This is a genomic window from Reinekea sp., assembly GCF_046710285.1.
In the GTDB taxonomy this organism is placed as follows: Bacteria; Pseudomonadota; Gammaproteobacteria; order Pseudomonadales; family Natronospirillaceae; genus Reinekea.
Genome location: NZ_JBKEGY010000002.1, coordinates 1 through 115,343, shown reverse-complemented (window position 1 = coordinate 115,343; position 115,343 = coordinate 1). Strand labels below are relative to the sequence as shown.

The 115,343-nt window shown below is 44.5% G+C and carries 110 protein-coding genes and 1 pseudogene (1 of these 111 running past the window's edge); 56 read left to right on the top strand and 55 right to left on the bottom strand.

Translation table 11 applies throughout. The features are described 5' to 3' along the window. The 3 genes and pseudogenes from ACI882_RS02090 to ACI882_RS02080 form a co-directional block, all read left to right on the top strand. Nucleotides 1-375, top strand: the end of a protein-coding gene (locus ACI882_RS02090) for an MBL fold metallo-hydrolase (RefSeq protein WP_411743186.1). It extends 474 nt beyond the left edge of the window; the window shows 375 of its 849 coding nt (coding positions 475-849); its start codon lies beyond the left edge, outside the window; the stop codon is at nucleotides 373-375. A gap of 156 nt (nucleotides 376-531) precedes the next feature. Beyond that, a pseudogene (rho, locus tag ACI882_RS02085) lies at nucleotides 532-1,053 on the top strand (transcription termination factor Rho); the annotation flags it as partial. A 374-nt stretch (nucleotides 1,054-1,427) separates the two neighbouring features. Continuing rightward, nucleotides 1,428-2,243, top strand: a complete 816-nt coding sequence (locus tag ACI882_RS02080; protein WP_411743639.1) for an endo alpha-1,4 polygalactosaminidase — start codon at nucleotides 1,428-1,430, stop codon at nucleotides 2,241-2,243. A gap of 34 nt (nucleotides 2,244-2,277) precedes the next feature. Here the strand turns inward: ACI882_RS02080 and ACI882_RS02075 are convergent, their stop codons facing one another. The 3 genes from ACI882_RS02075 to ACI882_RS02065 all read right to left on the bottom strand — a co-directional run bounded on the left by ACI882_RS02075 (nucleotide 2,278) and on the right by ACI882_RS02065 (nucleotide 5,234). Continuing rightward, nucleotides 2,278-2,784 (bottom strand): VF530 family DNA-binding protein, encoded by a 507-nt coding sequence (locus ACI882_RS02075; RefSeq protein WP_411743638.1) that lies wholly within the window; start codon nucleotides 2,782-2,784, stop codon nucleotides 2,278-2,280. Between the two features lie 63 nt (nucleotides 2,785-2,847). Further along, entirely contained in the window at nucleotides 2,848-3,846 is a 999-nt protein-coding gene (locus tag ACI882_RS02070) for a YhdH/YhfP family quinone oxidoreductase (RefSeq protein ID WP_411743637.1), read from the bottom strand. A gap of 89 nt (nucleotides 3,847-3,935) precedes the next feature. Next, on the bottom strand, nucleotides 3,936-5,234 hold the full coding sequence (locus tag ACI882_RS02065; RefSeq protein ID WP_411743636.1) for an NAD(P)/FAD-dependent oxidoreductase: 1,299 nt from the start codon (nucleotides 5,232-5,234) through the stop codon (nucleotides 3,936-3,938). Nucleotides 5,235-5,491: 257 nt separating this feature from the next. Here ACI882_RS02065 and ACI882_RS02060 point away from each other — a divergent pair, with 257 nt between their 5' ends. Continuing rightward, on the top strand, nucleotides 5,492-6,088 hold the full coding sequence (locus tag ACI882_RS02060) for a hypothetical protein (protein ID WP_411743635.1): 597 nt from the start codon (nucleotides 5,492-5,494) through the stop codon (nucleotides 6,086-6,088). Between the two features lie 92 nt (nucleotides 6,089-6,180). Here ACI882_RS02060 and ACI882_RS02055 read toward each other — a convergent pair whose 3' ends face one another. Both ACI882_RS02055 and ACI882_RS02050 read right to left on the bottom strand, forming a co-directional pair. Then, nucleotides 6,181-6,672 (bottom strand): DUF4442 domain-containing protein, encoded by a 492-nt coding sequence (locus ACI882_RS02055; protein WP_411743634.1) that lies wholly within the window; start codon nucleotides 6,670-6,672, stop codon nucleotides 6,181-6,183. Between the two features lie 155 nt (nucleotides 6,673-6,827). After that, a complete protein-coding gene (locus ACI882_RS02050; RefSeq protein ID WP_411743633.1) occupies nucleotides 6,828-7,985 on the bottom strand; it encodes an alpha/beta hydrolase in 1,158 nt (385 codons plus the stop codon). Nucleotides 7,986-8,069: 84 nt separating this feature from the next. On the opposite strand from ACI882_RS02050, the gene ACI882_RS02045 reads away from it, so the two are divergent. Continuing rightward, on the top strand, nucleotides 8,070-8,939 hold the full coding sequence (locus ACI882_RS02045) for a DMT family transporter (RefSeq protein WP_411743632.1): 870 nt from the start codon (nucleotides 8,070-8,072) through the stop codon (nucleotides 8,937-8,939). Nucleotides 8,940-9,070: 131 nt separating this feature from the next. Beyond that, the gene (locus ACI882_RS02040) at nucleotides 9,071-10,681 is read left to right on the top strand and encodes an ATP-binding cassette domain-containing protein (protein ID WP_411743631.1); all 1,611 of its coding nucleotides are present in this window, start codon (nucleotides 9,071-9,073) and stop codon (nucleotides 10,679-10,681) included. 8 nt (nucleotides 10,682-10,689) lie between these two features. Here ACI882_RS02040 and ACI882_RS02035 read toward each other — a convergent pair whose 3' ends face one another. After that, on the bottom strand, nucleotides 10,690-11,883 hold the full coding sequence (locus ACI882_RS02035; RefSeq protein ID WP_411743630.1) for an MFS transporter: 1,194 nt from the start codon (nucleotides 11,881-11,883) through the stop codon (nucleotides 10,690-10,692). An 86-nt stretch (nucleotides 11,884-11,969) separates the two neighbouring features. Between ACI882_RS02035 and soxR the strand changes: the two genes are divergently transcribed. After that, complete coding sequence (gene soxR, locus ACI882_RS02030) at nucleotides 11,970-12,401, top strand: redox-sensitive transcriptional activator SoxR (protein WP_411743629.1); 432 nt, start codon at nucleotides 11,970-11,972, stop codon at nucleotides 12,399-12,401. Nucleotides 12,402-12,444: 43 nt separating this feature from the next. On the opposite strand, the gene ACI882_RS02025 is transcribed toward soxR, so the two are convergent. Both ACI882_RS02025 and ACI882_RS02020 read right to left on the bottom strand, forming a co-directional pair. Continuing rightward, nucleotides 12,445-14,280, bottom strand: a complete 1,836-nt coding sequence (locus ACI882_RS02025; protein ID WP_411743628.1) for an ABC transporter ATP-binding protein — start codon at nucleotides 14,278-14,280, stop codon at nucleotides 12,445-12,447. Nucleotides 14,281-14,307: 27 nt separating this feature from the next. Beyond that, a complete protein-coding gene (locus ACI882_RS02020) occupies nucleotides 14,308-16,140 on the bottom strand; it encodes an ABC transporter ATP-binding protein (RefSeq protein WP_411743627.1) in 1,833 nt (610 codons plus the stop codon). A gap of 596 nt (nucleotides 16,141-16,736) precedes the next feature. Between ACI882_RS02020 and rsgA the strand changes: the two genes are divergently transcribed. Then, nucleotides 16,737-17,795 carry a ribosome small subunit-dependent GTPase A gene (gene rsgA, locus ACI882_RS02015; protein WP_411743626.1) on the top strand — a complete coding sequence of 353 codons (1,059 nt, stop codon included), beginning with the start codon at nucleotides 16,737-16,739 and terminating at the stop codon, nucleotides 17,793-17,795. A 48-nt stretch (nucleotides 17,796-17,843) separates the two neighbouring features. Here the strand turns inward: rsgA and ACI882_RS02010 are convergent, their stop codons facing one another. From ACI882_RS02010 to ACI882_RS01985, 6 genes are all read right to left on the bottom strand, one after another. Further along, on the bottom strand, nucleotides 17,844-19,811 hold the full coding sequence (locus ACI882_RS02010) for a methyl-accepting chemotaxis protein (protein WP_411743625.1): 1,968 nt from the start codon (nucleotides 19,809-19,811) through the stop codon (nucleotides 17,844-17,846). Between the two features lie 97 nt (nucleotides 19,812-19,908). Continuing rightward, a complete protein-coding gene (locus ACI882_RS02005; RefSeq protein ID WP_411743624.1) occupies nucleotides 19,909-20,844 on the bottom strand; it encodes an isopenicillin N synthase family dioxygenase in 936 nt (311 codons plus the stop codon). Nucleotides 20,845-20,941: 97 nt separating this feature from the next. Beyond that, on the bottom strand, nucleotides 20,942-21,928 hold the full coding sequence (locus ACI882_RS02000; RefSeq protein WP_411743640.1) for an ABC transporter permease: 987 nt from the start codon (nucleotides 21,926-21,928) through the stop codon (nucleotides 20,942-20,944). Between the two features lie 2 nt (nucleotides 21,929-21,930). Then, nucleotides 21,931-23,052 carry an ABC transporter permease gene (locus ACI882_RS01995; protein WP_411743623.1) on the bottom strand — a complete coding sequence of 374 codons (1,122 nt, stop codon included), beginning with the start codon at nucleotides 23,050-23,052 and terminating at the stop codon, nucleotides 21,931-21,933. Further along, nucleotides 23,049-24,608 (bottom strand): ABC transporter ATP-binding protein, encoded by a 1,560-nt coding sequence (locus tag ACI882_RS01990; protein ID WP_411743622.1) that lies wholly within the window; start codon nucleotides 24,606-24,608, stop codon nucleotides 23,049-23,051. Before ACI882_RS01990 ends, ACI882_RS01995 begins: the two co-directional genes overlap by 4 nt. 124 nt (nucleotides 24,609-24,732) lie before the next feature. Then, nucleotides 24,733-25,731 (bottom strand): BMP family lipoprotein, encoded by a 999-nt coding sequence (locus tag ACI882_RS01985; RefSeq protein WP_411743621.1) that lies wholly within the window; start codon nucleotides 25,729-25,731, stop codon nucleotides 24,733-24,735. Nucleotides 25,732-26,043: 312 nt separating this feature from the next. Here ACI882_RS01985 and ACI882_RS01980 point away from each other — a divergent pair, with 312 nt between their 5' ends. Then, nucleotides 26,044-26,223, top strand: a complete 180-nt coding sequence (locus ACI882_RS01980) for a zinc-ribbon domain-containing protein (protein WP_411743620.1) — start codon at nucleotides 26,044-26,046, stop codon at nucleotides 26,221-26,223. On the opposite strand, the gene ACI882_RS01975 is transcribed toward ACI882_RS01980, so the two are convergent. Both ACI882_RS01975 and ACI882_RS01970 read right to left on the bottom strand, forming a co-directional pair. Continuing rightward, a complete protein-coding gene (locus ACI882_RS01975) occupies nucleotides 26,193-27,203 on the bottom strand; it encodes a BMP family lipoprotein (RefSeq protein WP_411743619.1) in 1,011 nt (336 codons plus the stop codon). The two genes, ACI882_RS01980 and ACI882_RS01975, sit on opposite strands and share 31 nt — an antisense overlap. Nucleotides 27,204-27,335: 132 nt before the next feature. Next, nucleotides 27,336-28,361: an asparaginase gene (locus ACI882_RS01970; RefSeq protein WP_411746255.1), complete on the bottom strand. Its 1,026-nt coding sequence runs from the start codon at nucleotides 28,359-28,361 to the stop codon at nucleotides 27,336-27,338. A gap of 311 nt (nucleotides 28,362-28,672) precedes the next feature. Here ACI882_RS01970 and ACI882_RS01965 point away from each other — a divergent pair, with 311 nt between their 5' ends. The 4 genes from ACI882_RS01965 to ACI882_RS01950 all read left to right on the top strand — a co-directional run bounded on the left by ACI882_RS01965 (nucleotide 28,673) and on the right by ACI882_RS01950 (nucleotide 34,135). Then, nucleotides 28,673-30,094, top strand: a complete 1,422-nt coding sequence (locus tag ACI882_RS01965) for a tryptophanase (protein WP_411744378.1) — start codon at nucleotides 28,673-28,675, stop codon at nucleotides 30,092-30,094. Nucleotides 30,095-30,427: 333 nt separating this feature from the next. Then, nucleotides 30,428-31,423 (top strand): D-xylose ABC transporter substrate-binding protein, encoded by a 996-nt coding sequence (xylF, locus tag ACI882_RS01960; protein ID WP_411744377.1) that lies wholly within the window; start codon nucleotides 30,428-30,430, stop codon nucleotides 31,421-31,423. 59 nt (nucleotides 31,424-31,482) lie between these two features. Next, a complete protein-coding gene (locus ACI882_RS01955) occupies nucleotides 31,483-33,012 on the top strand; it encodes a xylose ABC transporter ATP-binding protein (protein ID WP_411744376.1) in 1,530 nt (509 codons plus the stop codon). Next, nucleotides 33,005-34,135 (top strand): sugar ABC transporter permease, encoded by a 1,131-nt coding sequence (locus ACI882_RS01950; protein ID WP_411744375.1) that lies wholly within the window; start codon nucleotides 33,005-33,007, stop codon nucleotides 34,133-34,135. Before ACI882_RS01955 ends, ACI882_RS01950 begins: the two co-directional genes overlap by 8 nt. Nucleotides 34,136-34,204: 69 nt before the next feature. On the opposite strand, the gene ACI882_RS01945 is transcribed toward ACI882_RS01950, so the two are convergent. The 5 genes from ACI882_RS01945 to ACI882_RS01925 all read right to left on the bottom strand — a co-directional run bounded on the left by ACI882_RS01945 (nucleotide 34,205) and on the right by ACI882_RS01925 (nucleotide 38,614). Next, the gene (locus ACI882_RS01945; protein WP_411744374.1) at nucleotides 34,205-34,621 is read right to left on the bottom strand and encodes an acyl-CoA thioesterase; all 417 of its coding nucleotides are present in this window, start codon (nucleotides 34,619-34,621) and stop codon (nucleotides 34,205-34,207) included. Nucleotides 34,622-34,661: 40 nt separating this feature from the next. Next, on the bottom strand, nucleotides 34,662-35,564 hold the full coding sequence (locus ACI882_RS01940) for a DMT family transporter (RefSeq protein ID WP_411744373.1): 903 nt from the start codon (nucleotides 35,562-35,564) through the stop codon (nucleotides 34,662-34,664). Nucleotides 35,565-35,661: 97 nt separating this feature from the next. Next, nucleotides 35,662-36,654: a hypothetical protein gene (locus ACI882_RS01935; RefSeq protein WP_411744372.1), complete on the bottom strand. Its 993-nt coding sequence runs from the start codon at nucleotides 36,652-36,654 to the stop codon at nucleotides 35,662-35,664. Between the two features lie 181 nt (nucleotides 36,655-36,835). Continuing rightward, nucleotides 36,836-37,837: a nuclease-related domain-containing protein gene (locus ACI882_RS01930; protein WP_411746254.1), complete on the bottom strand. Its 1,002-nt coding sequence runs from the start codon at nucleotides 37,835-37,837 to the stop codon at nucleotides 36,836-36,838. Between the two features lie 24 nt (nucleotides 37,838-37,861). Continuing rightward, the gene (locus ACI882_RS01925) at nucleotides 37,862-38,614 is read right to left on the bottom strand and encodes an NYN domain-containing protein (RefSeq protein ID WP_411744371.1); all 753 of its coding nucleotides are present in this window, start codon (nucleotides 38,612-38,614) and stop codon (nucleotides 37,862-37,864) included. 416 nt (nucleotides 38,615-39,030) lie between these two features. On the opposite strand from ACI882_RS01925, the gene ACI882_RS01920 reads away from it, so the two are divergent. Next, the gene (locus tag ACI882_RS01920; RefSeq protein WP_411744370.1) at nucleotides 39,031-39,405 is read left to right on the top strand and encodes an HPF/RaiA family ribosome-associated protein; all 375 of its coding nucleotides are present in this window, start codon (nucleotides 39,031-39,033) and stop codon (nucleotides 39,403-39,405) included. Between the two features lie 92 nt (nucleotides 39,406-39,497). Here ACI882_RS01920 and tkt read toward each other — a convergent pair whose 3' ends face one another. Beyond that, nucleotides 39,498-41,489 carry a transketolase gene (gene tkt / locus ACI882_RS01915; protein ID WP_411744369.1) on the bottom strand — a complete coding sequence of 664 codons (1,992 nt, stop codon included), beginning with the start codon at nucleotides 41,487-41,489 and terminating at the stop codon, nucleotides 39,498-39,500. A gap of 352 nt (nucleotides 41,490-41,841) precedes the next feature. On the opposite strand from tkt, the gene ACI882_RS01910 reads away from it, so the two are divergent. From ACI882_RS01910 to ACI882_RS01895, 4 genes are read left to right on the top strand one after another with little or no spacing between them, the layout of a single operon-like run. Further along, nucleotides 41,842-42,567, top strand: a complete 726-nt coding sequence (locus ACI882_RS01910; RefSeq protein WP_411744368.1) for a methylamine utilization protein — start codon at nucleotides 41,842-41,844, stop codon at nucleotides 42,565-42,567. After that, on the top strand, nucleotides 42,557-44,896 hold the full coding sequence (locus ACI882_RS01905) for an EAL domain-containing protein (protein ID WP_411744367.1): 2,340 nt from the start codon (nucleotides 42,557-42,559) through the stop codon (nucleotides 44,894-44,896). The genes ACI882_RS01910 and ACI882_RS01905 overlap by 11 nt, the downstream gene beginning before the upstream one ends. After that, a complete protein-coding gene (locus ACI882_RS01900) occupies nucleotides 44,889-45,728 on the top strand; it encodes a DUF3034 family protein (protein ID WP_411746253.1) in 840 nt (279 codons plus the stop codon). Before ACI882_RS01905 ends, ACI882_RS01900 begins: the two co-directional genes overlap by 8 nt. A 9-nt stretch (nucleotides 45,729-45,737) precedes the next feature. Next, entirely contained in the window at nucleotides 45,738-46,181 is a 444-nt protein-coding gene (locus ACI882_RS01895; protein ID WP_411743504.1) for a group I truncated hemoglobin, read from the top strand. On the opposite strand, the gene ACI882_RS01890 is transcribed toward ACI882_RS01895, so the two are convergent. The 3 genes from ACI882_RS01890 to ACI882_RS01880 all read right to left on the bottom strand — a co-directional run bounded on the left by ACI882_RS01890 (nucleotide 46,175) and on the right by ACI882_RS01880 (nucleotide 48,925). Beyond that, nucleotides 46,175-46,984, bottom strand: coding sequence for a LysR family transcriptional regulator (locus ACI882_RS01890; protein WP_411743505.1), 810 nt, complete (start codon nucleotides 46,982-46,984; stop codon nucleotides 46,175-46,177). The two genes, ACI882_RS01895 and ACI882_RS01890, sit on opposite strands and share 7 nt — an antisense overlap. Then, nucleotides 46,966-47,859: an MBL fold metallo-hydrolase gene (locus tag ACI882_RS01885; RefSeq protein ID WP_411743506.1), complete on the bottom strand. Its 894-nt coding sequence runs from the start codon at nucleotides 47,857-47,859 to the stop codon at nucleotides 46,966-46,968. The genes ACI882_RS01890 and ACI882_RS01885 overlap by 19 nt, the downstream gene beginning before the upstream one ends. Before the next feature lie 163 nt (nucleotides 47,860-48,022). After that, nucleotides 48,023-48,925 (bottom strand): ABC transporter substrate-binding protein, encoded by a 903-nt coding sequence (locus ACI882_RS01880; RefSeq protein ID WP_411743507.1) that lies wholly within the window; start codon nucleotides 48,923-48,925, stop codon nucleotides 48,023-48,025. 128 nt (nucleotides 48,926-49,053) lie between these two features. On the opposite strand from ACI882_RS01880, the gene ACI882_RS01875 reads away from it, so the two are divergent. The 15 genes from ACI882_RS01875 (at nucleotide 49,054) to ACI882_RS01805 (ending at nucleotide 67,283) form a co-directional block, all read left to right on the top strand. Continuing rightward, nucleotides 49,054-50,052 carry a FecCD family ABC transporter permease gene (locus tag ACI882_RS01875; protein ID WP_411743508.1) on the top strand — a complete coding sequence of 333 codons (999 nt, stop codon included), beginning with the start codon at nucleotides 49,054-49,056 and terminating at the stop codon, nucleotides 50,050-50,052. Continuing rightward, the gene (locus ACI882_RS01870; RefSeq protein WP_411743509.1) at nucleotides 50,049-51,062 is read left to right on the top strand and encodes a FecCD family ABC transporter permease; all 1,014 of its coding nucleotides are present in this window, start codon (nucleotides 50,049-50,051) and stop codon (nucleotides 51,060-51,062) included. Before ACI882_RS01875 ends, ACI882_RS01870 begins: the two co-directional genes overlap by 4 nt. Continuing rightward, complete coding sequence (locus ACI882_RS01865) at nucleotides 51,055-51,852, top strand: ABC transporter ATP-binding protein (RefSeq protein WP_411743510.1); 798 nt, start codon at nucleotides 51,055-51,057, stop codon at nucleotides 51,850-51,852. The genes ACI882_RS01870 and ACI882_RS01865 overlap by 8 nt, the downstream gene beginning before the upstream one ends. A gap of 103 nt (nucleotides 51,853-51,955) precedes the next feature. Beyond that, nucleotides 51,956-53,977 (top strand): diguanylate cyclase, encoded by a 2,022-nt coding sequence (locus tag ACI882_RS01860; RefSeq protein ID WP_411743511.1) that lies wholly within the window; start codon nucleotides 51,956-51,958, stop codon nucleotides 53,975-53,977. A 102-nt stretch (nucleotides 53,978-54,079) separates the two neighbouring features. Beyond that, a complete protein-coding gene (locus ACI882_RS01855; protein ID WP_411743512.1) occupies nucleotides 54,080-55,012 on the top strand; it encodes a metalloregulator ArsR/SmtB family transcription factor in 933 nt (310 codons plus the stop codon). Between the two features lie 26 nt (nucleotides 55,013-55,038). Continuing rightward, nucleotides 55,039-56,187: a methionine adenosyltransferase gene (metK, locus tag ACI882_RS01850; protein ID WP_411743513.1), complete on the top strand. Its 1,149-nt coding sequence runs from the start codon at nucleotides 55,039-55,041 to the stop codon at nucleotides 56,185-56,187. A 395-nt stretch (nucleotides 56,188-56,582) separates the two neighbouring features. Further along, nucleotides 56,583-57,965: an adenosylhomocysteinase gene (gene ahcY, locus ACI882_RS01845; protein WP_411743514.1), complete on the top strand. Its 1,383-nt coding sequence runs from the start codon at nucleotides 56,583-56,585 to the stop codon at nucleotides 57,963-57,965. A gap of 266 nt (nucleotides 57,966-58,231) precedes the next feature. Then, nucleotides 58,232-59,071: a methylenetetrahydrofolate reductase [NAD(P)H] gene (gene metF / locus ACI882_RS01840; protein ID WP_411743515.1), complete on the top strand. Its 840-nt coding sequence runs from the start codon at nucleotides 58,232-58,234 to the stop codon at nucleotides 59,069-59,071. 607 nt (nucleotides 59,072-59,678) lie between these two features. Next, nucleotides 59,679-60,575 (top strand): acyltransferase, encoded by an 897-nt coding sequence (locus ACI882_RS01835; RefSeq protein ID WP_411743516.1) that lies wholly within the window; start codon nucleotides 59,679-59,681, stop codon nucleotides 60,573-60,575. Nucleotides 60,576-61,093: 518 nt separating this feature from the next. Continuing rightward, entirely contained in the window at nucleotides 61,094-62,041 is a 948-nt protein-coding gene (gene argC / locus ACI882_RS01830) for an N-acetyl-gamma-glutamyl-phosphate reductase (RefSeq protein WP_411743517.1), read from the top strand. Continuing rightward, the gene (locus ACI882_RS01825) at nucleotides 62,038-62,418 is read left to right on the top strand and encodes a hypothetical protein (protein ID WP_411743518.1); all 381 of its coding nucleotides are present in this window, start codon (nucleotides 62,038-62,040) and stop codon (nucleotides 62,416-62,418) included. Before argC ends, ACI882_RS01825 begins: the two co-directional genes overlap by 4 nt. Further along, entirely contained in the window at nucleotides 62,415-63,140 is a 726-nt protein-coding gene (locus ACI882_RS01820; RefSeq protein WP_411743519.1) for a 16S rRNA (uracil(1498)-N(3))-methyltransferase, read from the top strand. Before ACI882_RS01825 ends, ACI882_RS01820 begins: the two co-directional genes overlap by 4 nt. Before the next feature lie 59 nt (nucleotides 63,141-63,199). Next, nucleotides 63,200-64,399, top strand: a complete 1,200-nt coding sequence (locus tag ACI882_RS01815; protein ID WP_411743520.1) for an alpha/beta fold hydrolase — start codon at nucleotides 63,200-63,202, stop codon at nucleotides 64,397-64,399. Nucleotides 64,400-64,542: 143 nt separating this feature from the next. Then, entirely contained in the window at nucleotides 64,543-66,177 is a 1,635-nt protein-coding gene (locus tag ACI882_RS01810) for a site-2 protease family protein (RefSeq protein ID WP_411743521.1), read from the top strand. 47 nt (nucleotides 66,178-66,224) lie between these two features. Then, nucleotides 66,225-67,283 (top strand): hypothetical protein, encoded by a 1,059-nt coding sequence (locus tag ACI882_RS01805; protein ID WP_411743522.1) that lies wholly within the window; start codon nucleotides 66,225-66,227, stop codon nucleotides 67,281-67,283. Between the two features lie 46 nt (nucleotides 67,284-67,329). On the opposite strand, the gene ACI882_RS01800 is transcribed toward ACI882_RS01805, so the two are convergent. Next, nucleotides 67,330-68,310, bottom strand: a complete 981-nt coding sequence (locus ACI882_RS01800; RefSeq protein WP_411743523.1) for a TauD/TfdA family dioxygenase — start codon at nucleotides 68,308-68,310, stop codon at nucleotides 67,330-67,332. Nucleotides 68,311-68,619: 309 nt separating this feature from the next. On the opposite strand from ACI882_RS01800, the gene ACI882_RS01795 reads away from it, so the two are divergent. Together ACI882_RS01795 and ACI882_RS01790 are read left to right on the top strand one after the other, a co-directional pair. After that, a complete protein-coding gene (locus tag ACI882_RS01795; RefSeq protein WP_411743524.1) occupies nucleotides 68,620-68,868 on the top strand; it encodes a type II toxin-antitoxin system Phd/YefM family antitoxin in 249 nt (82 codons plus the stop codon). Further along, on the top strand, nucleotides 68,858-69,145 hold the full coding sequence (locus ACI882_RS01790; RefSeq protein ID WP_411743525.1) for a type II toxin-antitoxin system RelE family toxin: 288 nt from the start codon (nucleotides 68,858-68,860) through the stop codon (nucleotides 69,143-69,145). The genes ACI882_RS01795 and ACI882_RS01790 overlap by 11 nt, the downstream gene beginning before the upstream one ends. Before the next feature lie 27 nt (nucleotides 69,146-69,172). Here ACI882_RS01790 and ACI882_RS01785 read toward each other — a convergent pair whose 3' ends face one another. Next, nucleotides 69,173-70,051: a LysR family transcriptional regulator gene (locus ACI882_RS01785; protein WP_411743526.1), complete on the bottom strand. Its 879-nt coding sequence runs from the start codon at nucleotides 70,049-70,051 to the stop codon at nucleotides 69,173-69,175. 92 nt (nucleotides 70,052-70,143) lie between these two features. Here ACI882_RS01785 and ACI882_RS01780 point away from each other — a divergent pair, with 92 nt between their 5' ends. Further along, entirely contained in the window at nucleotides 70,144-71,127 is a 984-nt protein-coding gene (locus ACI882_RS01780; RefSeq protein ID WP_411743527.1) for a YeiH family protein, read from the top strand. A 65-nt stretch (nucleotides 71,128-71,192) separates the two neighbouring features. On the opposite strand, the gene ACI882_RS01775 is transcribed toward ACI882_RS01780, so the two are convergent. The 8 genes from ACI882_RS01775 to ACI882_RS01740 all read right to left on the bottom strand — a co-directional run bounded on the left by ACI882_RS01775 (nucleotide 71,193) and on the right by ACI882_RS01740 (nucleotide 78,512). After that, nucleotides 71,193-71,372, bottom strand: a complete 180-nt coding sequence (locus ACI882_RS01775) for a hypothetical protein (protein ID WP_411743528.1) — start codon at nucleotides 71,370-71,372, stop codon at nucleotides 71,193-71,195. A gap of 68 nt (nucleotides 71,373-71,440) precedes the next feature. Continuing rightward, nucleotides 71,441-72,058: a LysE family translocator gene (locus ACI882_RS01770; RefSeq protein WP_411743529.1), complete on the bottom strand. Its 618-nt coding sequence runs from the start codon at nucleotides 72,056-72,058 to the stop codon at nucleotides 71,441-71,443. Nucleotides 72,059-72,202: 144 nt separating this feature from the next. After that, complete coding sequence (locus ACI882_RS01765) at nucleotides 72,203-72,976, bottom strand: phosphotransferase (RefSeq protein WP_411743530.1); 774 nt, start codon at nucleotides 72,974-72,976, stop codon at nucleotides 72,203-72,205. 95 nt (nucleotides 72,977-73,071) lie between these two features. After that, nucleotides 73,072-73,728: a hypothetical protein gene (locus tag ACI882_RS01760; protein ID WP_411743531.1), complete on the bottom strand. Its 657-nt coding sequence runs from the start codon at nucleotides 73,726-73,728 to the stop codon at nucleotides 73,072-73,074. A 2-nt stretch (nucleotides 73,729-73,730) separates the two neighbouring features. Next, nucleotides 73,731-75,092, bottom strand: a complete 1,362-nt coding sequence (locus tag ACI882_RS01755; RefSeq protein WP_411746252.1) for a CBASS cGAMP synthase — start codon at nucleotides 75,090-75,092, stop codon at nucleotides 73,731-73,733. Between the two features lie 421 nt (nucleotides 75,093-75,513). Then, nucleotides 75,514-76,590 carry a TRAP transporter substrate-binding protein DctP gene (gene dctP, locus ACI882_RS01750; RefSeq protein WP_411746251.1) on the bottom strand — a complete coding sequence of 359 codons (1,077 nt, stop codon included), beginning with the start codon at nucleotides 76,588-76,590 and terminating at the stop codon, nucleotides 75,514-75,516. Nucleotides 76,591-76,691: 101 nt separating this feature from the next. Continuing rightward, entirely contained in the window at nucleotides 76,692-77,978 is a 1,287-nt protein-coding gene (locus ACI882_RS01745) for a TRAP transporter large permease (protein ID WP_411746250.1), read from the bottom strand. A gap of 3 nt (nucleotides 77,979-77,981) precedes the next feature. Beyond that, on the bottom strand, nucleotides 77,982-78,512 hold the full coding sequence (locus ACI882_RS01740; RefSeq protein ID WP_411744197.1) for a TRAP transporter small permease: 531 nt from the start codon (nucleotides 78,510-78,512) through the stop codon (nucleotides 77,982-77,984). Between the two features lie 369 nt (nucleotides 78,513-78,881). On the opposite strand from ACI882_RS01740, the gene ACI882_RS01735 reads away from it, so the two are divergent. Together ACI882_RS01735 and ACI882_RS01730 are read left to right on the top strand one after the other, a co-directional pair. Then, nucleotides 78,882-79,622 (top strand): GntR family transcriptional regulator, encoded by a 741-nt coding sequence (locus ACI882_RS01735; protein WP_411744196.1) that lies wholly within the window; start codon nucleotides 78,882-78,884, stop codon nucleotides 79,620-79,622. A gap of 51 nt (nucleotides 79,623-79,673) precedes the next feature. Next, nucleotides 79,674-80,786: a Gfo/Idh/MocA family protein gene (locus ACI882_RS01730; protein WP_411744195.1), complete on the top strand. Its 1,113-nt coding sequence runs from the start codon at nucleotides 79,674-79,676 to the stop codon at nucleotides 80,784-80,786. A gap of 101 nt (nucleotides 80,787-80,887) precedes the next feature. Here ACI882_RS01730 and pfkB read toward each other — a convergent pair whose 3' ends face one another. From pfkB to ACI882_RS01705, 5 genes are all read right to left on the bottom strand, one after another. Next, nucleotides 80,888-81,805: a 1-phosphofructokinase gene (gene pfkB / locus ACI882_RS01725; RefSeq protein WP_411744194.1), complete on the bottom strand. Its 918-nt coding sequence runs from the start codon at nucleotides 81,803-81,805 to the stop codon at nucleotides 80,888-80,890. Beyond that, nucleotides 81,805-83,544 carry an alcohol dehydrogenase catalytic domain-containing protein gene (locus ACI882_RS01720; protein ID WP_411744193.1) on the bottom strand — a complete coding sequence of 580 codons (1,740 nt, stop codon included), beginning with the start codon at nucleotides 83,542-83,544 and terminating at the stop codon, nucleotides 81,805-81,807. The genes pfkB and ACI882_RS01720 overlap by 1 nt, the downstream gene beginning before the upstream one ends. A 28-nt stretch (nucleotides 83,545-83,572) precedes the next feature. After that, nucleotides 83,573-86,161, bottom strand: a complete 2,589-nt coding sequence (ptsP, locus tag ACI882_RS01715; RefSeq protein WP_411744192.1) for a phosphoenolpyruvate--protein phosphotransferase — start codon at nucleotides 86,159-86,161, stop codon at nucleotides 83,573-83,575. A 161-nt stretch (nucleotides 86,162-86,322) separates the two neighbouring features. Beyond that, entirely contained in the window at nucleotides 86,323-87,711 is a 1,389-nt protein-coding gene (locus ACI882_RS01710) for a PTS mannitol transporter subunit IICB (RefSeq protein ID WP_411744191.1), read from the bottom strand. Nucleotides 87,712-87,729: 18 nt separating this feature from the next. Then, nucleotides 87,730-88,215: a PTS sugar transporter subunit IIA gene (locus ACI882_RS01705; protein WP_411744190.1), complete on the bottom strand. Its 486-nt coding sequence runs from the start codon at nucleotides 88,213-88,215 to the stop codon at nucleotides 87,730-87,732. A 231-nt stretch (nucleotides 88,216-88,446) separates the two neighbouring features. On the opposite strand from ACI882_RS01705, the gene ulaR reads away from it, so the two are divergent. Further along, nucleotides 88,447-89,214: an HTH-type transcriptional regulator UlaR gene (ulaR, locus tag ACI882_RS01700; RefSeq protein ID WP_411744189.1), complete on the top strand. Its 768-nt coding sequence runs from the start codon at nucleotides 88,447-88,449 to the stop codon at nucleotides 89,212-89,214. Between the two features lie 83 nt (nucleotides 89,215-89,297). Here ulaR and ACI882_RS01695 read toward each other — a convergent pair whose 3' ends face one another. After that, entirely contained in the window at nucleotides 89,298-90,482 is a 1,185-nt protein-coding gene (locus tag ACI882_RS01695) for an MFS transporter (RefSeq protein WP_411744188.1), read from the bottom strand. A 160-nt stretch (nucleotides 90,483-90,642) separates the two neighbouring features. Here ACI882_RS01695 and ACI882_RS01690 point away from each other — a divergent pair, with 160 nt between their 5' ends. The 4 genes from ACI882_RS01690 (at nucleotide 90,643) to ACI882_RS01675 (ending at nucleotide 94,351) form a co-directional block, all read left to right on the top strand. Continuing rightward, nucleotides 90,643-91,311, top strand: a complete 669-nt coding sequence (locus tag ACI882_RS01690) for a class I SAM-dependent methyltransferase (RefSeq protein ID WP_411744187.1) — start codon at nucleotides 90,643-90,645, stop codon at nucleotides 91,309-91,311. 122 nt (nucleotides 91,312-91,433) lie between these two features. Then, nucleotides 91,434-93,023, top strand: coding sequence for an ABC-F family ATPase (locus ACI882_RS01685; protein ID WP_411744186.1), 1,590 nt, complete (start codon nucleotides 91,434-91,436; stop codon nucleotides 93,021-93,023). A 72-nt stretch (nucleotides 93,024-93,095) separates the two neighbouring features. Then, nucleotides 93,096-93,353, top strand: a complete 258-nt coding sequence (locus tag ACI882_RS01680; RefSeq protein ID WP_411744185.1) for a hypothetical protein — start codon at nucleotides 93,096-93,098, stop codon at nucleotides 93,351-93,353. 20 nt (nucleotides 93,354-93,373) lie between these two features. Continuing rightward, on the top strand, nucleotides 93,374-94,351 hold the full coding sequence (locus ACI882_RS01675; protein WP_411744184.1) for a DUF3365 domain-containing protein: 978 nt from the start codon (nucleotides 93,374-93,376) through the stop codon (nucleotides 94,349-94,351). A gap of 67 nt (nucleotides 94,352-94,418) precedes the next feature. Here the strand turns inward: ACI882_RS01675 and ACI882_RS01670 are convergent, their stop codons facing one another. Beyond that, a complete protein-coding gene (locus tag ACI882_RS01670) occupies nucleotides 94,419-95,741 on the bottom strand; it encodes a DEAD/DEAH box helicase (protein ID WP_411744183.1) in 1,323 nt (440 codons plus the stop codon). A gap of 234 nt (nucleotides 95,742-95,975) precedes the next feature. Between ACI882_RS01670 and ACI882_RS01665 the strand changes: the two genes are divergently transcribed. The 3 genes from ACI882_RS01665 to ACI882_RS01655 are packed head-to-tail and all read left to right on the top strand — an operon-like array spanning nucleotide 95,976 to nucleotide 97,033. Beyond that, nucleotides 95,976-96,194, top strand: a complete 219-nt coding sequence (locus tag ACI882_RS01665; RefSeq protein ID WP_411746249.1) for a hypothetical protein — start codon at nucleotides 95,976-95,978, stop codon at nucleotides 96,192-96,194. Between the two features lie 9 nt (nucleotides 96,195-96,203). After that, on the top strand, nucleotides 96,204-96,413 hold the full coding sequence (locus tag ACI882_RS01660) for a hypothetical protein (protein WP_411744040.1): 210 nt from the start codon (nucleotides 96,204-96,206) through the stop codon (nucleotides 96,411-96,413). Continuing rightward, on the top strand, nucleotides 96,410-97,033 hold the full coding sequence (locus ACI882_RS01655; RefSeq protein WP_411744039.1) for a hypothetical protein: 624 nt from the start codon (nucleotides 96,410-96,412) through the stop codon (nucleotides 97,031-97,033). The genes ACI882_RS01660 and ACI882_RS01655 overlap by 4 nt, the downstream gene beginning before the upstream one ends. A gap of 3 nt (nucleotides 97,034-97,036) precedes the next feature. Here the strand turns inward: ACI882_RS01655 and ACI882_RS01650 are convergent, their stop codons facing one another. Next, nucleotides 97,037-97,417 carry a DUF3224 domain-containing protein gene (locus tag ACI882_RS01650; protein ID WP_411744038.1) on the bottom strand — a complete coding sequence of 127 codons (381 nt, stop codon included), beginning with the start codon at nucleotides 97,415-97,417 and terminating at the stop codon, nucleotides 97,037-97,039. Between the two features lie 88 nt (nucleotides 97,418-97,505). Here ACI882_RS01650 and ACI882_RS01645 point away from each other — a divergent pair, with 88 nt between their 5' ends. From ACI882_RS01645 to ACI882_RS01625, 5 genes are all read left to right on the top strand, one after another. Continuing rightward, entirely contained in the window at nucleotides 97,506-98,303 is a 798-nt protein-coding gene (locus ACI882_RS01645) for a DUF6597 domain-containing transcriptional factor (RefSeq protein WP_411744037.1), read from the top strand. 84 nt (nucleotides 98,304-98,387) lie between these two features. Next, nucleotides 98,388-98,702, top strand: a complete 315-nt coding sequence (locus ACI882_RS01640) for a YbjQ family protein (protein ID WP_411744036.1) — start codon at nucleotides 98,388-98,390, stop codon at nucleotides 98,700-98,702. Nucleotides 98,703-98,707: 5 nt separating this feature from the next. Then, on the top strand, nucleotides 98,708-99,160 hold the full coding sequence (locus tag ACI882_RS01635) for a YbjQ family protein (protein ID WP_411744035.1): 453 nt from the start codon (nucleotides 98,708-98,710) through the stop codon (nucleotides 99,158-99,160). Continuing rightward, entirely contained in the window at nucleotides 99,157-99,936 is a 780-nt protein-coding gene (locus tag ACI882_RS01630; RefSeq protein WP_411744034.1) for a M48 family metallopeptidase, read from the top strand. Before ACI882_RS01635 ends, ACI882_RS01630 begins: the two co-directional genes overlap by 4 nt. Beyond that, nucleotides 99,933-101,297 (top strand): MATE family efflux transporter, encoded by a 1,365-nt coding sequence (locus ACI882_RS01625; RefSeq protein WP_411744033.1) that lies wholly within the window; start codon nucleotides 99,933-99,935, stop codon nucleotides 101,295-101,297. The genes ACI882_RS01630 and ACI882_RS01625 overlap by 4 nt, the downstream gene beginning before the upstream one ends. Before the next feature lie 32 nt (nucleotides 101,298-101,329). On the opposite strand, the gene ACI882_RS01620 is transcribed toward ACI882_RS01625, so the two are convergent. Then, nucleotides 101,330-102,130 (bottom strand): TatD family hydrolase, encoded by an 801-nt coding sequence (locus ACI882_RS01620; protein ID WP_411744032.1) that lies wholly within the window; start codon nucleotides 102,128-102,130, stop codon nucleotides 101,330-101,332. A 226-nt stretch (nucleotides 102,131-102,356) separates the two neighbouring features. Here ACI882_RS01620 and ACI882_RS01615 point away from each other — a divergent pair, with 226 nt between their 5' ends. Then, complete coding sequence (locus ACI882_RS01615) at nucleotides 102,357-103,493, top strand: GGDEF domain-containing protein (RefSeq protein WP_411744031.1); 1,137 nt, start codon at nucleotides 102,357-102,359, stop codon at nucleotides 103,491-103,493. On the opposite strand, the gene glgC is transcribed toward ACI882_RS01615, so the two are convergent. Beyond that, nucleotides 103,490-104,758: a glucose-1-phosphate adenylyltransferase gene (glgC, locus tag ACI882_RS01610; RefSeq protein ID WP_411744030.1), complete on the bottom strand. Its 1,269-nt coding sequence runs from the start codon at nucleotides 104,756-104,758 to the stop codon at nucleotides 103,490-103,492. The two genes, ACI882_RS01615 and glgC, sit on opposite strands and share 4 nt — an antisense overlap. 261 nt (nucleotides 104,759-105,019) lie before the next feature. Here glgC and glpX point away from each other — a divergent pair, with 261 nt between their 5' ends. Beyond that, nucleotides 105,020-106,042: a class II fructose-bisphosphatase gene (gene glpX / locus ACI882_RS01605; RefSeq protein WP_411744029.1), complete on the top strand. Its 1,023-nt coding sequence runs from the start codon at nucleotides 105,020-105,022 to the stop codon at nucleotides 106,040-106,042. Nucleotides 106,043-106,057: 15 nt separating this feature from the next. Here the strand turns inward: glpX and ACI882_RS01600 are convergent, their stop codons facing one another. The 7 genes from ACI882_RS01600 to ACI882_RS01570 all read right to left on the bottom strand — a co-directional run bounded on the left by ACI882_RS01600 (nucleotide 106,058) and on the right by ACI882_RS01570 (nucleotide 109,732). Continuing rightward, nucleotides 106,058-107,035: a Gfo/Idh/MocA family protein gene (locus tag ACI882_RS01600; RefSeq protein WP_411744028.1), complete on the bottom strand. Its 978-nt coding sequence runs from the start codon at nucleotides 107,033-107,035 to the stop codon at nucleotides 106,058-106,060. Between the two features lie 2 nt (nucleotides 107,036-107,037). Continuing rightward, a complete protein-coding gene (locus ACI882_RS01595) occupies nucleotides 107,038-107,505 on the bottom strand; it encodes a hypothetical protein (protein WP_411744027.1) in 468 nt (155 codons plus the stop codon). Between the two features lie 87 nt (nucleotides 107,506-107,592). Then, the gene (locus ACI882_RS01590) at nucleotides 107,593-108,114 is read right to left on the bottom strand and encodes a hypothetical protein (RefSeq protein WP_411744026.1); all 522 of its coding nucleotides are present in this window, start codon (nucleotides 108,112-108,114) and stop codon (nucleotides 107,593-107,595) included. A 5-nt stretch (nucleotides 108,115-108,119) separates the two neighbouring features. Then, nucleotides 108,120-108,617, bottom strand: a complete 498-nt coding sequence (locus tag ACI882_RS01585) for a PspC domain-containing protein (protein ID WP_411744025.1) — start codon at nucleotides 108,615-108,617, stop codon at nucleotides 108,120-108,122. 9 nt (nucleotides 108,618-108,626) lie between these two features. After that, nucleotides 108,627-108,869, bottom strand: a complete 243-nt coding sequence (gene pspB, locus ACI882_RS01580; RefSeq protein WP_411744024.1) for an envelope stress response membrane protein PspB — start codon at nucleotides 108,867-108,869, stop codon at nucleotides 108,627-108,629. Nucleotides 108,870-108,872: 3 nt separating this feature from the next. After that, nucleotides 108,873-109,541, bottom strand: a complete 669-nt coding sequence (gene pspA / locus ACI882_RS01575) for a phage shock protein PspA (RefSeq protein WP_411744023.1) — start codon at nucleotides 109,539-109,541, stop codon at nucleotides 108,873-108,875. 41 nt (nucleotides 109,542-109,582) lie between these two features. Then, complete coding sequence (locus ACI882_RS01570; protein WP_411744022.1) at nucleotides 109,583-109,732, bottom strand: hypothetical protein; 150 nt, start codon at nucleotides 109,730-109,732, stop codon at nucleotides 109,583-109,585. 167 nt (nucleotides 109,733-109,899) lie between these two features. On the opposite strand from ACI882_RS01570, the gene pspF reads away from it, so the two are divergent. Together pspF and ACI882_RS01560 are read left to right on the top strand one after the other, a co-directional pair. Continuing rightward, a complete protein-coding gene (gene pspF, locus ACI882_RS01565; protein WP_411744021.1) occupies nucleotides 109,900-110,907 on the top strand; it encodes a phage shock protein operon transcriptional activator in 1,008 nt (335 codons plus the stop codon). Between the two features lie 67 nt (nucleotides 110,908-110,974). Beyond that, nucleotides 110,975-111,325 carry a hypothetical protein gene (locus ACI882_RS01560; RefSeq protein WP_411744020.1) on the top strand — a complete coding sequence of 117 codons (351 nt, stop codon included), beginning with the start codon at nucleotides 110,975-110,977 and terminating at the stop codon, nucleotides 111,323-111,325. 233 nt (nucleotides 111,326-111,558) lie between these two features. Here the strand turns inward: ACI882_RS01560 and glnK are convergent, their stop codons facing one another. The 3 genes from glnK to ACI882_RS01545 form a co-directional block, all read right to left on the bottom strand. Beyond that, a complete protein-coding gene (glnK, locus tag ACI882_RS01555) occupies nucleotides 111,559-111,897 on the bottom strand; it encodes a P-II family nitrogen regulator (RefSeq protein WP_411744019.1) in 339 nt (112 codons plus the stop codon). Nucleotides 111,898-111,990: 93 nt separating this feature from the next. After that, complete coding sequence (locus ACI882_RS01550) at nucleotides 111,991-112,572, bottom strand: ATP-dependent Clp protease proteolytic subunit (RefSeq protein WP_411744041.1); 582 nt, start codon at nucleotides 112,570-112,572, stop codon at nucleotides 111,991-111,993. Nucleotides 112,573-112,960: 388 nt separating this feature from the next. Further along, nucleotides 112,961-114,850, bottom strand: coding sequence for an ABC-F family ATP-binding cassette domain-containing protein (locus ACI882_RS01545; protein WP_411744018.1), 1,890 nt, complete (start codon nucleotides 114,848-114,850; stop codon nucleotides 112,961-112,963). Between ACI882_RS01545 and ACI882_RS01540 the strand changes: the two genes are divergently transcribed. Further along, a complete protein-coding gene (locus ACI882_RS01540) occupies nucleotides 114,849-115,307 on the top strand; it encodes a DUF2390 domain-containing protein (protein WP_411744017.1) in 459 nt (152 codons plus the stop codon). The two genes, ACI882_RS01545 and ACI882_RS01540, sit on opposite strands and share 2 nt — an antisense overlap. The last annotated feature ends 36 nt before the right edge of the window (nucleotides 115,308-115,343 follow it).

Below are 115,343 nucleotides of genomic sequence, written 5' to 3'. Positions count from 1 at the left end.
TTTGCGGGTTTAGCTAATGGTGGTTTATTTAATCGTCGGCCAAATTGGTCGCATATTGATTTTTCTAAAGCGAAATCGATCCCACCTTTTGACTCGGTGATCGATATTTTTGGTGATAGTTCAGTCTTTGCCATTAGTACCCCAGGCCATACCAACGGTCATACTTCCTACCTACTAAACGGTACTCAAGGGGCAGTATTGATAGTAGGTGATGCCAGCCATTTTAGTTTTGGTTTTAAGAATAATTTGGCTCCCGCAGCTCAGGGAAAGAAAAATGCTGAACTAGCAGTGCGATCACTGCAACAGTTAAGGGTATTTAAAGATGAGTATCCTGATGTGAAATATATGCTAGGGCATGACTTGAAGCGCCTGTAGTAAAAGAACCCACACAACAAATAGAGATGGGTGCCAAAGCGCACTCATTTAGCTTTCTGGTGCCTGCCAGTAAATCTGAGATTGGACACTGGGAGTAGAGAGTATTTCACGCCCGTGATCCTTCTTTCTAAAACACCAAACGCTAGTTAATTAACGGTTATCGAGAAGGCGAAGCATTTAGTTGAACACAAGCGTGACGTTATTATCTTATTAGACTCTATTACGCGTTTGGCGCGTGCTTACAACACCATCGTACCGAGCTCAGGCAAAGTACTAACGGGTGGTGTCGATGCGAACGCGCTTGAGCGCCCTAAGCGTTTCTTTGGTGCGGCTCGTAATGTCGAGGAAGGTGGTTCTTTAACCATTATCGCGACGGCGCTGGTTGATACCGGTTCTAAGATGGATGAAGTTATCTACGAAGAATTCAAAGGCACGGGTAACATGGAAGTGCATTTGGATCGTAAGATTGCTGAAAAGCGTATTTTCCCTGCGATTAACATTCGCCGCTCTGGTACTCGTCGTGAAGAAAAACTCACCTCGCCAGAAGAGCTACAACGCATGTGGATTTTACGTAAACTGCTTGCAGAAATGGAAGACGTTGCAGCAATCGAGTTTTTGATGGATCGCCTAAAGATCACCAAAACCAACGCTGAGTTCTTCAACAGCATGAAAGGCTAAAAACAAGTTCGAGCTACGCTCAGAACTGTTTTTATAACCTAAAACGAAGCCCCTTTTAATTTGGGGCTTTTTTTATGCTTGCTTTTTGGATTCCAGCACCGCATGGCCCACCTGTAGGAGCGACCTTAGCTTGCGCAGGCGCGATCATTAACCTCCGCTGCGCTACTGAACTTCCCTTGCTAACATAGGTACCGTTTTTGATTTTCAAACACTTTGTTTGTAGCTTGGAGACGTTTCTGGCTTCGCGTCTCCCCAAGCTCCGAACGCTCCTACGAATGCGTGTTTTGTGGAGTTTTTGTAGGAGTCTTCGAAACACAGTGAAGAGACGATTCTTTTGCTATCCTAACGACACTTTTCAAAAACAGGCATCGAACATGCGATTTCTACTATTAGCCTTGTTATCTCTCGTTGCTCTTTCGAGCTGCGCTGATAATAACCCTGCTAGTACACACGAAGAATCTCCAGACTGGTATCAGCCTGCTGTATTTGCCACTTGGCATTGGCAGCTCTCTGGTGAGGTTAATACGGGTTATAAAGTTGATATGTACGATATTGATCTGTTTGATTCACCTGTTTTTCTTATCCAACAACTACAATCAAAAAACATCAAGGTAATCTGTTATTTCTCTGCGGGTTCTTATGAAGAGTGGCGTTCTGATGCTGGGGAGTTTAATGCTTGGGACTTAGGCAATAACCTTGATGGTTGGCCGGGGGAGCGGTGGTTAGATATTCGTTCTTCAAATGTTCGGGAAATCATGAAGCTGCGTCTTGATCTTGCGGTGAATAAGGGTTGCGATGGTGTTGAGCCTGATAATGTAGATGGCTACACCAATAATCCTGGGTTTAATTTCACGGCTTCGGATCAATTAGACTATAACCGCTTTCTGGCGATTGAAGCTCACGAACGTGGCTTGGCGATTGGTTTAAAGAATGATTTAGACCAAATAGTTCAACTCGTTGATTACTTTGATTTTACCGTTAATGAACAGTGCTTTGAATATGATGAGTGCGCTTTGTTAAAGCCATTTGTTGACCAAGGTAAAGCCGTTTTTATCGCAGAGTATCAAGAAAAATATGTGTCTAATAAACAGGTACGAGATGGACTGTGTGCTAACTCTAACGGTCAACAATTTAGCACCTTGATTTTGCCATTGAATTTAGATGATGAGTTTCGGTTGAGCTGTTTGTAATTTATCTATTCAAACAGCTGGTGATCAACAAAGCTTAGCTATCGTCGTTTTTCTTTTCAGCTAACAACTTCCGCGCATTCGCCCACGGGTCGTCACTGTTTGTTGAACTGTTTGATGAGGGTGCGTCTCTTCTTGAATTTGAATGATCTCTTCCACCACCTGGTCGGCCACGTGTTGGCTTATGTGGGTTCGCGGCTTTGCGTGCGTTGATTCGTTCTAGCTCTTCTAAGGTTAAAACTACTGGGTCTCTTGGTTTTTGCCCTTCTGGTATTATGCGATCACGAGGTGGTAAGGCAAATTGTTTGTCGTCTGGGCGTGGTAGGTGCTTATAACGATATAAGTAAAAGGCTTCTAATTTATGACGTGCCCATTCAGTCTTTCTAAAAAACTTTACGCTGCCTTTGATTGACGGGTTGGTTTTAAAACAGTTGAAGTTCAGTGCTGCGGCTAATATTTCCCAACCATAGAAGTCGACCAACTCGGTTAACAGCACTTCTAGTTTGAGGCTGTGTAATGGGTTATTTAGATATTGTTCGCTCATGGTGTTTCCTGTTTTTAACCGTTGTCATAATAATTTGATTTAAAAATATGCGTCATGATGGCCTTACGAATCGGCCATGTTCACAACGATTCTGCCGTGTGATTTACCTTCCAGCATGTTCATCAAAGATTCTTCAACTTGCTCTAAACGGATTTCCGTTACCAGCTGCATTATATCATCTACTTTGAACGCTCCGGCTAGGTTATTCCACGCTTTCATTCGAACGGCCATTGAGCACTCAACGGAGTCTATGCCGATGAGGCGAACACCGCGTAAAATAAATGGGAAGATTGAGGTGGTAAAATCTACCGCGCCGACTAAACCACTGGCCGTTACTACGCCGTTGTATTGGCAAGATTTTATTGCGTTAGACAATGTATCGCCGGCAACAACATCGACGACGCCTGCCCAGTGTTCTTTAAATAGCGGTTTACTTGCATCCAGTAAAGTTGCTCGATCTATCACTTCAGCTGCACCAATAGATTTTAAAAAGTCTGTCGATGTTGCTTTACCCGTTGCGGCTGTCACCTGAAAGCCCAACTTAGCCAAGATAGAAACGGCCACGGAACCTACTCCGCCTGTTGCACCTGTGACGAGTACCGGGCCCTTATCGGCTGTAACGCCATTATCTAACAGCGCGCCGACCATCAGCGCAGCAGTAAGCCCTGCTGTGCCATAGGCCATTGCTTCTATGGCTGAAAGCTCTGCGGGTTTCTTAAGCACCCAAGCAGCAGGCACCCGTATATATTGCCCAAGCCCACCGGCGGTGCCCATGCCTAGGTCATAACTGGTGACTATTACTTCATCACCCACACTGAAGGCAGCTGAGTCAGAAGCCTCAACAACACCGACTGCATCTATTCCGGGCGTATGCGGGAAGTTGCGGCTTACACCAGGGTTCCCTGTCGCAGATAGGGCGTCTTTATAGTTTAGAGAGGAGTATGCAACCTTGACCAAAACTTCACCTGCGGGCAAGTCATCTGTCGTTCGGGTTTTAATGTGCCGACTGAAGGTTTTATCTTCACTTTTCTCAATGACTAGTGCTTTAAACTCTTGGCGCATAGATGCTTACTCGTGTTTATTGATTTTAGAAAATAATATCACAGCTTAGTTCAAGCTTGGGGCATTTCAACCTGAGACTAAGCCGTTGCTTAGTGTAACTTTAATCGAGGCCGAATGACTTTATTGATACTGTCCGACAACATTCGCAGTCCGGTTCGGAACCAGCCATGTAACGCCAATTGATGCATACGATACAAAGACACATACATGAAACGAGCTATGCGGCCTTCTATGATCATGCTGCCTTGTGCCAAGCCGCCCATTAAACTGCCTACGGTTGAATAACGGCTCAAATTAACTAATGATCCATAGTCGGTATAGACATAGTCTTTAGTAGCGGGCTGCCCTTTCATTTGCAAACAAATATTTTTATACACATGGGTTGCCATCTGATGCGCAGATTGTGCTCGCGGCGGTACTTGTTTACCGTCTGGCATAATGTAGGCACAGCAGTCACCTAAGGCGTAGATATGATCATCTAGCGTGGTTTGTAGTGTTGACTTAACTATCCACTGGTTAATGCGGTTGGTTTCTAAATCTGACATTTGTGCAAAGACATCGGGTACTTTAATGCCCGCTGCCCAGACCTGAATGTCTGCTTCGATCATCTGTTGGTCTTTGGTCACAAAACCATTCGGTTCAGACTTTGCGACCAAGGTATTGGTTTTAACATCAACACCCAGCTTGAGCAGTTCTTTATGGGCAGACGCAGATATCCGCTCTGGTAACGCTGGCAATATTCTTGGGCCGGCTTCAACTAGACTGATCTTTAACTGCTCAGATTGCAGCTCGCTTAAGCCATAAGCCTTCATGGTATTAAAGGTGTTATGCAGCTCTGCTGATAATTCAACTCCCGTCGCACCTGCGCCAACAATAGCAATACGATAAACTGCGTTTGAATCGGTTGAGGCATGACGGTTTAGCTTTAATAAACCGTTAAGTAATTTGATATGAAATCTTTCTGCTTGTGTGGCCGCATCTAAAAACATAGCGTTGTCTCGTACGCCTTCGGTGCCAAAATCGTTGGTCACGCTGCCAAGCGCTAATACCAAAATGTCATAACTTAAACGGCGCTCTGGCAGTATCTCTTTACCATCGTCATCAAATAGTGGCGCTAAAGTAATATCTTTCGCCGCCCGATCAATGCCACTTAATGAACCCAGTTTGAATTTAAACTTGTGGTTATAAGCATGGGCACGATAACTTAACGAATCGACCCCCATGTCTAAACTGCCAGAGGCTACTTCGTGCAGTAGGGGTTTCCAAAGGTGGGTATTGTTTCGATCTATCAGGGTGATATTGGCTTGTTTACGCTTACCAAATTTTCGACCTAAGCGCGTTGCTAACTCTAAGCCGCCAGCGCCGCCGCCAACAATGACTATGTCCATATATCCCCCTAATAGGCACAAAATGTAATTAAACTACATTATGGGCGCTTTTACCGAGCTAGCAACCTAAATACTGCCGTTTTACAGCTAATGTTTTGCATAAAACTACATAGTTAACGCATTTTCGCTAATAAGTACGATTACACTAATCACCTAACCTCAATCACCGTTCTAATTACACCCCTATCCATATTGCAGCGTTATTAATCACTGCTGTATATTGACCTTGAAATAAAAAAATCAAAAAAGGATTTAGAATGCAACTTAAGCTATTTGCGGCCATTACTGCTTTTTTAGCTTTGACAGGATGTGCCTCCTTAACTTACCAAGCCACTGTTGAGCCTGAAAAAATAGCCACCGGGTACCGTTGTGATATTAAGGAAAAGGTATCGACAACCTCTGGTACAACCACCTATCAATTAATTAACCTAATCAGTGAAGAAGTAGAAGAGAAATCTCAATGTAAAGCAGAAAACTTCACTCAGAAAGCCTATATGCGCTACATCTTCGTAGACTCTATCAGTGGACAAAAAGAATATGGCAGTCAGTTCGCTTATCGTCGTGAAAACGGTAGCTATGGCTTTATGGATAACTGGATTGACCTTAAAGCAATCTATAAAGACTTAGAGCAAGACGAGCTTATAAACTTTGCAGAGAGCCTTCCTTACCATTACGAAGACGACGTAAACACATCAGACTATGCGTTTTGGTCAAAGTCTTACCGAAACAACGCGAACAATGAGTATATATTTTTACGTAATGATGGCGATACTGGTTTGAAACGTACGGTTCACAATGGCAGCAGTTCAGTAGAACAATGCAGTAGCGATGGCGTTACTTGGTCAGACTGTTAAAACTCTGAGTGTGCACATAGATAGAAGCACCCCCTGAATTGAGGTACAGCAGTGTGATGGGTTCAAACTGCTGCGTTATTTTCGTTGCTAACTTAACGACGCTTCGCTGTCCATGCCCAAACCATCTCACATTGAACAGGCTCTTTGTTTTCGGAGTCGGTTATGGTGACGGCGACGGCCAGTTCACCTTTTTCTTGAGTTCTGATTTGGTCGCGTTGTTCTTCTGTTAAGGTCGCCACGGCTTTGATATTACCTTTACAACGCTTTTCATAATCAACCTTTAGCGTCTTTATCACCGGAACACTCGAATCCGGTACGTTCATGGCAACTAAGTAACCCGTTGCAGATTCTGCTGCAATGGCAATAGCGGTGGCGTGTATGCTGCCGATGTGATTTTGGACTTTTCGACGATTCTTTATGGTGATAATTGACTTAGAATCGGTCAATTGCTCGATACGAACCTTGGTGCGGCCCGCATAAGGGATCATGTAGCCAAAAGCGGTTGATAACACCCAGCTGTGCATAAACTCAGGTGATTTTTTCAGCTTTGAAACAATACGGGCGACTCTATTTAGTTTGCTCATTATCTTTAATCATTTGTAAAAGAAGCAAGGTTACGAGAATCGTTAAGAAGTTTCTAATAAAAAGAAAAAATTCTCCGTGAAACACACCAAACACATGCCAAGAGGTTAAAACTCAGGATCACTAGTGAGGTAGAATCAACAATCACAACCTAGATTTAGTTATGCCTGAGCACCCAATAACCCATACCGGTGGTTTGATAGGTCATTGGAATGAGCTTTGTGCGCTGTGCCGCTCGTTTACCTTCGACAATCAGTGCGGTTAAATCTTGGATTAATATCTCGGTTTCGGCATAGTCAGAGTGACCAAACATACTGTCGCTGACTTCAGAGGTGTCTATGGTTTCTACGCCTTCAACAACGGTAATTTCTTTTCCTGACTCCCCTGCACGAGGGTACTTACCATGGATAGTTTTTGATGCTTTTAATGCCACATCTTTCGAAGATGAATAGAGCGTAATCGGCAGTTTATGGGCGGTTAAGCGGGGGATAATATCGCGTTTAAAAAAGTCAGCATCAATGTCTGGCGAGGCCAAAACCAGCTCACCCAAACATTTACGATACGCTGGTCGGTCATTCAATAAACTAATCAGAGCAGAGGTAGTAACCCTTGAACCCATAGAGTGCGCGACAATGTTCAGTGTTTCAATATGCGTTTGATCGCACAGATTTGTAACTAATTTTATAAAGTCTGTTTTGCTCCATTCCACGTTGGCTTCATCAACGGTGTATTGCGCAAAGTTGCCTCGCGAAGGCCAACTGAACGCAAGCGCCAATCCTTCAAAGCCCATATCATGTTTTAGTTGCGCCGAAATACGAATGGTATTTTCAAAAGTGACATTGTACCCATGCACATAAAGCACCGCTTTTTGGGCGTCTGATTTAGTTGTTTGCGTGAGCTCACTAAAAAACTCTTTTGGATTTAAGGTACTGACATCATGTAAGAAAATATTTTTGCTTGGATTACGGTTAATACCGACAGGACCCCATACAAAGGCCAATTTTGCATCGGCCGTTTCATAATTTGATTTAGGCACGCTGACCAGAGACGCACCATAGGTTAACGAACCCCGATCATCGGTTATATTGGCAAGCCGACCCGGTGATTGTATTAATCGGTTAGTGGCAAAGTGAACCTCAACAAAATCTAAATCGTCCAAATCTGCTTTATCGGCAATTTGGTATCGCTCAAAAGCACTGTTCGCCCCAGCGTATTGCAAGGTAGGCGTCATAGTACAACTGCTGAGTATCAACAGGATGATGACCATGAAAGCGTTCTTATGCATAAGTTTGGGTAACGTAAATAACTTGCTCATTCCATGAAGCCTAGATTATTAAACCTTTTTCGAATCAGAATGTTATTGTATGGGCTCCAGCGACCAGTGAGAAGCCCTCTTTTCGTGCCCTTTATAAAACTGACTAGTCTAACAACGGTTGCACTCATTGCGTTTGCAGCAAATTCTGTTCTCGGGCGCATGGCGTTAGCCGAAGCCGATATCGACCCTGGTAATTTCACATTGCTTCGACTGATCAGTGGGGCGCTCTCTCTCATCCTAATCAGTCTCTTAGTTCAACGAGAGCCTCTAACTCATATTGTTCGCTCTGGGAAATGGCCGACCTCTATGGCGTTACTGGTTTACGCAGTCGCATTTTCTTATGGCTATGTTTCCCTCGATACGGCAACCGGAGCACTTATTTTGTTCACGGCGGTGCAATTAACCATGCACTTTGTCAGCTATCTAAAAGGTCAGCGGTTTTCTGCAATGGAAGGGGCAGGGCTTGCCACCGCATTTACTGGTTTTTTGATCTTGATAATCCCTAACCTACAATTAGGCGCAACCATGCTAGGCGTTTGTTTAATGTCATTATCGGGCATTGCATGGGGGGCATATACTTTATTAGGTAAGGACGCCGTTAAACCAACTTTGCTCACAACGGGTAATTTTATTCGCGCGGCAATCCTTGCTCTACCCTTATTGTTCGTTAGCCTTCCTTTTGAGGAAGTATCACAGCAAGGTATCTTACTTGCCATCGCCTCAGGTACTCTGGCTTCTGGTGGTGGGTACGCACTTTGGTATCTTGTTTTGCCTAAACTATCGACTAGCCAAGCGGCGGTTGCACAGCTATTAGTGCCTGCACTTGCTGCGTTTGGTGGCGTTATTTTCGTAAACGATACCCTATCAACGATTCTAATTATGTCACTCTTGGTGATCATTTCAGGCATTCTAATGGTCATTGCAGCTAAACCGAATAACTCAAAACGACCATGAATTTCAAAATTCATTTTTATTCAGCAATAAAGTTATGCTAGGCTACTATTTTACTCATCACACAGAGATCAGGCCAATGCGCAACTAACCTTTAATCCGCTTTTCACATTCACGGTATTTAAGGTATTTGCATGGCAAAATTTCTTACATTGCAGAACGTTTCTTTTCTGCACAATAACGGTCAAACGTTATTCGAATCTATTCAATTTAACTTACAGTATTCATTTAGTGCCATTGTTGGCGCGAATGGTGCTGGTAAGTCAGTACTTTCACGACTCCTCGCCAACGAGCTAAAATCTCATGAAGGTCAGGTACACTCCAATGCTTCGGTTTATTATGTTCCGCAGCAATGGCCATACGACCCTAGCGCATCAACCTCTGTTGTGCTCGGTTTGGCTACACCGTTAGCAGCAATCAAACGTATCGAAGCGGGCAGTGTCTCTGAGCAAGATTTTGAACTCGCCGAGCCTTGGTGGAACTGGCAAGAAACTTTAAAAGCAGCAAGGCACTCTATTCAGATGGTCGATGAATTGGATTTATCCAAATCAATTTCTAACTACAGTGGTGGTGAACAGTTTCGCGTACTTTGGTTGGCCGCCATTCTTAATAGCCCTGACGTTTATATTTTTGATGAGCCTACCAATCACCTTGATCAAAAAGGCCGAGCTGATTTTTTAGACTGGGTTCGCAATCAAGCTAAGCCGGTTATTGCGGTATCTCATGATCGCTCTCTTTTAAATAAGGTCGATGGTATTTACGAGTTAACAGCAAAGAACCTGCACCACCACGCTGGAAATTTTGATGTATTCTTTCGTGCTCAAGAGGATCGATGGAATTCACAGCAAAAAATTCTCAATGACGCACGTAAATCACAGCGCCACACCGCTAAAAAGGTTCAAGATGCCTATGAAAAACAACAGCAAAGATCCGCGCATGGTATGGCGAAGGCGGCAAAAGAAAATTGGAGTGCCATTGAACGAGGCGGCATTAAAGAAACGGCTTCCGCCGCGCTAGGTTCTCAAACCCGACGAGACAAGCACCGTAAAGCTGATACTCAGATTAACCTTAGCGATGCAGAACAAGCCAAAGAATGGTTCGAACCCATTAAGTTCGAGCTACCCAATTCTGTGGTTTCACCTGCTAAGAAAATTCTGACGCTAGAAAATTTTCAAGTAATGTTAAATAATAACGGTATCAATAAAACCTATACTGCGAACATACTCGGTGCTCAACGCATCCAATTAGTGGGCGAAAATGGATCAGGTAAGTCACTGCTTATAAAATCTATTATTGGTCAATGGCAGGCAGTCCAGGGTCACTCGCACATACATGTACCCTATTGTCACCTTGATCAAAATTTTTATCACTTAGATAAAAATGCAACGGCTGTTGAATTGTTTCAGCAGGCGCATCCCAGTTTTAACCAACGTGACGCACATGAGCGGCTCGCGTGGCTTCGCTTACGTAACGATAAAGCCAATATCCCTTTTGGCTCACTCAGTGGCGGCGAGCAACTTAAAACCGCATTGGCGATTAATTTACTCGGAGCAATCACACCAAACTTGTTGTTCTTGGATGAGCCAAGCAACCATCTAGATTTAGACAGTCTAAATGCACTTGAACAGGCGCTGCGCCAATACAAAGGTGCCATTATTATTGTCAGCCATGATCAATACTTTATGAAAACGCTAGCGTTAACTCACCAGTGGGATGTTAAAACCGGAGAACTACGCATTCTTTAGTTCAATCGCTATACCGCAGGCATGGGTAAATGTGCGCGCTGGCGGTATAGCCAAGTCATTATAAAGGCAGCAAAAAGCAGCACCAAACCAGCAATAACAAAGCCGAAACCCGTTAAATTATGGTGACTTAACCAAGCAATCAACACATAACCTAAGCTTTGAAAGAGGGTTGAAAATAACTTTAAGCCGCCGTCGATTCGACCGCGCTCTTCTACAGCCACTTGCATACTCATTTTCACCGTGCGAGAGATACGATTATAAGAATTTAAAAAACCAAATGGGAATGTCAAGGCTATCAGTATCAATGGATTCAAAACTGTAAACATTGAAATAAGTAATAGTCCGAGACTTAGCACAGAATAGATCATGGCTTTTTCGGTTGAATAGCGTTTTAACAGTCGTGCGACAAACAGTCCACAAAATAAGGCTCCGAATCCATAACTCACTTTCCATGCAGCAAACCAATCACCCGCCAATTCTTGCTCTGAAAAGTAAATAGGAATTAACTTAGCGAGAAAGGTAAGTGTTGGGTACGACAAACACGACAGCGCTAAAAATACAAAGAAAGCTGGTTGCAGCAAGAAAATACGTTTAGTGTCCAATAATTGGGTTAGGAAAGGTGCGCCTTGCTGGATTCGAATCCGCTGTCGGTATGGCATGAACCTATAGCAGCCAGCTGCAACTATGGAAGCCAGCGTCGCAAACAGTGAAAACTCTATCATCGTCCAATGTGATAGCAAGAGGATGCCAGCCGCTCCTGAGCCTAATGAGGTAACCTGCATCACTACTTCCAAGCGTCCGCTAATTGCCGCGTACTCTTCACTGTCAAAATTTTCTTGAGTAAAGGCCGAATTTGCACTCCAAGCAAGATCTCCAGACCACCAAAATATCATTTGCGCAGCAATCAACAGCCAAAGGCTTTCGGCGTGAAAGCCATAAGCTACCAATACGGTTAAGGCCGTACAGACTTGAATAACTTGTACCCAAACAAGAATGGCTTTTCTTGAATGCCGGTCAATTAACGTGGCTAACCACGGCGTAAACAAAAAAGAGCCTAACGTACAGCCTAAAGCCGTCATGGCAATGAGAACCCCACTCGCACCATTTTTAAGCATGAGCCAGGGCAGTGCCATCATAAACATTCCTGACGATATGCCATCAAAGAAACGGCCCATTAAAAACGCAATGAACTTGTTATGCATAAGTTTCTCTTCTGAGCTATCCAGTGATAAAGTGCCAGCTTAATACCTCATGTTAACTTGAGGTCAATACTCAATATGGAGTTTTTATGGAACTCACGGTTGGAGATGTCGCCCACCGCAGCGGCGTTAGCGTGGCGACGTTACATTTTTACGAACAAAAAGGGCTTATTCTGAGTCGCAGGAATGCGGGAAATCAACGACGTTACGAGCGCAGTGTTTTGAGGCGAGTCGCGATCATTAAGACCGCTCAGCAACTCGGCTTTACGCTTGCGGATATCTATCTATCAATGGAAAGTTTACCTACCTCGAAAACCCCAACAAAGAAAGACTGGCTGGCAATGTCTAAACAATGGCAACACGAACTTGATAACCGCATTGCAAAGCTTGAAAAACTAAGAGATAACCTAGGTGAATGCATTGGTTGCGGCTGTTTGTCATTGCAATCATGCAAGCTACGCAACCCTGATGATACTCTAGCCCAGCAAGGCAGTGGCGCATTTGAGTTAAAAGATGAATAGCCGATAGCAACCGCTAAAGGCTATTCGATTTTATCTAAAAGCATTACTCAACTTCATTTAACAGTGCCTCTTCTTGTTCACTCTGAAACTGTTTTTGATACAGTTTGAAATAGTGTCCCTTCCTCTCTAATAAATCGTTATGGCTGCCTTGTTCTATTAAGCGTCCGTTTTCGATGACGACAATAACATCGGCATTGCGTATGGTTGATAACCTATGCGCAATAATAAAGCTGGTGCGGCCTTTAAGTACGGTTGCTAAACTTTTTTGTAACCGTGCTTCGGTTTGGGTATCAACCGATGAGGTTGCTTCATCCATGACCAGTATTTGCGGGTCATGAATAATCGCTCGGGCGAAGCTGATCAACTGTTTTTGCCCGGTTGACAAGTTTGTGCCGCCTTCCTGTACTTGCGTTTCATAGCCATTCTCCATGCTCATTATAATATCGTGAACATTGACAGCCTTGGCTGCGGCTTCAACTTCGGCATCGCTTGCGTCTAGCTTGCCATAACGAATATTCGAGCGAACGGTACCAGTAAATAGGAATGGTGTTTGCAACACGATGCCCAAGTTCGACTGCAACCACAGTAAGCTTCGTTCTCGATAATCAACTCCATTTACAAGCACTTGGCCTTGAGTGGGCTCATAAAACCGGCAGAGCAAACTAACCACTGTCGACTTTCCGCTTCCTGTTGGCCCGACGAGTGCGACGGTTGATCCTGCTGGCACTTTTAAATTGAAATCGGCCAATACCGGTTCATCAGGTTTGTATGAAAATTGAATGTCTTTGAATTCAACTTCTCTAATTTCATTTTCCAAACCGTCTAATGTGTGGTGCTCCGACTGATAGGCATCATTCATTAACGCCAACACCTCATCGGAATCTTTAATGGTTGGCTCAACAATTAGTAGACCCATCACTCGTTCAACACAGGCTGTAGTTCGCTGTAAGTTGGCTAGCGTTTCACTGACTTCTAGCATCGGGTCCATGAGTGTTCGCGCATAGGTCGTAAATGCAACCAGTGTTCCCAGTGTTAACACACCGGCGAGCACATCAACACCGCCTAACCACAAAGCAACCCCGACCGCTAAACTGACAAAGACATTCACAAACGGAAAGAAAGCCGACGTCAGTAAAAGGTTATGCATCGATAGGTGATACATTTTGTCGGTGTCTGATTTGAATTCGTGTAAGTTTTGCTGTTCACGTACCAATATTTTACTGGTCTGAACGCCAGCAATACCTTCGTTATAAACAGCGGTTAAACGAGAGTTGGTTTTGCGTAGTTCACGTGAGCTGTCGAGTATCTTTTGATTAAAAAACCAAGCAACGGCGGCCAAAAATGGGAACATGGCTAACACGATCAAACCTAAGCGAGCATCGAGCACGAACAACACAATGAAAATTGCCAGAATCATAGGTAAGCCCCAGAATAAATCTAAGGTACCCCAGGCAACAATACGGGCAATACGCGCGGTATCCGAAGTAATCCGCGAGACTAACCAGCCAACAGCGTTATTATCAAAAAACGAGAACGACAAGGTTTGCAAATGTTCAAAACTCTCCTTGCGTAATTCATACATCAAGGTCATTGATAATTTACCGGTCAGCCGAATAAAGCTGCGTATGCAAATAACGAGTACGGCCAATAACGAGAAAAAAAGGAGACCATAACCAATCAATTGCGCATCGGCACCCTGATCGACAATTTCATCAAACACTTCTTTGGTAATGAGCGTAAAACTTGCTTCAACACCTGCCGTGATTAATGCTAACGCAATAACTCGATGAAACAGTTTCTTTTGCGGTTGATAACATCGATCAAAAACCGCCTTCCACGCACCCTTTTCAATTGGGGTACTGTTTTGTGTCACATTCATAATAGATTCCTTTTGCAGGCTCGGTGATTAGACCGAGACTGTAATATCTGATTCGAACTGATCTTGTTGATCGCTTTGTATTTCCCACAACTCATTGTAGAAACCAGCGCCATTGGTCAATTCTTTATGTGTGCCTTGCTGTGTTATTCGACCTTCTTGCATAACCAGAATACGATCGGCTTTTTGGCAAACACTAATACGATGCGTAATAATCAGCAGCGTTTGTTCGCCACGCTTTTCGTGCAAGGCTTCAATAATTTGCTGCTCGGTTGAAGCATCGACGGCGCTCAAGGTGTCATCTAGCACCAGAATGGGCGGTCCTTTAAGCAAGGTACGCGATAAGGTCACCCGTTGTTTTTGCCCGCCACTCAAACTCACACCGCGCTCACCAATAACCGTGCTATAGCCACCCTGAAAGCTCTCAATCGTATGATGAACGGCCGCTGCTGAGGTTGCATGAACCATTGATTTATCCGTGGCGTCCAAGTGACTGAACTTAATGTTTTCACGCAGACTCCGGCTAAACAAAAACGGCTCTTGTAACAAGGTGCCTATTTGTCGTCGGATGTCTTTTCGCGCAATTGTATTCAACTCAATACCATCAATTGAGATTGAACCTTGATCGTAATCATGCAGGCGCATAAGTAATTGAATTAACGTACTTTTGCCTGCGCCCGTTGGCCCCACAATAGCGATGGTCTCACCGGCGCGAATATCAAAACTAACATCGCTTAAGACGGGTCGATCTTGATCATAGCTAAAGTCTATGTTCTCAAATTTTATCGAGCCCATTAGCCGCTCAGGCAGAGGTGTTCTGTACGCATCTTGAGCTTCTTCTGGCGCATCAAGTATTTGCTGAATACGCCCAATAGCGACGGTTGCCTTGCCTGCTTCGCTTAACTCTTTACCTAGTTGACGAATTGGCCAAATAAGCATGTTGGTGTAACCAATAAACGCAAAGTAAGTCCCAAATGAGATATAGCCTTGTGCCGTTAACCAGCCACCAGCAATCAAAACGATACCGCTTTGCGCTATACACAATAAATCTGAAAACGACCAAAAATTGGCAAACATACACAGCAGCTTGTAGTTTAAATCGCTGTACAATCGGTTCTTTTCATCAAATTTTTCGCATTCAAATTCTTGCCTGGCAAACGCTCGTACCACTCGTATACCGGTTAAATTCTCTTGCACAATGGTAGTCAGCTCACCCTCTGCCTCATCTACTTTTTGAAATAGCTCTCTTACTTTGACGAAAAAAACTAAGCCGTAGTACAAAACAATCGGGACTAAAACTAATGATAAAATACTCATCCAGACATGTTGAATAAACATAAGTGGGATCACGACAAACATTAAGATTAGGGTTCTGCCAATGTTCATCACCTGCAAGGTTAGAAATTCTCGCAGGGTATCAATGTCAGATGTACACCGCTGTAGAATATCACCGCTGTCGGCATTATCGAGATAGCGTTCATCTAAATGATGAAGGTGATTGTATAAACGATTGCGTAATTGACGCATGGTCGATTCACACGCATTGGCGGCTAAGTAATCTTTTAAATACATAAAGGCGCCACTTAGAATCGTTACAATCACAATGGCTAACCCTGCTAGCCAAAGCTGATTGGCCAATGCATCTGGGCCGCCCGCCCTAGATATAATGGCATCAACAAGATCATTGTTATAAATTCTTGGCTCCGTGATAACACGGTCGATTACTTGCTTGCCGATTGTTGGAACCAAAAACATGAAGTAACTAGCAATACCAATACTGATCATTGCACCTAGGTATTGCCATTTTTTTGCTCGAACAAGATCAACGAGTATTTGGTATTGATGTGGAGCCTTGGTGTTCACGGTATTTTCCTTAACTTATTGTTCTTCTAAGACTTTTCCACAATTCAAAACGCAAAAAAGCCCGCATAATTGCGAGCTTTTTGAAATACGATTTGATGTTTATCGTATTCGAAAGCCCGCGGGTTAATCCGACGGGCAATCGATAAAACGATTAGCTACCCGTCAGAGTGCATAGCAGACGCAGCAAAGGCGCCGTTTGGTACGGTGAGAAAAATATTCATAATCAATAAACCTATTTAAAGTTAATCATTGAAATTCGCCGTAAGACGGGTGAATGAAATGCACATAGTGCAACGTAATTGTGAACAAAGTTAAAACATGAAGTTCAATAAGGCAAGGTTTTTTTGAATTAATATCAGGCATCACACTTGCAATAAAAAAATATTCAGCGCAGTATGCATAAAAATTCGGTGGGCAACTCCTAGCGCACCAGACTAACGGAGGAAATATGATGATTGTATTTAACCTAGCGCACACGAGATTCGGCGCGTAATCTAAAACGTTTTTTCGTTTTTTACCTTCCCTTTCTCGGTGCCATATTTTGCATCGGGGCATCTGTTGATGACCCTGTATAGTTTTTTATTGGGGTTTTATCAATGAACAATATTCAAAATTTATCGCTAACTCAATTAGGCTGGCGACCACGACTGCAACAACAACTTTCATTTGAAGAGCTTGAATTAGGCTTTGTCGCACGCGTTATAAATGTTCAGCGCGATATACTCACTGCTCTTTCTGAAGGCGGCGCACTGCAAGTACCTATTCGAATATTTGCTGATCACGAAGATCCCGAATACCGGACCACGGTCGGCGACTGGGTGTGGATTCATCATGAGCAATCTGAAGGTCGTACTCTAGAGCGGCTAACGCATTTAAAACGCACGGCTGCCGGAAGTAATCCGAAGCCACAATCAATCGCGGCCAATATAGATACTATTTTTTTAGTAAGCTCTTGTAACCATGATTTTAAGGCATCCAAGCTTGAGCGCTTTTTGGCGCTGATCATGGATGCGCACATTCCAGCGGTTATCGTACTTACTAAAGCAGATTTAACCGACGACGCCGACCGGTACTATGATGAAGCAAAAGCAATTCATCGAGATGTGCCGGTCATCGTTATCGATGCTCTATCTGATAATGTAGTAAATGAGTTTTCTCCTTGGTTATCGACGGGGCAAACCATTGCTTTTATTGGTGCGTCTGGTGTCGGTAAATCAACGTTAACAAACTCTATTTTAGGTACTGATGTACAGCATACACAGGGCATTCGCGAAGATGATGCCAAGGGCAGACATACCACGACCGATCGTTCCATGCACCTAGCGCCAACCGGCGCGTGGCTGATGGACACACCTGGAATGAGAGCATTAAAGTTACCTGATATTACGGAAGGAATCTCAGAGTTGTTTGATGATATTGAGCAACTGATGCAACGATGTAAATTTACTAACTGCCATCACGAAGCCGATGCGGGTTGCGCCATTCAATCAGCGATTAGCGATGGGGTGTTGCCTTTAAGGCGATGGAACAACTATTTAAAACTGCAAAGAGAGGCCGCCTTCTCCGCCAGTAATAAATGGCAACAGCGTGAAAAGAACAAGCAAGTCGGAAAAATGATCAAAAACCATCTGAAAAGCATTAAGAACGCAAAGTAATAAGTAAACAAAGAGGGGCGAGTTCGTTTGCCCCTCTAGCAAAATTAACTAATCGTTTAACTTTGCTGCTTCATTTTCAATTTTATCCAAATAGTCAACGACTTGCCCAGAAAGCTCATTAACACGTATATAGGCCTGCTCTGCGACTTCAGCATCACCGGCTTCTCGGCTTTCAATAATCTCATTTATTTTTTCATGCATTAGTTTGTGAGGGTCTTCAACTGCCTTCATTGAGGGTAGAGATTTAAACGCAGCTGATTCATCACCGTAATACCATTGCCCAAGGGCGCAATCACGATGACTGGTAGCCTCAGCTATGGATAGCTTACCAGTGCCATCAAGAAACTTTCGTAATTTTGCACGCCATGCTAAGTGAGCAATTTTTGCCTTCGATAGGTCAACACCGCTGTTTTTGGTTTTAAAACGCTGCATTTCTGTATGCAGATCTGTGATGTACTCCGTAATACGGCCTGTGGCCATTACCGTTGTTTTTGCCGCGTCCGTTGTTTGTTCGGCTATATGAGAAATACGCAAAATATTGGTATCCATTTCCTTTGCAACATGGCTCTGCTCTTCTGCTGCTGTGGCTATTTGTGCAGACATATCAGAAATGGTAATAACATTGGTGGTAATGTCTTCTAAGGTTGCAAGTACGTTGTCGGTTTTTTCAACCGTACTTATAGCTTGAACTTGCGTACCCGATATAACTGCTTTCGCTTTAGCCGCTTGGGCTTGGAGCCTATTAATAATGGCTCTAATCTCTTCGGTTGAGGTCTGGGTCTTTTGCGCTAAGCTGCGAACTTCATCCGCAACAACCGCGAAGCCTCTGCCTTGCTCTCCTGCTCGAGCGGCTTCAATTGCTGCATTCAAAGCTAATAGGTTTGTTTGTTCGGCAATGCTGGAAATAACCTCTAAAACTTTGCCAACTTCTTGGCTGCCTTCTTCAAGCTCATTAGCAACTAGTGCAGCCTCATTAACTTGGTCAGACATCTTTTTGATTTGATCTACTGTTTCGCGTACAACATCCTGGCCAGCTTCGGCAGAGTGTTTAGCTTTCTCTGCTGCATCAGCTGTGGCTGAAGCGTTTTCTGCTACCTCTGTTACCGTCGCTGACATTTCAGTCATTGCCGTAGCTACTTGGTTAATTTCATCGGCCTGGCTTCTTACGCCTAGGTCAGTTGCTTCCAATGTTTGCGCTACCTGCTCACTCACAACACTAACTGAATTGGCAATTCTTGTGACCTTCGAAATCATTGTGCCGGTTTGAGAAAGAAATTGATTGTAAGAACCAAACACTTGCCCTACTTCATTGTCAGGGTCGTCTATATCAAGGGTTTGGCTAAAATCAGCCTGAGCCACGACATCTAAGTGATTTCTTAAGTTCTCAAGTTGCTGCATAAGTACTGCTATGCCGAAGAACCGACCAACCATTACAATGGCAATGGTGCTTAAGCCAAGTACAAGCGCAAGCATAAATGCGAAGTCTAAATGGGCTTGCTCTATCACTTCTATTTGATCAATCAGCGCTTTAAAGTCAGCCTCAATATTAAAAAGGGCTGCACTAAATTGTTTGGCATTTTCTGAGGAATAATCACTGATAAGTGCCTTAGACAATGTTTCAATGTTTGAAACTTTTGAGCTGAGGTTTTTTATGGCCGCTATAAGCTCAGCATCTTCAGCAACAGGGATACCTTTGTCATTGCCTTTGTCATTGCCTTTTTCAAGAGTGTCGAACGTTTTAAAAACGCTGGCAAAATGCTGATTAATTTTGGCTTTGGCCGATTCATCATCTTGGGATTGAAAGGTCAGCGACCCAGCACGCTCCAAATCTAACTCGGCTTCGAATGTTATTAATAGCCGTTCAGGCTGGAGATCCATTGTCTGATTAATGGCAAAAAGTATACCGCCAGTAAATATGATGATTAGTAGATATGAGAACAAGAACTGGCCATCAAGAGTCTTGATGCCCAGTGACTTTAAAAATCGCGCAATAAATCGCCCAATTTGATACTGCATGGGAAACCCACCTCAAAAAAACCTAGTTACTTAGTTATAGTACTTTCTAGGGTTTTCTTTAGCTTTATTTGCGAATTTCCAGTTTAGTCGATCTAAATCACTTTATTAGGCCAATATCACGCAAACGTTCCATTAGATATTCATGTCCGGTAATCGCTTCATAACGTTTCGGGTTGTCTTCTGTAATGCACTGCTCAAGGCTATCAAGCGACATATCAGGATTTGGGTGCATAAAAAACGGTATAGAATATCGAGAAGATTTAGACGCATCACCTTTTGGGTTGACGACTCGGTGAGTCGTTGAGGGTAAAACATGGTTTGTTAAGCGCTGCAACATATCGCCAACGTTACAAATAATGGTCCCTTCGATCATCGATATACCAACCCATTCACCTTTCTGGCTAAGCACTTCTAGGCCTTCTTGTTCTGAACCGACCAACAGGGTAATTAGGTTAATATCTTCGTGTGCACCGGCTCGTACATTCGGTAAATTAGGATCTGTAATAGGCGGATAATGCAGCGGTCTAAGAATTGAGTTGCCCCAGTTCACTTGCGATTCAAAATAGTCTGCCGCTTCACCAATAAATAAAGCAAAGGCTCTTAGCAGTCTATTCGCGAGCTTATCGAGCTCAGAAAATAACTCTAGCATAACGGTTTTGAATTCAGGCACCTCCTCTGGCCAAACATTCGGGGTTAATTGAGGATAAGGCGCGGTACCTTTAATTTCACGACCCACATGCCAAAACTCTTTTAAGTCGACATGGTCGGCGTTTTTAGCAATTTCGGTACCGAAAGGCGTGTAGCCTCGGGTGCCGCCATTGTCTTTAAAGTATTGCTTTTTGGTTTCTTCAGGCAATGAGAAGAGTTCTTCCATAACGGCCATAGCGCGGCGAATCAGATCGGTTGATATGCCATGATTCTGTATGCCAGCAAAGCCCCATTCTTGATAAGCCGCGCCTAATTGTGCAACGAACGCATCTGAATCTTTTTCAAAGTTTGATATATCGAGAGTTGGTACCGTAGGTTGTGTCATTTTTTTATTGCCTTATAAAAAAAGACCTGTCGAGAGCTAGGCTCAGGACAGGTCGTCTCAGTGAAGCCCCAATCTAATGCTGGGTGAATTCAATAACCTAACTACGTTCTTTAACGTACGGCTTACCAATTGCTTTTGGCGCAATAGCTGTGCCGATAAAGCCGCCCAACAAGACAACCGTTAAGATGTAAGGCAGTGCTTCGATCAACTGCACAGGAATTGTGAATGATCCGATCATTGCACCCTGCGTGCGGTCAGCAATGGCTTGTAAAATACCAAACATTAAACAAGCCAGTAATGCACCGCGTGGATGCCACTTACCAAAGATAAGCGCGGCAAGTGCCATATAGCCTTTACCTGCACTCATGTTCGGTAAAAACTGAGCCGTTACCGCAACAGACAAGTAAACCCCTGCTAAACCAGCCAAAATACCGCAGATGACCAATGCAGAATAACGCATAGCGGTCACCGATATACCAGCAGTATCTACAGCTGATGGATTTTCCCCTACCGCTCTTAAACGCAGACCGAAGCGTGTTTTAAACAGAATGAACCAACAGACAGGCACCATAATTAGAGCAACGTAAACCAAGAGGAAGTGGCCACTGAGCAACTCGGAATATATCCCGCCAATAATAGGCACATCGGCTAAGGCGTCAGCAAATGGGAAGGTAATCGGCTCAAAACGAGCATCAATGCCGTTTGCTGAATCAACTAGGTTTGGCGTGTTACCACCTTGCTTGAACCAATAGTTACCTAAGGCCGCAGTTAAGCCGGCGGCTAAAATATTAATAGCCATGCCCGATACAACCTGATCACCATTATGGGTTACAGTTGCAAAAGCATGCATCATGGCAAAAACAACTGACACCATGACACCCGCCAATAAGCCCATCCAAGGTGAGTTTGTAACGTAAGCAGCAGCAGCGCCTGCAAAGGCTGAAGCTAAGATCTTACCTTCTAAGGCAATGTTTACAATGCCTGAGCGCTCAGAGAACATCCCAGCCAATGCAGCAAAAATTAGCGGTGTTGCGACACGTAACGTGGCATCTAATATCAAAATTAAATTAGTAAACGCTTCCATCATTAGGCCTCCTTCGCTTCAGACTTGATGTATTTTCCGGATAGCCTGAGATACGCTTTTTCAACCGGGTGTTTGGTCATATTTTCAAGTGCACTGGAGAACAGAATCACTAAGCCTTGCAATACCACGATAATGCGAGGATCGACACCATACTCAAACTGCAACTCACCACCGCCTTGATACAAAAAGCCGAACAGAATACTGGCCAATACGATTCCGACTGGGTGGTTACGACCAATCAGCGCGACCGCAATACCCGTAAAACCAAAACCGTTCACTAGGTTCAATTTAATTTGATGCGCCTCACCTTGAACCACGTTTAATGCAAAGAAACCCGCCAACATGCCTGACACTAACATGGTCATGATGATGGTTTTATCGAGTGGAATACCGGCATATTTCGCAGCACTGGCGTTTTGCCCTGTGGCACGAATTTCATAGCCCCAGCGGGTACGCCACATAAAGAAGTAAACACCAACAGAACAAATTAGCGCCCAAATAATTGACAGGTTCAAAGGCGAACGCTGCAAATCAATACCTAATGGCGCGAGAACTTCGTACACTTTTGGTATCCAAGCTGCTTTTGCAAAAACCGCGCTCTCAACTGACATCGAACCCTCAACCTTGAAGACCTCAACCAACAAATAGCCCATTAACGAAGCCGCTATAAAGTTGAACATAATGGTGGTGATTACAATGTGAGAGCCACGCTTAGCCTGCAAGTATGCAGGAATAAAGGCCCAAGCCGCACCAAATACGCCGGCTGCGATAATGCTTAACGGTAAAATAACGATAAAAGGCAAAACATCGCCTAAGGTTAAACAGACGATACCAACACCTAATGCGCCAATATAAGCCTGACCTTCACCGCCAATATTAAATAGGCCAGCCTGGAACGCGACAGCAACAGCCAAGCCTACAAAGATAAAGCTCGTCGTATAATACAGTGTATAACCCCAACCGTAGGAATCACCAAAGGCACCAAAGGCCATTGTTTTCACAGCTTGAATTGGGTTAATGTCGAGATACCAAAACATGATACCGGCTGCCAGTGCGGCCAACATGATGTTTACAAAGGGAATAACGACTACATAAATCCACGCGGGTATTCTTTGCGCACTCATACGTTAGTCTCCTGCTGCAGTGCTTTAACTTCGTCAGGTAGGATGTTCGCCATCATTAAACCTAAAATCTGTTCTGTGGCCATGTGTGCAGGAACTTCACCCACAATTTGACCATCGAACATAACCAAGATCCGATCGGCTAAACTCATAATTTCTTCTAGTTCAACTGAAATTAACAAAACTGCCTTTCCGGCATCTCGCATATCAATCACGCGCTGGTGAATGGTTTCGATAGCGCCAATGTCAACACCACGTGTAGGCTGACCCACTAACAGAACATCAGGGTCTTGCTCCATTTCGCGCGCGATGACGAGCTTTTGCTGATTTCCGCCTGAGAAGTTGGCTGCTTTAAGTGATGGATCTTGGGGCCGAACATCCCACTTTTCCATTTTTTCTTTGCAGTCATCAGTAATCGCATCGAGCTTTGTTAACACACTTCCGTTATAAGCTTCATTTCGATGAAAACCTAAAATAAACGCTTGATCAGCAGGAAAGGTGTTGATTAACCCCATTTTATGACGATCTTCAGGAATATGGCCCACTTTTATGCCACGCACTTCCGAAGGTGAGAAAGGCTTATCTTTAGTAATAACGTGACCATTAATATTAATGGTGCCACTTTGCAGTGGGTCGATCCCTGCCAAAACATTTAATAGTTCTGACTGTCCGTTACCACTCACACCCGCAACGCCAACAATTTCCCCAGCGCGGACCTTAAAACTAACATCATCTAACCGAACAACACCCGCTGAGTTTTTAAGTGATACATTTTGAACATCGAGCAGCACTTCTTTCGGTTCCGCTGGTTTTTTATCCACTCGCAATAACACTTTACGACCGACCATCAATTCAGCAAGATTTTCTCGGCTTGTTTCAGCTGTCTTAACATGAGCAACCATAGCACCGCGGCGCATAATACTGACGTTATCGGTTGCAGCCATAATTTCTTGGAGTTTGTGGGTAATTAGCATAACGGTATTGCCTTGCTCTTTAAGCGACGCCAATACCTTAAATAAATGCTCTGTTTCTTGAGGGGTTAAAACACCTGTTGGCTCATCTAAAATAAGGATTCTAGCGCCACGATATAAGGCTTTTAGAATTTCAACGCGCTGCTGCATACCAACTGACAGCTCTTGAACCGGCGTATCAAGCGGCACGTCTAGACCATACTCTGAGGCTAAACGTTCTAATTCGGTACGGGCTTTATCTAGACTCTTATCAATTAACTCGCCGCTTTCTGCTCCTAGTACAACATTTTCTAGAGCGGTAAAGTTTTGGATCAACATAAAATGCTGATGCACCATGCCGATGCCAGAGGCGATGGCTATTTTAGAGTCACTTATTCGAGTGACCTTGCCATCGATTAGAATTTCGCCTTCATCTGCTTCATAGAAGCCGTAGATGATGCTCATTAATGTCGACTTACCCGCACCATTTTCACCGACGATGCCGTGAATAGTACCTTTTTCGACCTTCAGATCTATATATTTGTTTGCGTGAACGGCACCGAAACGCTTATCGATACCACGCAACTCAATCGCTAACGGAGTTGTCATGACGCACCTGATAGTTGGTTGTTAAAAGATTGGACCATTAAAAAACGGTTGGGTCCGTTGTTTAATAACCCAGATATAGAAAAGGCACTGACCCTACCGGTCAATGCCTATATTTCTAACTATATTAGTAGTTACAAGTGTTGTCTGACATGTAGTCATGAACCTTGATCTTACCAGCGATGATGTCTGCTTTAATTGCATCAACCTTCGCGATGTCTTCTGCAGTTACTAAGTCTTTGTTGTACTGGTCAAGTGCGTAATCAACACCGTCTTCAGCTAAACCTAGAACTTTTAGACCTGGCTGCCACTCACCTGCTTGAGCATCTTCCCAAGAAGCATAAGCTGCAACACCAACACGCTTAACCATAGACGTTAGCATAGTACCTGGCTGGATATGGTTTTGGTTTGAGTCAACACCAATTGCGTAGATGCCTTCATCTTTAGCTGCCTGATAAACACCGATACCGGTACCACCAGCTGCTGCAAAGATAACATCTGAACCTTTAGAGATTTGCGACTTCGCTAATTCTGAACCACGTGCAGGATCGTTAAACGCTGTAGGCGTTGAACCTGTCATGTTTTGGAAAACAGTAACGTCTGAAGAAGCATACTTCGCGCCTTGCTCGAAACCACAAGCAAACTTACGAATCAATGGAATGTCCATACCACCTACAAAACTAACCGTGTTAGTTTTAGACTTCATGACTGCAAGTGCACCCACTAGGAATGAACCTTCGTGCTCAGAGAAAACAATAGACTGAACGTTTGGTAGGTCTACTACAGAGTCAATGATGACGAACTGGCTATCTGGGAATTCAGCTGCAACCTTTGTTACAGAAGAAGACATGTTAAAACCAACTGCAACAATAGGGCTGTTGCCACGGCTTGCTAAACGACGTAAGCCTTGCTCACGCTGCTCTTCGTTTTGTGGTTCAAATTCACGAACCGCAACGCCTTTTTCCATAGAGAACTTTTCAGCTCCGTTACGGAATACAGCTTCGTTGAACGATTTGTCGAATTTACCGGCAGTATCGTAAACAACTGCTGGTGAAAAGTCGGCGGCGATTGCAGATGCAGACATACCTATAACAGTTGTTGCAGCTAATGTTAAAAATGCTTTCATGGAGAGTCCTCTATACGTATTTATTGTTTATGTTTTTTTACTTTACGCGTGGCATACCAATGAGTGGTAAAGCCACTTTAAGCTTTGTTGACCACATGGTCAATACATAGCTTTGATTTCTTTTTTATTATACACGCTAACTATTGACTTACATCGCTCAAGTCAACATTCATTCATCTTTTGTTCATAAACGAACTAACATTCTTGACAATTTTGAAGGTAATGGTAAGAGTAACTACTTGATATTTATCAATCCTTCGAACAACGAATACTCTTATAATAGACGAAGTTTCTCAACATTTAAGATAACTTATGACACCGAAATGCCCTGACTGTTTAAATGAAGTTGAAATCCTTAAAGCTTGCGGCAGCACAGATTTATTTTGTAACCACTGTAATCAATTGGTGAGCAAACGAAAAGCCATCATCGATGGCCAAGTCGTTGCACCCAGCCCTGAACATCAACCCTCTATAAAAGTAACAGGGCATTGATTATTGGCAAGATAATCGGCCACTTTAATTTTGCCTGAAATGATGTCTTTGCGGATTTTGTTAATCTGCTTTTCATCCGCTTTAGAGACGAGTCCACGGTTGAAGATATCAAGAATCCAATCGACGCCATTATCGGCTAAGCCTAGCTCTTTAACGCCTGGCTCCCATACGCCGTTCTCCGCGTCCTGCAAAACACCGTAAGCTGCAACACCCACATTTTTAACCATTGAGGTTAGCATCGTACCGGTGTGCAAAAAGTTTTGGTTTGAGTCGACACCTATTGCAAACACATTGGAATGATTTGCGGCAGCCTCATAAACACCGTTACCTGTACCACCAGCAGCAGCGAAAATAACCTCAACGCCTTGGGTAATCATCTCACTTGCAAGTTCATTGCCTTTCTCAGGATTAGAGAAGCCTGAAAAATCGGTGGCAGCCATACTTAAGTAGACTTGGATATCTTTATTTACATATTGTGCGCCCTGAGCATAACCACAGCCGAATCGGCGAATAAATGGTAAATCCATACCGCCAACAAACCCGACTTTATCGCCTTTTGCTTTCATCGCAGCCAATGCACCGACTACAAAAGAGCCTTCATGCTCTTTAAAAACAATCGACTGTACATTCGGTAAATCGACCACTGCGTCAATAATCGCAAAATGGGTATCAGGAAATTGAGGAGCTACTTCTTCTAATGCAGGGCCATAAGTAAAACCTAAAACGATAATAGGGCTTCGACCTTGTTTAGCTAAGCTAGTAATAACATCTGCAAATTGATCAGGTGAGGTCGGGTTTTCTTCTATCAAGTTACGCCCATACTCAGCCTTATAGGGGGTTATACCTTGCCGATACATTGACTCATTGAAAGAACTATCAAATTTTGGTGCTTCGGTGTAAGCCACAGCAGGATTGCTAGCCAGGCTATATGGTGCAGCGATAACGGTAAGGGCGCTAGCTAATATTATTTTTAACTTCATGTTAGTCGTCTCAATTAGAAATATGGAAATGCCTGAACTTCCTTTTGCATGATATTAAACTGCCCTGTCTAAACATTGACCGATTATACAGTTATTTCAGAAAGATGAAAAAAAAGCCCAATAAAAAAGGCACTAGATCAATTTTCGCTCAGCATTAGGCGATAAAGTGCTAATAATCTCACCTGTTTCCAGCTTATTCCAATTGGTCAGGCGGACTCGCTTGAACTTTGCTACTGCATCTTCACTTATATGATCCGTTGCTCCAATGCGTTCGAGTATCGCTGTCATGACCGATTCCGCACCGCGCGCGGCGCCATCTTCACACTTAAGCGCAACCGCAAGTTTTAAATCTGGTATTGCAGCAATGTACACGCCCTCTGCTCCGACTTTCAAAAAGACGCGCTGGCCTAAGGCCTGCATCATTTCCGTACAGTACCGCCCAGTTCCTGCAACCATAAACGGATTGCTTACCACAGCACCAAAAAGGGTGTTGCAGGCAGTTTTACGTTCTGCTGTCAGCATAGCAGGGTCTGCAAATTTGGCGAATCCTAAAGCGAGGTTATAGAGCGGTATAGCCCAAGTGGGGGCCGAGCAACCATCTGGAGAATGAGGTAAGTTTGTAAAATCAATCTCACACATTTCAGCCATCGTCGCAGCTATGGTTTTCTGTACCGCATGCTCAATATCAATGTAATGCTTGTGGTCTGCCTGCAACAGCTTAGCCAAACCCAACATACCGGCGTGCTTACCTGAGCAATTATTATGCAAATTATTAGGCGTAAGCCCCGCGCTAGCTAGTTCATAACCTGCCTCAGCGCGCATGGGCCAGTGGTGACCGCATTCAAAGTCTTTCGGGGTTAACCAGAGCTTGGCCAGCATCTTTTGGACCGTTTCTGTATGCTGTTTTTCGCCATTATGAGAGGCACACAAAATAGCAATTTCTTGCTCATTAAAACCATATTTTTGAGCGCCGCCTCGCTCCATAAACGCCAGTGCTTGCAACGCTTTGATAGCACTGCGCGGATAAACCAGTGGTTCCATATCGCCCCAGCTGGAAACCGTTTCGCCCGATGAGTCTACAACAATGGCTTTTATCTGATGTGCAGATTCAATAATACCACCACGCATGACATTAACTTGGATAGGGGGGTTAGACATAAATTATTCCAATTATTTTTGTAATAGCTCAACCATAGTACGAGTTTACGAGGCAAATCAATCGATCATTCTTCTTGGGCATTTTATTCTAAATAGATATGCGCTAAAGTAATTTAAAACCAACGAGATATTCCCGTGCGTTTCAATTCAACTCAACAAACCAATGACAGCAGTGCGTGGTACAACCACGACTTTCGCCTGTCTCTCGCCTGCTTCCATTTCTAAAGCCGCATTCTTTAAGCCTAATTAACTTGTACGAGCGCCGTTTGCGTTTGTAGCAACCTATATTTGTTTAAAAAATGAGAAGCAACATGAAAAGAATACCTGAACCCTTTCGCATTAAAATGGTTGAACCCATTAAAATGACCACCCTCGCTGACCGTGAAATTGCGCTTAAGGAGGCCGGTTACAACCCATTTTCGTTAAAAAGTGAAGACGTCTACATAGACCTATTGACCGATTCAGGAACTGGCGCAATGAGCGCTAACCAGTGGGCAGGCCTTATGATTGGTGACGAAGCCTATGCCGGCAGCCGTAGTTTCATAAAACTGCAAGATTCAGTGAGAACCCTTTTTCGCTATCAACACGTGATTCCGGTCCATCAAGGCCGCGGCGCCGAGCAGATACTGTTTCCAACCTTAATAAAGCGCCGTAAAGAAGAGTTCAAAGCCGCCGGGAACCCAGGTGAGTTTAAGCCTATTTTTGTGTCTAACTATCACTTTGATACCACCGCCGCGCACGTTGAAATGAGCGGCGCGAAAGCTATTAACACCCTAACCCCTGAAGCGACAGATACCGCTCAGTGGTACGACTTCAAAGGCAACTTTGACTTAGTAAAACTAGAGGCTGCCATTACTGAAGCCGGTGCAGCCAATGTTGCTGGTATTATTATCACCATTACCTGTAACTCAGCAGGCGGCCAGCCGGTCTCGATGGCTAATATTAAAGCGGCATCTAAATTGGCGCGCGATAACGGCATCCCAATCATTATTGATGCCGCTCGTTTTGCCGAAAACGCCTGGTTTATCAAGCAACGCGAAGCCGGTTATGCCGATGTTGCGATTGGCGATGTCATTCGAGAAATGTTCGATTGTGCTGATATGTTCACCATGTCTGCCAAGAAAGATCCCATGGTGAACATGGGTGGCTTGTGTTGCTTTAAAGACGATGAAGCTTTGTTCAAAGAAGCCCAAGTTTTGTGCGTACCGATGGAAGGCTTTGTCACCTATGGCGGCTTAAACGGGCGCGATATGGAAGCTCTGAATGTTGGCCTTTGGGAATGTGCCGATGAAGACTTTTTACGCTACCGCATTGGTCAGGTTGAATACCTAGGCGAACGCTTGCGTGAAGGCGGCATTCCTATTCAATACCCAACCGGAGGTCACGCAGTTTTTGTTGATGCCGGTAAATTATTACCCCATATTCCTGCGGATCAATTCCCGGCCCATGCATTAGCTAATGAGTTGTATTTAGAAGGTGGCGTGCGCGGTGTTGAAATTGGCTCTTTGCTCTTAGGCCGCGACCCAGCCAACGGCAGACAAAAGCAATCGCCTTTTGAACTGCTGCGCTTAACCATACCACGCCGTGTTTATACCAACGACCACATGGATTACATTGCCGATAGCCTCATTGCTATTCGCGATAGAGCCAGCCAGATCCAGGGGTTATCCTTCGAGTATGAGCCGCCAGTATTAAGGCATTTCACAGCACGTTTGAAGCCTATAGACGCCTAATCCCCCCTGATAAAGGGTCACCCATGGCCCTTTTCCCACCATTCGATTTACGGCCACTACTCTCACATAATCATCCAACGCAACTAATTTAGTTTTACTATTAAAATAAAAAGAATACTGAATAGGACTTTCCATCAATAAAATATCATTTTGTTGATTTTTTCCTTGATTTTATAGTTTTTTCGAGCGACATTATAATTAATTAATTTGGTAGGCGAATTAAATAGATGGATTGCTTAGCGACAAGCACAGAAGCATAACTGTCCATTTTAGTAAGCTGAAATATTAAGTCGAACGACAAACACCAACTATAAAAACAAGAGGAACAAAATAATGAGACTACTATCAAGTCTAATATTAATAGGCGGAATCTTTCTATCAGCCATGTCATTTGCTGCAGGCCCAAAGATTGGTTTGCTGATGTCTGATTTACGCTTAGAGCGCTGGCAGAAAGACCGTGATTTATTCACTGAAGCTGCCGAAGCGTTAGGTGCGACTGTCTATGCCCAGTCGGCTAATGGCGATGCAACAACACAAATATCGCAAATTGAAAACATGATCTCACGCGGTGTTGATGTACTTGTCATCGTTCCTGAAAACGGCGAAGTTCTAGGCAACGTAATCGCTGAAGCGAAGTCCGAAGGCATCAAAGTCTTAGCTTATGATCGTTTAATTAAGTTTGCGGAAATTGATTTATATGTATCTTTTGATAACGTCCGTGTTGGTGAGATGCAGGCCGAAGCGATAATCAGTAAAACACCAAAAGGTAAATATTTCTTAATTGGTGGTTCACCAACAGATAACAATGCCAAGATGTTCCGTGAAGGCCAGATGAACATCCTTCAACCTGCGATCGACGCTGGCGATATTACAGTGGTTGGCGATCAGTGGGCGACAGGCTGGTCAGCTGAAGCGGCATTAAATATTATGGAGAATGGCTTAACAGCAAACGCAAACAAAATTGATGCTGTTGTTGCTTCAAATGATGGCACCGCTGGTGGTGCTATTCAAGCACTTGCCACTCAAGGTCTTGCGGGCAAAGTCGCGATTTCTGGCCAAGATGCTGATTTAGCCGCTGTACGCCGAATTGTTGCTGGCACTCAAACCATGACTGTTTATAAGCCAATTTCGAATCTCGCTAAAACCAGTGCAGAACTGGCCGTAAAACTAGCAAAAAGCGAAAAAATCAACACAAACGGTACTGTTGAAAACGGCAAGGTAGATGTACCTGCTGTGCTTCTAGCGCCAATCGCTGTGTTTAAAGATAATATCGATGCCACCATCATCGCCGATGGCTTCCATTCTCATGACGCTGTTTATCAGAAGTAGCGAATGATCCCAAGCAAGGCATTCGGATGAATGCCTTGCTTGCAATTGGAGGACCTAGCATGACGACCCCACTATTGAGAATGAACCACATAGTGAAGTCTTTTGATGGTATTCGCGCGCTTGATGATGTCAGTATCAGTTTAGAATCTGGTCAAGTTCTATCGATTTGCGGTGAAAACGGCTCAGGAAAATCTACCCTCATGAAAGTACTCAGCGGAGTATGGCCCCACGGCTCCTATGAAGGTGATATCTTTTTTGAAGATACCTTAATCAAGGCACATAAAGTAAAAGACACTGAACAACACGGTATTGTTATTATTCATCAAGAACTTGCACTGGTGAAAGAAATGACAGTGCAAGAAAATTTATTTTTAGGTAACGAGTTGGGGCCAAAATACGCCCTAAACGATGAAGCTATGTACCACAAGAGCCTTGAGTTACTTAAGCAGGTTAATCTTAACATTAGACCCGACACACCAATCAAAGAATTGGGCGTTGGCCAACAACAACTTGTCGAAATTGCGAAAGCGCTCAATAAAAATGTAAAACTACTTATACTCGATGAACCCACCTCTTCACTGACCGAAGCCGAAATCAAATTTCTCCTTGGGATTGTCAAAGGGTTGCGCAAGCAAGGCATTGCTTGCATCTATATATCTCATAAGTTAGATGAAGTACTGGCCTTGAGTGACTTTGTCACAGTCATTCGAGATGGCCGACAGATTGCCACCAAAGAAGCAACGCACCTCACCCAGAATGACATTATTGCGATGATGGTTGGTCGTGAACTGGAAGAATTATTTCCTAGAGAAAACCATGATATTGGAGAGGAAATTCTGAAGGTAAGTAACGCTTTTGCTATTCAACCTGGGTCATCTCGGCCACAAGTCGATAACGTCAGTTTTAATTTGCATCGCGGTGAAATTTTAGGGGTTGCTGGTTTGGTTGGCGCCGGTCGTACTGAGTTAATGCAGTGTCTTTACGGCAGCTACGAAGGTCAGTCTTCGATTGATATTGAACTAGCAGGCAAAAAAATTACGGTACCCAATGCAATTTCGGCAATTTCAAACGGTATTGCAATGGTGCCTGAAGATCGTAAGCGTCACGGCATTATTCCAATCATGTCGGTTGGTAAAAATATCACTCTCTCAGTTCTCAAAAAGTACTGTGCGCTTTGGGGGCAAATTGATGAGCTTAGTGAAAACGAAGAAATCAAGGAATACATCGAAAAATTACGCGTAAAAACGGCCTCTCCAGAACTTGCGATAAAAAGCTTGAGCGGCGGTAATCAGCAAAAGGCAATTATTGCCAAATGCTTGTTAGCAAAGCCGAAAATATTAATTTTGGATGAACCGACACGCGGAATCGATGTTGGTGCTAAATATGAAATATATAAATTAATGTACGAATTAGTAAAGCAAGGGGTTTCTATCATCATGGTTTCTTCTGAACTACCGGAAGTCATTGGTATTAGTGACCGAGTTTTGGTTATGCACGAAGGTCGATTAAAAGGCCAATTTAATTACCAAGGCTTAACTCAAGAAATCATTATGAACTGCGCGATTAAAGAGGACGCCGTCCATGTTTAAAAATATTCAGAAAAGTCACATACAGCTGTTTGCCATGGTCGCAGCAATTCTCATCATCATTGTGTTTTTCTCTGTGATGACAGAAGGTGCTTTTATATCACCGCGCAACGTTTCCAATCTTCTACGTCAAACCGCCATTGTGGGAATTTTAGCCATCGGCATGGTCTTCGTTATTATCAGTGCTGAGATTGATTTATCCGTTGGCTCGATGATGGGCTTATTAGGCGGCATTGCAGCTATTTTAGATGTTTGGTACAACTTCCCTATCGGACTCACGATTGTATTAACTTTAAGTGCTGGACTCTTACTAGGCTTGTTCAATGGTTGGTGGGTAGCTTATCAAAAGGTTCCTTCTTTTATTGTCACCCTTGCAGGCATGCTGGCGTTCAGAGGAATGTTAGTTGGAATTACCAATGGCGCTACGGTTGCACCCACCTCTTCTGGCATGTCGGTTATAGGTCAAAGTTACTTACCGAGCAGTTTAGGAAGCAGCATTATCGGCATTATTTGTTTAGGTCTGATTGCGCGAGTCATCTTACGTCGTAAAGCCCTGGTGCGTTATGACTTACCAATGAAAGCTGCGAAGCTAGATTATGGTCAGGCAGCTTTTGGCGTATTTGGCTTACTAGCGTTACTGCTTATTTTAGAAGATTACCGTGGTATTCCTTTGCCAATCCTGATTATGGGTTCGTTGATTTTATTAGCGACGTATATCGCACAAAAGACAGGATTTGGACGAAGTATCTACGCTATTGGCGGCAACATTGAAGCCAGTCGAATGTCGGGCTTGAATGTTGAACGCATAAAAATGCTCGTGTTTGGTTTTAATGGCGTCATGGTTGCTGTTGCTGCATTAGTACTTACATCACGACTCGGTGCCGGTTCACCTGCGGCCGGCAATATGGCCGAACTGGATGCCATTGCAGCCTGTGTAATTGGCGGGGCCAGTTTAGCCGGTGGTGTCGGTGCAGTATTTGGTGCGATTATGGGCGCACTTATTATGGCAAGCCTTGATAATGGCATGAGCATGTTGAACGTACCGACCTTTTGGCAGCTAATCGTCAAAGGCATGATTTTATTGTTAGCGGTTTGGCTAGATGTTAAAACTAAAAAATCACGCTAGATAGAAATGATTTACCTTCGTACGTTTCGAAAGTTAGAACGCCCCTGAGTAGCATCAACTACTCAGTTTTTATTCATCTAACACGTACTTGGGTAAATCTGTTTCCGCGGGGATTTTCGTCGGCTTACCTTCATCATCAATGGCCACAAACTTAAAATGCCCTTCAGTGACTTTTTCTCGGTTACCGATCCGGTTACGACGCACCCATGCTTGCACATGGACAGTCATTGAGGTGTTTCCGATTTCCGAAACATGCGTATAGATACCCAAAATATCACCCACTTTCACTGGCATGATAAAACTCATGCTATCAAGCGCAACGGTTACGACTCGAGACTGCGCACGCTGACCGGCACAAATACCCGCAGCAATATCCATTTGCGACAGAACCCAACCACCAAAAATATCACCGGCTGGGTTGGTATCGCTAGGCATAGCCACGGTACGAGTCGTTAAACGACCAATGGTTTCTTTTTTATCGCTCATATAGTGGGTCTTTTTTAAGTTAATAGTTTGTAGTTGATAGTTAATAATGTTTAGTTATTCGGCTAATGGCTAGGCCAGTTAAAATAAGGGCCATGCCGCCTAACATGGTTAGGGTGATCACTTCATTGAGCATCACCATACCAAACAGTACGCCAAATATCGGCACCAAATAGCCAACTTGGGAAACAAAAGTATAGCCCGCTTTTTTAATCAAAAAGAAACGGATTAAAAAGGTGAAACCTGTCGGCACAATACCTAGCCAAACTAACGCCAGCAGCGCTTTGTTTGAATGGCTTTGAAGCGCAGCCTCAATAGGAGATTCCAGCATAAAACTGATGGGTACCGTCATAATGCTGGCAAATGTCAGCACGCAAGCCGTCATCATCACGCTACTGATACCATGAATGTGTTTCGCAAATGCCCCCGCGACTGCATAAGACGTTGCTGCCATCAAAATTGCAAGTTGTGGCAACAAACCGCCAATGCCGCTAACCACTGGTTGAATACCGATTACAAATAAAACACCGATAAAACCAAGTAAGAAACCCGCCGCTTTGAAACGATTCATGCGTTCATCGGTGGTGGTAAAGTGCGCAATCAGCGGACCAATTGCCATTAAAATAGCTGCCTGGCCCGATTCTAAATGCTGCTCACCCCAAGGGATTAAAAAGAACGGAATCGCACAGTTGGTTAAGCCCACCAGCGCCAACCACATGAGTACTTTAGAGTCTCGCGGAAAACGCTCACCCTTATACAGCGCATAGGCCACCATCATCAAAGCACCCAAGGCAATACGGCCAGCCGCAACGGTAATAGGCCCAAAATCTTCCAACGCTACTTTGATGATGAAAAAAGATGACCCAAAAATTGCACCCTGTGCGAACAGCAGCACATAGGCGAGGAGATCTGGGGCTTGCATAGAAGTGGCTTTTTGTGTGGTCAAAGAGAACTCGCTTTCTTTAGAGTTAGGAGTTAAAAGTCAGAATAGTCTATTTAATGGTCTCATCGAGAGATATTCAATGGACAGCCAAGATAGGCCTCTAGGTTAGCTGATCAACCCGCTCAGCAATATGAGATTCAACCAATTCAATATCGATCAAATAAAACAACGATTCCCAACCCCAAGGGGTGCGGCCGATGTTATGAAACAGCAATCCTACCACCATATCTTCTGCACTGAAGTTATTATGGTGGTCGGCAAAATACTTCGCTGCTTTGCCTTGTTCGTCTTCACCCAACAAGCGGCGCATATTGCCAATGCCACTGTGATAGGTTTGCACTAACAGTAAGCCAAATAATCGCTCCCGTTTTGCCACCGGCAAATGCTCAAAGCGGCTCATGAACAGCGGCTCCAAGTTTCGCCGATTCAAAACATACAGCCTAACGGCGCAATCGACTTGTGCCATACGATGCCGATAAAAACGCGTAGGTATCGCGCAATCTTCCAGCACTTGCTCGCGAAGTTGAAAAATACCAATGGCATTATCACGCGATGTAGCGGCTTTGTCGGCACCACTTTCAATCACCAATTGCGCAAGAAATAACTCGAAGCTTAACGCTTGCAAAGGCTGTTTAAAGTTGCCTTGACGTTGTTGCCAAACCAACTGCACCGTTTTAGCCAGAGACACAGGTTGCTGCTCACTACCAGCGCTAATGCCATCCCACGTGCCCCAAATACGATCGGCTTCTGCATCACCAAATAACCGGGCCACCGATGTATCGACGTTAACATGGGGTTGATTACAGGACAACGCGAACGGGTAACCCAAGGTACTCTCACTACCAGGCAACCATTGGTTGACCTTGCCATTATCAAAATAGGCTTGCCGACGCTCATTCAATAAGGTTTGAGTCGCTTCATCGCTCGGGGCATTTTCCATCCAACCTAAAAAGCGCCCAGTGGCATCAAATAAAATATGTCGGTCAGGGTTTTCACAATAGGCCTCGCTAAACAACACCCAGCGGCGAATGGTCTGAAAGTTCGACGTCATCCCATTTGCGGAATAATAGGGCGCATTGCGGATAACACCCATCCATTCTGGTTCATTATCAGAGAATAGGAACCCTGAAAGGCCAAAGAATAGGGTGATGATTTGAGATGTGAGTTTTAAGATTGTTTAAACCTCTATTTGATTTAGCGCCTTCATTGCGCTTCCAGCGCACTTACGGAATACGGATGGGTTTGATTTAATTTGGATTGTAGGCTATAAAACTTCAATCCACTGCATTTTCATGTACTAGCCGCTCCTCATTACAAGCTAAGCAAATTAAATAAAATTTATTCTTCTCTTTCCTATTTTTAACATTGTCAGACTGACAGTTAGGGCAAGGTATTTTGAGTGACGTATTGGTTTCACACGAATTACATTGCGCGTAATAGCCAAATTTTCCCCACTTTCCGGTTAAGTTGTGCTGTTCGCCACATTTTTTACAGCTAAAAGTAAGACCATTAGTTCCAGCGGCAGGAGTACTATCAACAGCCGGTGCCACGTTTGCTCTTTTCGATATAGGGGCTGATTTAAGTTTTATTTTCGATCTGGCTTCGCTTTTTTTAAACGTCTCGACCTGTTTATCAACGGAAACTAAAAAATTACAGATTTGCTTCAGTTCTTCATCCGAGAAATTAGCACGATCATCCATCAAGAATCCAGCTTTTGCCTTTAGTTTTGATGGTAAATTCATAATTTCGAGCACTTTATCAGAAATAAATTCTGATTTAATTATTTGCTTTCCAATTGATTCTGGCGATCGCTCTCGATCGATAATTGCATTACTTGAAATTGCACAAAGTACATCCCATTTGCGGCCACCAAACCTAGTTTGTAGGGTGCCAAACAACTTACCAAGAATTTTTTCTGCATTGGCTGCCATTAATGCTTTAAGCAGTTTCATCTGCAACTCAACCTGCTTAACTGGTGACGGTATACCACTCCACTTACCTTGGTAACTTCGACTCCACTCACCTTCTCGGTTAACTTTAACCTCTCCGGTAATACTTTTCGATTCAATTAGAATAAAGCCAAATTGATAAACAATTAGATGGTCTATTTGAGCAAACTCACCATCAACAAAAATATTGAGATCATGAAATACGAATACTTTTTTATGCATTTTAAATTCACGCCGCAAGTAGAACGCCACCGACTTTTCTTGACGGTCAGCTGCAGCTTGCATAATGGATTGAGTGTCAGTGAATTGTTTGTCTTTTATGATCATAGTTTTCTACTTAATTAAACGATGTTATTTTTTGGATGTTTTCTTGGCTTTAGATTTAACGAATAAGCCCGACCCTTGCCGCATATCCATTTCAAACAAACCGACTTCACGAACCAAGTCACTTAGTTTTGAGTAACCATAGTTTATGGAGGAAAACGAACTGTTGTTGGAGATATAAGCACCTACAGCGCCCAGATGCGACCAACCAGAATCATCAGAGGCTTCTTCAACTGCCGTCCGTAGAAGGCGAACTAATGCAGAGTCTCTGCGCATTTGATTCCCCGGCACTTGACTATTTGGCTTTGCACCAGCCAACTGGCCATCAGCATCAGATTCAACTTGTGCGACTAATTTTTCGATATAAACAAACTGTGAGCAACCGTCCACAAAGGCAGCTGGTGTTTTCTCTTCACCGAAGCCGTAGACCATAACACCTGATTCACGCAATCTCATGACAAGCGGTGTAAAGTCACAATCACTGGTCATGAGTGCAAACGCATCAACATTACCACTGTATAGAAGGTCCATTGCGTCAATGATCATCGCACTATCGGTCGCATTCTTCTGTTTGGTATAGGCAAACTGTTGCATGGGCCGAATAGCGTTTGCCTGAAGCTTACCTACCCAACCTTTCATATAGTCAGAATTCCAGTCACCAAAGGCGTGTCGAACGTTCACCTGCCCGTATTTAGCGAGCACGGCCAAGACACCTTCAATGGATTTATAACTGACATTATCGCAGTCGATCAAAAGTGCTATTTTTTGTTTTTCTGGCATAAAAATTTATCCTTTCTCGAGAAGATAGAGTCGTGTTCTTTGAGAAGCTCAAAATTACTTGTTTGCTCATTTATCATTGACCTCAACCCTGGCAACTCTTTAATTTGACAAGCTTGCAATATAACACTGAACAACACCTCGCCAATAGACCTGATGCTTAACCAGTAAATTGATTCGACAAGGGCTAAGTTGAGCTGCGAACCACTAGGGAATGCTTAGCCGTTGATCTAGCGACCACTCTGTTCGCTGGCGAACGGTGCTGTGGAGCAGGTAAAATAAAGCTCGCGCGAATACATTCGATTCTATAGAAAAAAGCCGCAACCACCTCGATGACAAGATGATGTATAGAAACAACACGCAGCTAACAGATTATGTACACTAGAAAACTAACAGATCATAAACAATAGGATAATGCCATGAAGATCCAATTGAATACCGACGCGAACATCCACGGCACAGAAGCGCTGGCCGCAAGGGTAAACGCCACGATCGAGCAAGCGCTAGATCACTTTAAGGATCAAATCACCCGAGTTGAGGTTCACCTTAGTGATGAGAGCCATGGAAAAACTGGGTTGCATGATCATCGGTGCATGTTAGAGGTGCGTCTCGAGGGCCTACAGCCACTCGCGGTGACAGAACATGCGGAGACCCTAGACCAAGCAGTTGATGGTGCGGCCCAAAAGCTGGAGAACCTGCTAGACACCAAGCTAGGACGCATGAATGACCGTCGCGGTAAGAAACCGCTTCCGCCATTATCCGAAACAGACCTTGAACCGGAAGCTGAACAGTAATGAGGCTTTCGAACCGTTCCAACCTTTGCTAGGACAAAAAAAACAGCGCCGAGGCGCTGTTTCTATTTCACTGCTTACGACAAGCTCATGAATTAGATTTTAGAGTTAACCAACTCAACTAAAGCATCTGCAGTAATACCGAAGTGCTTGAACAATTCACCAGCGGGGGCTGATTCACCGAAGGTGCTCATGCCAACAATGCCGCCTTCTAGGCCAACATACTTGTACCAGAAGTCTTTCGCGCCGGCTTCGATTGCAAAACGTTTTGGTCCTACTGGCAATACTGATGCTTTGTATTCTTCGCTTTGAGCTTCGAAAACGTCTGGGCATGGCATTGAAACAACTTGTACGTCTTTACCCGCGGCTTCTAAGGTTGCGGCGGCTTCTACCGCTAGGCTTACTTCAGAACCGGTTGCAATGAGTACTGCGTCTGGCGTGCCTTTCGCGGCTTTAAGTACGTAGCCACCTTTAGCGATGTTGGCGATCTGCTCTGCTGAACGTTCGTTGTGCGGAAGATTCTGACGAGAGAATACCAAGGCGTTCGGCGTTTGCGTGCTCTTAATGGCGTAAACCCAAGAAACGGCACTTTCTACGGCATCGGCTGGGCGCCATGTGTTTAGGTTTGGTGTGGCGCGCATAGCAGCTAGTTGTTCAACTGGCTGGTGCGTTGGGCCGTCTTCACCTAGACCGATAGAGTCATGCGTGTAAACATGGATAAGCGGTAGCTTCATTAATGCCGCCATACGAACCGCGTTACGGGCGTATTCCATGAAGATGAAGAAGGTAGCGCCGTATGGCTTTAAGCCACCGTGCAAAGTAATACCGTTCATCATTGCGCTCATACCAAACTCACGTACACCGTAGAAGCAGTAGTTGCCAGAAGCATCTTCACTGCTTACGCCTTGTGCGCCACTCCATAGTGTTAGGTTAGAGCCGGCTAAGTCAGCTGAACCACCGAATAATTCAGGCAGCGCAGGGGCTAGGGCTTCGATAGAGTTTTGAGACGCTTTACGGCTGGCGATGGTGTCGCCTTTAGAATCTACTTCACGAATGTACTTGTCTGCAATGTCGTCGAAGTTTTCTGGTAAGTCACCTGCCATACGGCGAGTGTACTCAGCAGCTAGTTCTGGGAACTCAGCGGCATAGGCTGCAAATTTCTTTTCCCATGCGGCTTGCGCTGCGGCGCCTTTTTCTTGTGCGTTCCATGCATTTTGAATATCAGTAGGGATCTCAAATGCTGGTGCTGTCCAACCCAACTTTTCGCGGGTTAGTTTAATTTCTTCATCACCTAGTGGCGCACCGTGGCAATCTTCTTTGCCTTGCTTGTTTGGTGAACCGAAACCGATGATGGTTTTGCAGCAAATTAAAGTAGGCTGGTCTGGGTTAGAACGCGCCGTTTCAATTGCTTTCTTAATTTCTTCAGGGTCATGACCGTTTACACGTGGAATGACCTGCCAACCGTATGCTTCAAAACGTTGAACGGTGTCGTCGGTGAACCAACCTTCAACTTCGCCGTCAATTGAGATGCCGTTATCGTCATAAAATGCGATGAGTTTGCCTAAACCTAAAGTGCCCGCTAATGAACATACTTCGTGAGAAATACCTTCCATCATGCAGCCATCACCCATAAAAGTGTAGGTGTGGTGATCAACGACTTCATGGCCATCGCGGTTAAACTGAGCCGCTAAAACCTTTTCAGCTAATGCCATACCAACAGCATTGGCAACGCCTTGACCTAATGGGCCGGTTGTAGTTTCAACACCAGGTGTATAGCCATACTCAGGGTGACCTGGAGTTTTAGAATCCATCTGACGGAAGTTTTTGATATCGTCGATAGAAACATCGTAGCCAGTAAGATGCAAAAGTGAATAGATAAGCATAGAGCCATGGCCGTTTGATAATACAAAGCGATCACGGTTTGACCATTCTGGGTTGGTCGGGTTGTGGCTGAGATAGTCGCTCCAAAGTACTTGGGCGATATCGGCCATACCCATTGGCGCACCTGGGTGGCCAGATTTGGCTTTTTGAACAGCATCCATGCTTAAAGCACGAATGGCATTGGCTAAATCACTGCGAGAAGGCATCTTATTGGTTCCTTAGAATTGGGTGTCACGGCGCTTATAATGTTGGTCATTATTAGAGCGCGTATTGTTCCAGAATAGAGCTTAGTTCGCAAAGCCAATTAGCCTATTTAGTAGGCAATTAGGTGATTTGTGATGGTTTAAACTGATTTAACTCAACTTTATTGACCGATTGGTCATTTTTTTGACTAAAGGAGCGTAATTCATACACAGTTCTCAATTTATATAACATTGCTGAAACCCAAACCTTGTCTATACTTTTTAATGAACTACTTTTGGCTTGGGCACATTGAGTCGCTGCCTAAAAACAATCCGACTCACTAACGCTTGTGTATATAGGTAGACCTTTCACTTCATGGATGAACCAAACCGTACTCACATAGTTAAGGCACTTATGCACATTGATCTAACGAAACCCGTACAGCGAATCATTTCATTGTTAGCTCTAAGTAGCTTTCTTGGTGCGGCAGAGCTGCACAGCATTCAACTACTCGATCTAACGGGCGCACCTGTTGTTAACGCTGTTATTGAAATAGAGGCGACCCCGCTAGGTGAGCCATTATCGGTTGCCGATGACTACGTTATGGATCAGATCGACTTTCGGTTTGCTCCCGTTGTACTCGCTATTCCCAGAGGAGCCGATGTTCGCTTCCCCAACAGTGATGATTCTCGCCACCATGTTTACTCCTTTTCAGAGGCGAAAACCTTTGAATTAAAGCTTTATGCTGGCAATCAAGCACCGCCGGTAAATTTTGATACCAACGGCATTGTTGCAGTTGGCTGTAATATTCACGATAAAATGAACGCCCACATTTACATCACTGAAGCGCCCGTTGTCGCGATGTCAGATCAAACCGGGCTAGCCAGTATTCCAAAACACGCACCTTCAGCCGATCAAAATATTCAAGTTTGGCACCCATTCTTAATGACACCGCTCACTTTTTCATTGGCGGAGCTCAATTTAGATAAAAACAACCACGCAACCTTAACACTGCCCATTGCATTACCTGTAGAAACCGAACCTTCCGGCTCTACTGGCTTGCGGGATCGACTAAAGAGCTTTAAATCTAATGGCAATTAGTTTCCGAACACGATTAATTTCGTTATTTATATTGTTGCTAGGTTTAACTTTATTTACCTCCACGTGGGCGGTTTTAAGGGCAGTCGATAACAACGCTAGAGCCAACGCAGAAAGAGAGCTGCTGGTTGCTGAGCGGGTATTCGAAACCTTGCTTGAAGAAAACAGCCGCCAACTGACTGACCGAACCGCCTTACTGGCAGAAGACTTTGGCTTTCGTCAAGCCATTGCAACCAACGAAGAAGAAACCATTGTAAGTGCGTTAATTAATCACGGCGAGCGGATTTCTGCTGATTTAATCTTGCTGATGAATCCCGCTGGTGAAGTTCTTATTGGCACGCATGATTTAGCTGACTCTCTTGCCGTAATCGCACAAAAAACTCAACATCAAAGCGTGCCTTTTAGCGAACTGGCCATTGCTGAACAACTCCCATTTCAATTGGTCATGGTGCCCGTCAAAGCACCTGAACTTGTCGCTTGGGTCGGCGTTGGTTTTGAAATAGATACTGCACTTATCTATAGCTTCCGAGATATAACCAAGGCAGATGTAAGTCTACTTTACCAAGGCAGTGCGAACAGCAATGTTAATAGTCTTAGTACATTGAATAATGCAAATGAACGCATAAACTCGAACAACCCTACCTTCGATGAATCTAGTACCCAGTTTATTGCTTCTTTGCAAAACGATTCCTGGCTGAACCAGCAAACTGAGTTACTACAGCGAGGCGATCAACGAATATCATTGGTTTTATCGGTTAGCTTAAAAGAAGCTATTGCGGCTTATAAAAACCTACAAACTCAAATGCTTGTTATCGCGGCCATCGTTTTATTGTTAGCCGTTTTAATTTCGGCTGTGATCGCTGGTTCAATTACACGACCCATTGGTACCTTGGTTAGAGCGGCTCGACGCATTGCCCAAGGTGACTACCAACAACAATTGTCTATACCAGGGAAAACAGAATTTAACGAGCTTGGTGATACGCTCAATCAAATGCAAATGGATATTCAAGATCGTGAGAAACATATCACGTTCCAAGCACAGCACGACATGCTAACCCAACTGCCTAATCGCCATTACATGGCAGAGTTAATGCAGGAACGATTACAGCAGCCTGATGGCAACTCATTTGCAGCCGTGTTGATTAAAGTTATAAATTTCGAATCACTGAGTGATATCTACGGCGTTTCAATCATGGACCCGGTATTACTTCAAGCCGCGAACAAATTTAGCAACCATCTTGAAGATACCGATACCGTTGGCCTCATTGCAGCTGATGAGTTTCTTATATATCGCCAAGTGAACAGCTCACAGAGCCTCAAAGCTTTTACATCCGAGATAAAAAGTTTGTTTGCTAAGCCTCTGGTTTGTAACAACATAGAACTGACACTAGATACCCGATTAGGCGCTGTAAACTGCCCCGATGAAGCGAGTAATTATGAAGATATGCTGCGCCGATCACGTATCGCACTAAATGAAGCACGGTTAACCAATCAATGTGAGTTTTTCTATACATCGGGTTTAGAAGATCGCTATTTACGCAAATTGAAAGTAACCCAACGATTGCAGCACGCGATAAGCCATAACGGTTTTACCTTATTATTCCAGCCGCAATTTGACTTAAATAAAAAAGTTATCCACTCCGCTGAAGCCCTTATTCGCTGGCACGACACAGAACTTGGCGCGGTGTACCCAGATGAGTTTATTCCGCTGGCCGAAAACTCTGGTGACATTACGCTCATTACCGACTGGGTATTCGCAGAAGCCTTAGCACAATTAGAGAAGTGGCACTCACTGGGTTATGAACTTGGAGTCAGCATTAATTTGTCAGCTAAAGACATTTTAAAAGATAATTTCATAGATCGTGTCATTGCCCAAATTGCGGCTCGGAACATTACACCTCGATTACTAATGCTAGAAGTCACAGAAAGCGCATTGGTTGAAGATATAGACCACGCCATTGCCAACTTACGCCGCTTATATGAAGCCGGTGTGCACTTAGCGATGGATGATTTCGGCACCGGGTTTTCCTCGCTCGCGCAGCTTAAGGTATTGCCGGTGCACGAGTTAAAAATAGACAAGTCTTTTGTTTTAAACTTAGATAAAGACATCGATGATCAAAAAATTGTTCGTTCAACCATCGAGATGGCGCATCATTTAGGCCTCACCACCATTGCAGAAGGTGTTGAAAACAATCAATCGATCAGCCTATTAAAAAGCATGAATTGTGATGCCATCCAAGGCTATTATTTAAGTAAACCCATCGCTTCCGATGAGCTGACAAATTGGTTGGCGACATTTAACAGCACCCCGTTGGAGCCAATTTATGCTTAAGCAAGTTAGTTTCTTTGCGAGTTTTATTTTTTTAGCCAGTGTTAGTTTCGCCGAGCAGACGAGCAAAATTTTGGCCACATCAGCGCTATCTACAATCGAAGGCGCAGCTGGCGGAGGCATTGTTCCTTGGGCCGTGATAGGCGGTTATGGCAGTGAAGGCGAGTGGGGAGCAGCGGCAAGTGCGGGTGGTGTTCAAGTAACTGACTTAGTGCTCGATACTAGTAACGTGCTTGTTGGTTTTAACAACCGTTGGGAGCTCAGCTTTGCGCAACAAACCTTGCAAGTAAAGCCACTGGATACTGCTATTCAACAGCATATTTATGGCGCAAAAGTTCGCGCCTTTGGTGATCTTATTTACGGTGATTTACCGCAAGTCAGTGTTGGTGTACAACAAAAATTTAATATCAATCCGACGGTACCTAATAGCCTTGGCGCTAACAGCGACAGCAGCACCGATGTTTATCTTAGCGCCAGCAAGTTATGGTTACATGCCGTGGCAGAACGCAATTTATTAGTCAATGCCACCGCACGATACACCGACGCCAACCAGACCGGTTTGCTCGGCTTTGGTAACAACAGCGGTGAAGATTATCAATGGGTTGGCGAAATGAGTGCGGCTTTATTTATCAATAATAATTGGGCCGTCGGTGCCGAATACCGTCAGCAACCTAATCGCTTAGACTCTGTAGAAGAAAGCCCATGGTGGGATGCCTTCGTTGCTTGGTTCCCTAATAAGCGAATCGCGTTAGTCGCCGCCTATGTTGATTTAGGCACCGTGGCACTTTGGGAAAAGCAACGCGGTGGTTATATTTCAATTCAAATTACTAACTAAGGGTTGTTTATGTCTTTTTTTAAACTCGGCTTACCTCTGTACTTGGCTCTCGTATTAACAAGCTGCGCTAGTATAGAACACCAAGCAGATAACTCTTTATATCAACGCCTCGGGGCTGACCAAGGTATTACCAACATTGTCGATAATTTATTGTATGAGCTTGGTGGTAACGACAAACTCATCGGTTTTTTTGCAGAAACTGACATCGACCGTTTTCGAACAAAATTGATTGAACAGATATGCATGGTCAGTGACGGACCCTGCACCTACACAGGTGACACCATGGCGCAATCTCATGCCACCATGACGATAAACAAGAGTCACTTTGATTCGTTAGTGAATGATCTTATCGCCGCCATGGAAGCAAACGGAACACCAGTCGGTGCGCAAAATGATTTACTTGCTCGATTAGTCCCTATGTATGACGAGGTTATCAACGCCAAAAACTATTGAAAGAGGGACTTATCGTCAAAGCTTGGCGCTATCGCCCAGCCGATTGTCCGTGTTGGAATATCAATATCAGTGATGCAGGCAAGGTCAATGGTTTGAATCCCTTCAATGGGTTCAGAAGGGGCAGGTGCAAAACAGGCACCAAAACCCTTGGCGACCATGAGCTGAGCCCATTCTTCACTGGGCGCTTGGGCACTCACTGTCAGCTTAATATCTAGCTTTTTTTGCAACAATGTCCAAAGTGCATGGTTTTCACAGAACGGGCGCTCTATAAATTCAATCTGTTCAAGCCCTCCCAATCCTTGTGAAGTGAAATCAATGCGAGTGCTATTGGGTACCAGCAAACGATAGCTATCTTTCCATAATGGGATAAATTCAAATGATTCAGGGCACTGATATTGAGTGCAAATAAGAATATCGGCACCTTCTTGATTTTGTTCGAACTGCCATTGATATTGGCTAAGTTTTTGGCCTAGCACATCGAGCACTGCGTTAAATCTCGACAAAGGTAAATGTACATTTAGGCTCACCGTTTTTCGAGTGCGACGAGTCGCCGGCTTAAACATCTCAATAATATTTTCACGATCGGCGAGCAAGTTTTTCGCATGTTGATATAACATTTTACCGGCTTTCGTTGGAGTAACGCCCGTTTTATTCCGCGTAAACAAGATGCATTCCAACTCGCCTTCTAACTTTTGAATCGCCTGGGAAATAGACGGCTGAGCAACATGACATTGCAGTGAAGCCGCCGTGATAGAACGTGTTTCAAATGCACTAACGAAGTATTTTAAAGCTCGGATTTCCATTTTATACCTTCTGGGTACTGAGGAAGAGTGGCTATCAACCGCTCGTCATGAACCGGTACAATAATAAGTTCTGGATCATTGATGCTGAGTTCATTTAATTTTAATAAGGTTTCATCACTTTGATGTTCATCATCATTGAGCTTAACCATTTTTCGGATCAGCCAACTACGCTTTTTGTTTTCACGAATACCCTCGCTAGTCCAACTTGCATCACCAACAAAAAAGTAACGCTCGTTGACTGATACTTCTAAGTATAACCCTAGTTGGCCTGCGGTATGACCAGGTAGTTCAACTAGGACAACTTTCCCGTCTCCAAAAATATCTAAGCTGCGGTCAAATCCAAAAAGAGGGCCAGAATTCAGATTAATGGTTTGCCAGTTCAAATCATTGACCAGGGTACTCGGTAAAAAACTCGGACGTTGCCCGCGCCGCGCCGCTGATAGCTCATGCTCTTGAACCCATATTGGCGTAGCATCGAAGTCGGGTAACCCGCTGGCGTGATCCCAATGTAAGTGTGATGGAACGATAAAGCTAATATCCGCGGCAGATAATTTCTGCCGGCTCAGCTGTTGAATGACCGGTTTGACTTCACTATGCGCAAATATTTTTTTATCAAGCCAGCTATTTCCTTCAAACTGCTCGTCAATATCTTGCCCTAGCCCTGCATCATATAAAAAGAGTGTGTCATCGTACTGCACTAAGACTGCACCTTGAATGAGCGCTCTTTTATGCCACATTCGGCCACCTTTTACTAAAAAGGCCTCAGCGGTTGGGTTGGCATGGCTGGTGGTAATGAAACTAAAACTCAAGACAGGTTGCTCTGCAACCACGAAAGCGGAATAAAATGTAATAAAACTAAGGACAAGTGTTTTCACGAGTTAAGCTCAACGAAGAATGAACGGCGAGCTTAAACTGACTAGTAAAATAGGTAAAATATACAATATATCCATCATCTATAGGTAGTATGTATACATAGATCTAGCCAGAATCTTTTCTTTGCCACAGCCTATTTTCATAGGCTGTGGCATCAGCTCTGGACTACTGGGATACCTGGTATATTTTTTTGATATCTTCGAGCATAAGCCTTGCAGCTAAAATTCCACCCGCAGTATTCCACACCGAATCATCCACGCCGTGTAATTTACCTGCTTGAACTGCACTGAGTTTATTCCAAAGAGGGTCAGCTAATATCTCTTTTTCAGCGGCAAGACCTTCACCGTCTCCCGACTCATAGGTGAAATAGAAAATGCGATCACCGTCCATGTCTGGGATGCTTTCTTTACCTGTCTTTATTGCAAAACTATCGACGTTTTGTATTTCAGGTCGGGCAAAACCCAGTTGAGAGAGCAAAACACCAGAGAAACTGTCTAATTGGTAAATTCGGATTTGAGAAGCCAGAAAGCGAATGACCGATACTTCTTCTTTGATTGAATCGCCTAAGGCAACGGACAGATCTTCAACCTGCTGATCATATTCAGCTAAACGCTGCTTCCCGAGCTCTGATTTGTTGAGGGCATCGGCATACAATTGATAATTAATTCGCCAGTCGCCTCTTAAACGCTCAGAATAAACTGTAGGCGCTATGGCACTCAGTTGAGTATAAATTTTTTCGTGTCGAGTCTTATTCCCTAGAATAAGATCGGGCTCTAGTGCAGCGATAAGCTCAAGGTTAACACCAGATTCTTTTCCGACTGGCTCAACATCGACCATCACGTCCATTAAATGCGGATACCAAGGCTTACCAACCCAAGAGTTAGCAGCACCGACCGGCATAACACCCAAAGAAATAATGGCTTCAGTGCCTTCGTTGGTCAACACCACAACTCGGGTCGGATGGTCAGGTACGGTCGTCTTACCCATAGCGTGTGTAATATCTGCTGCGTAAGCAATCGAACAAAATAGGGTTGTTATGAACAAGGGGATTCGAAGTAAGGTGCGCACGTTAATTTCCTTAGGTAGGTGGATTATTTCAAAAAACAAAGATGATAATGATTGCCATTTGCATTGCAAGACAAATATAAATCGTTTACATTACCGAAATTCTCACCCTAATTTAGTTGTACACATCTTTGAATCAGCCCTATTTTATTCTTCCATTTCTCGTGCTGTGCTTTATTTCCCTGACGGCCGCAAGCTTAGTATTGGGGTTGCAGTCCATCAGCTTTAATGAAGTTTGGCTTGCACTGACAAGCACCGATGACTCGATAGCCAGCCTTATCGTTCGTGACTTAAGACTGCCTCGTACGTTAATCGCCATTGTCGTTGGTGGCACTTTGGGGTTAGCCGGTTTATTAATGCAGACCGCCTCAAAAAATCCACTTTCTGAACCCGGCTTATTAGGTGTAAATGCTGGCGCTGCCGTTGCAGTTGTTGTGTTTATTTCGCTAGTCGGTTCTAGCAACTTTGCTGTTCTCAATTTTGTCGCTGTGTCTGGGGCATTGTTGACTACCCTGGTGGTCTTTGGTTTTTCCTCACTCAATGGGCCTGGTTTTGGGCGAACTGAAATTTTATTGGTTGGCTCGGCGATCACCGGTTTAGCGGCCTCCACAACACAAGCATTACTGATTCTTGATGAGCGTTCGATGGAAGATTTATTATTCTGGATTGCTGGCGCCTTTGTCGATCGCGATATAGCACCACTAATTTGGGTTTCCCCTATTGTTTGTGCCATTGGTGTCATCGCGTATTGGCACCATACCGCACTGGATTTATTGCTAACCGATGACCATTTAGCCACCGCAATGGGTTTAAACGTATGGCGTGCGAAGATATTTGTATTTCTTGGTGCCGCACTATTGGCAGGTATCTGCGTTGCCATGGCAGGACCAGTCGGTTTCCTTGGTCTTATGGCACCTCATTTAGCAAGGTCTTTTGGTGCACGTCAGCATAAACATCTGATCCTCGCCAGTATTTTAGCAGGTACATTATTAGCTCTGGCTGCAGATATTGCTGCTCGATTTGTCATTATGCCAGGAGAGGCGCCGATAACCGCCATGATGGCTATTCTTGGCGTACCTTGGATTGTGATTCAACTTAAACGTGGTCGATTGGGTGGCGCTGCAGCATGAAGATCAGTAAAAATATCTGGCTAATTTTACTCGCCCTCAGCTGCTTGCTCTTGATCGTATTCGCTATTTCAATTGGCAGCACCACCCTTTCACCTATTCGAGTGTTTTGGGCATTAGTCGGTGAAGGTTCGCGCAGTGATTCAATTATTATCAATCAACTTCGCGCGCCACGAATATTTCTTGGTTTAGTTGCGGGTGGTTCATTGGCTTTAGCTGGTTTGCTCCTACAGTGGCTAACGCGTAACCCGCTCAGTTCACCCTCGGCATTAGGCTTAGTCGACGGCGCAGCACTGGGTGCTATTGGTTTTTTATATTTATTTACCAACGAAAGCAATGCGTTAACTGTTAGCGTTTTGTGGCAGCCTTTAGCTGCAACACTCGGCGCGGCGGCCATGGCGGTATTTTTGATGTTAATGCTTCGCGGACAGTCCATGACTCCGATCAGGCTTATATTACTGGGCGCTGTTATGGCGGCGGGTTTAAAAGGCATCATCAACTTACTCATTATTGCTGGCCCGGTTTACCAAGCATCTAACGCGATGATTTGGATCGCAGGTTCCTTGCACCATGCTCGCTGGATAGATGTACAGATTATTGCGCCGGCGTTACTGATGGTGGTTGGCTTTCTCTACTCTTTTCGACTAACACTTTTGCAGTGTTTGCTCGACGATCAAACCAGTCAAACAACCGGGCTCGCACTGGAACGAACGCGGCATTTATTACTGATACTTGCGGTCGTACTCATTGCACTGTCGGTTTCTTCCGCCGGCGCTTTAGGCTTTGTTGGCTTAATTGCGCCACACATTGCTCAACGTATATTCGGCTATAGGGTGCAACTGTTAATTCCTGGTTGCTTGTTAATTGGCGGTACCATTACCGTGGTTGCAGATATTTTTGCTCGAGTGTTGTTTTCCCCTTTAGAGATTCCCACGGGTACCGTCACAGCATTTATTGGCGCACCTTACTTTTTATTTTTACTTTGGAGCACCAAGGTCAACCAACATGCTTAAACAAAACCCGCTATTAGTCGCCAACAATATCCAAGTAAATCATGGCACGAAAGTCGCTGTTAAGAATTTTTCACTTTCATTGCAGCCTGGTAAAGTTGTTGCGCTGTGCGGCCCAAATGGTTGTGGTAAAACAACCGCATTACATGCACTGCGCGGCCTGTTACCGCGCAAACAAGGCGAAATACTGCTGTTATCGCAGCAGCTGTTAAAAACCAATAACAAAGACACGGCTAAGAAAATTGCCATGTTGACTCAATACCCTGAAGCACCCAATGCCTTAACCGTCAGAGAAGTGGTGATGATGGGGCGCTACGCTCATCGAAATGGCTTTTCATCGCCATCAACAAAAGATAACAACGCAGTTGAGAATGCTTTAGCAACCATGGCATTAGGCCCATTAGCTGAACGCCCAATCGCCACCTTGTCTGGCGGTCAGCGTCAGCGTACTTGGATTGCTCTCATCATTGCTCAAGCCAGTCCCGTTGTTTTGCTAGACGAGCCAACCAATCATTTAGACATTGCCCACGCACTCAACACCCTTACTCATATTCGTCGCATGGCCGATGAAGAACACAAAGCCATTGCCATCGTGCTGCATGACTTAAACTTAGCGGCACGTTTCGCTGATGAATTAATTTTGATGAAAAATGGCGAGATCCAAGCAAACGGCTTAATAAATGATACATTTACAGCCCAAAATATTGGACACGTTTTCGATATTGAGTGTGAAGTGATCACGACCTCAGGGTCAGAATTTCCGCATTGTATTGCTTATAGTTCTCTCGCCTAATAAAACAGTGGGCTTCAGCAAAAAAAATTGGACTCTCATTGCAATTGCTTTCTGTAGCTTTTAACCTACTCTTTTAGAATATAAAGCATCTTTTGGAAGCTCTGTGCGCATCAAACCCCTCTCCAACTATTTCAATGTCAACGGCTCTAATCTCATCTTAATGGCAATCACAATATGCCTAAGCCTTGCCTCTATGACATTGGCGAGTGAGCTTGAGTCAGTGTCTTTGAAACTTAAATGGAAACATCAGTTTCAGTTTGCGGGTTATTATGCGGCCATCGAAAAAGGGTTTTATCGAGATGCAGGCTTTGATGTCACATTAATTGAGCACCAAGGAGACTCAGACCTATTTGCTGATGTGATCAGTGGCGATATTGAATTCGGACTATCCGATTCATCCATTGTCGTCAAACGGTTGCAAGGCCAGCCTGTCGTTATTCTTTCAACGGTTTTCCAGCATTCGCCATCGGTGCTAATCAGCATTAAAGAAAATGACATTTTAAGCCCTTTTGAACTGTCTGGTAAACGGGTCATGTTTCAAAAAAATGCCGATGATGCGGCTATTCAAGCCATGTTAATTTCACTGGGTATTCGCCAGGCAGACTATGAATTGATTGACCATACCTTTGAAGATTTTGCATTGGTTAAGTCAAATCCACCTATCGACGTCATGTCTGCTTACCTCAGTAATGAACCCTACATATACCAGCAAGCGGGTTACGATGTTCAAATAATTGATCCCGCAAACTATGGCATCGATTTTTATGGTGACCTCATTTATTCAAGTGAACGCTACGTTTCTAAATACCCTGAAAGAGCCATCGCCTTTAAAGAGGCCAGTCTCCTCGGCTGGCGCTATGCGTTAGACAACCCTAGCGAGGTGATTAATTGGCTACAAAACAAGTACCCATCTGGTAAGACCATCGAAGCACTCAATTATGAAGCCGATGTGATTCGCAAAATGATAGCATCTGATTTCGTCGCATTAGGCAGCTTGTACTCGACAAGGTTTCAGCGTATTGCCGATATTTATAAACAACTTGGCTTAGCGCCCGTTAACGGAAACTTAGATGGCCTCACATTAAACGACTACCTAGATATTGAGTCTGATAAAACCCAGCAGTTGGTGAAGGTAACCGGAAGCATTGCTGTTGTTTTACTGTTGTTATTAGCAATATTGGTTATTGTCATGCGCTCATTGCGAAATACCATTAAAAAGCGCACAAACGAGTTAAACATTCTTAATAAAGAACTAACTCATCAAGTTAGTTTAACCGACCAATACGTCATATCAGCCAGGTTAACACCCAATGACCGTTTTGCTGAAGTCTCAAGCGCACTGTGCAAGGTATCCGGGTACACTCGTGAAGAGCTATTAAACATAAACCCTGAAGCACTCACGCCTGAAAACTTTCGCAACATCCGACAAGAGGTGATACACCGAGTTTTTTCAGGACAATCAGAACAGGGTGATATTCAGCAAATTCATAAAAATGGCACCCTTTACTGGTTACATCTCTATGCCGACCCTGTTCGTGATTCGAGCGGGCTCATTACCGGAATTAGGTTTACGGCGAGCGACATAACCGAGAAAAAGCTTATTGAGCGTATGTCAGAAACGGACACGTTAACGGGCATTGCGAACCGAAAAAGACTCGATAGTGTGCTCGCACAAGAATGGTCTCGATACCAACGTCATACACAAGAAGTCGCCATAATATTGCTAGATTTAGACCATTTTAAGCAAATTAACGACAAGTTTGGCCACAGTGAAGGTGATAACGTACTAATCGCACTTGCCGATGTTGTCACGCACATCGTCCGCGCTACTGATGTTGTTGGGCGTTGGGGTGGCGAAGAGTTTTTGATCGTGTTACCGCAAACCTCGCTCGCCGATGCTGCGCTAGTCGCCCAAAAGCTCAGAACAGCGGTTGCGACAATCGATGTTTTGCCTAATTCAAAAATTACCGCTAGCTTTGGTGTTGCTGCCTCTAGCCAAGTGACCGACTTAGAAGCCCTATTTCGCATAGCCGATAAAGCGCTTTATCGTTCTAAAACCCTTGGACGTGACCGTATTGAAATAGCCGACAAGCCTGACGAAGCGCCACCGAATACCGCCAATTGAGAGGCAAACAACAAGCGTACCTCTTGGTGAAAAACCAACCTATATCAAAACCTATTGATATAGTTCTTGCATTTTTTAAATCCGCTGTTATCGTTCCCCGCTATGAATATAAATGATATTTCCAGCTTTTTTAAAGCCATCTCAGACCCAACCCGGCTCAACATCTTACAGGTGTTAGGCTCAGGCGCTTATGGGGTCTTAGAGTTGAGCGAACTGCTCGATGTTAAGCAATCGGGTATGAGCCATCACCTCAAGGTGCTCAGCACGGCTGGGTGGGTGGAAAAGCGCCGTGAAGGCAACACCATTTTTTACCGTCGCCCGCTAGGTGACACCTTAAATATACAACAACAGTTATTCCGTGAGCTTGATGCACATCCATTAGCCGAGCCCGTGCGTATACAACAACAGCAAATTCGTTCTGATCGACTCAATGCAGCGCGTCAGTTCTTTGTTGACCATGCTCAAGAATTCGAGCTGCATCAAGAACGCATTGTCTTGTTTGAAAACTATGGTCCCGAAGCCCTGCAACTGCTCGACAGTTTAGAGCGACCAAAACAACAGAAAGTACTAGAAGTCGGTCCAGGTAAAGGCGAGTTTTTAAGAGCCTTAGCCTCACGATTTGACGACGTCGTCGGTATTGATATTTCCCCAGTGATGCTTGAACAAGCTAAGGTTCAAGTGGGCAATTTAAAAAACGTCTCCTTTATTGAAGGCAGCACCGAAACCTTAGTTGAACAAGATGCGCACTACGACATTATTATTTACAACATGGTACTGCATCACGTACCCATGCCAGAAAGTGAAATGGCGCAATGTGCACGTTTATTGAAACCAGGCGGGTTACTCATCGTTACCGACCTTTGTCATCACGATCAAGAGTGGGCCAGAGATCAATGCGGAGACCAGTGGCTAGGTTTTGAACCAGAAGAATTACACCTGTGGGCAAACAAGCATGGCTTTGAACACAACCAAAGTAGATTTTTAGCGCTGCGGAACGGGTTCCAAGTACAAACCCAAGTTTACAGCAACGCTTAACACATTAGTTAATAAGGAAAAGTTCCATGAGCGAGTACAGTGTTTTTACTTCTGAGAGTGTATCGGAAGGTCATCCCGACAAAATGGCGGACCAAATTTCCGATGCCGTATTGGATGCGATCATAGCTGAAGACCCACATGCACGCGTTGCCGTCGAAACCCTAGTAAAAACGGGCATGGCGATAGTCGCAGGCGAAGTTCGTACCTCTACCTACGTAGATTTAGAAGACATTGTACGAGATGTTATTTTAGACATCGGCTACAACAGCTCTGACGTCGGCTTCGATGGTAAATCTTGTGCAGTCTTAAACGCAATCGGCAAGCAGTCTAGCGACATCGCCGTTGGCGTAGATGAAGCCGAAGACAAAGACCTCGGCGCAGGCGACCAAGGCCTAATGTTTGGCTACGCCACCAACGAAACCGACACACTAATGCCCGCGCCAATCTACTACGCTCACCGCCTAGTAGAACAGCAGGCAAAATTACGTAAAAACGGCAAACTTGGCTGGTTACGTCCCGATGCAAAATCACAAGTGACCTTGCGCTATGAAAATGGCAAACCCGTTGCTGTAGATGCCGTTGTGTTATCAACGCAACACAACCCAGACATCAGTCTAGATGATTTACGTGAAGCCGTCCGTGAAGAAATCATCAACGAAGTATTACCAAAAGAATGGCTGCACGCCGACACCCAATACCACATAAACCCAACCGGTATTTTTGTGATTGGTGGCCCAGTAGGCGATTGCGGTTTAACCGGCCGTAAAATTATTGTCGATACCTACGGCGGCATGGCCCGTCACGGTGGCGGCGCATTTTCGGGCAAAGACCCATCAAAAGTTGACCGTTCAGCAGCCTATGCAGGTCGCTATGTAGCTAAAAATATCGTCGCCGCCGGCTTAGCTGACCGTTGTGAAATTCAAGTGTCATACGCCATTGGCGTAGCTGAACCGACTTCAATTTCAATCAACACCTTTGGCACCAACAAAATATCAGAGCAAGCAATAGCGCAGCTAGTACGCGAAAACTTCGACCTACGCCCACGCGGCATCATCGAAATGCTCGACCTACGCAAACCCATTTATCGCCCAACAGCCGCTTATGGCCACTTTGGACGGGAAGGGTTTAGCTGGGAGAATTTAGATAAAGTTGGGGTTTTGAAAGCGGCGCTTTAAAAACGGTTATTGGCTGCGAGCTGCGAGCTTCGGGTAAAGAAGCTGCCAGCTTTCAGCTGTAAGCTGTAAGCTGTCAGTTAAAATTAAAAGCGGTGCCGTGGTTAGCTGGGGTGTTGAACTTGGTTTGATCGGGAATTTGAGCCATGGATGGCGATGTTTAGCTTACAGGGAGGTACTTGCAGCGACCGAGCAAGGCAAGTTCAACGCCACAGCGGATATCATGTTGTGAGTTAAAATTTTAGCTTCAAGTTAAGGGATAAATTCGATGTTGGCCTAAGGCCCATGTCTTTTGAACTTACCCGCAGCTCGAAGCCCGCAGCTTAAAACAGAATTTAAAAAAAATGGCTGGATCGGATAATCCTGATGCACCTACTGAAAATAGAGGATTACAAAATATGTCTACCTTTACAGATTATAAAGTTGCGGATATTTCTTTGGCTGATTGGGGCCGTAAGGAAATTGCAATTGCTGAAAGCGAAATGCCAGCATTAATGGCGTTACGTAAAAAGTACCACGCAGAACAGCCATTAGCCGGTGCAAAGATTATGGGTTGTATTCACATGACAATCCAAACAGCGGTATTGATAGAAACGTTGATCGATTTAGGTGCTGACGTTCGTTGGTCTTCTTGTAATATCTTCTCAACTCAAGACCACGCAGCAGCAGCCATAGCCGCAGCCAACATTCCTGTGTTTGCTTGGAAAGGCGAAACCGAAGAAGAATTCTTGTGGTGTATTGAACAAACCATTTTAGCCGAAACCGGCAGCACCGACGTTTGGGATGCAAACATCATTTTAGATGACGGCGGCGACCTAACCGAAATGGTTCACAACAAATACCCGCAACTACTTGATCGTATTCACGGTATTTCAGAAGAAACCACCACCGGCGTTCACCGCTTATTAGAAATGCTAGAAAAAGGCGAATTAAAAGTACCCGCGATCAACGTCAACGACGCAGTTACAAAATCAAAGAACGACAACAAATACGGTTGCCGTCATTCGTTAAACGACGCCATCAAGCGCGGCACCGATCACCTATTAGCCGGTAAAAAAGCGCTAGTCATTGGATATGGCGATGTCGGTAAAGGCTCAGCAGCCTCTCTTCGTCAAGAAGGCATGATCGTCAAAGTTACCGAAATTGATCCAATCTGTGCGATGCAAGCCTGCATGGACGGCTTCGAAGTTGTATCGCCATTTAACAACGGCCAAAACGACGGCACCGCAAACAGCATCAATACCCAGTTATTAGAAAACACAGACCTCATTGTAACCACCACCGGCAACACCAACGTCTGTGACAAAAACATGCTAGCCGCCGTTAAAAAAGGTGCCGTTGTTTGTAACATCGGTCACTTCGACAACGAAATTGACACCGCCTTCATGCGCAAAAATTGGAAGTGGCAAGAAGTTAAGCCACAGGTTCACCAAATTTATCGTAGTGAAGCAAAAGATGACTTCTTAATTCTTCTTTCTGAAGGTCGCTTAGTAAACCTAGGCAACGCAACAGGCCACCCAAGCCGCATCATGGATGGTTCATTTGCCAACCAAGTACTTGCACAAATGTACTTATACGAAAAGAAATTTGCAGACCTACCAGCCGCAGAGAAAACAGAAAACCTCTACGTGAAAATTTTGCCTAAGAAATTAGACGAAGAAGTCGCAGCAGAAATGGTCAAAGGCTTCGGCGGTGTATTAACCACACTGACGGAAACTCAGGCGAAGTATATAAACGTGCCAGTCGAAGGCCCGTTTAAGCCGGAAGAGTATAAGTATTAAAGAAAGCTGCAAGTTTTTAGCTGCAAGCTACAAGTAGGAGATTAAGGACAGCAGTAGAAATTTAATGCGCAAGGTTTTCGTAGGAGTCTTCGGAACAACGTGGAGAGGCGACAGGTCAGCACCAAACCTTCGCGTCTTCGCAAGCTTCGAGCGCTCCTACAAGTTTTGCAGCTTAAAACTGCTTTTATTCGTCAAAATCAAATTTAGAGTCTTATTTAGATCTTTTTAAAAAGGCGTGAGATTCGTTTTATCCAAGGACTGTTGAAATGAACACTGTTGTTCCTGTTAGTTTTGAGTTTTTTCCGCCTAAGACCGATGCGGGTTATGAAAAGCTTTTAAAAGCACATGAAGAATTAAAAGTCGCTAACCCTGAGTTTTTCAGTGTCACTTATGGCGCGGGTGGGTCTACTCAAGAGCGTACAATTAACACGGTCATCGAGCTAAACCAGCGTGGCGTTTCGGCGGCACCGCATTTATCTTGTATTGGCTCTGATCGCGCCACCATCAAAGCGCTATTAGAAAAATATCGTGATGCCGGCATAACACGCATCGTCGCGCTAAGAGGCGATTTACCAAGCGGAATGCGCGGCACCGGTGGTGATTTTAATCACGCTTCAGACTTAGTTGCCTATGTACGCGAAACCTTCGGAGATGCTTTTACCATCGAAGTGGCCGCCTACCCAGAAATGCACCCGCAAGCGCAGAATTTAGACAAAGATATAGACTTCTTCGTGGCCAAAGCAAAAGCCGGAGCCGACAGCGCCATTACCCAATATTTTTACAACGTAAACGCCTACAAACACTTCGTAGACGAAGTACGTAAACGCGGCTGTGATATTCCTATTGTGCCCGGCATCATGCCGATCACCAATTTCAGCGCACTGTCACGTTTCTCAGAAGCTTGTGGCGCCGACATTCCACGTTGGATGCACCAAGCCTTACAAACTTGCGGCGACGATGTTCAACGCATTCAATCAATTGGCCTCAACTTTGTTGTCGACCTTTGCAAAGACTTAATACAAGCCGGCGCACCAAAGCTGCATTTTTATAGTATGAACCAATCTGCGCCGACGTTGGCGATTTTGGAGCAGTTGGGGAAAGACTGAGGGCGGTTTTTAGTTTTGGGCTGCGAGCTGCGGGTTTGAACCAAAAAAGCTGCAAGCTTTCAGCTACCAGCTGTCAGTAACATATTACAACAGTGCTTTGGTGAGCAGGGGTGCTGGGTTTGTCTTGATTGGGAATCGGGCTAAGAAGCTGTCAGTTTTGGTTAAAAGTGGTACCTGAGCTGTATCAGGTGATAGCGTGGGTGAGGGGGTATATTTAAAAGTGAATGACTGTTTGAGCGCAGCGAGTTGTTATGAACGGCTTAAATTTACACCGGAGCCCAAAAGCTAGCATCGTGCCGCAGTTGAAGTAGAAGCTTTCAGCTTCGGGCTGCGAGTTTAGGACTAAAAAGCTGTAAGCTCTCAGCTACCAGTAAAATATTAGAACGGTGCTTTGGTAAGCTTGGTTGGCTAATTTCCATTGCTTGGGAATCTGAGGCATGGATGCCGAAGTTTAGCGGTGCATGGAGGCACGCAAAGCGACCGAGCAATGGGAATTAACCACCCAAGCGGTGTTTAACCCCAGGCTGCAGATTCGCAAGGCGCTGCAAACTTGCAATATTTCTTAGACAACGTAAAAATAAAGAATTAACTGATTAAGTGGATTGTTGTGCGAAAACTTCTTGCTCACTTACTTGGCGTGATTTCCGTCATCACATTACTTGTTCATACGCTGTTTCTCGGCGTCTTTTTGTTTATTGGCATATTTTTCCGTTTGATACTGCCTAACGCACTCAGCAAACGCTTAGCTAACCCCATCATCGTTGAAGTATCACTCATTTGGGTGGGCGGAATTCTTTGGTGGATGCGCCATGTTCATCGGCTTAACGTAGATATCGAGCATGATATTGAAATGAGCATGGACCAATGGAACCTCATTGTTTCCAATCATCAAAGTTGGCTCGATATCTTCGTGCTATTTTTCGCCACCTACCGAAAGCTACCCGTTCTGAAGTTTTTTATTAAAAGTCAGTTGTTTTGGGTCCCTATTGCTGGCGCTGCTTGGTGGGGTATGGATTACCCCTTTATGTCTCGTTACTCCCGAGCCTATCTAAAAAAACACCCAGAAAAGGCCGGCAAAGACCTAGAAACCACCAAAAAGGCCTGCGAAAAATTTTCCGAAGAACCGACAACCGTCGTCAACTTTCTTGAAGGCACTCGTTTTACGCCGAGCAAGCACAAGCAACAAAGCTCACCTTACCAGCACTTACTCAAACCCAAAGCAGGCGGCTTAGCCTTCACCATTCAAGCACTAGGCGACAAGTTCGACACCCTAATCGACGCAACCATCCATTATCAAGGCAAAGCACCCTCAACTTGGGATATGGCCTGTGGACAAGTAGGCGGCATCACCTTAAAACTTCGCCAACTAGACATCCCCAAACAGTTCTCAGCAATGGATTACACCAACAAACCCGCCGATAAAGCAGAGTTTCAAAAGTGGGTAGCCGATATTTGGGCGATTAAAGATCGACAGCTTGAGGAAATTAAAGAAAGCAGTTTTTAGCTGCAAGTTTAGAGCTGCGAGTAAGTTCAAGTGATTCTACTTCGCTGCGCCGCTGAATTTCCTGTGTTCGGGCGCTGCAAGTACATCCATGTAAGCTAAGCCTCGCCAGCATCTGCTACAGCCAAGACACCGTTTATTGGTTTTAACCCGGTAGGAGCCTTCGAAGCAAAGCGGAGACGCGACAGCCAACCACAAAATCCAGCCACCACAACCACCCACTATCCTCAGCCCATGGCATGATGCCAGCTTTAGGGGTCCGGTGTAAATTTAAGCCGTTCATAACAACTCGCTGCGCTCAAACAGTCATTCACTTTTAAATTCACCCCCTCACCCACCCTGACATCTAATACAGCAAAGGCGCCGATTTTGGCTTTTAACACGCAGCCCAAAACCGCTCTTTTCCTTTGACCTTACCTGCAGCTTGAAACTGACAGCTTGCAGCTGCAAAACGCTTTTTCGTTTTGCCACCCAATACCCTATACTTAGCCTTCTCCAGCTTCCGAGTAAGAAACGACGACATGAAAAAGATCACTGCCTACATCGATGGCCAATATGGAACCACGGGCTTACAAATTCAAGAACGCCTTGCTGCTCACCCGAATGTCGATGTGCTTAGCATTCCAGAATCTCAGAAAAAAGATCCTGACTTGCGACGTGAGCTTTTAAATAAGGCTGATGTTGTTTTCTTGTGTTTGCCCGATGAGGCCAGTAAAGAAGCCGTGGCGCTTATAGACAATAGCGATACCGTAGTGATTGATGCATCGAGTGCTTTCCGTACTGACCCAAGCTGGGTTTATGGCATACCTGAATTACCCGGTCAGCGCGCTAAGCTTAAAACCACGCAGCGTATTGCTAACCCGGGTTGTTACCCTAGCGGCATGACTTTGCTCACGGCACCCTTAGTGCAAGCGGGTATCATTCCGAAAGATTACCCAATGGTTGTGCAAGCCATTACCGGTTACAGCGGTGGCGGTAAGGCGATGATTGCGGACTATCAAGCTTTTGATAAGCAACAAGCGGAAGACGGTGCAGCGCGCTTAAAAAACCTCGACTTAAACCATAAGCATTTACCTGAAATGCAAGCTGTGCCGGGGTTAGACTTTGCGCCTGTGTTTGTGCCAACGGTCGGTAATTTTGAGCAGGGCATGTTGGTATCCGTCGCTTTGCATCAACACTTGTTGCTTGGCACTGCGCAACAAATACACGATACCTTAAGCCAGACTTATAAAGATGAACCCTTTATCAAACTCTTTGCGCTCAATGACAATTCAGCCTTAGTCGATGGCTTTTTGGAGCCAACAGCCTGTAACGGAACGAACCGCTTAGAGCTATTCGTGTTTGAATCTAACCAACGAATTTATTTGGTTGCTCGTTTAGATAACTTAGGCAAGGGCGCTTCGGGTGCGGCTGTGCAGAATATGAACTGTCGCTTTGAGTTAGATGAAACTTCTGGGCTAGTCCAATGAGACTCTACTCTTTGGTTGGGCCTTTATTATTAGCATCGGTTGTTACTTTTGCACAAGACAAGAGTCCGACAGAAATACCTTCGATCATTTACTTGCAGTATTTAAACCAAAATGCTCCGCAATGGATGTGCCAGCAAGACGCAACCTTTAGTTGCTTAGGCATTCCTGCGATGGTCTGTGTAAAAGGCGTTGAAGCCGCAGCAGAGCGCTGTGGCCCTGCTTTGTTAGCACAATGGCCGACCTCCTTTCCTGAAACTCGTGAAAATGCACTCGAATACAGTGCACAATATCGCCAATGCATTTTGGAAGATTGGATAACCCAGCAATGGATCACGCCCGAACAGCTTAACCAGTGCGAGCCTAATAACAGCTTATGAGAACCATCCGAGCTCTGTTACCTGAAGCCACGGCAAGCGGGCAAACCATTGAGTTGCCGCCTGCGGTTTTTCAACACCTAGTCAAAGTGCTTAGACTAACTGCGGGCGCTGATTTACAGCTATTCAACGGTGTAGGGCAGCGATTCTCTGCGCAGCTGACCGATGTTGGCAAAAAAACCGCCAATGTAACCATTATCGAAGAACTCATTTCCAATACCGAATCGCCCTTGCAAACCCACATGGGCTTGGTCATGAGTAAAGGTGACCGCTTTGATTATGCCTTGCAAAAAGCCACTGAACTTGGCGTAACACACATAACCCCGCTGACCAGCGAACGTTGCGACCTCAAACTTAAAGCAGATAGAATTGAAAAGAAAATGCAACATTGGCAGGGTGTCATCGCCAGTGCTTGTGAGCAATGCTATCGTGACGTTGTTCCTAAACTCGCGCCCATTCAAAGCTTAAGTCAATGGACAGGTGAGCAAAACAGTGATGTAAAACTGGTCTTGCACACTGCTACATCTCAACCTGACTGGCAAACGGCAGCACCGAGCTCAATCAGTTTTTTGATTGGCCCTGAAGGTGGCTTAACCGATGAAGAGGTGAAGCACAGCAAAGCTCAAGGCTTTGATGCTTGGCAGTTAGGGCCCCGAATTTTACGAACAGAAACAGCCCCGGTGGTGATCTTGAGTTTACTTCAACAACGCTGGGGAGATTTTTAGCGTTTAGTCACCACCCTCGGTTGCTAAACACCATTCAAACCAAGTAAAAAGGTTTTCTCATGCGACAAAAAATTGAATTTACCAGTAATGGCGCCACCTTGGCCGGCTTGTTGGAAATGCCAAATGAAAAACCCAGAGCCTATGTTTTGTTCGCGCATTGCTTTACTTGTGGCAAAGACATTGCCGCGGCCTCACGTATTAGTCGATTTTTAGTACAACGAGGCTTCGCTGTTTTACGGTTTGATTTCACCGGCTTAGGTAACAGCGACGGTGACTTTGCCAATACTAATTTTTCATCCAATACCGCTGACTTATTAGCCGCCGTTGATTATTTACGTGAACACCATCAAGCGCCAGAGTTACTGATTGGTCACAGCTTAGGAGGCGCTGCTATTTTAGCCATGGCTCCTTTGGTTGCTGAAGCAAAAGCGGTCGTGACAATTGCAGCGCCGTTTGAAGCCAGCCATGTAGTCAAAAACTTCCACGCCTCGTTAAATGAAATTGAAACCGCAGGTTATGCCGATGTTTCGCTGGGGGGTCGTCAGTTCACCATTAAAAAGCAATTTATTGACGATATTCAAAACCAATCAACTGACCATTTGAAGAACCTCAATAAAGCGTTATTAATCATGCACTCACCGCTAGACCAAACGGTAAATGTATCTGAAGCCGAGCGTATTTATTCGGAGGCTATGCATCCAAAATCATTTGTGAGCTTAGATACGGCGGACCACTTACTCTCAAACGTTGCCGATAGTGAATACGTTGCAGAAACCATTGCCGGTTGGGCAAGCCGTTACTTACCACAAGAAGAAGTAAAAAGCCCAAGCGTTGCCAAAGGCCATGTCGTGGTCAGTGAGTTAGACCATAAATTTCAGCAGAGTATTTTCACTGACCACCATCACTGGTTTGCAGATGAGCCGCGCAATGTTGGCGGCAGCAACACCGGCCCCGACCCTTATGAGCATTTACTGGCGGCCTTAGGAGCCTGCACCGCAATGACCATGCGTATGTACGCGGATAGGAAAAAACTAGCGTTAGAGCACGTCGAAGTATCTCTATTTCATAGTCGAGATTATTTATCCGATGCGGGCAACGCAGGCGATAAACCTCAGCAAGTAGAGAGCTTACACCGCCATGTGCAAATTACTGGCGACTTAACCGAAGCGCAAACAACCCGTTTAATGGAAATAGCCGATCGTTGCCCGGTACACCGAACATTGCATAATAACCCGCAGGTGATAACAAAGTTGGTTTAGTAACCTTATTCCGTGCCGAGGTACTGCAAAATAGGGACGCCGTGGACCCGTCCATGGCACAGACGACGGATGACCTCGGCCAAATAACGAAATATCAGAATCAAAACAGGACTTTTAAGATTGAATAAGGAAAAGGGCAAGGAATGACGAACGTTCTCGTATTAATTTTTATTTTTTTTGTGTTTAAATATGCAGGGGTTTTCCGCCAAGTAATGAAGCTGCTTGGTATTAAAAACCAAGTCCCACTTATGTCTTCCATACCCGAGGAATCACTCACCGAATCGGAACGAGTTTTTTTCGATGCAACCGCTAAGCCAATTCTAGCGGAAGGCTTCGTGTTATCAGGCTTTGTGCATCAACAACTGATGGAGGCTGATATTTCAGGCCAGCTCACTCATGCGGTCTTTTCTCACCCAGAAACAAATACCTTTATTTATTTGCGTGCCGCGTTAATGCCGACCGCAATAGACCCTTGCGAAATCATCATTGTTACCCACTTAGATTCTGAGCGTGCCATCACCAGTACCAACGATTTTAGTTCATTTTTGCCAATCCCCAATCTAGCAAATATTCATGAGCGATTTGCGGTTAACGACTTCTCCACATTGTTACGCAAACACAACAACAGAGCCGAACTAAAGATGCCAACCCAAGCTCAAAGCAATAAAGCCCAATGGGATCATCTCGCAAGCATTCATTGGCTAAATCAGACTTGGACAACCTCTGTTGAAGTTGCCATTAGCCAAGATATATTCGATGGCAATACTCAAGCCTACTACTACCGCGCTCAATCTGCATTCCGAGTGGTAAAGGAAGCGGCTACCCGTTTAAGCAATAGAGAGAAAGAGCTAACTAACCGGCAAAAAAGTGACGACCCTTTTGCGTTTCGCAATTTGATTACAGCGCCACAGCTCAGCGGCACGCAAGAAAACTTTATCAACCTACATGAGAAGTTCGAAACCCTGCCCAACCGAAGAGCCATTTTGCCTTGGATAACGTTCGTCGTCAGCCTCATTGTCTTCGCTGTATTTTTTGGCTTTTGGTTAGGCTGGGACTTTTTACCAATACTCGTCACCGTACTCATCATTCATGAGCTCGGTCACTATGCCGCAATGCGGTTTTTTGGATATTACCAAACCAGTGTCTTCTTTATTCCGGGTTTGGGGGCTGCGGCAACCGGCATAGCCAAGAAGCCTAACTATTGGCATCGGTATATTGTGTACTTAGCGGGTCCATTACCTGGGCTTATCTTGGGTGTGTTAATAGTTTGGTACGTCGGCTGGGCACCAGAGTGGCTTATTTTTTCGGCTATTGTGTTGATTGTGATTAACGGTTTTAACTTGCTTCCGTTTATGCCGTTAGATGGCGGTCAAATAATACACATGACACTCAGCGAGCGCAGCCGTTTGTATTTTTCAGGGTTCAGTGGCATCGGCCTCTTAATTATCGCATATTGGATGGGCGAAGTTATTTTATACCCAATTGGCTTATTTATGCTGCTTGCGGCGCTTAACCAGTACTTCACTCTGGACATTCGTCAACAACTATCAAAACTGAGTGCAAACAGCACACCAGAGACGTTCATTTCTCAAGCATTAGCAATTTTTAATTGTCGTAACAGCGAACCTGTCGACTTCCCAACTCGATTGGCGTTAATAAATGAATATAAACAAGATCTAGGCCTAAATGATGTCGGCTTTGTCGCTAAAACAATGGCAATCTGCCTGTATTTGGCAATTCTGTTAACACCCTTTCTGGTTTATTTTCTCATTCTCTAAAATAAACCACGCTTAAAAGGCATATTATATTTAAAAAGGAATTATAAATGATCGTGTTGCAAATTCTCGGAGTCGTATTTTTAATTATTATTTTGGTGGTTGGGTTCTTCGTTGGTCGATTTTTTTGGCGTATACGAAAATCGTTACGCACCGGTAGCGGCCCATTTTCAACAGTCGCTACCTCACTCCCTCCCATCAATTTTGGCTTGGAACGTTCAGCAAAAAAACATTGGACGTATCAAAGCAAAATCAATGAAGACTCTGAGCTGCTAAAAAAACTGGGGTTTGAAGACGAAGGCTTTTATGAAACCTTTATGGGCAGTGTCACCGCGCAATTATCGCTATGGCGTCACCCAAGCAAACACATCAACGTAGCCATTGCAGAAGTACATGCCGATGATGGGGCCGATATTGAGCCGGTTTACTTTACTGATATTACCATTGCACTCGAAGGCGGTAACTTTACGGTCACCAATAACCCGATGCCAAACACCTTGCCGCGCCCTAAGGGCATGTTTATGAAGGCAATTGAAACCGATAACCTGAAAGCGTTGCTTTCTCAGTTAAAAACCCACTTTCCTAAAAACCAAAAAGTGAAGCCTGTTGCCAACTTCAAAGAATATTATGTCGACCAAACTCAGCAATACAACGCCTGGATATGGCAAGAAGCGCAGTTAAAATCACCACAAATTGCCACGCTCTTTGAACCTTTAAAAATAACGTTAGACGATGAACTGGTTTCGGAATTAGTCAGTTACGCTAGGGCAGAAGAAAGCGAACTCTTGCAAGAAAAAATTCTAAAGAGATTGTCAAAGCAGCCATCATTGTCAGCGCAAAAATGGGAAGAAATACGCAATTCTTTAGTAGTAGTACACGAAAAAATGACCGCCCCTGACATTGTTAGCAGTCTGTTTCAAATTTTCGGTAATGAAGCGCTCGAATCTATTGAAGATGAACTTGAAGGGTTTTCAGATAACACCGATGCCATTGATCCATTTAAGTCTTTGACCCTGTGGGTGAGCAAGGCGGGGCTCAGTCTACCTAAGCCCTTTGCCTCAATATCGAAACCCCACAAGGCTCAAATTTACTTAGGGGTGAATGACTAACACGCTCTTTGACATTAAAGCCCAATCACCGTTGGGCCTTTCAACTCTACTTAAATGCAATTGACGCCAAAATACGGCGATCACCGGTAAAAGGTTCACGAGCATGTAACACGGTGTGGTTATTCAAAAATAACACATCGCCTTCATGCCACTGAAAGTTCACACACAGCTCATCCATGGCTTCAACGGTTTTCGCCATCACATCGGCATCCATCACCTCACCGTTGTTGAGCACCACGGCTTTGTTAGCAACATTGCGGGCATCATCCCAACCGGTATAAACGGCAAGAATAGAATTGAAAAATGTTTTTTGTTGCGTCTCTTCATCGAAGCGAATAGCCGCTAAGGTTTGTGATTCGGTACGCAGCAAGTCATCGTCTAGCCACTCCCAGCTCATGCCGTGCTCTTTCAATTTAGCTTCGCATTCTTCGCGCGTGGTCACATGAAAGGTTTCTTTCCAAGATCGGCCAATGGCAGAGGCGGTATCAGTTACAGCGGGCATAAAGCGAATGTAGCGCACGCCTTGTTGTTCCACTTGTTGTGCAAACTCTGGCGATATTTCAAAGAAGCGTTGGCAAATTTCAGCGGAGTGCAAAATTGACGTGGCACCACCCGAGGCGGGGGCAATGTCGCAATAAAAGAAAATGTAACCTGGCGGGTGCGGTGTTTGCGCCATTTCATGATGAAACGGAATTTTTTCCGTCGCGGGTGATTCATTCGCCGTCACAATGCGTGATTTAGTCACCTGTGTTCTCGGTGCCGCGCCGCCCACGTATGGCATATTCTGATAATCCGTTTGATCCAGAAAGGCTTCAAAAGCATCTGCGGACGACACCGGAAACCCCCGAAATAAAATAGCGCCATGACGAATTAAGCGTTCATGTAGTTCAGCATTATGCGCTGTAATCCAGTCATCAAAGGCCAATTTTTCACTGGCGACCTGGTCATTGGGTGGCAAAATCACTAAGGGAAAATCTAAGTCATTCACCTGTTTTTGTTCTTCGATACTGCCGATGTTAAGACTCATGTATTACTCTCTCAAAAATATAAATCAATGTTATATGAATTTTGTGAGATCACCTTAACAACGAACTTTCTTGATGTAAATCAATAGTGAATGAATTAGCGCGAAAAATGCTAATAAATAGAGAACCTTTAGCGCGTTGAGCGTAGAAATATTGCGAAATACAACTTCGAACCCTATTGGCCGTCAAAGATCAACGTCTGTATCGACCTACTTAACAACAAGAGAAGGATTGAGGTTATTTCTACTCAAAATCATTGAATAGACCTAATTATAGGTCTATTATTAGGTCTATTGAAAAAGGAGTACCTAATGATCACTCAAATTTTAGCAGACTCTTCCATTAGTATTTCAGAGCTAAAAAAGAACCCTATGGCAGCGGTTGAAAGCGCAGAAGGTTTTCCAATTGCTGTTCTAAATAGGAACCAACCTGCTTTCTATTGTGTACCCGCCGAGGCCTATGAAGCTTTGATGGACAAGCTTGAAGACATGGAACTTGCAGAACTGGTTCGCCAAAGAGAAGATGAAGACACGATCAAGGTTTCAGTTCATGACTTATGAGCTGGCCTTTAAAATTCAAGCAAAAAAGGAATGGGACAAACTTGCACCGCCCGTTAAAGCGCAGTTTAAGAAAAAGCTAATTGAGCGCTTAGATAACCCACATGTTGAATCAGCGAAACTCAGTGGCATCCAAAACTGCTACAAAATTAAACTTAAAGCGGCTGGCTTTAGGCTGGTTTACCAAGTTGAAGATGATGTCGTTCTCGTTACGGTTGTTGCTATAGGTAAGAGAGAGCGGAACGCAGTATACAAATCGGCCATTAAGCGAATCGAGTAGGTCAAAATGTCAGCTTATACGGGATTACTAGGGCTTCCAGTGACGAGCAAACTGCAAAAACTCTTTCACCAAGGCCGTGGGTGCCGCTTCTTTCAACGACAACAACGAGAACCGCCGTGTTAAGTTAAGCGAGGTTTCTAGTGGTACTAAAACACCTGAGGCCAGTTCATCGACCACCGACAATTGAGACAAGCAACCCACCCCCAAGCCAGCTCTGGCTGATTGTTTAATAGCCTCTTGGCGTGATAGCGCCAGCTTAATGCGCGGCGTTTCTTGGCGTTGCTGGAAGGCATGGTCAAATACCGCCCGTGTGCCCGAGCCAGGTTCACGTACAATCCAAGGCTGAGCGGCCAGCTCCCCCGATGGAATGTTTTTACGGCTAGACCAGTGAAAATCAGGCCCAGCAAAGACAATCAGCTGATCTTCTAGCCAAAGCTCTTGGCGAGTGCCACTGGAATAGGCCGGGCCTTCAATGAACCCTACGCTGGCTTGGCTGTTTTCGACATGCTGGACCACTCGCTCGGTGTTATCGATATTTAAGTGTGGCTCGACTTTAGGGAATCGAGCGACGAAGTCTGCCAGCAGTTGCGGCATTAAGTACGAAGCAATGGTTTCACTGGCGCTGACATTCAACACACCACCGACAAACTGCTCACTGGGGAACCGCAAACTGTCTAAATTCGCCAACACCTGACGAACCTTCGGTAAGGCTAAAGAACCGGCTTCGGTTAAGGTCAGCGTGCGTCCGGTTTTGCGGAACAGGCTATAGCCGAGCTGTTTTTCCAACTCTTTTAAGGATTGACTGGCTGCCGATTGGCTAATCGCCTGTTCTTCGGCGGCATCGGTAAGCGAATGACACCGACAAATGGCTTCAAACAGCTTTAACTGCCGCATAGATAGATTCATTAGAGTTTCTTATGTTTTAGTTTATATATATCCATTATTTTTATTCATATAACTGAATTAGTCTAGCCTTATCTCATTCAAGAATAAGCCTTATGTGGATTGCCCTACCGATTATCAGCCTTGTCGCCTTTATGAGCGCAAGAACCGAATTTGCCCAACACAATGGCATTGGCGCCTTACCGCTGGCCATTGTGCTGGGCATTATTGTCGGTAATCTATTGGCCAATCAACCAGTAACCGCACGCAGTTTGGCCATATTAGAGTTCAGTAAAAAGAAGCTGTTACGCGCAGGCATCATCTTATTTGGCAGTCACCTCACCTTGACTCAACTAGCCGCTGTGGGTTGGCAAGCGGCCATACTCGATATGTTGGTGATTAGTACCGTTCTCAGTGTGGGCTACATTCTTGGGGTGCGTATGTTAGGCATGGGCCGCGAAGAAACGATTCTTATCTCCGTGGGCAGCGCCGTGTGCGGTGCCGCTGCCATATTAGCGACAGAGCCAGTACTTAAAGCCAAACAGCAAGATGTATCGGTCGCCGTGGCCACCGTAGTGGTATTCGGCACGTTGGCCTTGTTTTGCTACCCGTTTATTTTTCATATCAGCCAACTGAGCAGTGAATCATTTGGTATTTACATTGGCAGCACTGTTCATGAAGTTGCCCAAGCCGTAGCCGCCGGGCAAGCCATTGATATGCAAGCCATGAACAACGCCGTGGTGGTTAAACTCATGCGCGTCATGATGCTGGCCCCAGTGGTGATTATTATTGCCGCGCTGTATCAACGTAAAAACACCGCCACTCAAACCAGTACGGCACAAGCCATTCCTTGGCCTTGGTTTGTATTTGGCTTTATCGCCATGGTGATCTTCAACAGCCTATTTAACTTACCGGAGCCAGTGGTTTCTACATTGCAAATCAGTGCGCAGTTGCTGTTAACAATCGCGATGACCGCATTAGGCTTACAAACTAAATTCAGCGCGGTCAAAGCCGCAGGCACCAAGCCGTTACTGCTTTCAGCGACCTTGTTTAGTTTATTGTTGGGTGGCGGGTTTATGGCGCATCAGTTGTTGTACTAAACACAAAATCGCGTAGCAATTTTGGTAGGGTTTACAGCCTTGTTAAGTGCGAAGACTACAAGCACTTACAACTTATACGATATTTTTTTAATCGCCGAGGTAGCAATTAATTCTATTTTCTTTTTACCTTGAAGCTTAACCCAATCTTCGCTGACCTCAATGATTTTTCCTGCTATATCAAAGTTTCCCCACGCCGTGGCAGATAGGGTAATTGTCACGTCTTTACCGTTTAGATCATTTAACATATAGAACTCCTTTTAATTACCGTTGTTTGCTAATTGATGAGCTCTACTTTGCCCATTGCTTTCGATTGTTATACCCGATCACTAAGCGCCAGCTTAACTCCAAGCGCAGCGAAACTACCGGCAAAGAATTTTTGAATGGTTAAACTCAACTTCTCAGAGTCAACAACAAATTGACTGAAGCGATTAGCCATTAGGCCATATACGACAAATACAGCGAATGTCATAAGCATAAACACACCACCCAGCACTAACATGCTAACAATGGGTTGTTGAGCTGATGGCATAATAAATTGTGGTAAAAATGCCAAAAAGAAAATAGATAATTTAGGGTTAAGAATATTGATTAAAAAACCTTTAGCCGCAATAGAAAAAGCGGTTGCTTCATCGTTATTTTCTTGGATAGACAGTGGCGAAGACGATTTCCACATAACCCAAGCAAGATAGAGCAAATAAACAACCCCAATATATTTAACGATTTGAAAAGCAAGGGCGCTCGCGTGAAAGATTGCTGCAAGACCGAATGAGCTAGCAAGCAAAGCAGGAATAATCCCCAAGGTACATCCAAACGCCGCGAATAGGCTAGCCCGTTTACTCACGAATAGCCCTGTTGCGACGGTATAGAGCACGCCAGTACCCGGAATAAGAACAACAACGAGTGACGTTAGTAAAAACTCTATGGAAATCATTTGATTTTTTCCTTTGCGGTGAAGGCGCAGCGCATTCAGATGCGACCAGCGCTATCATGAAAGCCTAACCATACTATCTTAAACACTAAACCCATCGACAGAATGAAAGATGCCAAGCGTTGGGAACTACTTTTAAGTGCCTTGTTAGTTGCACAATGCACACTGAATCTTTTGTTTATTCTCAGAGATATATACTATGTCATTTAGGTAGGATTGAAGATGTCCTTGCTCTATGTTTTCAGCAAAGGATTCATTACCACCTTCCGCTTCACTACGCATGAAAGAAACTAAAGCCTGCAATCGTTGAACCATAGCATCAGCTAGTTGATCCCTTTCTGATTCTGTTGCACCGTAACTGTCACAAAACAACTTTGCCCTAGCCAACTGCTCTGAAATAGTGCCTAGTTTGTCATTGCTGTCTGTTTTGAAAGGAGACCAACAATAAACTGAATATGCTAAATCCCATATTCTTGGTGCAGGGTGCGCCGTATCGAAGTCAAACACACCAACAACTGTATTTTCTAATAAAGCTACATTATATGGAGTAAAGTCACCATGACATATCACCTCGAATGGCTCTCTCGGCTCTAACATCCATTGGTGTGCATTGACATCAAGCTGATCCAAGAATGGAACGGTTGAATCATGGATTTTACGTAATAATTTACCCGCTGAAATGAGTGCTTCATTTGTTGCAATTGCGCCAACTAGCGGATAATTGTAAGTATTTCCTGTGACAAAACTTAGGATTTCTTGGTTTTGATTAACACCAAGAAATTTTGGACTCTCATCTACATTTACTTGCTCAAGGTACTTCAAAATAAGATGAATTGTAGGACTCCATGGTTGAAGGGGTCGATAGACGACTTGTCCATCTCGATATATTGCCGATTCTCTTCCACCCAGTAATTCTTCCACGATATCTTCCTGTGCAACGCCCCGCTAATCGGCGAGCGTCAGCGAGTCCGGTGGAGGCCACGCTTTTTGTGGCCGGAAAGTATTTAAGCGGCTTGTTAACTGTTTCTTCGCTCCATTGTGATTAGACCCGCAGTATTCATACCACGTTGCCAAGCTCTATTTGTCCAGTATGTTCCTTTTAAAACTGTATTCTCTTCCTTAACTATGATCTCTAGCTTGGCCGCTCCATTAAAGAGTCTATCATCTGTTTCTTTAGGAATCGGAACTGACGCTTCAAAAATATAACTTAGATAAAAAGTTCCTGTACGAGGATCTCTATAAAGCTCGCTCTGTATCACCTTACTTTCTTGGTAACCGTCCAATGACCTCAATGCCAAGCTGAACCCAAACATATCCGCCTTAACGGTCAATTCAACTTCTTTTGTTACTTTGTTGCCGTTTTCGTCGGCGTAACTTGAGTGGATCTCTCCCAGCCACTTCCCATTGAGGTTTGGACACACAGATTTATGCAGGATCGCCCCGATAAATGGGAGTTTCCAGAAAGCCAACCATCCCCATTTCCCAATGACAAAAATAACAAAGACAAATATTAGCGTTATCGGCGCTGTAAGCTGAAAAGAGTCACCAAAGGTATTCCAGGAAAGCCCTCCACCAATAGTGCCCATTAGCAGGATCAATGCAGAGAGAAAGAAAGCTGAAAAAATAGCGAGTAATAGCTTTAATAACCCGAGTTTCGGAAATACCTTCCACATATTTATCTACCTTTAAAATACTTTTTCCTAGGAGGATTTCTTAGAGGTCTGGAAAAGCCAGTTATGCGAACTTTAACTGCACCCATGCCCTTTATATTGTTCTTATCAAGCACTAAGCATTCCATATAGTGGGTGCCGCTATAACTACAACCCTCATACCGCTCCTCGCTAACAGAAAGTACCGAAGTATGGCCAAGATCGTTGACTCTTTTTGCTTCTGCATCTTGATTTCGTACAATCCAATGAACTTCGGTAGTTTCACTATAATCAGCGTCATTCTCTATTGAAAAATAAAGCTCTTCATCACGAAACACCTTTATTTCATCTTTCACACTACTAGATAGAAGCCTCTTATTTTTATCTAAATGACGAACTTTAATTTTAGGGGGAACTGTTATTGCGGGAAGGTTTGTATTCTTGGTTACTTCATCAATCCTTTCAATAAAAGGAGGAAACATGTGTTCAAATGTTGCGCTCCACAGAACATATTGCTGGAGACTATCCTCTGATTTATTGATAAATTCACACGCATTTTTTAATGAATCTGATCTATTTTTAATTTTTTTATATTCATTTTCTTTGAAACCAAACAAATCCCCTCTGCCGCAGGGATTGTCTAGCGAGTCATTTTCGATAATGTAATTCATAACATTTACTGCGGTTTGAATGAAGGCGTCATCGTCATCATCCGCCTCAACATATAGATCTGCAACTAACACCGTAATTGCAATTGATGGAATTCGAATTTCATCTTCCTTTCCTTTGATCGCAGTCCAAACCTTTAGATATTTGATTATCCTTCTAAGCTGAGCCAAAGATTTTGGCGTTAAACTCGATACTTTTTTATTGAACCAATCCTGAAGCGCTTTCGGGTCACTATCAATCCACTCGTCCGATTGAACTGCTAGCTTACAAGTGTCTGTTTCAGCATCGTAATAGTAGATAGGTATATCAATATGGAAAGATGAAGGATAAATCAGCCGCTCGCAGCTCGTTTTACTATCCCCGACTTTGGCTTCAGGTCTATTTGAAACATACCACTCAAGAATGCTTCTATTAACCTGTTTTACATCTAACGCAGATAATCCTTCTTCTTCTGCATTGCATAAAACATATATTCCAACATCAATGTCAAATTCATCGCCCTTTTGTATAGGCCTTACAAGGGTGTGATTTTTATAGGAACCTTGGAGCCAATGTCTTACTGGAACTTCCAGTGATGAGGAAAGCTCGGGCTTGATTAGCTCAAGCAGCTTATCTTTCTTGGCTCTAGCATCTTCCAATTGTTCTGGCGTCAACGAAATACGTGTAAAGAGTGTTTCATTTTCGTTATTCTCAAAAAACAGCTTAGCGCTTAATCCCATTAATTTATTTCCCTATGGCTGCATCCGTACACCGGACAGTTAACAGCCTATTTCTAAGCCACCGCCTATTTTTACGGCGCGCATATGTAAAAACCCAATATGACTCAACGCCCCTTTCAATCAAATAACCATAGGGCCTCTAGCCTAACCTGTCAATTTAACCATCTAGTAAAAACTGCAATACTCATTCGGCTTTGTAAACCAACTTCATCGGTTAATGCTTCTAAAAAGGTGAGAGTAGGGGGCTAACTAAAACTGTTCTGGGTGTTGAATTAGGAGGTACTTTAATTGGCTATGGGGCGCCATGGCATTCAACCCTTAGGTTTAAGGGTGAATAATTTTCGCTTATTTAAAGGAAAACAATGACGACAGTGCAGGCTATCGCCATTGTTCAGTTGAACTTACTACTGGTTACTGCAACTTACTTTAGGTCTTTCGCATAGATGGCATCAACGGCTTTTTCTGCTTTTGCTGCTTCTGCCACTAACAAGTCATAGTATTTCTGACCAGATTTCACGTTCTCTGTGAACCATGTGTAAACAGGAGCTGATGCGTTGCGGAATACTTCTTTTTCTTTTGGTGTCGGTACGTAAAGCTCACCACCGGCTTTGGCAAAGTCTTGGTACGCTTGAATAGATTTACGTTTTGGCGAGGCAAACGTGGCTTGCTGTAGTGCGCTAAAGCCATCTACAACAACACGACGTAAATCTTCAGGCATATCGGTGAAGACTTCGTTGTTCATAAACCAAAGGGCCGCCATGTAAGCGTGGCCGTCTAGGGTTACGTATTTTAACCCGGCATCGGTAAACTTCATGCCCATAATATCGGTGATACCATTTTTTGAACCTTCAACAACACCTGTTTGGAACGAGGTAAACAGTTCTGGCCATGGAATCGGCGTTGGGCTTGCGCCTAAGGCTTTAACCAACTCTTGTGGTAAATCTGCTACCACGGTACGTATTTTTAAACCTTCAATGTCTTCAGGTGATGTAACGGTACGTTTGGTATTGGCAAAGTTGCGCCAGCCGCCGGTGTTACCAATGGTCATTAAACGGATACTGTCATTGGTATCGTCTAAAATATCGTTACGCATTTCACGTACAAAGTCGCCCGACAATACCGCTTCGGCTATGCGGTCATCACGCAGCAAGTAAGGCAAGTCTAATACTTGAACGTACGGGAACATGTTTGCTGTACCGCCACTGGTCGAAATATAAATGTCAACCGAGCCATCTTCTAAGGCTTGCAAACATTCGGTGCCGTTCGCACACAGTTGCGTACCCATATAGATATCAACGCCGATCTTGCCGTTTGAATGCGCTTCAACAAAATCTTTGAAAACCACTAAGCCATCGTAGTCTTCATCGTTTTCATTGGAGTTTGCCACGGCTCGCAAGTTAAAGTCTGCAGCTTGTGCAGCACCAATATAAAAAGTGAGCGCCGCAGCGGCTAGGCCACCGGCAATTTTTTTAGCCGTATTTTTTTTATCAGGAGTCATAAGGTTACCTTAATTATTATTGTTGGATGATTCCGGTTCTCTCGTCCGGTTTATTGTTAAAACCCGCAGTAAAAAAACTAACTGCGAGGGTTCTAATTTTTCTACGCCAACCCAAGCAGTCGAGGTATGGTCATCGACACGGCAGGGAAGAACGTAATTAAAAAGATGACCAGTACTTCTACGGCCAAGAAAGGCAAAATAGCTTTCGCAATGTGTTCAACTTTTTCGCCAGATACGCTGGAGGCAACAAACAGCACCAGCCCCATCGGTGGCGTTGCCAAACCTACAGTCAGGTTGACACTCATAATGATGGCGAAATGCACAGGGTCTATACCCAGCTGAATAAAAATAGGCGCAAGTATTGGCCCTAAAATAATAATGGCCGGGCCTGCATCGAGAAACATGCCAACAATAAACAGCAAAATGTTTATTGCTAATAACAAGATCAATGGGTTATCGCTGATCGCTAATACTAAGCCAGCAAGGTCTTCGGCTGCGTGCGACAAACTCACCACGGTTTTAAACGCAATGGCCGATCCTACAATCAATAACACTACGGAAGATGAAATAGCCGATTTGGTAAAAATGGAAGGTAGGTCAGATACCTTAACCGTTTTTAACACCCATATACTCAAGAACAGGGCATAGCCGACTGCAATTGCGGAGGCTTCGGTTGGCGTAAACACACCAAAAATAATGCCGCCTAGAATAATCACCGGTGTTAACAAAGGTAAAATAGCCAGCTTGGTGGCGCTGCCTCGTTCGCGCCAGGTCGCTTTTTCGGCCGCGATCGGGAAGTTGTGTTTTTTCGCCATCAGGGCGGTCACACCCATTAACGCTAAACCAATTAAAATACCTGGGACAATACCGGCGGCAAACAATGCGGCCACCGACACTTCCATTGTATATGCATAAATAATCATAATGCCCGATGGCGGAATAATGGGGCCAATGACTGAGCTGGCGGCGGTAATGGCGGCGGCAAATTTTCGTGAATAGCCGTTTTTTTCCATCGCGGGAATCAACATAGAACCCAACGCCGAGGTATCGGCAACCGCAGAGCCGGACAAACCCGCAAACAACATGCTCGATAAAATATTAACGTGCGCCAAACCGCCACGCACATGCCCAATAAACACTTGAGAAAAATTCACCAAACGTATGGTAATACCGCCTCGGTTCATCACTTCACCGGCGAGCATAAAAAATGGAATCGCCATGAGCGGGAACGAATCAATACCGTTGTAGATATTACGGAATAGTAACGGTACATCGCGTGACATATCGTTAAGTAACAACATAAAACCCGGTGCAAACAAGGTTGCAAAGAACACAGGTAAGCCGATTAAAATAAGGATAAGAAATAGCGGTAAGAATAAGACGAGCATCAGTTACTCTCCAGACAACAGAATGTGAGTAGGCTTATTTTTAATGCCCATCAGGTTTTTTAGAACAAGCTCGATGTTGACCAACAACATGGTGCCGAAGCAAACTGGCATGGCAAGGTAGATCCAGGCTCGCGGCAATTTGAATGAAGCTGCTCGGGTACGAAAGCCTCGCTCAAAAAATTCCAAACCTAAGAAAAACAACTTGTAGAGCACCACACCGGCAATAAGCAAAAGTAGCAACTGTAACCAACGACTGATTGCTGGCGGCAATGCATCGGGTAGCATATCTATGGCCACGAACGCTTGATTGCGATAAGCCTGCGAGGCAACTAAGGCCATCATCCAAATCATCAGCGCGCGGGCAACTTCTTCTGGCCACGGCAATGCACTATTGAAAACGTAGCGCATAACCACTTGCATAAGAATGGTGATCACCATTAAGGCAACACATACCCAGGCAATGTTGGCACCCACTCGCATAACCAAGGTGTTAATTGTTTCCAGCAGCGACAAAAATCGTCGAAGAGCACCCATTACAGAGCACCCCGTCGAATGACGTTATTCATACATTGTTCCATTGTTATTTTTATTTTTTATTTCAACAACGCCTCAACCTAAGGTCGTTGTTAACTCTCTCTCACTTTCTATGGCAATGAGGCTAAGCCTTGATCCCCTTGAAAAGGTTTTCATGCCATCAATGCAAGCTTAACAGTCTAAAGATAGAAATAAATAGATAACCTTTTCATTCACCATTCATTCATATTTGACTTGCGAGAACACACTAGCAATGTATGATACTGATGTAAATCAATAATAAATGAATTTTTCAAAAATAATTTGATTTAGAAAATGTGATAGTCTTGGCGACCCTTAACAATGCCCCATGGAGCTCGATGAGTGACGATGGACAATCAACCTCAGAAATCTAATGATTTTGCGGCAAGCGCAGGCAAGCGGCGACCGAAATACGTACAAGTTAGTGAACTGTTGATTCGTGAAATTAAAGCGGGTCATTGGCGTGAAGGCGAACGCTTACCCGTTGAAGCCGAGCTGGCAGTAGAGCTAAACGTAGCCGTTGGTACATTGCGCAAAGCGCTGACATTATTGGAAACCGATGGCTTGCTAGAGCGCCGGCAGGGTTCAGGAACATACGTGAAAAAGCCGCCGAAAACAGCCGCTTATCAATTGTTTCGCTTGGAGTTATTGACCGGTGGGGGCATACCACATGCCAACACATTGTCGGTAAGCCTAGAGAAGAATCCTGAGGTGGCCGTTCATTTTGGGGTACCAAAGTCAACGAGCTTTTGGCGTATCGAGCGTAAGCGCTTTTTAAACGACACGCCCATTGCCGCTGAAGAAATGTGGATTCGCGGAGCACATGCTTCTACGCTCAGCGCTGACGAGCTCGATGAGTCATTGTATCGACATTATCGTGAACATTTCGGCTTTTGGATCAGCCATGTTGAAGACCGTATTCGTGTGTGTAACGCAACGCCTTGGGCTGCGGGCATTCTCGATGCTGTTGAAGGCAAACCATTAGGCTGGATTGAACGCATCAGTTGGTCAGATCAAGACAAGGTCGAAGAGTATTCTCGCACCTGGTTTGATACCGATGTCTGCCACTATGTGTCGCGCATGGCTTAATCACATTTTCTGTTAAAAACTATTAAACAATAAAAAATAACAGGAAACAGTATGACTTTACGTTACGGAATTATTGGCTGCGGCATGATGGGCCAAGAACATATTCGCAATATTCAATTGCTCCCTGACGCGGCCGTTGTTGCTGTAGTTGAGCCAGATGCCGCTATGCGAGCGTCTATTCAATTGCTGGTGCCGCTGGTTCACTTTGAGGCCTCCATTGAACTGCTACTTGCGCGTAAAGACATTGATGCGCTGCTCATCGCCAGCCCTAATTTTATGCACGCCGAACAACTGCTGCAAATTTTCGCAACAACAACCTTACCTGTGTTAGTTGAAAAACCGCTAGTGACTGATGCCAATGATATTCAGCGAATACAAGCGGCAGCCGCAAAGCATCCTGCGCCTGTTTGGGTTGCCATGGAATACCGCTATATGCCACCGGTTGCTGCTTTGTTAAACGAAATTAAAAAACAAACACACGGCCACACCAAACAATTCAGTATTCGTGAGCATCGCTTCCCATTTTTAGAAAAGGTGAACGACTGGAACCGTTTCAACAAAAATACCGGTGGCACCCTAGTTGAAAAATGCTGTCACTTTTTTGATTTAATGCGCTTACAAGCGGGCAGTGAAGCGGTACGCGTATTCGCCTCTGGCGGCCAAGATGTAAACCACATTGATGAACGCTACGATGGCCAACAACCCGATATTCTCGATAACGCCTTTGTCATTGTCGATTTTAAAAACGGTCAGCGTGCCTTGCTAGAATTAAGCATGTTTGCTGAAGGCTCTGAGTATCAAGAAGAACTCTGCGCCGTAGGCGAAAAAGCCAAGTTAGAAGCCAAAGTACCTGGCCCTGGCCGATTCTGGAACACCAACCTTGGCCCTGCACCCTTACCTAAACTCATCGTTAGCCCGCGCAACCCGAGTGGGCCTATCGAAACCCCCATTCCAGTTGATCCAGCTTTATTAGCCGCCGGTGATCACAACGGTTCTACCTACTATCAGCATTTAGGGTTTTATAAAGCAGTCACTGAAGGCGCTTCGGTTGACGTGAGTATTGATGACGGGCTTAAAGCAGTTGTGCTGGGTTTAGCGGCCCAAGAGTCTGTTAAAACCGGCCAAGCCATGACCATTAGCAACAACGGCCTAAGCTTTGGTTAAGCACTCTCAATACTTTGATTTAAAAATAGACAGGCAACAAAAAACCCAACGAGTTGACGAACACATCAAATAGTTGGGTTTTAACAAACTGGGGTTGGGCTTTACTCAATTCGCTCAAGCAACTCAGTCACTTGTTCTAGACTGCCTAATCCAGTCCCTGCTTCACTTGCCGTTGCTGCGCCACAGGCTATGCCTTTTTTCAGGGCGGTGGCGAGTGCATCACCTTTAAATAAACCCCAGATCATGCCGGCAACGAGAGAATCGCCCGCGCCTATCGGATTTTTTTCGATAATCTCGGGTGATTTGATCACGGTTAATGCTGAACCATCAAAACTGCATGCGCCGTCTTTCCCTAATGAAATCACCACTTTTTTAGGCCCTAATTGAATCAGTTTTGCACTGATTTCCTTTAGGCTCAAGCCATGATCTGCAGGTAATTTTAATAGCTCTAACGCTTCTTCAAGGTTGGGTTTAATTAAGGTAGGCTGTGCTTTACAGCCTAATTCAAAGGCATCACCGCTGCCATCTAGAAACACGTTAGCGCCTTTGTCTTTGAGCAACCGAATAAGTTCTGCATACACCGTTGACGGAACGCCGGGTGGCACACTGCCAGCCAATACCCACCAATCCCCTGGGAACGCTAAGCGGCTTACTTTTTCGTATAAGCTTGCGAGTTCAAAGGCTGAGACAGTGGGGCCGGTTTCATTCACTTTGTAGTGGTCTGAACTACCGGAACGCACCAAGCTGATATTGGTGCGCGTTTCACCGGCTATTTGACAAAAGTTTGTCTCTATTTTTTGTCGTTTGAGTTCAGATTCCAAACGTGCGCCATTGTGACCGCCGATAAAGCCAACGGCGGTACTCACTACATTCAAATGCGCCAACATACGAGACACGTTAAAGCCTTTGCCGCCAGCGTCCATACGGCTAGAAACCGCACGAGTGACACTGTTTAAGTCAAAAGATTTAACTTGCAACTCAAGATCGACTGCTGGATTTAACGTGAGCGTATAGATCATTATTTCACCTCAAGAAATTCTGCAAAAAGCGCCTCTTCTGCGGCGATGGTCCAAATGTTACCGGGTGCCAAGGCTTTAGCGACATTAGGAAGTTTTTCTTCGAGTTCATCTAAGCCCATTAATGGCAGATCAACCAATTGAGGGAAAATTAAGATTTTGCCAGGGTATTCACTGGCAATCATCGCTTCAATGCCATCGCGAGCGACGTTCATTCCACCAATAGCGGCCACACAAACGGCGGGTGCAATATTACCTTTAACGGCGTTATCCATAACCACAGTTTGGTCGTCAATCGTTAAACCAGAGGTACCGGTAAACTGTGCGTTGTGCATGTACACATTGCTTAAGTCTACTGGTGCTAAGGTGCCATTCGGTACACCGGCGAATAAAACCAACATGCCGTTTTCAGTCATAAAGGTGGCTGAATCGGCCATAATGTCACCGTTAGGCACACAAACAACGACGTCGTCTGCGCCCACGTTATCGGTGTGCTGCATGACAAAGTCGCGCAGCGGTGTGTCATTGCCAATTGGGTTATAAGTTATCAAGGTGCAACCGTTTGCCTTAGTCAGTGGCGCAAAACGCGATTCAATTTCGGCTAAACGTTGATCGTTGATATCGGTCACGATAACCAACTTAGGACCGTTCTGTTTTTCAATCGCACGCTGAACATGCATTTGACCCATTGGTCCACCGGCACCAACGAAAACGGCAGAACCTTCGTCACTTAAATCACAACGGTTTCGAGCTTCGCCGTAAGCAGTGGCAATGTCTTTTTCTTTGGTTCCTAAAAACGCCACATAGTCATAATGTAGACGACCTACGTCGGCATCGACTAAGCCATCTAGTGGTTTTTCACCCACTAAGGCCATCGTGCCGCGACGCGCGATATGCTTGGCAATGTCACTGACTTTTTTAGCGGAGGTAGGCTGTAGCAATACAATGTCATCAAAACCAATACCGGTTGTGAATTCATTTGAAACCGCCGCTATGACTGAAAAATCGACATCGTTTTTAACAATCACATCCGCATTTTTTTGCGCTTTCGCTAAAGCTTCGATATGTGCAGGGACGTTACTTAATACTATCGTTTTCGGAGCCTCTAAGCCTTTGCTGAACGTGTACTCATGTGAGTCGCCAGCTTCACCGACTATCCACATAACACCGTCTTGTTTTGGTTCTAATCGACGACGCTGGGTATAAGAGGCCCACACACAACCCCAAGGTTCTAGCAATGCCGATTCGGCAAAACCCATTTGATCTGAGACTTTCAACAAGCAAGCACCCGCGTCGGTGACCAACACTTCAGGGCCAATAATTTGATACTGAGTTAAACCACCCGGTACGGTATAACCATAAGCCGTGCTTTTTCCGTTTTGGTATATATCTGGCTGAACGGCATAACGCTCACCCACTTTGTAATCTGCCTGCAGGTCTGCACCGACTTTAATAATCGTTAAAGTCGCTTCATGACCTAAGCGTGTTGGCTCAATGCTTAAATCACGATTATAAAGTTTTGGGTGGGCACTGCCTTGATTGATCACTTTTACATCAGAGAAGCATAAGCCCACCGCGTCAATGCGTACCAACAGTTCATTTGCTGAAGGTTCTTCAACCGGGAAAACTTCTGCTTGGTTATTTTTACCAATGTTTTCAACACCCACACCATACAAATTCCAAGCGAGTGTCTCTTCAGGGATAGGGTTAACCAATGATTTGTAATCTTTATACGTAGTCATAATAAACTCCTAGAGTTATAAATTTTATTTAGTTCGCTGAATGTTCAAACAGCGCTTTGATTTGCGCTGGATCACTCAGCGTTAACGCCAATTCAGATTTTTCTTTCAGGTCTTGATAATTCATCGACCGAATGAGGTGTTTTACCGCAGCCACATTCGCTGGGCTTATCGACAGCTCGGTCACTCCTAATCCGGTCAACAAGCAAGCTAAGCTTGGGTCTGCCGCCATATTCCCGCATACGCCGACCCACCTGTTGTGCTTATTTGCTGCATCGACGGTCATTTTTATCAGCCGCAGTAAAGCCGGATGATAGTTATCGAGATCACTCGGTAGCTCTGGGTGCAGTCGATCCATCGCCAAGGTGTATTGGGTTAAATCGTTTGAGCCAATTGAAAAGAAATCGACTTCTTTGGCGAAATGGTCGGCACACAAAACAGCAGAAGGGACTTCAATCATAATACCGAGCGGTAAAACCGGTGCATCTAGCTGCACTCGAACCTGTTCGGCAATGTCGCGTGCTTTTCGCCACTCGGCTAAATTGGCAATCATAGGGAACATGATGTGCAGCCCCGGCTTTTCGCCTTTTGCGGTTTGCCATTGCGCCGTTCGATAAATGGCTTCCAGCTGACGACGGAACATGTCTTCATGTTTAAAAGATAAGCGAATACCTCTGACGCCTAAAAATGGATTGTCTTCTTTGGGCATATCCATCCATGAAACAGGCTTATCACCGCCAATATCAGCGGTTCGAACCACCAACTGCTTGGAACCGAGGTGTTCTATAATTTGCTGTAACGCGAGCTGTTGCTCTTCAACGCTCGGTTCAACTGCTGAGGCTTCAAATAAGAATTCGGTTCTTAATAAGCCAACGCCTTCACCGCCTTGTTCAATGACACTTTCGGCATCGCCCGGGCTGGCAATATTACAAACCACTTCCATGGTGTGGCCATCGAGGGTCACCGGTGCAAGGTGTTTTTCTTTATTTTGAGTATCGACAATTGCCTGCCAAGCATTAATTAGTTGCTTACCTTGGGCCTGGGTACTTTCATCCGGCTCGACAATAAACTGTGACGATTGTGCATCTAAGAGTACCAATGTGTTTTGCAATGTCGTCGTCGTTAGTGGCTCACCGATACCCACAATCGCCGGCAAGCCAAGTGCTCTGGCTAAAATGGCCATGTGACTGTTTGGACCGCCTTGCTCTGTGCATATCCCTTGCACGGGTACATCTTTAAGCTGCACGGTTTGCGAAGGCGTTAACTCCTTGGCTAATAAAATAAACTCATGGTCGGGAAAGCGAATCTGTGCAGAATGGTTAAGCAGTAAATTGACGATTCGAGCGGACACATCGGTCATATCGGCAACCCGCGCACTGAGTCGTTCGTCTTTAATCTGCTCTAATGCTTCAATTTGTTTTTGAACCGAGGCTTTCCATGACCAGGCTGCACTGCGGCCTTGAATAATATGTTGTTGAGCATCGTTAAGAATGGATTCATCGAGCAGCAGTTGTCGTTGCGCTTTAAAAATAGCGGACTCTTGCGGCGCACTGTTTAACAAACTCTGTTCAATATCGGTTAATTGCGTACGGCCTGTTTCTAATGCGGTATTTAGCCGACGTTGCTCTGCACGCGCATCGCTGGCATCTTTGTCGATGCTCATTTGATCTTCGCCCATTAAAATATAGACAGGTGCCATGGCAATACCACTGGATGCTGATGATCCTTTGGCAATATGAGCACCCTTTGGGGTTTTCAATGCAGAGATTGTTGTTATTTGTTGATAGCTTTGAGTATTTTCTGCATCAACATCACCATCTAGTCCCTTATGAATGGCTTGGCAAATTTCTTGAATTGCTTGTTCTGCTTTATCGCCCTGAGCAGACACCATGAGTTCATCACCTTGCGTTGCCCCCATGGTTAACAATTCAGCCATTGATTTGGCATTTGCCATGTTGCCTGCGTTACGAATGCGGATTTGAGTCCCTTCGTATTGCGCGGCCATTTCCGCCAAGATGCTCGCAGGGCGTGCATGCATGCCCGCTGGGTCAACCACGGTGACCGCGGTCGCGTGATCTAAATCGGTCGCGGGGGCCTGCTCCGCTGGCGCTTCCGTATTATTTAAAGTATTCACGATCGTGTTTAAAGTAGCACAGGTACCTAATGAGCTAGCTAGCTCAGCGTCCATCACCACTTTGGTTAATTGCTGCAAGAGTGCTAAGTGCTCTTGGCCTTTTGCTGCAATGCCAACCGCTAAATGCACCACGTCGCCTTTGTCATTCCAAACCACTCCCGCCGGAAGTTGTAAAACAATTAGCCCGGTTCGAGTCACTAAGTTTTTTGCGCTTTCGGTGCCGTGTGGAATCGCTACGCCATTGATGAGGTAAGTACTGACTTTATCTTCTCGCTCTGACAACGCCGCGACGTAATCTTCAGAAACGTACCCTCGTTGCAGCATTTTTTCTGACATTAAAGCCAATACATCATCTTTTGTGCTGACCTTGCAAGCAACAACCACATCATCTGCGTGCAATTGAAAACTAGGTTCTAATTCTGTTTTAGTTTCCACAGTTTCGGGTTGTTTCTGTGCTTTTTTATTTAGCAATCCAAACAATGCCATAATTTTTTCCCAACGTTGTTGTGAACTTATTAAACTGTCTATTAAGTATCGTCGCCAAACCAGCGCTTAGTTTCCGAATAGACTGCTTAATAACTCCTGCGTTTAAAATTGGGTGTTAGCGGTTAAACCTTTCGTTCGCTAACACCCACTTTGTTTTCTGATTAAACTATTTTCGCGACCAAATCGTCATAGAACGAACTGTCCATGAAATTATCGATACTGAAATGCTGCGCACTTGGTAACTTTCCTTTAGCACGGGCGGTTAATTCAGCTTGAGTGATCACGATATCCGCATGGTCTAAGTCATTAATAGCAAGGTTGGTGACTTCAATGTCCAAGCCTTTCGCCTTAATCTTTTCTCGTAGCACGGTTGCACCCATCGCTGATGAACCCATGCCCGCATCACAAGCAACCACAATACGCTTGACTGTTGCAGCGCTTAGGCCAGCTGGTGTTGCCATGCCTTTAGATTCAGCCTTTGCTGAGTCTACGCGTGCTTGGGCTGCGGTAAGTTCGGCTTGATCAATTTCGGCATCTGAGCGAATAAGTACCGCGGCAACAGCAAATGAAACGCCCGCAGCAATCACAATGGAAGCCAGTGTTAATACCAGTCCGAAGCCTTTGGTCGACATAATCGCAAGTGCAAATACAGACCCGGGTGATGGTGGACCAACGAGCATGTTGCCAGTGATCATGTTGAAGGCAACACCCGCCATACCACCTGCAATAACAGCCAGTATCAACTTCGGTTTCATTAAAATGTATGGGAAGTAAATTTCATGAATACCACCAAAGAAGTGAATGATGCTCGCACCATAGGCAGATTTTTGCGCAGTACCTTTACCCACAATCATATAAGCCAATAAAATACCTAAGCCTGGACCAGGGTTTGTTTCGATCAAGTAAAAGATCGACCCACCTGCCGTGGCAGCTTGGTCAGCACCCAACGGAGTAAAGACACCGTGGTTAATTGCGTTATTCAAAAATAGGATCTTCGCAGGCTCAACAATAATAGAAACCAACGGCAATAAATGGCGTTCAACAATCCAACCCACACCGGCACCTAAGGCTTCGGTAATAGCCGATACAACCGGGCCCACCACAACATACGCTAAAAGAGCCGCTAACATGGCGATAATACCAAGGGAGAAGTTATTCACTAACATCTCAAAGCCGGGTTTGATTTTGCCGTGTACTTGCTCATCAAATTTCTTAATTAAATAGCCACCCATTGGGCCAGCGATCATGGCACCCAGAAACATAGGAATATCGGTACCAACAATAACCCCCATAGTCGTCACCGCACCGGCAACCGCACCTCGGTCTCCACCGACCATTTTACCGCCGGTGTAACCAATCAGCATTGGCAACATGTAGAGGATCATTGGGCCAACTAATTCAGCTAAGCTTTCGTTTGGCAGCCAGCCGGTTGGAATAAAGAGTGCGGTAATAAGCCCCCAAGCAATAAAGGCGCCTATATTTGGCATCACCATGCCACTGAGAAAGCGCCCAAACGACTGAACGCCGACTTTCATATTGTTAACAGACATTGTAATGCCCCCGATTAATTATTGTTGTTTCTGATTTTCTGCAAACGCATGCTGCAGATCATCAAGTATGGTTTGAGGTAGATCGGCCTGAGCCCAACGCGCTAGCACGTCCGGTTGACTGATCAACTGAGCAACTGCAGAGAAAACATAAGACTGACTCTTACGTAATTCTTTTAAATCTCCAGTTATTGGCGCACAAAGTAACAAAACAAATACAACGTCTTCATCTCGACCGTTCCATGTGATCACAGGGTCCTTTATACGAGCAAAACACAAAACAGGTTGATCTACATGAGCGGTTATTGTGTGGGGAATAGCAGTCTGGCAACCTGCAAAGGTGCTGACAATATTCTCACGCGCAATAATGTCGTCATAAAGTTTCGACGGGTTTTGAGTTAGCTTATTCAGAAAAAGATGCCCACATAACTTATGAATGGCGTCCTCTTTAGAGCCTGCTTCAAAGTTAAGTAAAATTGTTTCTGCTGTGATGAGTGTGTTATTCATATTGTTTCCTCATTCGACATACGCAGTATATATAGTGATCAATTGGCGTCAAAAGTGGTGATCACAAATGATTGCACGGGGGTGATTGCGACCCTTGACGACCCATTCCCAGTGATTTAAAGCTCAAAAGTAATCAAATCATGTCAAAAAGTAGCTTGCTGAAAGGTTTCAAAATACAACCAATCAACTATAATCAAAATCTACTCAATACCAATCAGGAAGTTTCAGCTTATGTCATCCCGCAGTCGTCATGCAAAGCTAGTTGAGTTTGTACAAGAACACACCTTCGCTACCGTAGCTAAACTTGTCGATGTGCTCGAAACCTCCCCAGCCACCGTCCGTCGAGACATAACCGAATTAGATCGCCAAGGCTTAGTCAAAAAAATCCGCAATGGCGCTGAAAAAATATTGTCGCCACGTCAAAATGAAGCTTCGGGTATCAGCAAGATTTACCCTAATATATCTGACTATACTGACTTCAGCGAAAGTGAGCGTATCGCAAAAGCCGCCGTGCAACTGTGCCAAGACAAAGACAATATTTTTATTGGTGAAGGTCAAACCACTTTTTTAATGGGTAAATACCTGCTCGGTGAAAACATTCATGTCTACACCAATTACTTGCCTCTCATTACCTACCTAATTACAGAAGACTTTCCGCACTTAGTCGTTTTGGGCGGGCAGTATATTAAAAGTCAGAACTTGTTAGTGTCTGCGGAAAAGCATATTTCCTATCAAGGCCGGTATCTTTTCGTCTCAGGTGATGGACTAACGGACGGTGGGTTAACCAAATCTGCACTGCTTGCCTTTATGGAAGAAAAGAAGATGCTGGAATATGCCGATAAGGTCATTGCCTTGGTTGATTCTGATAAAATCGGTGTTTTCGGGGGTATATCCCTATTTGGTTTAGACGAACTCGATATGGTCATCACCGGTCGCGATGCTGACCCGGCTATTTTAGAGTTGTTGAAGAAAAACAATGTGGCTGTGGTGCGGGTTTAATGGTTCTGTTTTAACCTGAATTAACCAACAAATAGGAGATTGACTCAAGCAAAGCCGTTCACGTTGCAACAAAAACATTCAAGTCATCGGCTAACTCGTCTTGAGCTGAGATACACCAAGGTAAACAACCCGAGTATGACCAACAAAACCCAAGGCAAGGTATTAAGTGAGGTTTGCGCTGCGATAATACCAACCCCAGCAGGTATAAAGGCCATACCAAGCGAGGCGCCTGTTACCTGCAAACCCATGGCATTGTTAAAGTGCTTGGCGCCAACTCGGTTCATGCTATCGGAGACCATGGAGGGGTATAACGGGGCAAAGGCAAGGCCAATTCCTGCAATCGCGATGATGGCTGTCCACGTATTGCGGGTTAGTGCAAAGAGGGTTACCGACACAAGTGCGAGGCCGATCGCGACAATAATGATTCGATGGTTGGAGACCTTATTTGCAATGATGCCGACAAATATTCGGCCGAGGGTGAACATGCCCCAGTAAACACTGACTAACGTACCTGCCAAACCCGTGTTAAATTCGCGTGCTTCGGTCAACAAGCTAAAAACCCATAAGCCGACAGACACTTCTAAGCCGCAATACAAAAAAAACAAAGCGATACTCAACAAAATACTCGGGGTCTTAATAGACTCATTCATCGTAGTCATAAATTGGTCGGCGGCATGAGAAGACACGTCTCCATCTTGGTTAGTTTTTTTAACCCCGGTAACCCAGAGCGACGCGGTCACTAAAAACACCATGACCAGTAGCCACTGTATGCCACTGCTGATCTGATAACCCAATTGCCAAGGTTTTTGCGACACTAATACCGCCGTCATAATAAGCGGGCCAACCGTAATACCCAGACCAAAACTGGCATGTAACCATTGCATCAGACGGTCGCTGTAATGCTTGGCGACAAAACCATTCACCGTAGAATCCGTAATGCCAGCCGACAGTCCAATGACCAACGCACAGATATAAAACCAAATAAAAGAGGGCGCGAGTGTATAACCTAGCAAACCAAGACCTGTTAGGCCTGCGCAGGCCGATAACAACTTTCCCATACCTAAACGGCGACTGAGCTTTGCGCTAAACAAACCACTTAACGCCGCGCCGCAGGTGCCAAACATCATTAACCAACCACTGGCTTCCAACGGTTGATTAAAGTCAGATCGAATTGAAGGCCAAGCAACGCCTAATAAGCCATCGGGTAACCCTAATGAACTAAAGGCAATGAATGCTAAAAAAATGAGGCCGATATATGCTTTGTTCATATGCGATGTTTTTCCAAAAGGTTTCTGATACTTGTCTATCGGATTTCGATAATAAAGGCCGGCGCATGGTATCGCGTTTAATTAGGCAAATCATTAACCATGGCATCGATCGCATTTTGCCTTCACAATATCCATTATAAAACAACCTTGACGCATTCAAATGACGCCTTCTTTAAGACCCACAAAGAATCAATCGAACTGCCCTTTATGTATGAGTGGGAGCCATTTTTACTATCAAGATAAGAAGCGTAATTTCTATCAATGCGCAGAGTGTAAGCTGGTGTTTGCTGCACCAGAACAGTGGTTATCGGCACAATCAGAAAAACAAGAATATGATCTGCATGAAAATAACCTAGCAGATGAAGGCTATAATCGGTTTTTAAGCCGGATAGTCGAACCCGTCATGACCAAGGTTTCAGTCGGGCACAATTTATTAGATTTTGGCTGTGGCCCGGCGCCTGCTTTAGCGCAGCAATTTGAGGCCAAAGGCCTAAATGTGGCGCTGTTTGATGTGTTTTATCACAATACACCAGCGAACCTGCTGCAGCGTTACCATGCAATCACACTAACGGAGGTTATTGAACACCTCCATGAGCCATTAACAGTGATTGAACAATTATGGCAATGCCTTGAGACCAACGGGGTACTGGCCATCATGACCCAACGCGTTATCAGCTTAGAACGCTTTGCCCCATGGCAATATAAAAACGATCCGACCCATGTGTGTTTTTTTAGTGACGCTACTTTTTATTGGATCGCAAACCATTTACAGGCAGAATGCTTGGAGTTTGTCGATAAAGACATTGTCCTGTTAACAAAAACTGCTTAAATATTATCCAAAAATACAAAAAGACCGTAGACTCGGAGCCGCTTTATCATTAGCATCTGCGCCTTTAATTTTCAGCTTCGGGCTGAAATCCATCTTTAAACTCAATATCTGGAAATACTGCCTTGTTAACCACTGCCAACATCACCATGCAATTCGGCGCAAAGCCGCTGTTTGAAAACGTCTCAGTCAAATTTGGCGACGGTAACCGCTATGGCCTTATCGGCGCAAACGGTAGCGGTAAATCGACCTTCATGAAGATTTTAGGCCGCGACTTAGAGCCTTCTGCCGGTAACGTTTCAAAGGAGCCCAATGAACGTATCGGTAAACTGAAACAGGACCAGTTTGCATACGAAGAGTTCAGCGTTCTTGATACCGTGATTATGGGCCATACCGAGTTATGGGCAGTGAAAGCAGAAAAGGACGCCATTTACGCAAAAGCAGAGATGACTGAAGCCGATGGTATCCGTGCTGGCGATTTAGAAGGTGAGTTTGCTGAAATGGATGGCTACACCGCTGAAGCCAGAGCAGGCGAATTGCTATTAGGCGTGGGCATTCCAATTGAACAGCATTATGGCCCAATGAGTGAAGTTGCTCCAGGTTGGAAACTGCGCGTGTTATTGGCGCAGGTGTTGTTCTCAGACCCCGATATCATGTTGCTCGATGAACCGACCAACAACTTGGACATCAACACCATTCGTTGGTTAGAAGGCGTGTTGAATGATCGCAACTGCACCATGATTATTATTTCGCATGACCGTCACTTTTTAAACAGTGTTTGTACGCACATGGCCGATTTAGATTACGGCGAATTACGTTTGTACCCGGGCTCTTACGATGAATACATGATGGCTTCGACTCAGGCGCGTGAACGTTTATTAAACGACAACGCCAAGAAGAAGAAAGAGATTGCCGAGCTGAAATCATTCGTCAGCCGCTTCTCTGCGAACGCTTCAAAATCTAAGCAAGCAACGTCGCGTGCTAAACGTATTGATAAAATCGAGTTAGCTGAAGTTAAACCGTCTAGTCGCCAAAACCCGTATATTCGTTTTGAACAAGAGCAGAAACTGCACCGTTTGGCCCTAGAAGTAGAAGGCTTAACTAAGAAATACGACGAAACCCTATTTGAAAACCTCGATTTAAAAATTGAAGTTGCCGAACGCATAGCGGTCATTGGACCAAACGGTATCGGCAAATCAACCTTAATGAAGTGCCTGGTCAATGACATTGAAAACGACGGCGGCACTATTAAGTGGTCTGAAAATTCAAACATCGCTTATTACGCTCAGGATCATGCGGACGAATTTAAAACTGATATGAACCTGTACGACTGGATGTCTCGCTACGGTCAAGAAGGTGATGATGAGCAAGTGATTCGTGGCACCTTAGGTCGCCTATTGTTTTCAAACAACGATATCTCCAAGAAAGCATCGGTTATTTCTGGGGGCGAGCAAGGCCGTATGATTTTTGGTCGTATGATGTTGCAACGTCCTAATATTATGGTGATGGATGAACCAACCAACCACTTGGATATGGAATCTATCGAATCATTAAACTTAGCACTGGAAAACTACGCAGGCACCTTGCTGTTTGTCAGCCATGACCGTGAGTTCGTATCGAGTTTAGCCACTCGAATAATTGAACTAACGCCAACAGGCATTGTAGATTTCCACGGCACATACGATGATTACTTGAAGAGCCAAGCCATAAGCTAGGCTATTACATGCTAAGTTGGCTGCTAACCACATCCAACTTAGCGCTATTATAAAACTTTATAGGATATATGGATGAGTGCGAAGGAAGGCGCTGGAGCTAGGCTGCTTGCAGACATTGATAAGAATTTCGTAGATATAGTAGGGCCCATTGGCTCCTTCATTATTGAAGATACTCGCCTACTTTGGCGACAAAAAGCTTGGAAAGGGCCTTCAGCCCTGCGTCACTACGTGACTGAACTCGCTAAAAACATCGACAACAAAAAAGAAAAAGAAAACTTCATTCAGGCCGCTAGTCAATTAGCCATGGCAGCAACTTCTGCTCGCCAGTAATAGAAAAGGATTTAATAGGTATGGCACAAAAGAGACTCTCAATTAGCTTTCAGTTCTCATTGTTATTAGCGTTAGTACTCGTTCTCAATGGCGGCGCATTTTATTTCATGCTGCAGAACGTCTACATGCAGGAGCTACGTGCACAAGCACAAACCGTGGTGGCAAATGTGGAAGCATTTGGTACATGGGTCGCTAAAAATGGGCGCGTTTGGGTAAAAGACAGCCCTGATAGCTTTTTAGGAGAATTAGAAGCTCAAACGATTGGCAGCCCTAGTGAAACACATCACTTTTATTCGAAAAACCCAGCATTAGCTCAGCGCGAGTTTTCAGAAACCGTCGCTGCTTCTTCTTCGCCAGCTAAGTTCCGTATGACGTCTAGTAACGTAATGAACCCTGAAAATCAGCCAGACGCCTTCGAAGCACGAGCACTACGCGCCATTACCAATGAAAACCTAACCGAGTACTACGACACCAGTGGCAGTAACTACAGATACGCCAAAACTATTTATCATAAAGAAAGTTGCATAGCCTGCCATGGAAATGCGAATTCAGCTCCATCAGACGTGATAACCCGCTACGGATCTGAAAACGGCTTTGGCTTCAAAGCTGGCGATGTCGCAGGCATCATTAGCGTCACCATTCCTCAGCGTAGCCTCTTAACCGGTGCGGTATCGGTATTTGGCCTGCTTGAGTTAATCGCTATTTTTGTTTCAATCGGCATTATCCTTTGGTTCATCCGCCGCAATATTATTGTGCCGGTCAGTCAATTAACAGATGTTGCTGAAAAGATTTCTCGTGGCGAAGAAGCTGAGTTAGATACCAGTATGCTAAGTTCACAAAGCAAGAATGAAATTGATCAATTGACGCTAGCGACCTCACGCATGAGTAAGAGTTTCTCATTGTCGATGCGTAAAACTACCGAAGCACGTGCTGCGGCAAAACAAGCAATACGTGTCGCCAAATCTCTAAAAGCAAAGTATGAACATGACCAAAAGTAATTTATTTTAGAAGCACTAAAAAAGGGACCTAAGGTCCCTTTTTTATATTCTGGCAAAAAAACTAACGCTAGCTTGGGTTTGAACGCCGTGGTCTTCTATTTGCTTTAGGCGCCGTGCTGGCTGGCTGGTGCCCACGACGACTTTCGCCTGAGCGTTGGCCGTCGGCGTGTTCAGTTCGTGGTTTTTTCGGCTTCTTGGGCTTTTTAGCTTTTTGAGGCTTTAAATTAGAAGGCGGCAATGGGCTTGTGGTGCCGTAACCTTTGACGTCAACACGATCTAAAATTTTGCCAATAAAGTTTTCAACATCGACCAATAGCGGAAACTCGTCATTGGTGACAAAAGAAACCGCTTCACCTTCGGCACCCGCACGACCCGTTCGGCCAATACGATGCACGTAGTCTTCAGACACATTGGGTAGGTCAAAATTCACCACATAGGGCAGTTGGTCAATATCGATACCGCGAGCGGCTATGTCGGTGGCCACTAACACTTGAACTTCGCCGGCTTTAAACTGCGCTAAAGCTTTGGTTCGTGCGCCTTGGCTCTTATTGCCATGAATAGCGGCAGCAGGAATACCTTTGGCTAGCAACTTTGTGGCGATGCGGTTAGCACCGTGCTTGGTGCGAGAAAACACCAACACCTGATGCCACTTACGGGTTTTAACCAAATCTATTAACAAGTTGGTTTTTTGCGCTTTGTCGCATGGAATGACACTTTGTTTAACGCTTTTGGCGGCAGCGTTTTTCGGCGTCACTGATATCTCGATGGGGTTATGGACAATCGTTTTGGCTAACTCGCGAATATCATCAGAGAACGTCGCCGAAAACATCAAATTTTGACGTTTAGATGGCAATAATTTCATAATTCGGCGAATATCGTGAATAAAGCCCATATCGAGCATTCGATCGGCTTCATCTAAAACGAGAATTTCTAGCTGATCGAACTTCACCGCGCGCTGTTGGAATAAATCCATTAAACGACCGGGTGTTGCCACTAAAATATCAACACCGCCGCGCAACTTTTGCATTTGTGGGTTAATTTTAACACCACCAAAAACTACGGTAGATCGAATCGACAGGTGTTTGCCGTATTGGTTAACACTTTCTTCAACTTGCGCAGCCAGTTCACGTGTCGGCGTTAAAACTAGGGCTCTAACTTGGTTACCGCGTAAATGCTTACCGCTTGGCAATGCCTTTTCAGAAAGCATTTCTAGCATAGGTAGGGTAAACCCAGCGGTTTTACCGGTGCCGGTTTGCGCAGCGGCGAGTATATCGCGGCCTTGAAGCACGGCTGGTATAGCTTGTTCTTGGATCGGCGTTGGCGTTTCATAGCCTTGCTCGCTAACCGCTTTTAAAATATCTTGAGATAATCCGAGGCTGTTAAAATTCATAAATAGGTACAATTCAACTTATTGAAGGCGTGTGCGATGACACTAGGAAAGAATGGCCTCAGTGTAGCACTAAAGCAGCAAATTAGGGATTAGCAGTTTCATCGCTTTATCCAATCGCTTTAATGAACATCGGGCTATTATTGGATTTAAGTTGAAAAAATTGTGACTTTTCGCAGTTCACTTTTGCCTGCATCAGTTTAAACTGAGCCAAATAAAAACTACAAGGATGGCTCGATGAACGTATTTCAAATGGTGTTTGGTATTGTTTTGGCCAGTGTAATTGGTGCGGTTATGATCATGAAACAGGTGGTTAAGCTACGCCAGCAAGAACCTACTGACGTCGAAACCCAGCTTCAGAGCAAGGTAACTGAGCTAGAAGAGCGTATCCAAATACTGGAACGTATAGCAACCGACTCTAAAACCTCATTAAAAGATAAAATAGACGCCTTATAAGGACCAGTTATGGATATTTTTGTATTTATTTTAGCGATTGTCGCGTTAGGGATTATTGGTGATGTCGTCAAAAAAAATATCAATTCTAAAGACAAGACTGTCTCGTTAGATGAAGAATCGCGAGCAAGATTTGAAGATTTAGAACAACGCATCATCACACTTGAGCGTATTGTCACCGATCAAAAAACTCAGCTAAAACAGACGATAGACTCACTTTGAACACCAATAAGCTGTTACAAGCGGAAGGCGAGTTTCTTCATAAACACCCCGATGGCTTTGCCAGCCCGGGTTTAGTCGCTGTAGGTAAAAAGCACAACGTCGGCAAAATGGTCGAATTTACGCAGCAAGCTTTTAATAAGAAAGCATTTGCCAATACCGAAGAAGTCATCCAGAACTGGATCAAAGTTGTTAGCCGCTCTTCAATGGTGTCGCTGTTTGAAAAGCCAAGGTTCAAGGAAATGGCCAGCAGCTTGTCACCCAGCAATAAAGCTAAGTTCGTAGAAGGTTTATATCAGCAGCTGCATGGTAATGAAGAAAAAGGTTTTAACGCCATATTAGATATCTTGGTTGAAAACAAAATGACCAAGTGGTCCATCATCACCATTGTGCCAGCCTACTTTAAACCCAAGGACCAAGTCTTTGTTAAGCCAACCACAGCCAAAGGCGTTATTAAGGTTTTTGAATTAACCCAGTTAGACTATAAACCCAAACCGAGCTGGGCATTCTATAAAGAATATCGCAACCAAATCCTTGCCATGAAAGAAATGGTCAGTGAATCACTGTCACCAAACAACGCCGCCTTCTCTGGTTTTTTAATGATGACCATGGAACAGGTCTAATCCCTAATCGATTAATTCTAACGAAAGCGATACTGATGAGGCATCTGCGATATACTGACCCAGGCCTGCCTTACCTTTCATGGCACCGTACCCTCTCTCAATAACACAACGCCCTCGAGCAGCATTATCGTGAATACCGGAGTGCGATAATATGAGCGTACCTGGCTTGCCGTTAAACGCCCCTTCAATTTTCTCAAGTGCGGTAAAAACCGCCGTTTCGTCAGGCTGATACAAAAGAGTAAATTCAGCTTTGCTTTCGCCAACAATATCGCCCTGATAGAGGTAGGTCACATGAGCTTGCGAAGTTTTATAGCCTTCTTTTTCCTCGATGATCTGTTCATTCCAATCGACGACAGAAAAGGTGCAGTTTAATTGGTTAGTCACTTGGTATTCCTCTTTTGTGGATAGTTGCCTAAATGGTAGTCCTATAATAGGCTCAAGCTTGACTAACCTATTGTAAAAACACGACAACATGAAACTCAGCCCGACTGGACTACTGACCTCAGCAACACGACCTTTTACGATAAATAAAATTGACGCGCCATCGGAGATTTCTACTTTTGTTGAGTATTTCTGGATTGTTCAGTGGGACTTATCCGAAGAGCAATCTTTTACTTCATTAAACATTCCCTTTCCCTGCGCGCACCTAGTTGTTGAAGCCGGGGCAACCGGGCTCTTTGGGCCTACAAAAGGATGTTTCGAGAAAAAACTAACAGGTAAAGGATTCGCAATTGGAGCACGCTTTAAAACAGGGTTCCTGTATCCGCTAATTAAGGTGCCAATGACTGCACTCATTGATCAACGTCTTGATACAGCCGAAATTATTTCTTTATCCACTGCGGAACTAGAGTCTCAGCTGGTTAATCTGAATCCTCATACCCATATAATTAAATCGCTAACAACGCTGATTCAACATTCGATTCAAAATGTCGAAGTACCTATGCTTGAAAAAGCCAAGCGTGTTTACAATATATGCCGACACGTAGAAGTAAATCAGTCTATAAACCAGGTTGAACAGCTCGCTCAGCTACAAACCATGTCAGTCAGATCATTGGAGCGACTATTTAGTACCTATGTCGGACTTTCTCCTAAATGGATTATTCGTCTTTTTCGCCTTCAGCAATTAGCCAATCAACTTATCGACGATGCTCCTATAGATTGGGTAGGTCTCAGTTTAGAATTGGGCTATTTTGATCAAGCCCACTGTATGAATGACTTCAAAGCGTTTACTGGTAAATCGGCCAGTCTTATACGAAAGGGCAAATTATGACTCTTGTCAGGCGCATAGTTCGAGACCTTCTGCTAAAGTAACGTTCTTTTTGTCACTGCCGCGTTTAACAATTAGGGAAATGATATGTTAATTAGTAATTTAGAGCTCGTACCCGGTAAGAAAGTCATTAAACACCTTGGGTTAGTCCAAGGCAGCACAGTTCGCGCCAAGCATGTTGGCCGCGATATCATGGCGGGTCTTAAAAATGTTTTTGGTGGTGAACTAAAAGGCTATACAGAACTATTAGAAGACTCTCGTAAAGAAGCCTTAGCACGCATCGAACAACAGGCTGAAGCTCTTGGTGCCAATGCGGTCATTAACGTTCGCTTTTCAACCTCTTCGGTTGCTCAAGGTGCCTCTGAAATATTCGTATATGGCTCAGCGGTTATCGTGGAGTAACGATTATGGACCTCTATATTACCCTCGGTAGCTTCATTGTATTTATGATACTGGGCTATATTTTTGGCAGCCTAGCGGAGCGTCGGCATTATCGTTCGATCATAGCGCGTGAAGAGCAATACCGTAAGTTATTAGTCGTTGCTCAGCGCTTTCCCTTTGTGCCAAACGTTAAACAAACGATACTCGTTACAGGAAATGTAGTCATTTCCGTTGACTATTTTAAACGGTTTTTAGCTTCTTTGCGTATGCTGGTTGGAGGCCGTTTAACCAGTTACGAAAGCTTGCTCGACCGAGCCCGTCGCGAAGCTATTTTACGCTTACAAGAGCAAGCGGATCTACATAATGCAAGCTCTGTCTATAACCTAAAGTTTGAAACCAGCTCGATATCAAAAGGCGCTAAAGACCGGGTAGGTAGCATCGAAGTATTGGCTTACGGCACAGCGTTGATTTGCGAATGATGCCAGAAGAAAATCCTCGGCTGCCCGAGGGAATTAACGTCAGCTCAAGCCACCCAGTGAAAGATTTAATTCTTTTATCACTGGGTGTCTGTGTCGCGTTTGTCCTCACTGCACTGGTGTTGTGGTATTCGCTGACGTTCATCGTGCGGTTTGTTCCATTAAGCTGGGAAAGCCGGATTGCTGATCCGTTTGTTAAACCTTTTAAGGCTGATTCGGCACAACAGTTAGAACTCCAGGAAAGACTAAACAAAATTTTAGTTGCCATGGACTATCAAGGGGAAAGCCCAATACAGGTCACCATCATCGAAAGCGATGAGATGAATGCCTTTGCTACCTTAGGTGGGCACATTTTTGTTTTGACTGGCTTATTAAATGCGCTCGAATCGGAGATGGGTTTAGATATGGTACTGGCGCATGAAGCGGCGCATATACTACATCGTGATCCGATTAAGTCTGCCACCGGCATGCTAGGCATCAGTCTGGTCACGGCCCTTGTTACTGGCAACGGCAATTTTGCCCAAACCCGCGGACTAATGCACTCGGGAAACCAATTATTATTTTTAAACAACAGCCGCGAGCAAGAACGGGCTGCTGATAAAGCGGCACTCAATGCGCTTATCGAGCTTTATGGCCACATCGATGGCGCGGAAGAGTTATTTTTAACACTCCGGAATGACCGTTCGACGAATATTCCGGTTATATTATCTAGCCACCCACACCCCGATGAACGAATCGACTATATTCTACAATACCTGAAGGAAGAACGGCCTCAATGAGTCATGTTTCACCTCAAGAGCACTCACATGCGCTCGATGGCCCTATTGTCAGTACTTTTTATCGTTACCTGGTTCCCTCCATTGTAGGCATGCTGGCAATGACTTCTGCTTCCTTGGTGGATGGTATCTTTATTGGTAACTACGTTGGCGTGTCGGCATTGGCCGCTGTTAACCTTATTATTCCTATCATTGCCTTACTATTTGGCGTTGGCTTAATGCTCTCAGTAGGTGGCTCTGTCAGAGGCGGTAAATATTTAGGTGAGCAAAAAACGAACGCGGCTTCGGCAATTTTCAGCAAAACGTTAATCGCCGTCCTGTGCTATGCCATTGGCGTTATTAGCTTGGGTCTTATTTTTGAAGAATCACTCTTTCGCTTGTTGGGGGCCGATGCCGATCTCATGAACCTAATGAGTGAATACTATCGTGTCATTATGCCGTTCTTTTTTGCCCAGCTTGGAACCATCGTGTTGTATTTCTTTGTCCGCCTCGATGGCTTCCCCTCCTTAACTGCCAGCGCTTTAGTGGTGGGGGCCATCATCAATATTGGCCTAGACTACTTGTTTATCGCTAAATTCGGTTGGGGTTTGTCTGGGGCTGCTTGGGCAACGGGGTTATCACAACTGTTTCCTTTACTTGTTTTACTTGGTTATTTTTTTAGTAAATCACGAAAGCTTAGGTTTTCTTTAATACAGAAAAATTGGTACGAAGTTATTCAAGCCGCCTACAACGGTCTATCTGAGTTCATCAATGAAATATCAGGTGGTATTATTGCCTTCTTGTTTAACTTGATGCTCATTCATCGAGCGGGCGTTGACGGCGTTGCTGCAATGACCGTCATGAACTATCTAATGATGATGGGCTTTATGGTGTTTTTTGCCATTAGTGATACTAGCCAAGTCATGATGAGCCAAAATTTTGGTGCACAGAACAGAAAGCGGATGAACAAGTTCTTTTTGGTTGCTGCCTGCAATGTGTTGTTGATCAGCGTGAGCTGTATTTTTTTGCTGTTGTTCTTTAACGAATCTTTGATTTTAATTTTTCTGTCCGATGAAGGCAGTGAAGCTGCTCTCGCCTTAGCAACGGAGTTTGTTCATTACGTATGGCCTTTGTTCTTGTTTGCTGGACTCAACATGCTAATTTCTGGCTACTTAACCTCTATACATTTAGCCTTTCAATCTGGTGTGGTTGCAATATGCCGAAGCCTAATTTTACCTGCGACCCTGTTGTCGAGCTTATATTATCTTCTGCCTGATTATCGCTTCATTTACGCACTGGCCATCGGTGAAGTGCTGACCTTTGCTTTAGCTGTTTTTTACTTGGTGCATCATCGGCCGTCAAGGGCTCTTGCCAATAGTCAATAGGCACTGACTCAGGTCAGCACCTATTGAAGGCTCTAAGCATAGTGAAATAAGCGATTCGCATTGGCGTAACTTTGCTCTAAAACAGTCTCAACCGATAATTCTTTAACTTCGGCGACCTTTTCAATAATAAAGGGTAAGTATTTAGATTCATTTTGTCGGCCACGATAGGGGGCCGGTGTTAAATAGGGAGCATCGGTCTCAACGACCAGCTGTTCTATTGGCGTAATTCTCAATACATCACGGACGTTCTCCGCTTTATTAAAAGTAATAATGCCATTAAAGCCAAGCATAAAACCTTCGTTTAAACAAAATTCGGCTAACGGTATACCTGAGGTAAAGCTATGAATAACGCCTTTACGTTTCAGGTCTGAGGCGAAATTTTTCAAAATGGCTTGCGTATCTGCATCGGCTTCACGGGTGTGTACAACAATCGGCTGATCAAGATCAACGGCGATGGCGAGCTGCTCTTCAAACACCTTGCGCTGGATAGCTCTATCCGCATGATCATAGAAATAATCTAAACCAATCTCACCAATGGCGACTATTTTTTTGCTTGCGCCAAACTCTCGAATCTCTATGGCAGTTTGCTCAGTGAACTTTTCAGCATCGTGTGGATGCACGCCTTGCGTTCCGTAGATCATATCGTTTAGCGTTAAGTCCCGAACGGTTTTAAGGTTATCTGGCGATACGGCTATGGTGACAATTTTTTCAACACCGACTGCTTGAGCACCCGCCAGTACTTCGCTTAATTCAGCTTCTTTCAAATAATCTAAATGGCAGTGTGTTTCAATAATTGGGTAATTAAAAATGGGAATGTCGCGCTTTTTGCTCATCTTTGACTCTATATTATTAATCCAATACCTAGTTTAGGGGATTCTAGTTGAAATTGGCAGTTTCGCATTGGTGAGCCGCTTTATATACCACCCTAACTGTACAGTGTTCCAATTAACATCGGCCACAATAGGCTTTGTAATTTGTGCATTTTATAGATAGCGTATAGCCCGTTTATTACAATATGTACTATAAATAGTGGATAACTTCTTAAAAAATAGAGGCATCATGGCATATTTTGTTGCTAGTTCCGTTGTAAACGAACCCGAAGTAGCCAATATACTTGCCTATCGCTTGTATGAGCGTTCGATGGGGACGCTATACAGTCATGGCTCGTTTTGCTTAATTAGTGTGTTTCTTTTATATGGATTAATTCCAACTCAGGCATTACTGCTTTGGGCAGGCTTGCTTTTTTGCAACCTCATTGTAAGAGGGTTGCATGTAAAAAAGTGGTTAAGCTCTAACGAAGAGCAACGTAAAGGCGTTTGGATGTCAAAGATGGCTGCCATTACGTCTCTTATTAATGGCATTTTATGGGCCAGTACCGTCTTCTTTTTAGATTTTACCGCTTTCCCGTTTGTTTCATTAGCCCTGACCATCATGGTTATTGGTTTGGCAGCTGGCGCAGCAGTATTTGCCGCCTATTATATCCCTGCTTTCTACTTAGCGGTGGTTCCTTATTTAGGCAGCCAAATACTTTTTCATCTCTATAATTTCAGCTTTCAATCTTTGCTGATCGCCTTGATTCTCGTTATTTTCGGCGCCATGCTCTATGGCCAAGCTTTGCAACTCAACAAGGTACAGCGAAGCAATGTGATTAATGAGCTTGAAAATAAAAATTTGATAGAACGCCTAACCTCTGCCAATGCGATTTTAAAAGAGGTTTCGCAGCTAGATCATTTAACGGGGTGTTTTAATCGACGGCATTTTGACAAAGTCATTGCTTATATGTGGTCACGGTATAAAGAAAAAGACCAAGCATTTGGGTTAATTGCTATCGATCTAGATAACTTCAAACATCTTAATGATACTTACGGTCACCAAGCTGGAGATTCTGCATTGATAGCTGCCACGACAATTTTTAAGACACATTTACGCCAAAGTGATGTGGCTTGTCGATTTGGCGGCGATGAGTTTTCACTTATTTTGCCCCAAACAAATAAGACACAAACTTTTGAAATCGCTGATCGTATTCGTCATTCAATGCAAAACGCTAGTCACGATGTAAATGGCAAACTAATTTCAATTACGGCCAGCTTGGGTGTTAGCTCGTCAGATGATGCAACGAGTATCGATGAACTCATTCAAAAAGCAGACGATGCTATGTACCTGAGCAAAAAAGCAGGCCGCAACAAGGTTAGTTAAGCATAGCCTTCTGGCTGACCCAACAGGCCTCGGGTTACGAGAACAACACCTTTCTCTGAAATTCTGAAGCCGTTTCTCTTGTCCTCTTCGGCATCTTGACCAACATTCATGTTGTCTGGAACAACACAGCCACGATCGATTATGGCATTGGTAATTTTACAATTACTACCGATCGTCACCTGCGGTAAAATCACCGCACCTTTAATATGACTTTGCGAGTTAACCGTGACTTCAGAGAATAGGACTGAGCTTTCAATATGGGCACCTGAAATAATGCAACCGCCTGACACCAAGGAATCAACCGCCATGCCTCGACGCTCATCCGAATTAAACACAAATTTCGCTGGCGGCAATTGTGTTTGCGCTGTCCAAATTGGCCAATCTGGATCATACATATTCAACGCTGGTACCGTTGATACCAGCTCCATATTGGCTTCCCAGAATGAATCTAACGTACCTACATCTCGCCAATAAGCCCGCTCGCCCGTTTCTAAATCGCGGAATGGGAAGGCTTGAACATGGTGTGTATCGACTACTTTGGGAATAATATCATTACCAAAGTCATGCGTGGTTCCTTCTGTAGTTGCGTTTATTTGCAGTTGTTCAAATAAGAATTCGGTATTAAAAATATAGTTGCCCATGGACGCGAGTGTTAAATCTGTCTGACCTGGAATGGGCGTAGGGTGCTCAGGCTTTTCTTCAAAACCGATTATTCTGTTGGTGTCGTCGACTTTCATAACACCAAAGGCACCTGCGGCTTCTTTAATGGGTACTTCTAAGCAAGAGACGGTCATTTCAGCGCCACTTTCTACGTGGGCCACGAGCATTGCACCATAATCCATTTTATAAATATGGTCACCAGAGAGTACTAATACGTACTTAGGGCGCTCAGCTCGGATAATATCAAGGTTCTGATAGATGGCATCAGCAGTACCGAGATACCAATCTTCTGAATAGCGTTGTGAGGCCGGTAGTATCTCGACAAATTCGCCCAACTCTTTCTTAAAGTGGCTCCAGCCATGAACTAAATGGCGAACTAAGGAGTGGGCTTTATATTGAGTCAAAACACCAACTCTTCGTATACCTGAGTTAATGCAGTTAGATAAAGGGAAGTCAATAATTCGGTATTTACCACCAAAATAGAGCGCTGGTTTTGCGCGCCAACCGGTTAATTCGTGCAGCCGTGATCCACGACCACCAGCTAGGACCAAGGCAAAAGTATCTTTGGTTAAGCGACTAACGTAGCGGGGGTTTTGATCATTCATAGCGATATCCTATTGAGCAAAATTAAGTACGGTACAGCCCTATGCTCAGAATTCCCAAACAGTTAGACAATACTTATGTGTATTTTTAGTTTTTATTTTAAGTTTCACTCTCACAGTTAAATATAGCTGCTCTGTCGAGGAATAAAAGCCTAATTTAAGAATAGCCATTGCTAATGTATTTGCGTTATTACCCTAGGCCAATGGTGGTAGGAGCTACAACAAGGTAGAATGCGCGCAAATTTATTATTGGAGCGGGTATATATGCGTCGTGATCTTGCGTTTAACTTTTCTCGAGTAACCGAAGCGGCAGCATTAGCCGGCTATAATTGGCTAGGGCGCGGTGACAAAAACAAAGCCGATGGTGCTGCCGTTGAAGTGATGCGCTCAATGCTAAATAAAGTCGATTTCGACGGTGAAATAGTTATCGGCGAAGGCGAGATTGACGATGCGCCTATGCTGTATATCGGTGAGAAAGTGGGTACCGGCAAAGGCGATGCTTGCGACATTGCCGTTGACCCGATTGAAGGCACGCGAATGACAGCGATGGGTCAATCGAATGCGGTTGCTGTTATGGCGGTAGGTGAAAAAGGTGCCTTTCTTAAAGCACCCGATATGTATATGGAAAAACTGGTGGTCGGCCCCGAAGCCAAAGGCTTTATCGACTTAACCCTGCCATTAGAACAAAATATCAAACTCGTAGCCAAAGCACTGAATAAAAAACTTGAAGACTTAGTTGTGGTGACGCTAGCCAAGCCAAGACACGATGCCGCTATTGCGATGATTCAAAAAATGGGTGCTCGAGTGTTTGCCCTACCTGACGGTGATGTTGCCGCAAGCATCTTAACTTGCATGCCAGAAAGTGAAGTCGACATGATGTACTGCATTGGTGGAGCGCCTGAAGGGGTTATTTCTGCTGCGGTGATTCGCGCCTTAGGCGGAGATATGCAAGGGCGTTTGGTTTTACGAACTGAAGCAAAAGGCAACGATCCTGAAACCGTCGCGTTAGCAGAAGATGAGAAGCGTCGCTGCAAAGAAATGGGCGTTGAGCCCAATGTTATTTTTAAGCTAGAAGAGATGGTAAGGTCAGACAATATTGTCTTTTCAGCAACCGGTATTACCAAAGGCGATTTACTAGAAGGTATTCTCCGTCGCGGTAATTTAGCCACCACCGAAACCTTATTGATTCGTGGCAAAAGCCGAACCGTTCGCAAGATCCAGTCAACTCACTACTTAGACCGCAAAGATGACGATATCAAAGAGCTTATCTTAGCGAAAAATACCTAACAAATTCGTTGGGTTTTACTCAAACGGGTAAATGGGGCCGTATTCCGATCGGATACGCTCCATTAACTTAGCTAACATTAAGGCGTCTGCCCAAGTGTGCTTAGGCGATTCAACTAAACCGGCTTTAATACATCGATTCACTTCGTCGAATTCGTAACCCCAGCCTCTGTTCGTTAGGGTAAAGTATTCTGTCTCTATGGGTTGGCCCGCAATCGACCAATGCACTGCATTCGCGGCAAACCAAGGCGATTCAAACTCAACATACCCCTGAGTACCAGAAATGACGGCTTTGGTGGGTAAATGGGTATCGAGTCGATAAGTTAAGCTTGCGCTCACACCATGTGGATAACTTAATAAAACATCGCTGGCGAGATCGACACCGGTATCAGCCATAACAACATTGGCGTGAATATGCTCTGGCTCACCTAAAACAAAGGTAGGTAGCAATAACGGATATATACCGATATCGAACATAGCGCCACCGGCAAGCTGAGGGTTTAGTAAACGCTGCTGGTGATCATCAACATTAACTCTAAAGCCGAAATTTGCTGAAATATGACGAACTTCGCCAATTTTACCGGACTTTACTTGATCTACTACGGCAGAAAAGGTCGGAGAAAAACGAGTCCATAAAGCCTCTGCACAAAAACGATTGTTAGCCTTCGCCGCCGCTATGACTGCTTCAGTTTGGGTGACACTCAATGATAATGGTTTTTCAACTAAGACGTGCTTACCTGCATTCAATGCCGCGATGGCCATTTGGTCATGTGTGGTATGAACACCGGCGATATAAATAGCGTCTATGTCGGGGTTCGCAAGAAGCTCTTGGTAATCACTGTAAGCAAAACCAAGGTCGTGTTTTTGCGCGAATGCCTGGGCTCGATCTGAATTACTTGAAAAAACAGCCTTAAACTCTCCAGATTCGATTGCTTTCGTATCCTCTAAAAAAAGAGTCGCCATAGCTCCGGTTCCGGCTACACCCCAAACAATCATATCTATTCCTTACTGTTGCTTATTGTGATTTTAATTTTTTGAATTAACTGCTGTATATCCATAGGATCTGGCGGTTGGTCACTATGATATACCAAACGTGAAGGAGATTTAGATCTTAAATATCGGACCTGCTCACATAAGGCTTGGAATTGCTCTGGTGTCGCCGCTTCTTTCCCGCCATAGGCGATAACAGCAGCTTCGGGCATTTGATCGGTATTATTAATAGGGTCAGTTTCGCCTTCTTGCAGCGCTCGTGCAGAAATAAAATGAGGGCTTACCAAAGACCAGCTATCACTAAAATCATCTACGTTGAGGTGACTTGCAATATCATAGTCAATATCGACAAAAACCATTTTTGCATCACTCACTTCGCCATACATAAGATAACCAATGTCATTGGCTCTTAGCTGGTGAAGCAAATAAACCAGTGCAGGCGGGACTGGCAAGTTTGCAAAAAAGTTCTTATCCATAGCAAAATCAACACTTCATTTTACGGTTAGTTTAGCCCAATTTAAAACGAGTGTTTTTATAAATTAGTCTAATAGGCGTTAAAAATATTAGAGCTGCCATTCTATTCCATCTAAAAATACGGCTGCTCGCGTTACCCTTGTTTCTAAAGATGGCTTATAAAGCATTGAAACTTTTATCCAATCACTACCGTCTAAATATATTCGGTGTTCCTGGGTTCTACCTTCTGCATCATAAAAAGCATAGCTTGCGCGAGTTGGTGACTTTTCAATAGGCTTTAGAACCGCGCCAGCGACCGTTTTACGATCTTGTTCGGCCATTTCTTCAACCCACTGCCCAAAGGGTTTGTTTAGTGGCGATTTCTGTACCATAAAGATCATTCGCTTGCGCTCTAAAACCCAGACCTCTGGCTCTATAGAGGTGTTCTCAGGCTGCGCCTCCCAGGTCACACTCAAATTCGTTGAGACTTGCTGGGTTACATAGTCCGGTTGGTCTATTTTAGGTGCACGTGTCGGCCACTGCATATAGAAAAAGCCAGCTGTCAGTATTATCAGTAGCCAGCCTGTAGGTTCTTTCAGTAATCGGGGTAAACGCTTTAATGCTTTGGTCATAGTACCTAGTCTTGAATTTTGGAGAATTCTTTATCAAGTTCAAATCGTCGGGATGTCACATAGGATTCCATTTTACTGGTACGCGCCATAATGACGTCTAGCCGATCTTTTGCAAGCGTTAAGCGTTCACTTGGGTTTGACCGATAACGAAACATATTCACTGGGCGGTCTTCATGTAAGTGCTCATCGTAACGATAGCGAGTGTTAACACTACCATGTTTTGGTCGCTGTGCCATTGCGATCCATGCGCCTATGTAAGCAAAAAACATTAGGGTATTAAAAAACAAGAAACCACCAAATGCAGCCAAGCGTACAACCCAAGGCTCAACATTAAAGTGATCAGCTAAGCCGGCACAGACACCTGCTAACTTTTTATTCGACATGTTTCGATACAAGTTCATGCCATAGCCTGCTTTGCGGCGGGCCCACCAATCGGACCCCGAGTCAAGGCTGAACGCTTCGTTGTGGTAACGGCCCTGGCGTTTATTACGTTGCGATCTCATCACGCCTCCTTATTTAACTTCTGAATCACGACGCCACTGAGGGTTTCGTTCATCCAGTATGGTTTCTAGAGTTTCCATGCGGTCTGTTAAGCGATCAAGTGTCCTCAATAAATCATCGAGAGTCGCTTGATCGGTTTCAGTCAATCCGCCGCTATTTTTGCTTTTATACCGGTAGTGCATGGTCAGCCATAAAGGCATGACGATGACCATGAACAGTATTGTCGGTACAAATATAAAATCGAAAAATTGCATCTGTTACCCCTGCTTCATATCCTTGCGAAGCTTTTCTAACGCTTCATTAACAGAGTCATCTTTAGCCAGCGAATCTATTTCACTTTTTAGGCCTTGTTTAGGGTCGCGACCAAGATCATCTGCTTCTATTTGGCTTTCCATGGTATCCATACGTCGCTCATAGTGTTCGAACTTTTCAAACGCATCGGTCAATTGCTCTCGACTCAGTTGGCCGCGAGTACGCATACGAGTGGAAACCGTTTTTTGGCGCATTAATAATGCTTTTTGCTTTGCTTTGGCATCGTTGAGCTTTTGCTGCAACTGGCCCACTTCTTCAGACAAATGCGCTAAATGATCATCTAATGCGACAAATTCTTTTTCGACAACAGCGACTTCATCATCGATCGATTGTTTTTCGGCAATGGCGGCACGTGCTAAGTCTTCACGCTCTTTATCTAGAGCTAAGCGAGCTTTCGTTTCCCAATCCATGGCTTCAGCTTTTAGGCGACCTAAACGACGCTCCGCGTCTTTTTTATCGGCAATAACTCGCGCTGAGCTTGATCTCACTTCAACGAGCGTTTCTTCCATTTCTTGAATGATCAAGCGGATCATTTTTTCAGGATCTTCCGCGCGGTCAAGCAAAGAGTTTAGGTTACTGTTAATAATGTCACTGAGTCTTGAAAAAATACCCATGAGTTTTCTCCTGGTTCAAATGTGTATAAATAATAAGAAGGCTATCTTTTAACGAATCGATTCACGGTTTCTAGCAGCAATGCTGAAACACCAAAACTTAACAAACCAGCCCAAACAAAGGTAACGGCAGCTAAAGCGCTGCTGAGTGTAATTAACCCTAAGTAAAGTGGTGTGCGCTCTGTCAATTCCATGATAATCCCTCCATTTTGTTATATTTTTACATTTCACGATGCGTGCCAACTTTTAACTCATTGATTTTAAAGGGTTTTATATAATACTGACTTATGGGCGGTCGATTTATTTAAGCAATTAGGCTAAGTTATTTAGCGAATCTAACCACAATATCTAAGGTTTGCTCATGGAACGGAATCAATCGCAGCGCATGATTGGTGAAAGCTCAGCACTTTCCGATGTTTTTGACCAAGTTTCACAGGTTGCACCGCTTAACCGTCCTATTTTAGTAGTCGGTGAGCGCGGCACAGGTAAAGAGCTAATCGCCGAACGTTTGCATTACTTATCATCTCGCTGGGAAGGGCCTTTTTTAAAGGTGAATTGCGGTGCAATCAGCGAAGCCTTACTAGATGCTGACTTGTTTGGTTATGAACCGGGTGCCTTCACGGGCGCGAATAAGGTCAATAAAGGCCGCTTTGAACGTGCCGACGAAGGCACCTTATTTCTCGATGAACTTGGCAATATGTCAGCACAATTGCAGGAGAAGCTGCTCAGAGTGATCGAATACGGCGAATTTGAACGTCTGGGCGGGCAAAAAACTTTGAAGGTCAATGTCCGTATTATTGCCGCCACCAATGAACATCTACCCGCGCTGGCCGCAACTGGAAAATTCAGAGAAGACTTACTCGATCGACTCGCCTTTGATGTCATTACCTTACCACCACTGCGATCACGAGAAGACGACATTATGCGCCTTGCCGAGCATTTTGCTGTCAGCATGAGTACAGAATTGGGTTGGCAGGTGTTTCCTGGCTTTACCGCCGAGGTACAAGAGCAACTGCGTAAACACCCGTTTTATGGCAACGTTCGTGAGTTAAAAAACATCGTTGAACGCAGTGTTTATCGTTGGGGGAACGCTGAGTTAGAAATAGCAGAATTGGTCATTGACCCCTTCGATTCACTCTGGTCACCTAAAGGCAAACATCTACAATCGTCTACAAATAAGGCTGCGACGATCGACTCAACGATCGGCTTCAGTGAACAGGTCGCGCGTTATGAGGTTCAGCTGTTAAAACAAGCTTTAGATCAGAATGATCAGCACCAAGGTAAAGCCTCGGAGGCACTGGGGTTAACCTATCACCAGTTCCGTAGCCAATTGCGTAAACATGGGATTATTGGTAAAGATAAGCTGTAACTGACACCAAAGTCGAATAGACGATGATGGATTAAAAGCGCTTACTAAACAAAAAAAGTGAGTGTTTATGGCCAATCATCGAATCTTTACCGCAGTTATATTAACGGTTATCAGCCTATTATTTGCAGGCTTGTTTTTAAATTCACCCTATCAAGTTTGGATGGTCATGGCGACCCTTGGGCTTATCACTGGTGTTTCATTCCGAGTTGGCCAACGCCATGTCATCACCGGTTTTGGTATCGGCCTAGCATTGACCATTGTGCGCGAATACCTAACCTACGGTGATATCATCCGACTAACCGCACCAGTTTACTTTGCGGGGTATCTATTTGCAGTGGCCACCAGCTTGTTGGTACGAACGGCCTTATTAAGTAAATTATTTAAGTCGAACAAAGCTACGCCTGAAGCCAACGCTTAATTCAGCACCACACAAACAAAAAAGCCACAACGTTCCCGTTATGGCTTTTTTTACTCGCAGCTCATAATTCTACTGCGCCACGATGCTAGCTTTTGGGTTCCGGTATAAATTTAAGCCGTTCATAACAACTCGCTAGGCTCAAACAGTCATTCACTTTTAAATTTAAACCCTCACCCTCGCTACCATCTAATACGACTCAGGCACCGCTTTTAATCTCTTACTTGCAGCTTCTTCTAAACCGCTTCCGACCCTGTTTCGCCGGTTCGAATTCGAATCACTTGCTCAAGCGGCGAGACAAATATTTTACCATCACCTATTTTGCCCGTCGCAGCAGAGCGTGAAACGGCATCAATGACGGCGTCAACTTTGTCATCGTCAATGGCGACTTCTAACTTAATCTTCGGCAAGAAATCAACTACGTATTCAGCACCTCGATAAAGTTCTGTGTGTCCTTTCTGGCGCCCGAAACCTTTAACTTCTGTAACGGTAATACCTTGAACACCTACTTCAGACAATGCTTCTCGAACATCGTCTAACTTGAAAGGTTTGATGATTGCAGTCACCAGCTTCATAGATAATTCCTTTGCGTATGTATTGTTAAAGCCCCATTAGTTTACTGGGGCTTGTGGTTCTTTATCAAGCAAACGTTCTACTGTGGCTATTGATTACAAATCTTTGCTCGACTTTATAACTTTACTGACGATGCCGTAATCAATAGCCTCGGCAGTCGTCATCCAGTTATCTCGCTCGATATCAGTACGAACTCGATCAATGGGCTGGCCGGTTGTTTCTGAGATGATACGCGCTAAACGTTCACGCATGTGGATAATTTGTTCAGCTTGAATAGCGATGTCACTTGCTTGTCCACCCACACCACCTGAAGGCTGATGAATAAGGAACCGAGTATTTGGCAAGCAATAACGGTCTTCTTTCTCAGCCGCTAGGAAAATATGCGTACCTGCACTGGCGACATAGCCGGTACCGACAATCTTAACCTTGGGCTCAATAAACTGAATCACATCGTGAATAGTATCGCCGGCTTCAACGTGTCCGCCTTGGCTGTTTATAAACAACACGATGTCATCGTTTGATTCTTCAGCCAATGCCAACAGCTGCGCTATGACACGCTTGGCCATTTTTTGGTTAATTTCTTCAACAATTAACACTTTACGACCAGAGAACAAACGCTCTCCAACGGGATCCATCGATTTTTCTTCGTCTTTCACATTATTCTCCTTCGAATCAATAACCTTAGTATAGCGCGTGTTCAGCGAATGATTTAGTAAACCTTGTTCTTGACTGGTGTTTTTTCTTTGGTGGCTATGGCCGGTCAGTCAAGCACAGTCAAAATTAGGGACGCTGTAAACCCATCCATGGGCGCTCAGTTGAAACATCCATGTTTCAAATGCCCTGATTTTAACTATGCTTGACTGGCCTTACTTATTAACTCGTGAATAACCTGCGATACTCTAAGCGCCATCAAGCGTAACTAAGTTATTGATATTATTAAGTTTCTGGCTATTTTCACGTCATTGTTGTCAACGCCAATGGTAGCAGGCTGTTGCAAGTTATGCACAGAGGTTATCCCGAAGGTTATCCACAGATACTGTGCATTACTCTTTAGTCAACTTAGTCTTAACCCGATGCCTGTTCAATTTGTTCTGATAAATCTAGCCATTCCATTTCGGCTTCTTCAACTTCAGCTTTGAGACGACCTTGCTCTTTTAGCAAGGGTTGAAGTTTCGCTTTGTTGCCCGCTTCATAAAGAGTTGGGTCGCCCAGTTGAGTTTCAACCTCTGCAAGTGAGTTCTGCGCCTTTTCCAGGCGTGTTTCAACTTTTTTGAAAGCGCTAAGCAATGGTTTTAGTTTTTCTCGTTCAGCGGCGCGAGCTTGGCGTTGGGCTTTTTTGTCGGCAACACTTTCAACTGGAGCACCCTCATTGAGAGCTGCACTGGGCGCTTTCAGTAGCTCTTGGAAGTAATCTTCTAGATCACCGTCGTAATGGTCGACCCGGCCATCACGAACCCACCAGAATTCATCTGCGGTTGAATTGAGCATGTATCTATCGTGCGAGACTAAAATAACCGCGCCTTCGTATTCTTGCAGGGCAATGTTAAGAGACTCACGCATTTCTAAATCAAGGTGGTTGGTTGGCTCATCGAGTAATAATAGGTTTGGCTTTTGCCAAGCAATCATGGCTAACGCTACGCGGGCTTTTTCGCCACCGGAAAAGTTTTCGACTGGTTCGTCGGCGCGTTCGCCGGAAAAGCCAAAACGACCGACGAAGTTTTTTAGCTCTTGGTCACGGGTTTCTGGGTCAATTCGACGTAAGTGTAAAAAGGGTGAGGCGCTTTCATCGAGCGATTCAAGTTGATGCTGGGCAAAATAGCCTATGCGTAGGTTATGACCACGTACCACTTCACCGGCTTGCGGTTTTAAATCACCTACAAGAGCTTTAATAAGAGTGGATTTACCAGCGCCGTTCACACCTAACAAACCTAAACGTGACCCTGGTTGCAACGAGACATTGACGTTTTTCAAAATTGACTTGCCCGCTTCGTAGCCCAGATCAACTTCACTTAGGCTAACCACCGGATCAGAAACACGCTCACCCGTCGGAATGCTAATGTTGTAGCGATGACTGATTGAAATGGGTGCAGTCAATGTCAACTTTTCTAGCATCTTGACCCGACTTTGCGCTTGTTTGGCTTTGGTCGCCTTCGCTTTAAAACGACGAACAAATGATTCTAAGTGTTCTTTTTGCTGCTGCTGTTTATCGAAAGCTTGCTGCTGCTGAGCGAGTCGCTCTCCTTTTTGGCGTTCGTATTGGCTGTAGTTGCCACGATAGCCGATAAGTTTTTGTTGCTCAAAGCTCACCACCTGTGTCGCGACGCCATCCATAAAGTCGCGGTCATGCGATATCAGTAACAGAGTGCCTTGGTATTGCTTGAGCCATTGCTCTAGCCAATAACAGGTGTGTAAGTCTAAGTGGTTGGTCGGTTCATCGAGCAATAGCAAATCAGATGGGCTCATTAATGCACGCGCCAAGTTTAACCGAACACGCCAACCACCGGAGAATTCTGAAACCTTCTTAGAGAACTCATTCACAACAAAGCCCAAGCCTGCTAAAAGCTGTTCAGCTTGATGTTGCTTATCAAAGGCATGGTATGTATCTAATGCCCCTAGGGCATCTGCCATGGCATGATCATCTTCGCTTAACTGAGCCTTGGCGAGATCTGACTGTAAGTCACGTAGATGCTGGTCACCATCGAGTACAAAGTCGATTGCACTGCGATCTACCTCTACAATCTCTTGCTTCATGTGCGACAATCGCCACTGTTTCGGCACGTCAACACTACCGGCATCAACCTGCAGTTCGTGTTGAAGCACACGGAATAGGGTTGTTTTACCAGTACCATTTGCACCAATCACGGCAATGCGTTCACCGGTATTGAAGATGATAGAGGTATTATCGAGCAGTGGTTTACCACCAAGCTGTAAAGAAATATTTGAGAGTTTAATCATGGGGCGGGAGTTTACCAACGTGTTGTATGCTAAGCCATTGTGGAAGTACGCTATTGACGTATATTCTGAAAATAAAGTCGAATTCTTACATTACCAAGACCAGTATCAACTGTGTGTGAACGACCTAATTGTCTTAGGTTTTTGCCAAGAACTTAAATTGGTACCCAACAATTACTGGTGGCACGAAGAAAGCACCCAAAATCTCAGAGATATTATTACCAGCTTAAGACAGCTTCGAAACTCACCGATGAATGCCTCGAATCGACAAATAATATTAATAGTCGAGCTTGAGTGTGAAAAAATGGATCTAGAAATTATTGCCAGTCAATTTCGCACCAGCGCCAACGGTTCTTGGCTAATTGATACTTACTGCGAAGCTCATCCACAAGCGAGTAAGCCCAAACTAGAAAAATTCATAACATCACTTAAAACAAAAAAGGGAGCCGAAGCTCCCTAGTTTGTTTAATCTTAACGCTAATTATGCATCAGATTT

What these genes read in the sequence shown, in the direction of transcription:
- ACI882_RS02080 (WP_411743639.1), top strand. Translation starts at nt 1,428, where the DNA reads ATGCGATTTCTACTATTAGCCTTGTTATCTCTCGTTGCTCTTTCGAGC.
- ACI882_RS02075 (WP_411743638.1), bottom strand. Translation starts at nt 2,784, where the DNA reads ATGAGCGAACAATATCTAAATAACCCATTACACAGCCTCAAACTAGAA.
- ACI882_RS02070 (WP_411743637.1), bottom strand. Translation starts at nt 3,846, where the DNA reads ATGCGCCAAGAGTTTAAAGCACTAGTCATTGAGAAAAGTGAAGATAAA.
- ACI882_RS02065 (WP_411743636.1), bottom strand. Translation starts at nt 5,234, where the DNA reads ATGGACATAGTCATTGTTGGCGGCGGCGCTGGCGGCTTAGAGTTAGCA.
- ACI882_RS02060 (WP_411743635.1), top strand. Translation starts at nt 5,492, where the DNA reads ATGCAACTTAAGCTATTTGCGGCCATTACTGCTTTTTTAGCTTTGACA.
- ACI882_RS02055 (WP_411743634.1), bottom strand. Translation starts at nt 6,672, where the DNA reads ATGAGCAAACTAAATAGAGTCGCCCGTATTGTTTCAAAGCTGAAAAAA.
- ACI882_RS02050 (WP_411743633.1), bottom strand. Translation starts at nt 7,985, where the DNA reads ATGAGCAAGTTATTTACGTTACCCAAACTTATGCATAAGAACGCTTTC.
- ACI882_RS02040 (WP_411743631.1), top strand. Translation starts at nt 9,071, where the DNA reads ATGGCAAAATTTCTTACATTGCAGAACGTTTCTTTTCTGCACAATAAC.
- ACI882_RS02035 (WP_411743630.1), bottom strand. Translation starts at nt 11,883, where the DNA reads ATGCATAACAAGTTCATTGCGTTTTTAATGGGCCGTTTCTTTGATGGC.
- soxR (WP_411743629.1), top strand. Translation starts at nt 11,970, where the DNA reads ATGGAACTCACGGTTGGAGATGTCGCCCACCGCAGCGGCGTTAGCGTG.
- ACI882_RS02025 (WP_411743628.1), bottom strand. Translation starts at nt 14,280, where the DNA reads ATGAATGTGACACAAAACAGTACCCCAATTGAAAAGGGTGCGTGGAAG.
- rsgA (WP_411743626.1), top strand. Translation starts at nt 16,737, where the DNA reads ATGAACAATATTCAAAATTTATCGCTAACTCAATTAGGCTGGCGACCA.
- ACI882_RS02010 (WP_411743625.1), bottom strand. Translation starts at nt 19,811, where the DNA reads ATGCAGTATCAAATTGGGCGATTTATTGCGCGATTTTTAAAGTCACTG.
- ACI882_RS02005 (WP_411743624.1), bottom strand. Translation starts at nt 20,844, where the DNA reads ATGACACAACCTACGGTACCAACTCTCGATATATCAAACTTTGAAAAA.
- ACI882_RS02000 (WP_411743640.1), bottom strand. Translation starts at nt 21,928, where the DNA reads ATGGAAGCGTTTACTAATTTAATTTTGATATTAGATGCCACGTTACGT.
- ACI882_RS01995 (WP_411743623.1), bottom strand. Translation starts at nt 23,052, where the DNA reads ATGAGTGCGCAAAGAATACCCGCGTGGATTTATGTAGTCGTTATTCCC.
- ACI882_RS01990 (WP_411743622.1), bottom strand. Translation starts at nt 24,608, where the DNA reads ATGACAACTCCGTTAGCGATTGAGTTGCGTGGTATCGATAAGCGTTTC.
- ACI882_RS01985 (WP_411743621.1), bottom strand. Translation starts at nt 25,731, where the DNA reads ATGAAAGCATTTTTAACATTAGCTGCAACAACTGTTATAGGTATGTCT.
- ACI882_RS01980 (WP_411743620.1), top strand. Translation starts at nt 26,044, where the DNA reads ATGACACCGAAATGCCCTGACTGTTTAAATGAAGTTGAAATCCTTAAA.
- ACI882_RS01975 (WP_411743619.1), bottom strand. Translation starts at nt 27,203, where the DNA reads ATGAAGTTAAAAATAATATTAGCTAGCGCCCTTACCGTTATCGCTGCA.
- ACI882_RS01970 (WP_411746255.1), bottom strand. Translation starts at nt 28,361, where the DNA reads ATGTCTAACCCCCCTATCCAAGTTAATGTCATGCGTGGTGGTATTATT.
- ACI882_RS01965 (WP_411744378.1), top strand. Translation starts at nt 28,673, where the DNA reads ATGAAAAGAATACCTGAACCCTTTCGCATTAAAATGGTTGAACCCATT.
- xylF (WP_411744377.1), top strand. Translation starts at nt 30,428, where the DNA reads ATGAGACTACTATCAAGTCTAATATTAATAGGCGGAATCTTTCTATCA.
- ACI882_RS01955 (WP_411744376.1), top strand. Translation starts at nt 31,483, where the DNA reads ATGACGACCCCACTATTGAGAATGAACCACATAGTGAAGTCTTTTGAT.
- ACI882_RS01950 (WP_411744375.1), top strand. Translation starts at nt 33,005, where the DNA reads ATGTTTAAAAATATTCAGAAAAGTCACATACAGCTGTTTGCCATGGTC.
- ACI882_RS01945 (WP_411744374.1), bottom strand. Translation starts at nt 34,621, where the DNA reads ATGAGCGATAAAAAAGAAACCATTGGTCGTTTAACGACTCGTACCGTG.
- ACI882_RS01935 (WP_411744372.1), bottom strand. Translation starts at nt 36,654, where the DNA reads ATGGGTGTTATCCGCAATGCGCCCTATTATTCCGCAAATGGGATGACG.
- ACI882_RS01930 (WP_411746254.1), bottom strand. Translation starts at nt 37,837, where the DNA reads ATGATCATAAAAGACAAACAATTCACTGACACTCAATCCATTATGCAA.
- ACI882_RS01925 (WP_411744371.1), bottom strand. Translation starts at nt 38,614, where the DNA reads ATGCCAGAAAAACAAAAAATAGCACTTTTGATCGACTGCGATAATGTC.
- ACI882_RS01920 (WP_411744370.1), top strand. Translation starts at nt 39,031, where the DNA reads ATGAAGATCCAATTGAATACCGACGCGAACATCCACGGCACAGAAGCG.
- tkt (WP_411744369.1), bottom strand. Translation starts at nt 41,489, where the DNA reads ATGCCTTCTCGCAGTGATTTAGCCAATGCCATTCGTGCTTTAAGCATG.
- ACI882_RS01910 (WP_411744368.1), top strand. Translation starts at nt 41,842, where the DNA reads ATGGATGAACCAAACCGTACTCACATAGTTAAGGCACTTATGCACATT.
- ACI882_RS01905 (WP_411744367.1), top strand. Translation starts at nt 42,557, where the DNA reads ATGGCAATTAGTTTCCGAACACGATTAATTTCGTTATTTATATTGTTG.
- ACI882_RS01900 (WP_411746253.1), top strand. Translation starts at nt 44,889, where the DNA reads ATGCTTAAGCAAGTTAGTTTCTTTGCGAGTTTTATTTTTTTAGCCAGT.
- ACI882_RS01895 (WP_411743504.1), top strand. Translation starts at nt 45,738, where the DNA reads ATGTCTTTTTTTAAACTCGGCTTACCTCTGTACTTGGCTCTCGTATTA.
- ACI882_RS01890 (WP_411743505.1), bottom strand. Translation starts at nt 46,984, where the DNA reads ATGGAAATCCGAGCTTTAAAATACTTCGTTAGTGCATTTGAAACACGT.
- ACI882_RS01870 (WP_411743509.1), top strand. Translation starts at nt 50,049, where the DNA reads ATGAAGATCAGTAAAAATATCTGGCTAATTTTACTCGCCCTCAGCTGC.
- ACI882_RS01865 (WP_411743510.1), top strand. Translation starts at nt 51,055, where the DNA reads ATGCTTAAACAAAACCCGCTATTAGTCGCCAACAATATCCAAGTAAAT.
- ACI882_RS01855 (WP_411743512.1), top strand. Translation starts at nt 54,080, where the DNA reads ATGAATATAAATGATATTTCCAGCTTTTTTAAAGCCATCTCAGACCCA.
- metK (WP_411743513.1), top strand. Translation starts at nt 55,039, where the DNA reads ATGAGCGAGTACAGTGTTTTTACTTCTGAGAGTGTATCGGAAGGTCAT.
- ahcY (WP_411743514.1), top strand. Translation starts at nt 56,583, where the DNA reads ATGTCTACCTTTACAGATTATAAAGTTGCGGATATTTCTTTGGCTGAT.
- metF (WP_411743515.1), top strand. Translation starts at nt 58,232, where the DNA reads ATGAACACTGTTGTTCCTGTTAGTTTTGAGTTTTTTCCGCCTAAGACC.
- argC (WP_411743517.1), top strand. Translation starts at nt 61,094, where the DNA reads ATGAAAAAGATCACTGCCTACATCGATGGCCAATATGGAACCACGGGC.
- ACI882_RS01825 (WP_411743518.1), top strand. Translation starts at nt 62,038, where the DNA reads ATGAGACTCTACTCTTTGGTTGGGCCTTTATTATTAGCATCGGTTGTT.
- ACI882_RS01820 (WP_411743519.1), top strand. Translation starts at nt 62,415, where the DNA reads ATGAGAACCATCCGAGCTCTGTTACCTGAAGCCACGGCAAGCGGGCAA.
- ACI882_RS01815 (WP_411743520.1), top strand. Translation starts at nt 63,200, where the DNA reads ATGCGACAAAAAATTGAATTTACCAGTAATGGCGCCACCTTGGCCGGC.
- ACI882_RS01810 (WP_411743521.1), top strand. Translation starts at nt 64,543, where the DNA reads ATGACGAACGTTCTCGTATTAATTTTTATTTTTTTTGTGTTTAAATAT.
- ACI882_RS01805 (WP_411743522.1), top strand. Translation starts at nt 66,225, where the DNA reads ATGATCGTGTTGCAAATTCTCGGAGTCGTATTTTTAATTATTATTTTG.
- ACI882_RS01800 (WP_411743523.1), bottom strand. Translation starts at nt 68,310, where the DNA reads ATGAGTCTTAACATCGGCAGTATCGAAGAACAAAAACAGGTGAATGAC.
- ACI882_RS01795 (WP_411743524.1), top strand. Translation starts at nt 68,620, where the DNA reads ATGATCACTCAAATTTTAGCAGACTCTTCCATTAGTATTTCAGAGCTA.
- ACI882_RS01790 (WP_411743525.1), top strand. Translation starts at nt 68,858, where the DNA reads ATGACTTATGAGCTGGCCTTTAAAATTCAAGCAAAAAAGGAATGGGAC.
- ACI882_RS01785 (WP_411743526.1), bottom strand. Translation starts at nt 70,051, where the DNA reads ATGAATCTATCTATGCGGCAGTTAAAGCTGTTTGAAGCCATTTGTCGG.
- ACI882_RS01780 (WP_411743527.1), top strand. Translation starts at nt 70,144, where the DNA reads ATGTGGATTGCCCTACCGATTATCAGCCTTGTCGCCTTTATGAGCGCA.
- ACI882_RS01775 (WP_411743528.1), bottom strand. Translation starts at nt 71,372, where the DNA reads ATGTTAAATGATCTAAACGGTAAAGACGTGACAATTACCCTATCTGCC.
- ACI882_RS01770 (WP_411743529.1), bottom strand. Translation starts at nt 72,058, where the DNA reads ATGATTTCCATAGAGTTTTTACTAACGTCACTCGTTGTTGTTCTTATT.
- ACI882_RS01760 (WP_411743531.1), bottom strand. Translation starts at nt 73,728, where the DNA reads ATGTGGAAGGTATTTCCGAAACTCGGGTTATTAAAGCTATTACTCGCT.
- ACI882_RS01755 (WP_411746252.1), bottom strand. Translation starts at nt 75,092, where the DNA reads ATGGGATTAAGCGCTAAGCTGTTTTTTGAGAATAACGAAAATGAAACA.
- dctP (WP_411746251.1), bottom strand. Translation starts at nt 76,590, where the DNA reads ATGACTCCTGATAAAAAAAATACGGCTAAAAAAATTGCCGGTGGCCTA.
- ACI882_RS01745 (WP_411746250.1), bottom strand. Translation starts at nt 77,978, where the DNA reads ATGCTCGTCTTATTCTTACCGCTATTTCTTATCCTTATTTTAATCGGC.
- ACI882_RS01740 (WP_411744197.1), bottom strand. Translation starts at nt 78,512, where the DNA reads ATGGGTGCTCTTCGACGATTTTTGTCGCTGCTGGAAACAATTAACACC.
- ACI882_RS01735 (WP_411744196.1), top strand. Translation starts at nt 78,882, where the DNA reads ATGGACAATCAACCTCAGAAATCTAATGATTTTGCGGCAAGCGCAGGC.
- ACI882_RS01730 (WP_411744195.1), top strand. Translation starts at nt 79,674, where the DNA reads ATGACTTTACGTTACGGAATTATTGGCTGCGGCATGATGGGCCAAGAA.
- pfkB (WP_411744194.1), bottom strand. Translation starts at nt 81,805, where the DNA reads ATGATCTATACGCTCACGTTAAATCCAGCAGTCGATCTTGAGTTGCAA.
- ACI882_RS01720 (WP_411744193.1), bottom strand. Translation starts at nt 83,544, where the DNA reads ATGACTACGTATAAAGATTACAAATCATTGGTTAACCCTATCCCTGAA.
- ptsP (WP_411744192.1), bottom strand. Translation starts at nt 86,161, where the DNA reads ATGGCATTGTTTGGATTGCTAAATAAAAAAGCACAGAAACAACCCGAA.
- ACI882_RS01710 (WP_411744191.1), bottom strand. Translation starts at nt 87,711, where the DNA reads ATGTCTGTTAACAATATGAAAGTCGGCGTTCAGTCGTTTGGGCGCTTT.
- ACI882_RS01705 (WP_411744190.1), bottom strand. Translation starts at nt 88,215, where the DNA reads ATGAATAACACACTCATCACAGCAGAAACAATTTTACTTAACTTTGAA.
- ulaR (WP_411744189.1), top strand. Translation starts at nt 88,447, where the DNA reads ATGTCATCCCGCAGTCGTCATGCAAAGCTAGTTGAGTTTGTACAAGAA.
- ACI882_RS01695 (WP_411744188.1), bottom strand. Translation starts at nt 90,482, where the DNA reads ATGAACAAAGCATATATCGGCCTCATTTTTTTAGCATTCATTGCCTTT.
- ACI882_RS01690 (WP_411744187.1), top strand. Translation starts at nt 90,643, where the DNA reads ATGACGCCTTCTTTAAGACCCACAAAGAATCAATCGAACTGCCCTTTA.
- ACI882_RS01680 (WP_411744185.1), top strand. Translation starts at nt 93,096, where the DNA reads ATGAGTGCGAAGGAAGGCGCTGGAGCTAGGCTGCTTGCAGACATTGAT.
- ACI882_RS01675 (WP_411744184.1), top strand. Translation starts at nt 93,374, where the DNA reads ATGGCACAAAAGAGACTCTCAATTAGCTTTCAGTTCTCATTGTTATTA.
- ACI882_RS01670 (WP_411744183.1), bottom strand. Translation starts at nt 95,741, where the DNA reads ATGAATTTTAACAGCCTCGGATTATCTCAAGATATTTTAAAAGCGGTT.
- ACI882_RS01665 (WP_411746249.1), top strand. Translation starts at nt 95,976, where the DNA reads ATGAACGTATTTCAAATGGTGTTTGGTATTGTTTTGGCCAGTGTAATT.
- ACI882_RS01660 (WP_411744040.1), top strand. Translation starts at nt 96,204, where the DNA reads ATGGATATTTTTGTATTTATTTTAGCGATTGTCGCGTTAGGGATTATT.
- ACI882_RS01645 (WP_411744037.1), top strand. Translation starts at nt 97,506, where the DNA reads ATGAAACTCAGCCCGACTGGACTACTGACCTCAGCAACACGACCTTTT.
- ACI882_RS01640 (WP_411744036.1), top strand. Translation starts at nt 98,388, where the DNA reads ATGTTAATTAGTAATTTAGAGCTCGTACCCGGTAAGAAAGTCATTAAA.
- ACI882_RS01635 (WP_411744035.1), top strand. Translation starts at nt 98,708, where the DNA reads ATGGACCTCTATATTACCCTCGGTAGCTTCATTGTATTTATGATACTG.
- ACI882_RS01630 (WP_411744034.1), top strand. Translation starts at nt 99,157, where the DNA reads ATGATGCCAGAAGAAAATCCTCGGCTGCCCGAGGGAATTAACGTCAGC.
- ACI882_RS01625 (WP_411744033.1), top strand. Translation starts at nt 99,933, where the DNA reads ATGAGTCATGTTTCACCTCAAGAGCACTCACATGCGCTCGATGGCCCT.
- ACI882_RS01620 (WP_411744032.1), bottom strand. Translation starts at nt 102,130, where the DNA reads ATGAGCAAAAAGCGCGACATTCCCATTTTTAATTACCCAATTATTGAA.
- ACI882_RS01615 (WP_411744031.1), top strand. Translation starts at nt 102,357, where the DNA reads ATGGCATATTTTGTTGCTAGTTCCGTTGTAAACGAACCCGAAGTAGCC.
- glgC (WP_411744030.1), bottom strand. Translation starts at nt 104,758, where the DNA reads ATGAATGATCAAAACCCCCGCTACGTTAGTCGCTTAACCAAAGATACT.
- glpX (WP_411744029.1), top strand. Translation starts at nt 105,020, where the DNA reads ATGCGTCGTGATCTTGCGTTTAACTTTTCTCGAGTAACCGAAGCGGCA.
- ACI882_RS01600 (WP_411744028.1), bottom strand. Translation starts at nt 107,035, where the DNA reads ATGATTGTTTGGGGTGTAGCCGGAACCGGAGCTATGGCGACTCTTTTT.
- ACI882_RS01595 (WP_411744027.1), bottom strand. Translation starts at nt 107,505, where the DNA reads ATGGATAAGAACTTTTTTGCAAACTTGCCAGTCCCGCCTGCACTGGTT.
- ACI882_RS01590 (WP_411744026.1), bottom strand. Translation starts at nt 108,114, where the DNA reads ATGACCAAAGCATTAAAGCGTTTACCCCGATTACTGAAAGAACCTACA.
- ACI882_RS01585 (WP_411744025.1), bottom strand. Translation starts at nt 108,617, where the DNA reads ATGAGATCGCAACGTAATAAACGCCAGGGCCGTTACCACAACGAAGCG.
- pspB (WP_411744024.1), bottom strand. Translation starts at nt 108,869, where the DNA reads ATGCAATTTTTCGATTTTATATTTGTACCGACAATACTGTTCATGGTC.
- pspA (WP_411744023.1), bottom strand. Translation starts at nt 109,541, where the DNA reads ATGGGTATTTTTTCAAGACTCAGTGACATTATTAACAGTAACCTAAAC.
- ACI882_RS01570 (WP_411744022.1), bottom strand. Translation starts at nt 109,732, where the DNA reads ATGGAATTGACAGAGCGCACACCACTTTACTTAGGGTTAATTACACTC.
- pspF (WP_411744021.1), top strand. Translation starts at nt 109,900, where the DNA reads ATGGAACGGAATCAATCGCAGCGCATGATTGGTGAAAGCTCAGCACTT.
- ACI882_RS01560 (WP_411744020.1), top strand. Translation starts at nt 110,975, where the DNA reads ATGGCCAATCATCGAATCTTTACCGCAGTTATATTAACGGTTATCAGC.
- glnK (WP_411744019.1), bottom strand. Translation starts at nt 111,897, where the DNA reads ATGAAGCTGGTGACTGCAATCATCAAACCTTTCAAGTTAGACGATGTT.
- ACI882_RS01540 (WP_411744017.1), top strand. Translation starts at nt 114,849, where the DNA reads ATGGGGCGGGAGTTTACCAACGTGTTGTATGCTAAGCCATTGTGGAAG.
- ACI882_RS01545 (WP_411744018.1), bottom strand. Translation starts at nt 114,850, where the DNA reads ATGATTAAACTCTCAAATATTTCTTTACAGCTTGGTGGTAAACCACTG.